Source organism: Paenibacillus silagei (assembly GCF_017874735.1).
Lineage (GTDB): Bacteria > Bacillota > Bacilli > Paenibacillales > Paenibacillaceae > Paenibacillus_AQ > Paenibacillus_AQ silagei.
Genome location: NZ_JAGGLV010000030.1, coordinates 1 through 84,773 on the forward strand (window position 1 = coordinate 1; position 84,773 = coordinate 84,773).

An 84,773-nucleotide genomic window follows, 5' to 3' on the forward strand; every position below is an offset into this window, starting at 1 on the left:
CACACGTACCCATCCCGAACACGACCGTTAAGCCCTCCAGCGCCGATGGTACTTGGACCGAAGGGTCCTGGGAGAGTAGGACGTTGCCAAGCACATGAGCCATTGTTGAGCAATCGACAGTGGTTTTTTTGCGTGCGGGCAGGCCTGTGGAAAAGCTGTGGATAGATTTCAGTAAGTACAGAAAAGTTGCGCACATGTGGATACCTTTACAGGAACAGAATGATCCCCGGATCATGGAGGAATCACGCACAATATTGTGGATGAGTCAAGCGAAAACATAAGTAATACACCGATTTTGTGGATAAAAAGTGAATATTGTGGATAGATAAAATGTAATCGGGGATAACTCTTTTGAGCCGGAAAGAAACTCTTTCCGGTTTTTTGCTTTGCTGTGCAAAAGCTGTGGATAACTATTCTTTTTGCAACTGGTGGCCAGCCTTTATTAGCATCCGGCGGCTTGGCTTGTTATACTCTCTATTAAGCAAATATCTGGAGCTAATTTATGGAATGTAACGGAGGGAACAGCATGGAAATCAGGCAATTACGTGCCGGAGAATTTGAGGACAGCCTAAGCTTGTCCGAATATGCTTTTAAGTATAAGGTTTCTGCAGAAGACAGAGTACGCGCCAAGGAGAGCTTCAAACCGGAACAAACCTGGGCGATTTTTGAAGGGGACAGTATCGGTGCGAAGCTGACGCTTCTTCCGTTAGAGGTATATATACAAGGCAAGCCCATTTCTATGGGGGGCATCGCCGGTGTAGCCACTTGGCCGGAGAACCGCCGGCAGGGCTATGTAGCCCATCTGCTGACCCATGCGCTCGAGACGATGAATGAAGCCGGTCAGACATTGTCCTTTTTGCATCCGTTCCTGATTCCCTTTTACCGTAAATTCGGCTGGGAGATCTACTGTGAATATAAGAAGTATACTCTTCCGGTAGGGAAGTTCCCGCACAAGACGGAGATTAAGGGCAGCGTGAAGCGCGATATCCCGGATCTTGCAGTATTCCAGCAGTTGTACGACCAATTCGCTATGAGGTATAACGGGACTCTCCAGCGCACTGAGACCTGGTGGAAGGAAAGTGTGCTTGATGACGATACGCATTCCTGTGTGTTTTATTCAGAGCAGGGTGAACCGGAGGGCTATGTGCTGTATAAAATAGTGCAGCAGGAGCTGGTCATAGATGAGTTTGTCTATGGGAACGAGCTTGCCCGCCAGGGCTTGTGGACCTTCCTGGCCAATCATGACTCCATGATTACGGCTGCACAGCTGAAGCTGGTGCCTGCTGACGATATTCTTCCCTTCCTCCTTCCCGATCCGCGGATTGCGCAGGAGAATTATCCATACTTCATGGCGCGTATCGTCAATGCTAAGGCTTTTGTGGAGAACATGATCTTCAATGTGCCTGAGGGTGACCGGGAGCGGGTGCTTTATATTGAAGATAAGCATGCATCATGGAACAACGGGTTATGGCGGTGGACTGTGTCGGAGCAAGGGGGAGCGGCGTTCACCCGGATTCAGGGCGAGCGGTCAGAGGCTGACCTGGAATGCAGTATCGGTACGCTTACTGTGCTGCTGATGGGATACAAGCGTCCGCTTCAGGCGGCAAAGTACGGACAATTATCCGGGACTGCTGAGGCGACAGCTTGGTTTGAAGCGCTGATTCCGCAGGCTGAGACGGCATTATTCGATTTTTTCTGACAGAGAACGGCTCTTCCTCTTCCCCTGGGAGGGAGGAGCTGTCCTATACATAACGCCTCCATTCAGTGAACGAAGCAGGCAACCGGAATACAATACAGCCAAAGCGTAAAAAATAAGAGTAACCCCTTGGCATTCAGCGAGAATATGTTATAATATGAAAAAGTCAAAGAAAGTCAAAGTCAACGCAGGCCGGATATCATCGTTCTCAGGAATGTAACATTTAGAGAAAAAGCGCAGGGCAGAGGCTATTGCAGCCGATTCTTATTACATTGCCCGGGTTAAGTTCTTAAGAGCATGTCTTCTGACGGCAGGCGTTGGCGCAGCATAGATTTAACCAATGCTTATACACTGGAGGATGAGTGATGCGTAATATCTCCGATATTATTGAACAATATCTGAAGAATATTTTGCATGAAAGTCCCGAAGGTACGGTGGAAATTCAGCGCAATGATCTGGCGGACCAGTTCTCCTGTGTCCCGTCACAGATCAATTACGTCATCAGCACACGGTTCACATTGGAAAAGGGATATGTGGTGGAGAGTAAACGCGGCGGCGGCGGATATATCCGGATTCAGCGCTATGAGCTGCCTCAGAATGTCGCCTTATACGCACATTTGAACTCCACGATAGGGAATGATATTGATCAGAATTCTGCCGAAGGGCTGATTTATCAGCTGGAGGAGGCCCGCTTCCTCTCCAAACGTGAAGCGTGTCTGATGCGGTCTGCGGTTTCCCGGGAATGCCTGACGGTTAATCTGCCGTACCGGGATGAGATTCGTGCCAAGCTTATGAAGGCTATGCTAATCTCTTTATTGGGCAAATAATTTGTCAAATGGTAAGGAGGGACACCGCTCATGCTATGCCAGGAATGCGGCGTCAAACCGGCTACACTCCACTTCACGAAGATTGTGAACGGGGAAAAGACGGAATTTCATATCTGCGAAAGCTGTGCGCGGGAGAAGGGTGAACTGATTCCCGGAACTGCGGGAGGCTTCTCTATCCACAGCTTGCTTTCCGGTCTCCTGGATCTGGAAGGCTCGGGCAAGGGAAAGTCAGCAGCCGCACAAAGTGTGCAGGGGCTGCATTGTGAAAACTGCGGCATGACCTATTCACAGTTCAGCAAGCTGGGACGGTTCGGCTGCAGCTCCTGTTATAAGTATTTCGACAGTACGCTTGACCCGCTCTTCAGGCGGGTGCATGGCAGTACAGCGCATGTCGGCAAGCTGCCCAAGCGGGCGGGCGCACAGATTATGTGCAAGCGCCAGATTGATGAGTTGAAGCAGGAATTGCAGCAGAGTATTGTGCAGGAGGAGTTCGAGACCGCAGCTGAGCTGAGGGACAGAATCCGCAAGCTTGAAAAAGAAATGCCACAAGAGTAAAGTCTTTGATATATAGGAGGGATCCGGGCATGTCAAGTCTCCGGTTTACCGAACAAGCACTGAGTGACTGGATGCGCTGCGGCGGCAGCCATTCCGAGATTGTCATCAGCAGCCGTATGCGGATCGCCCGTAATCTGGAGCATCTTCCGTTCCCGCTGCTCGCTTCAAGAGAGCAGTCGGAGGAGGTGCTGGAGCAGCTTGCCCCCGTATTTCAGGGTGAAGCTTCGGCCGACTTCGGCAGCTTCGAGCTGCTGAGACTGGATGAGCTGGGTGAGCTGGACAAAAAGGTACTGGTGGAAAAGCACCTCATCAGTCCTAACCTGGCGGATGATTCCAAAGGCGGGGCAGTCATTCTTAATGAGGACGAGTCGGTCAGCATTATGATCAATGAGGAGGATCATCTCCGCATTCAATGCCTGTTCCCGGGGCTGCAGGTCAGAGAAGCCTGGGTAAGGGCAACCGCCATCGATGATATTTTCGAGGCTGCTGTCAATTACGCCTTCGATGACCGCAGAGGCTACTTAACAAGCTGTCCCACCAATGTGGGAACAGGGCTGAGAGCCTCGGTTATGGTGCATCTGCCGGCCTTGGTGATGACGCATCAGATCAACCGCATTTTGTCCGCAGTTAATCAGGTGGGGCTTACCGTTAGAGGAATTTATGGTGAAGGCAGCGAAGCAGTAGGGAATATCTTTCAGATCTCCAACCAGATTACGCTCGGACAGACCGAAAATGAGATTATTGAGAATCTTCACAGCGTAGTTACCCAGATTATAGAGCATGAACGCAACGCCCGCGAACGCCTGCTGGTCGATTCCGCTCTGCGGATTACGGACCGTATCAAGCGCTCCTACGGAATTCTGGCCTATGCTGCTGTGATGGAACTGAAAGAATCGGCACAGCGGCTCTCCGATCTGCGGCTTGGTGTAGATCTGGGGATTCTGGAAGGGCCTTCGATTTCAGTGCTCAATGAGCTGAATGTCAAGACTCAGCCGGGCTTTCTGCAAAAGCTGTTCGGTGACGAGCTGTCGCCTACTGAACGCGATATGTACCGGGCGAAGCTGCTCCGGGAGACACTGGGATCACAACATTAAATTATAGATATTTATTATCCGTGGAGGTGCAGGAGATATGATGTTTGGAAGATTTACGGAACGCGCACAAAAGGTGCTGGCGCTGGCGCAGGAAGAAGCCGTACGTTTGGGACACAACAACATTGGGACAGAGCATATTTTACTCGGACTGATTCGTGAAGGAGACGGCATTGCCGCTAAGGCGTTGATCGGACTTGGTCTGGGTCTGGAGAAGATACAGGATGAAGTGGAAACACTGATTGGCAGAGGTCAGGAACAACCGACCAACATCGCTTATACTCCTCGTGCCAAGAAGGTGATCGAGCTGTCCATGGACGAAGCCCGCAAGCTGGGACACACGTATGTGGGAACAGAGCATATCCTGCTCGGTCTGATCCGCGAGGGAGAGGGCGTAGCAGCCCGTGTGCTGAACAATCTCGGCATTAGCCTGAACAAGGCCCGCCAGCAGGTATTGCAGCTCCTGGGCAGCAGTGAAGCCACCTCCAGCCACAGCGGAGCTCCGGCTAACGTCAGCACGCCAACACTGGACGGCCTGGCCCGCGATCTGACGGCCTATGCCAAGGACGGTAACCTCGACCCTGTGATCGGCCGCAGCAAGGAAATTGAGCGTGTCATTCAGGTGCTGAGCCGCCGGACCAAGAATAATCCCGTGCTGATCGGTGAACCTGGGGTTGGTAAAACGGCGATTGCCGAAGGTCTGGCCCAAAAGATCATCAACAATGAAATTCCGGAGACGCTGCGCGACAAACGTGTCATGACCCTCGATATGGGTTCTGTAGTGGCTGGTACGAAATACCGCGGTGAATTCGAAGACCGCCTCAAAAAAATCATGGATGAGATTCGCCAGGCGGGCAACATCGTGCTGTTCATTGATGAGCTTCATACGCTGATTGGAGCGGGTGGTGCGGAAGGCGCGATTGATGCCTCCAACATCCTGAAGCCTGCCCTCGCCCGTGGTGAGCTGCAATGCATCGGTGCCACAACGCTTGATGAATACCGCAAATATATTGAGAAGGACGCCGCACTGGAGCGCCGCTTCCAACCGATCACAGTAGATCAGCCTTCCCCTGAGGAAGCTGTACAGATTCTGTTCGGTCTTCGTGACCGGTACGAAGCCCATCACCGGGTGAAGATTACAGATGAAGCCATTGTGGAAGCAGTCAAGCTGTCTGACCGCTACATTCCTGACCGGTTCCTGCCAGACAAGGCCATTGACCTGATTGATGAAGCAGGCTCTAAGGTAAGATTGAATTCTTACACCATCCCGCCGAATCTGAAGGAACTGGAAATGCGTCTGGATGATATCCGCAAGGAGAAGGATTCCGCAGTACAAAGCCAGGAGTTCGAGAAGGCTGCTGCACTTCGCGATACCGAGCAGAAGATCCGTGAAGAGCTGGACACTACGAAGAACCAGTGGAAAGAAAAGCAGGGCCGCACCGATTCCCAGGTTACACCTGAGGATATCGCACAGGTGGTGGCCAGCTGGACCGGCATTCCGGTCAGCAAGCTGAAGGAAGAAGAGACAGACCGCCTGCTGAATATGGAAGCCCTGCTGCATGAACGTGTAATTGGCCAGGACGAAGCCGTTAAGGCGGTCAGCCGGGCACTCCGCCGGGCGCGTGCGGGTCTGAAGGACCCGAAACGTCCGATGGGCTCCTTCATCTTCCTCGGACCTACCGGGGTTGGTAAGACCGAGCTGGCGCGGGCGCTTGCCGAAGCGATGTTCGGTGACGAGAATGCGGTAATCCGCATCGACATGTCGGAGTATATGGAGAAGCATTCCACCTCCCGGCTGGTCGGAGCGCCTCCAGGGTATGTAGGGTATGAAGAAGGCGGACAATTGACAGAGAAGGTGCGCCGCAAGCCTTACTCGGTTGTACTGCTGGATGAGATTGAGAAGGCCCACCCTGAAGTGTTCAACATTCTGCTGCAGGTACTGGAAGACGGCCGTCTGACCGATTCCAAGGGCCGGGTGGTCGATTTCCGCAATACCCTGATCATCCTGACCTCGAACGTAGGGGCACAGGCGATCAAGAAGAATTCGACGCTTGGATTCACCGCAGTACAGGATGCGGGCGCGGATTACAGCAACATGAAGGGCAAGGTTATGGAAGAGCTGAAGAAGAGCTTCCGGCCTGAGTTCCTGAACCGGATCGACGAGATCATTGTCTTCCACTCGCTGGATGAGAAGCATATCGCAGAGATCGTGACTCTGATGTCCGAGGAGCTGCGCAAGCGTCTGCGTGAGTACAATGTAGATTTCCTGCTCACTGACGGCGCCAAAGCATTCCTTGCCAAAGAGGGCTATGATCCGGCCTTCGGTGCCCGTCCGCTCCGCCGGGCGATTCAGAAGCATATCGAAGACCGCCTCTCCGAAGAGCTGCTCAAGGGCAACATCAAGAAGGGGGATTCCCTGAACATTGATGAGGTGAACGGCGAACTGGTCGTAACCACCGTTGAAGCACCGGCCGAGGTCTCCCTGGAGAAAACAGTCGAAACTGAATAATTGTTCCGGAAAATGAAACAAAGCTCCCGCTCCTCCGTATAGAGGGGCGGGAGCTTTACTTGTTTTCGTCCCTCAGACATACTCAAACCCGCCTAAAAGAAGACGCAAATGAAAACTAGATCTTAAGTGTCCTTCCGTTCAGTGTGCAGAAATGGTAAACTTTGAATAAGAGTAAAATATCCGCAATTTTAGCAAGTTCGGACGGTAAGGAGAGCACATGGCTAAACCTAAAACAAAATTTTTCTGTACCGAGTGCGGCTACGAATCACCGAAGTGGTTCGGGAAGTGCCCGGGCTGCCAGGAATGGAACTCGATGGTAGAGGAAACGGAAAGCGTAGTCAAAACACAAGGCATGAATGCACCTATTTTTCAGAGTAAAGAAAAGGCGCAATCGATCATAAATATAGAAAGTGACAAGGAGCCCCGTATTCTGACGGGCATCGGTGAGCTTAACCGCGTGCTTGGCGGCGGGATCGTTCCCGGCTCGCTGGTGCTGGTCGGAGGCGACCCCGGAATCGGGAAATCGACACTGCTGCTGCAGACCTCGCATGCCCTGACTACACAAGGGCTGCGCGTGCTGTATATTTCGGGGGAAGAATCTGTGCGGCAGACCAAGCTGCGGGCCGACCGCCTCGGAGCGCTGTCTGCGGAACTGTACGTTCTATGTGAGACGAACATGGAGAGCATTGAGGAAGCGATTGAGCAGATTCAGCCTCAATTTCTGGTCATTGACTCGATCCAGACTGTATTTATGCCGGAGGTAACCAGTGCGCCGGGCAGTGTAGCACAGGTGCGGGAATGTACGACAAGATTCATGCGCATCGCCAAGATCCGGGGGATCGCCACAGTGCTTGTTGGTCATGTAACGAAGGAAGGCGCTATTGCCGGCCCGCGTATGCTGGAGCATATGGTGGATTGCGTCCTTTATTTTGAAGGGGAGCGCCATCATACGTACCGTCTGCTGCGGGCGGTGAAGAACCGCTTCGGCTCCACCAATGAGATCGGGATCTTTGAAATGGGGGAAATCGGGCTGACCGAGGTGGAGAACCCGTCGGAGCTGTTCCTGTCTGAGCGCCCGCTCGGAGTGGCCGGGTCAGCGGTGGTAGCCAGCATGGAGGGCACAAGACCCGTTCTTGTTGAATTGCAGGCGCTGGTGGCTTCGACACATTTCCCTTCGCCCCGCAGAATGTGCACAGGTATGGATCATCAACGGATGGCGCTGATCATTGCTGTGCTGGAGAAGCGGATGGGCATGTTCCTGCAGAACCAGGACGCTTATCTCAACGTTGCGGGAGGGGTGAAGCTGGATGAGCCGGCGGTGGATTTGGCTGTCGCTATCAGCATTGCCTCCAGCTTCCGTGATTTTCCGACCAAGCCGTATGATGTGTTTTTCGGGGAGGTAGGGCTTACCGGTGAGGTGAGAGGGGTATCACGCGCAGAGATGCGGGTGAAAGAGGCGGCCAAGCTTGGCTTCCGGCGGGTCATTATGCCCGAGAAGAGTCTGAAGGGCTGGAAGCATCCGCAGGATATCCAGATTATAGGCGTCAGCACAGTAGCACAGGCACTAGCGGTCGCGTTAGATTAGGGGGCACAGGGACATGAAAGAATATAATCCATCAGATAATATGAATGATCTGCTTAGAATGGCTGCACCCGGAACACCCTTCCGGGAAGGGCTGGAGAATGTGCTTCGCGCGAAGACCGGGGCACTGATTGTTGTCGGATATAGTCCGGAGGTCATGGAGGTTGTCGATGGCGGCTTCTCCATTAACTGCGATTTTTCACCAAACTATTTATACGAGCTGGCCAAAATGGACGGAGCGATTATTCTGAGCGAGGATCTGAAGCGGATTCTGTACGCCAATACGCAGCTGATCCCCGATTCCTCGATCTCTTCGATCGAGACAGGAATCCGGCACCGGACGGCAGAACGGGTAGCGAAGCAGACCGGCAAGCTGGTCGTTTCCATTTCCCAGCGCCGTAATATTATTACGCTGTATCAGGGCTCCATCCGTTACGCACTCAAGGAAATCGGTTCGATTCTGGCCAAAGCCAACCAGGCGATCCAGACCCTGGAGAAGTACAGAGCCGTTCTGACACAAGGGCTGACCAACCTGTCCGCTTCTGAATATGAGGGGCTTGTGACGGTGGCCGAGGTCGTCGGTGTGATCCAGCGCGTGGAGATGGTGCTGAGAATCAAAATGGAAATTAAGCGTTACATCAACGAGCTTGGCAATGAAGGCCGGCTGATCAGTATGCAGATGGAAGAATTGGTTGGAAATACAGAGGAAGAAGCATGGCTGCTGTACAGAGACTATGCCAGAGAAGAGCAGGAGGAGAAGATCCGTGAGATCATTGCCGGGCTGAAGCGCAGCAGCGATGATGAACTGATGGATGACAACCATATTGCCCGCCTGCTGGGCTATTCCTCAACAGCCATTTCCTCCGAGGAAGCTGTAACTCCGCGTGGTTACCGCCTGCTGAACAAGATTCCACGGCTGCCGAATGTAATCATCCACAATTTGGTGGAACGCTTCGAAATGCTGCCTAACCTGATGAAGGCAAGCATAGCTGAGCTTGATGAAGTGGACGGCATTGGCGAGGTCCGCGCACGCAATATTCAGGACGGGCTGAAGCGGCTCCAGAAACAAGTTCTTATTGACAGACAAATGTAAATACCATACAATCACGTAATGTTGCAGTCCCATGCAGTACAAGTAGGAAAATTGAGGTGAAGAAATGATACAAAAATCAATTCCAAGTCTTTTTACGATTGGTAATCTGATGCTTGGAATGTTTGGTATCATGATGGCGTTTGACGGCAAGCTGAGCATGGCCGCTATCATGGTGATTATCGCGATGCTGCTCGATGGGCTGGATGGCCGGATGGCCCGTGCGCTGAAATGTGAGAGTGAATTCGGCAAGGAGCTGGATTCTCTATCCGATGTAGTTTCGTTTGGAGTCGCCCCGGCGCTGATTATGTATTTAACAAGTCTGCAGGAGCTGAATCCTGCACTGGGATGGACCGTCACAGCGATCTTCCCTGTATTCGGAGCCTTACGTCTGGCCCGGTTCAATGTCCGCCCGGGGATTCCGGGATATTTCGTAGGATTGCCGATTCCTGCTGCGGGCGGGGTTCTGGCCACGCTTGCACTTTTCCATAAGGATGTATCTGCACCATTCATGATTATGGCTACCCTGCTGCTGTCGTATCTGATGGTCAGCACAGTGAAGTATCCCAACTTCAAGAAGATTGGTTTTCCCAAAAAAGCGGTTATAGGCGCACCTGTAGTTATCGTGATCGCTGTAGCTGTTGCGGTAGTCTTCCCTGAACAGATTGCCAAGCTGATCTTTGGACTTCTGGCGCTGTACGCCTTATATGGCTTCAGACAGAGCTTAGGGCTGTTTAAGGTCCGCCGGCAACGCCGCCGCAGAAGACGCTCGGAGGATAAGGTATATCATTCCAAGAACGGTTAGCCCTTCTTCAGAACTTATTTCATTCATAGACCGCTATATACAAAAGGCATTGCCTTTCCTGAATATCAGGAGAGTGCAATGCCTTTTTGCTGCCTGCGGGAAGGGAAGTATTATACGGAATACGGTTCCCCCGGAGCTGGCGGAATGGATGAAGGAGAGCGCGGACGGTCTGCTCAGGACAAGTTGAACAACCCGAGTGTTGCGCATTTCTGCGATTCCTTGGCGACAACCTCGTCCATATTGATAGCAAGCAAATTGCAGAGTGCAGACATGTAGAACAGCTCGCGGCCCAGCTCGGAGCCAATGACCTCCCGGCAGTTCTCACACAGCTCCCCTGCCAGGTGGGTTCCGGCAAGCTCCTTGGCTTGCTCAAGGCCTAGAGTGGGCTCGAAGACCTGCTTGGTGGCATGCAGTTGAATGCAGCCGCATTCGGTAATGGCTTTGACGACAGCCCGGTTGACGGAAGCACTGCTCTGTCCGTTCTTGGACATGACATCCAGAAGACTACGGTGACGGAGCAGCAGTTCGGAGACTTGATCCTGGAAGGCCTGTAAACTTGGTGCGCTCATTTTCCATTCACCCCTGGGTTCGAATTGAATTCATTATATGCCAGGGTCTCCCTCATTTTCAACCAGGAATAGCAGTTTACGGCAACAGAACCTGACGAAATTCGAGGCTTGCAGAAAAAATAACGCGCTCCCGGATTATCGTCCTAAAAATTGGAACATACTGGTGAGGTATAGAGGATTGATGGATGAATAAAAGGAGGTGCGAGGTTATGTGGAAAAAGTCTGTTTTGATACTTGCCGGGTGTTGTGGAGCCTGGTCCGGTTATTCGCTATATCACGCGGCAGAAAGAGGGTTCCCGGTAGGCCTTGGGAAACTGGAGGATAGCTTGCCTATGGAAGGAAGCATTTTGTTTGCGGTGCTGGGTGCCATTATTTTTCTGATTGCGGGGACTTTATGCGCGGAATGGGCAAGTTCAAAGCTGCGGGAGATGGTTGCGTATTGCTCGCGTATCCCGATGAATGAGCTTGCTGCAGGCGCAGCAGGGCTTACGGGAGGTCTGCTGCTGTCTCTGCTGCTGTATCCCGCTATGTCCTGGCTGGGCAAAGCAGGGGAGCTGCTGCAGGTAGCTGCCACGCTTGCTCTGGGCTATATGGGCCTGCGGATCGGGCTGGAGAAGAAGGAGGAGCTGGCTTCGCTCTGGAATACCGGACGCTGGGCACGCTCTGCTGAACCGGAGGAGCGTGGAACTCAGGAGCATAAAATCCTCGATACCAGCGTGATTATTGACGGGAGGATTGCTGACATCTGTAAAACGGGCTTCATCGAAGGCACGATTGTTATTCCTGAGTTCGTGCTGGAGGAGCTGCAGCATATTGCGGATTCATCGGATCTGCTGAAGCGTAACCGCGGACGCAGAGGGCTTGATATTCTGAATAAGATTCAGAAGGAGCTGGACGTTAAGGTGCTGATTTATGAAGGGGATTTCGAGGAGATCTCAGAAGTGGACAGCAAGCTGGTCAAGCTGGCGAAAGTACTGCACGGCAAGGTCGTCACCAACGACTTTAACCTTAACAAGGTATGCGAGCTGCAGGGAGTGTCGGTGCTGAATATTAATGACTTGGCGAATGCAGTGAAGCCGGTGGTTCTGCCGGGCGAAGAGATCATTGTTCAGGTGATTAAGGACGGCAAAGAACATGGACAAGGCGTAGCCTATCTGGACGATGGCACGATGATTGTGGTGGAGGGCGGCCGGGATTATATCGGCACTACGATGGAGGTTCTGGTGACGAGCGTGCTGCAGACATCGGCAGGACGGATGATTTTTGCCAAACCGAAGCTTCTGGAAAAAGCACAATAAGTTCAGCCCAGGCCTCCGGCAGCACCCTTTCGGGCTTGGAAATGCCAGCCAAACACGTTATGATGGGAGTATACGTGAAAGAAAGACAGGAGCCGAAAGCATGTCAAACAGTGTTGGCGTCGTTATCGTAGCGGCAGGCAGAGGAACCCGGATGGGAACGGCAGAGAGCAAGCAATATTTGCTGCTGCAGGGCAAGCCGATACTCGTGCATACCCTGGAGGTATTCCAGCGGCATAAGCTGATCTCCGAGATTGTGCTTGTCACCGGGGAAGAGGATGTGCAGCGCTGTAAGCAGTGGGTACAAGCCTTCAAGCTGGATAAAGTGGCTGCGGTCATTCCCGGGGGAACGGAGCGCCAGCACTCGGTACGCCGCGGACTGGATGAACTTAAGACCCATTGGGTCATGGTTCATGACGGGGTAAGGCCGTTCGTACAGGACAGCGAGATAGAAGCTTGCTACGAGCGGGCGCAGTCCGCTGGAGCGTCGGTGCTTGCAGTACCGGTTAAGGATACGATCAAGCAGGTCGACAGTGAAGGCAAGGTGCTGTCAACGCCGGACCGGCGAAGTCTGTGGGCGATTCAGACCCCGCAGACTTTTCGTTTGTCCGATCTGCTGTCCGCCTATGAGGAGGCAGAGCGGGACGGTTTTCTCGGGACAGATGATTCCAGTCTGGCGGAACGCAGCGGCATTACCGTGTCAGTTGTAGAAGGAAGCTACATGAATATTAAGATCACGACGCCGGAGGACTTGGATTTCGCTGAATTCACAGTAAGAAGCAGGGGAGAGGGACACAGATGATTGCTGTAGGACAAGGATTTGACGTACACCAGCTGGTCGAGGGAAGGCCGTGTATTATCGGCGGAGTGACGATTCCTTATGAGAAGGGGCTGCTGGGGCATTCCGATGCGGATGTGCTGCTGCATGCGGTAAGCGACGCTATACTGGGAGCGCTGGGCCTTGGGGATATCGGCAGACATTTTCCCGATACCGATCCGGCCTTCAAGGATGCAGACAGCCTGAAGCTGCTGGAGCAGGTATGGGCACTTGCGCGTGAGCGCGGATACCGGCTGGGGAATATCGATTCAACCATCATAGCGCAACAACCGAAGATGGCACCTTATATTCCGCAGATGACGGAGATTATTGCCCGCACGCTTGGCGCTGACGTATCGAAGGTGAATGTAAAAGCAACAACGACCGAGCAGCTTGGCTTCGCAGGGCGCGGAGAGGGAATTGCCGCCCAATCTATTGTTTGTCTGCTGCAAGATGTGATATCATCGTGAGATGGCTTTAGCGTAAATAAAGGCCTGATTTCAACCAATATGAAGCGGAGGGAAACCCATGGCGGATCAAGTTCGGGTGCGTTACGCACCGAGCCCTACGGGACATTTACATATCGGAAATGCCAGAACAGCCTTGTTTAACTATCTGTTCGCCCGCAATCTGGGCGGCAAATTCATTATCCGGATCGAAGATACGGATCTTAAGCGCAACATTGCAGAAGGTGAAGAGAGCCAGCTGAAGTATTTGAAGTGGCTGGGAATCGATTGGGATGAAAGCGTGGATGTAGGCGGCGAATACGGGCCTTACCGCCAGACTGAACGTCTGGATCTGTACCGTGTCTACTGGCAGGATTTGCTGGACCGCGGCCTGGCTTACCGCTGCTATTGCACAGAGGAAGAGCTGGAGGCTGAACGCGAGGAGCAGACGGCACGCGGCGAAACCCCGCGTTATTCCGGCAAACACCGTAATCTGACCGAGGAGCAGCGCCTGGCCTTTGAGGCAGAGGGACGCGTGGCCAGCATCCGTTTCCTTGTTCCGGAAGACCGCACTTATACCTTCAATGATATCGTAAAAGGCAGCATTTCGTTCAACAGCAAAGAAATGGGTGACTTCGTCATCGTGAAGAAGGACGGTATTCCGACCTATAACTTCGCTGTAGCGGTGGACGACCATCTGATGGCTATCTCCCATGTGCTGCGCGGAGAAGATCATATCTCCAATACCCCGCGCCAGCTCATGATTTATGAGGCACTGGGCTGGGAAGCTCCGCTCTTCGGACATATGACGCTGATTGTCGGCGATGACCATAAGAAGCTGAGCAAACGGAATGAATCGATCATTCAGTTTATTGAACAGTACGATCAGCTGGGCTACCTGCCGGAAGCTCTATTCAACTTCATCACTCTGCTGGGCTGGTCGCCTGAGGGCGAAGAGGAGATCTTCACCAAGGAAGAGCTAATCTCGATCTTTACGGCGGACCGTCTGTCGAAGAGCCCGGCAGTGTTCGATACGAACAAGCTGGCGCATCTGAATAATCACTATATCAAGCATGCCGATCCTAAGCGGATAGCGGCACTTGCCATTCCTCATTTGCAGAAGGCGGGCCGTCTGCCTGAGGTGCTCAGTGAGGAGCAGCAGGGCTGGGCGGAGAGCCTGGTTGCGCTGTACCAGGAGCAAATGACAGCTGCGTCGGATATTGTCGCCCTCTCTGAGCTGTTCTTCCGCAGCCACCTGGAGCTGGAGACCGAAGCGGCAGGGGTGCTTGCCGAAGCTCAGGTTCCTGAAGTGCTGTCCGCATTTCTGGCCAAAGTGGAGGCTGCCGAAGATTTCAGCGCCCCGCATATGGCTGTTCTAATCAAGGAAGTGCAGAAGGAGACCGGTCACAAAGGCAAAGCGCTGTTTATGCCGATTCGTGTCGCTCTTACCGGACAGATGCATGGCCGCGACTTGAATGCAACGATTGCGCTGCTTGGCCGCAGCCGGGTGATCGAACGCCTGAAATCACAAATCAAAGGCGCTTAGGGCAGGGACATGCAAGGGGAGAAGACCCTTGTCAGTTCTGCGGCTTTTCGCTAAGATAGAAGGATATAAGAAATAGCTGGGATCAGGAAAAGTAGGCGTATCAGGACAATTACCAGAGAGAATAACCGCTTAAGGGCGAATGCCCTTGCAGGCTGGGAGTTATTCATTTGTCTGCCGCTGAAAATGCACCTGTGAGCTGCATGGTTGAATGTCCCTGTGCGGGGCTGTAGACTGTGCCGGGCTGTCGCCGTTACAGACACCAAGAGGAACACCGGATACAGCGGCTGCGAAGTTTAACAGCTCTGGCATATACGAATGTTCAAGCAGAGTGGGACCGCGGTTAAACGTCTCTGCAGCTATCATGCTGCAGGGGCGTTTTTTGTTGAAATATAAGAATGTAACTTGAAATATAGCATCTCAAAGAAGAGGGGAACCGCGATGTTTAAGCATATCAAGTCGGACATTCGGGCAGTATTCGACAATGATCCCGCTGCCCGCAGCAGGTTCGAGGTCGTCTTCACCTACGCCGGGCTTCATGCGATCTGGGCACACCGGATGGCCCACTCTTTTTATAAACGCCGCTGGTTTACCCTGGCACGCATGGTCTCGCAGATCAGCCGGTTCATGACGGGAGTGGAGATTCATCCGGGCGCGGTCATCGGCAGCCGGTTGTTTATTGACCACGGAATGGGTATTGTCATTGGTGAGACCTGTGAGATTGGCGATGATGTTATTATCTATCAGGGAGTTACACTCGGGGGGACCGGCAAAGAGAAAGGCAAGCGGCACCCTACCGTCGGCAACAATGTAGTCATCGGCTCTGGTGCCAAAGTACTGGGTTCCTTCCGGATCGGCGATAATTCTAATATCGGCTCTAACGCAGTCGTGCTGCGTGAAGTGCCTAACAACAGCACGGTAGTCGGCAATCCCGGGCGTGTAGTCAAGCGTAACGGCGAACGTGTATCCGACCGGCTGGATCATACCAAGATGCCTGACCCGCTGATTGATTCCCTCAAGTTCCTACAGAAGGAGATTGAGGAGCTAAGAGAAAAGATGGGTGCTGAAGATAAGCAGAAGCAGGAACAGCGGCGGCTCGAAAGCCAGCAATATATCGGCGATTACGAAATTTAAGAGCACCGGCATTTCAGAAATCCGGGGACAATAGAAAGGGTTGGGACAAGAATGGCTTTGCACATTTACAACACAATGACGCGCACGAAGGAAGAATTTGTACCGCAGGAGCCGGATAAGGTGAAGATGTACGTCTGCGGACCCACGGTCTACGGCTATATGCATATCGGGAATGCAAGACCGGTCATTGTTTTTGACATGGTGCGCAACTACCTGGAGACGCTTGGTAATGAGGTCCGCTATCTGACAAATTTCACCGATGTGGATGATAAAATGATCCGCAAGGCGGAGGAGCTGAACATCACCGTAGCCGAGGTTGCTGAAATGTTCATTGCCGCCTACCAGGAGGATCTGGCCGGGCTGGGCGTGAAGCCGGCGACGATGAATCCGCGCGTTACGGAGAGCATGGACACGATTATCGAGTTCATTAAGGAGCTTGAAGACAAAGGCTACGCGTATGAGAACGGCGGAGATGTGTATTACCGTACCGGGAAATTTGCCAATTACGGCAAGCTGTCCCGCCAGAATCTGGAGGAGCTGCGCTTCGGTATCCGTGTCGAGGTGGATTCGCGCAAGGAGAACCAGGAGGATTTCGTACTCTGGAAGGCAGCCAAGCCGGGCGAAGTTCACTGGTCCAGTCCATGGGGAGAGGGCCGTCCAGGCTGGCATATTGAATGCTCGGCGATGGTGCGTGAATATTTGGGTACAACGATCGACATTCACGGCGGCGGAGAGGATTTGAAATTCCCGCATCATGAATGCGAATGTGCCCAGACCGAAGCGCTGACGGGTGAACCGCTGTCGAATTACTGGATGCATAATGCTTTTCTGAATATCGGTGACGAGAAAATGTCAAAGTCGCTGGGGAATGGCCTCCTCGTGAAGGATATCCGCGCGCGCTTCAAGCAGGGTGCTATCCGTTACTTCATGCTATCCAGCCATTACCGCAATCCGCTGAACTTCACCGAGGAAGCACTGCTGTCTGCTGAGAAAAGCGTAGAGCGGATCGCTCTGGCAGAAGGCAATGTGAAGCACCGCCTTGAGCTGTCGGCGGAGGGGGCAGAGGGTGAGGCAAGTCTGCAGGTTACGGAGCGGCTGGCCGCTATCCTTAGCAACTTCCATGCGCGGATGCAGGATGATTTCAATACACCGGACGCTATTACGGCGGTGTTCGACTGGGTGAGCCTGGCGAACCTTACGCTTGCTGATCCTGAGGCGAATCCGGCTGACTTCGCCGAGCTGCTGAAGGCTTTTGCCGAGATGAATGCGGTGCTTCGCCTCACGGTAGAGGCTGAGGAAGAAGTGGCAAGCGAAGAGGTGGAACGCCTGATTGCAGAGCGTGTGGAAGCGCGCAAGAACAAGAACTGGAGCCGGTCGGATGAAATCCGCGATGAGCTGAATGCGCTGGGAATTCTGCTGGAAGATACTCCACAGGGAATGCGGTGGCGGCGCAAATGAACGGGCTGTTTGATCTGAACCGCGCCTGGTTCCCGTATGAACCCTCTAAGCCGGCCCATCTGCTGCCTCCAATCGTCCTTGCTTATGCAGGTGACGCTATCTACGAAGTTGCAGTCCGGCAGTATCTGATCTCGCTGCCTAATTTGCGCCCCCAGCATCTGCACCGGTCGGCGACCGGACTGGTCTCCGCCAGAGCTCAGAGCAACATTCTTGCTTATCTGGACCCGGTGCTCACCGAGGATGAGAAGGATGTGGTCAGACGGGGGCGCAATGCCAAATCCGGCAGCATTCCCAAAAATGCGGATGTGCTGGAATACCGCCACGCCACTGCTTTTGAATGCATGATCGGCTATTTATATTACACAGGACAGCAAGCGAGAATCCAGGAGCTTGTTCACAGCAGTATCGAATATATGATGCACCGCCCCAAGTGAGTATACAGAACAGGAGATAAAACAATGGAAGAATTGAGAACTGAAGAGGAAATACTGGCAGGCAAGCATTCGGTGCTTGAAGCCCTTAGAGCAGGACGTACACTCAACAAAATATGGATCGCTGAAACTGCACAAAAGCACCTGACCGCACCTATCGTTGCGGAAGCGCGCAAGGCGGGCATTGTCATTCAGCATGTAGACAAGCGTAAGCTGGATCAGCTTGCACCGGGCGTTCAGCACCAGGGAGTGGTGGCGCAAGCGGCGCCTTTTGCCTACACGGAGGTTGCTGATATTCTGGCAATTGCTGAAGCCAAGGGAGAACCGCCGTTCCTGCTCCTGCTGGACGAAATTGAAGATCCGCATAACCTCGGGTCTATCCTGCGTACGGCTGACTGCACAGGTGTGCACGGAGTCATTGTGCCGAAGCGCCGCTCTGCGCAGATTACAGCTACCGTATCCAAGACCTCGGCTGGTGCAGTCGAATATGTGCCTGTGGCCCGCGTAACGAATCTGGGACAGACCATTGACCGGCTGAAGGAGCTGGGAGTCTGGGTAGTCGGCACGGATGTGGATACCGATCAGAATCTGTTCGGATCGGATATTGTCACCGGTCCCGTAGCAGTGGTGATTGGCAATGAGAATAAAGGGATGGGCCGCCTGATCCGTGAGAAATGCGATGTGCTGCTTAAGCTGCCGATGGCTGGAAGAATCAACTCTCTGAATGCTTCAGTAGCAGCGGGCGTAATCATGTACGAGGTACTCCGCCGCCGCCAAGAACAGGGATAACTATGGCAGACTGGCGCGATATCCTGCTCGTGGACGGATACAATATGATCGGCGGCTGGCCGGAGCTTGCGGCATTGTCGCAGACCGGTATGCAGGGGGCACGCGACCGGCTGCTCGATATGCTGGCCGATTATCAGGCATTCTCCGGGCTGCGCGTCATTGCCGTATTCGATGCCTACCGTGTGCCGGGACTGGGCAGGTCGTTTGAACAAGGGAAGATCCAGGTCTTCTTCACCAAGGAGAAGGAAACGGCAGATGAATGCATCGAACGGCTGGTTGGGGAATTCACGCACCGCCGCAGACAGATCTCGGTAGCCACCAGCGATTTTGTGGAGCAGCATGTCGTTTTTGCCCAGGGCGCACTCCGGATTTCAGCCAGGGAACTGAGGCTTGAGATTGAGGAGAACCAGAAGCAGGTGAAGAAGGCGATCGAGCCGGGAAGCGTGAGCGGGACCCGTCACTCGCTTGAAGACAAGCTGCCGCCGGAGACACGTAAACGGCTGGAGGACTGGCGCAGGCAGTAGGACAGGAATAGCAGTTGCCCCTCGCAAGGAAATGACATAATATGTTATTGAAGATTGTTTTTGGACAAATCCGGTTGACGGTGTAAGGTAACATAATATATACTGTTCCTATATTTCGAGAAGTAACGATGTGTCTTGCGTTGCAGCCGGGGGGATTCTTGGTGAGTGTCGACCTCAAGGAAATAATGCTGTCCGAGTATGATTTCATAAGTGATGAAGAAATTGTCGAGATCTTCCGTGGTGGCGACAGTGGCGCATTGGAGCATTTAATTAACAAGTATCGTAATTTTGTGCGTGCCAAGGCCCGTTCCTATTTTTTGATCGGGGCAGATCGTGAAGATATTGTGCAGGAAGGCATGATTGGCTTATACAAGGCCATCCGTGACTTCAAGGGCGACAAGCTGTCATCGTTCAAGGCCTTTGCCGAGCTGTGCATCACCCGTCAGATTATAACCGCCATTAAGACCGCTACCCGCCAGAAGCATATTCCGCTTAATTCATATGTCTCGTTAGACAAGCCCATCTATGATGAGGACTCCGACCGGACATTGATGGATGTGATATGCGGAAGTCAGGTGCTGGACCCGGAAGAGCTGATTATCAACCAGGAGGAGTTCATCGGACTGGAAGATAAGATGGCCGAGATTCTGAGTGATCTGGAACGCAAGGTTCTGATGCTCTATCTGGATGGACGTTCCTATCAGGAGATTGCCGAGGATTTGAAGCGGCATGTGAAGTCCATTGACAATGCTTTGCAGCGTGTGAAACGTAAATTGGAAAGATATCTGGAAGTGCGTGACAATTAATGATATAATGACTAGGAAGGCTCGGGACTCGAGTCTTTTTTTAGTGTCCGCTAGATTTGGATACGACGAATTTACAATTGCTGAAACGTTGGATGATGGCAGGTTTATACACAAGCGGATTGCAGCATAATGATTATGGAAGACAGCTAGCGGTAAAAGAAGAAACAGGATCAAAGATGACTTATGGCATAAGGCTACAGCACCCGGAATTACCCAGTGCGATGGGGGAAACTTTCGTTGACACAGACATTGATATTATGCTAAAGTGTTTTAGGTAGGCCTAAATTCGCGGCTTTTTTTTGAATCAATATCTACGTCTTCTAATTTAATGATTAGAAGTACGTCTTCGGGAGGTGCACATCATGCGGGTAATTATCACTTTGGCTTGTACAAGTTGCAAACAAAGAAACTATGCAACAACCAAAAACAAGCGAAATCACCCCGACCGCTTGGAGATGAAGAAATTTTGCAAGTTCTGTAACGAGCAAACTCCTCATCGCGAAACCAGATAGTCTTTTGGAGGTGTAGTCGGCGTGAAACGTAGTTTCAAGTCTTTGTTTTCCTTTTTCACTGAGAGCTGGAGTGAACTCAAAAAGGTTCGCTGGCCTAGCCGTAAAGAACTGAAGAACTATACATTGATCGTTCTCGGTACAATTGTAGTTATTTCTCTTTACTTCTGGGTTCTGGACATCGGTATTTCCGCTGTGATTGAAGCGATTATTTAGAGAGGTCCCAGGTGGCTTGATATGGAAAAAAGATGGTATGTTGTTCATACCTATTCCGGGTATGAGAATAAGGTCAAGGCCAATTTGGAAAAACGCGTTGAGTCCATGGGCATGGAAGACAAAATATTCCGCGTTCTTGTTCCTATGGAAGAAGAACTGGTAAACAAGGATGGCAAGAAAAAAACTGTCATGCGCAAAGTTTACCCTGGTTACGTTTTGGTCGAAATGGTTCAGACTGATGATTCCTGGTATGTTGTCCGCAATACGCCGGGCGTTACCGGATTTGTCGGTTCAACTGGTTCGGGCTCTAAGCCTACCGCTCTGCTACCCGAAGAGGTTGAACAGATTCTGAAGCATATGGGCATGGTTGAACCTAAAGCGAAGATTGATTTCGAAATTAAGGAATCCGTACGTATTATGGTCGGTCCATTTGCGAATTTTGTGGGCTCCGTGGAAGAAATTTTGGCAGACAAAAGCAAGATCAAGGTACATGTCAACATGTTTGGACGGGAAACCCCGCTGGAGTTGGATTTCACTCAAGTGGAGAAGATATAACAAGCACAAGGGTTTCTTGTGGGAGAATGCTGTTCAGCATTCGAATACCACTATTTACGCAAGGAGGTGTCACTCATGGCTAAAAAAGTTATTAAAATGGTGAAACTGCAGATTCCTGCAGGGAAAGCGAATCCAGCGCCTCCAGTAGGTCCGGCGTTAGGTCAAGCGGGTGTCAACATCATGGCATTCTGTAAGGAATTCAACGCTCGTACTGCCGACCAGGCTGGTCTGATCATCCCGGTTGAAATTACAGTATTTGAAGACCGTTCGTTTACCTTCATCACCAAAACTCCTCCGGCTGCTGTTCTGCTTCGCATCGCTGCAAAAGTAGAAAAAGGCTCCGGTGAACCAAACAAGAAAAAAGTAGCGAAGCTGGGCCGCGCAGCGGTTCGTGAAATCGCTGAAACCAAAATGCCCGATCTGAACGCTGCATCTGTTGAAGCTGCAATGCGTATGGTTGAAGGTACTGCCCGCAGTATGGGAATCACAATCGAAGACTAATATGTATTCGATGAACCGGTCATTCATGACCGCAATATGTGGGAGGAATTTCCGCTAATACCACAAAGGAGGAACATTTCATGGCTAAACATGGTAAGAAGTACCAAGAATCCGCGAAGCTGATCAACAGCGAAGCGACTTACGAGCCTTCAGAAGCTGTAGAGCTTGTGAAAAAGGCGGCAACTGCCAAATTCGACGAAACCGTTGAAGCAGCAGTTCGTCTGGGTGTAGACCCGCGTAAACAAGACCAGGCAGTTCGTGGTGTTGTTGTCCTGCCTCACGGCACAGGCAAAACACAACGCGTGCTTGTATTTGCAAAAGGTGAAAAAGCGAAGGAAGCGGAAGCTGCTGGCGCTGATTTTGTTGGTGATGCTGATATGATCAACAAGATTCAACAGGGCTGGTTCGAATTCGACGTCTGCGTAGCTACACCTGATATGATGAGTGAAGTCGGTAAACTGGGTCGTCTGCTCGGTGGTAAAGGTCTCATGCCTAACCCTAAAGCAGGTACAGTTACTTTCGACGTTACCAAGGCTGTTCAAGAAATCAAAGCCGGTAAGATCGAATACCGTCTTGACAAAGCGGGCCAAATTCACGCGCCAATCGGCAAAGTGTCTTTCAACGCTGAACAACTGAACGAGAACCTTAAAGCTCTTATGGACGCTCTGAACCGTGCGAAACCGGCTGCTGCCAAAGGTGTATACCTTAAAGGCATCGCTATTTCGTCCACAATGGGACCTAGCGCTCGTGTGAACGCTGCTGCTTTCAGATAATTAAAGGTTGACTCCTCGAGTTATCTTTGATAATCTATAACAGTTGTAAACATTAAGGTGATCAATCTTAAATGTGAATATGCTTACCGTAGACAGTAGGTGCCGTAGGGCTTAATTTCCTACCGAGGTGTTGTGATAGAAACAAAAAGTGCCAGGCTCGCCTGATTAACTTTCCGTTTTATCAAGCCTTCGTGAATCTGCGGAGGCTTTTCTAATGCCTGCGTAGGAACGGCGGGGTTTCTCCGGAATAACCGCCGTGACATAAATTTTCAGGAGGTGTATATAATTGGCAAATGCAAAAGTAATCCAAGCTAAACAGGATGCGGTTGATGTTGTGACTGGCAAACTGCAGAACAGTGTCTCCACTGTTGTTGCAGACTACCGCGGATTGAACGTATCGCAAGTGACTGAACTGCGTAAGCAGCTTCGTGAAGCTGGCGTTGAGTTTCAAGTCCTGAAGAACACATTGCTTCGCCGTGCAACTGCGGCAGCTGAGCTGACTGATCTGGACGCTGTCCTGACGGGTCCTACAGCGATCGCATTCAGCGAGACTGATGCGGTAGTAGCAGCTAAGATTCTAAATGACTTCGCTAAGAAGAACGACGCTTTGAAACTGAAAGGCGGCGTTGTAGAAGGTAAAGTTATCGATGCGGACCAACTGAAAGCACTGGCTGAACTGCCATCCCGCGATGGTTTGCTCTCCATGCTGCTTAGCGTGCTTCAAGCTCCAATGCGCAACTTCGCGCTTGCAGTTAAAGCTGTTGCTGAGAAAGAAGAACAAAGCGCGTAAGCCTTTGCTTCCAGCTTCATAATCAAGACCACAAACCAATTCAAATATAATGGAGGTTCAATCATGAGCAAAGAAACAATCTTAGAAGAAATTAAAGGCATGAGCGTACTGGAACTGAACGACCTGGTAAAAGCAATCGAAGAAGAATTCGGCGTAACTGCAGCAGCTCCAGTAGCAGCTGGCGGCGCTGTAGCAGCTGTTGAAGCTGAACAGTCCGAATTCGACGTAATTTTGACAAGCGCTGGCGCTTCCAAAATCAACGTTATCAAAATCGTTCGCGAAATCACAGGTCTTGGCTTGAAAGAAGCTAAAGAAGTTGTAGACAACGCTCCAAAAGCAATCAAAGAAAAAGTAAGCAAAGAAGAAGCCGAAGCTACCAAAGCAAAATTGGAAGAAGCAGGCGCAGCTGTAGAAGTAAAATAAGTTGATTCAATAGGTACTGCCCCGGAGCAGAAGTTATTCTCTCCGGTTTCCGCAACCCCCTTGAACTTGTTCAAGGGGGTTGCTCTATAAGGGAGCCTCGCAGGTATGTGTAGTTCAACGTGAAAGGGAGGATAGTATGTCGCAGCATTATTACTCGCAGCAGCCGGAAGCGCGTCATGACAGACGCAGCATCGATACGGAGCTGAGAGGCAAACGCCTACGCTTTACCAGCGACGCCGGTGTTTTTTCAAAAGGAGATATTGATCATGGCAGCCGTGTTCTGATTGAGGCGATGGAGATTCTGGAGGATGCGAAGGTGCTGGATGTGGGTTGTGGTTACGGGCCTATAGGGATTAGTGCGGCGCATCTCGCTTCCAAGGGACATGTAACGATGATTGATATCAACAGCCGTGCGGTAGAGCTTGCCCGCGAGAATGCGCAGCATAATGGAATCCGCAATGTTACGGTGATGGAAAGTGATGTGCTATCGGCAGTAGAGGGGCAGACCTTCGATGTGATTCTAACCAACCCGCCGATTCGCGCCGGCAAGGCCGTAGTGCATGCGATTTTTGAACAGGCGTATGATCATTTGAATGAGGGCGGTTGTCTGTGGGTTGTCATTCAGAAGAAGCAGGGTGCGCCGTCGGCGGTTGCCAAGCTGGAGAGTATGTTTGCAGTGGTAGAAGAAGTAGGGAAAGACAAGGGCTATAGAATCTTAAAAGCTCAAAAATAAATAATAATACTCATTGACATGCGATGTCCGTAGTGGTATTATTATAAAATGTCAGTATTAAGCTAGGCTCCATGTCTTTAGTTTGCTGAAATGTCAAGTGATATATTGTCGCCCGGTAAGCGCATGCCGCACGGCAGGTTTTTGCGAATTCCGTTCTCTATGTTCCTGTCACGGCGAAGGTCGCCGGGGCAATAGATAATAGCGCATGAACTGTAGCCTGGTGACGTATAATACGCACGTTTTGGGCAAATCTACTGGATAAGGAGTATTTTGGCCGTGGATAGATGTGCTCTTTTTTCGAAAGATTTCGATAAGGGGCTTTTCTGTATTTATGGCTGAATCCTTGTGTTATGGTTCCATTATACGGGTCCAAACAAGGGTTCGCAATCAATTTTTAAGTGAGTAGACATGAGGGGTGAGTAAAGTTGGCAGGACATCTTGTTCAGTATGGTCGACGCACTCGGCGGAGCTATGCGAGAATTAACGAGGTACTCGAGGTCCCGAACCTGATCGAGATCCAACAAAAATCTTATGATTGGTTTTTGGAGGAAGGATTGCGGGAAATGTTCCAGGACATCTCGCCGATCCAGGATTTCACAGGGAATTTGGTACTAGAGTTCATTGATTACAGCCTGGGTGAACCGAAGTACACGGTTGACGACGCTAAAGAGCGGGACGTAACATATGCAGCACCTCTGCGTGTGAAGGTGCGTCTCATCAATAAGGAGACCGGTGAGGTTAAAGAGCAGGAAGTGTTCATGGGAGATTTCCCTCTGATGACGGAAACCGGCACTTTTATTATCAATGGTGCGGAACGGGTTATTGTCAGCCAGTTGGTTCGCTCTCCAAGCGTCTATTTCAGCACAAAAGTGGATAAGAACGGCAAAAAAACTTACACCGCCACAGTAATTCCAAATCGCGGAGCCTGGCTGGAGCTTGAGACCGACGCTAAGGACATCATGTATGTCCGTATCGACCGGACTCGTAAGATCCCGGTAACAGTCCTCTTGCGTGCTCTGGGCTTCGGCAGTGATGCTGAAATTCTGGAACTGCTTGGCAATGATGAATATATTCGCAACACGCTGGATAAAGACAACACGGATTCCACGGAGAAGGCGCTTATTGAAATCTACGAGCGTTTGCGTCCGGGCGAACCACCTACACTTGATAATGCCAAGAGCTTGCTCGTCGCACGTTTCTTTGACCCGAAACGTTATGATTTGGCCAATGTAGGCCGTTACAAAATCAACAAAAAGCTGCATATTAAGAATCGTCTGTTCAATCAGCGTCTGGCACAGCCTTTGGTTGATGAATCTACCGGAGAAATCCTGGCAGAATCCGGCCAAATGGTGGACCGCCGCCTGCTTGATGAGCTGATTCCTTATTTCGAGAAGAGTATGGCTGCCAAAAACTACCGTGTAACCGGCGGTGTAATGGACAGCGAAGATATTCCGCTTCAGACCATTGACGTATTCTCGCCAATCGAAGAAGGCCGTATCATCAAACTGATCGCCAATGGCAACATTGATAAATCGGTTAAGCATATTACTCAGGCTGATATTATATCCTCAATCAGCTACTTTATTAATTTGCTGCATGGTATCGGCAACACGGATGATATTGACCATCTGGGTAACCGCCGTCTGCGTTCTGTAGGTGAGCTTCTGCAGAATCAGTTCCGGATCGGTCTATCCCGTATGGAGCGCGTAGTCCGCGAGAGAATGTCGATTCAGGATGCCAATGCGATTACACCGCAGGCGCTGATCAACATCCGTCCGGTTATCGCATCGATCAAAGAGTTCTTCGGCAGTTCGCAGCTGTCCCAGTTCATGGATCAGACGAACCCGCTTGCCGAGCTTACGCATAAGCGCCGTCTGTCTGCACTCGGACCCGGCGGTCTGACTCGTGAACGCGCAGGTTTTGAAGTCCGCGACGTCCATCACAGTCACTATGGCCGTATGTGTCCTATCGAGACTCCGGAAGGTCCGAATATCGGTCTGATCAACTCCTTGTCCACCTTCGCCCGCATCAATGAATACGGCTTTATCGAAGCTCCGTATCGTTGGGTAGATCCGAAGACAGGTAAGGTAACTGAGCAAATCGATTATCTGACTGCCGATGAAGAAGATAACTATGTAGTTGCACAGGCTAATGTACTGATCGATGAGGATGGCTCCTTTAAGGAAGACCAGGTTATCGTTCGTTACAACAAGGATTCAGACAACATCACTACTATGCCTAGCAACCGTGTAGACTACATGGACGTTTCGCCAAAACAGGTCGTATCGGTCGCAACGGCGCTCATCCCGTTCCTTGAGAACGATGACTCCAACCGCGCACTGATGGGATCGAACATGCAGCGTCAGGCCGTTCCGCTTCTTATTCCTAAGGCTCCGCTTGTAGGGACAGGGATGGAGCATAAGTCTGCTAAAGACTCCGGCGTATGTATTGTCTCCAAATATGACGGTATTATCGAACGCTCCTCTGCCAATGAAATCTGGCTGCGCCGTGTTGAGGCAGTTGAAGGCAAGGAAGTCAAAGGCGATATCGTTAAATATAAATTACACAAATTCATGCGTTCGAACCAGGGTACCTGTATTAACCAGCGTCCACTGGCTAAACGTGGGGATATCGTCAAAAAAGGTGACATCCTGGCAGATGGACCTTCCACAGAAATGGGCGAACTTGCGCTTGGCCGCAACGTAGTCGTTGCGTTCATGACTTGGGAAGGCTACAACTACGAGGATGCGATCCTGCTGAGTGAGAAGCTGGTGAAGGAAGATGTATACACTTCGATCCACATCGAGGAATACGAATCCGAAGCCCGTGATACGAAGCTCGGACCTGAAGAGATCACACGTGATATTCCTAACGTCGGTGAAGAGGCGCTCCGCAATCTGGATGAGCGCGGAATTATCCGTATCGGTGCGGAAATCAATGCCGGCGATATTCTGGTAGGTAAGGTTACTCCGAAGGGTGTAACTGAGCTGACTGCTGAGGAGCGCCTGCTGCATGCGATCTTCGGTGAGAAGGCCCGTGAAGTTCGTGATACCTCCCTGCGTGTTCCGCATGGTAGTGATGGTATTATCGTTGACGTCAAAGTATTCACACGTGAGAACGGCGATGAGCTGCCTCCTGGCGTGAATCAGCTGGTTCGTGTCTACATCGCCCAGAAGCGTAAAATTTCTGAAGGTGACAAGATGGCCGGACGTCACGGTAACAAGGGTGTCGTTGCCCGTATCCTGCCAGAAGAAGATATGCCGTTCCTTCCTGACGGTACGCCGGTACAGGTTGTCCTGAACCCGCTGGGCGTTCCTTCCCGTATGAACATCGGACAGGTGCTTGAAGTCCATATTGGTATGGCTGCACTGCGTCTAGGTATCCACGTGGCTACTCCGGTATTCGACGGAGCCCGTGAGTATGACGTGTTCGATACGATGGAAGAAGCCGGTATGCAGCGTAATGGTAAGACTGTGCTGTATGACGGACGTACAGGCGAGCGCTTCGAGCGTGAGGTTACTGTCGGCGTCATGCACATGATCAAGCTTGCGCACATGGTTGACGATAAGATTCATGCCCGTTCCACAGGTCCTTACTCACTCGTTACACAACAGCCACTGGGCGGTAAAGCTCAGTTCGGCGGACAGCGTTTCGGGGAGATGGAAGTGTGGGCGCTTGAAGCTTACGGCGCGGCGTATACACTGCAAGAGATTTTGACCGTGAAATCCGATGATGTGGTCGGCCGTGTGAAAACGTACGAATCCATTGTCAAAGGTGAAAATGTTCCAGAACCGGGTGTACCGGAATCGTTCAAGGTATTGATCAAGGAACTGCAGTCGCTCGGGATGGATGTCAAAATCCTCAGCGGTGACGAGCAGGAGATCGAGATGAAGGAACTGGACGATGAGGACGAGACGTCAGGCGATAAGCTGAGCCTCAATTTGGAAGGCGCAGAAGTCGGCATAGAGTAGTTCACCAGCAAGCCAATAATTTCATTACACAAAGGACCATGCCCTCTGTTGACTTCAGCGTCAAGAGAGGGCTGTGGTACTAAATCAGGATATAGGTTAAGGAGGGTTGCTCCTTGTTGGACGTTAACAATTTTGAATTTATGAAAATCGGGCTCGCTTCCCCGGAAAAAATTCGTTCTTGGTCCCGCGGAGAAGTTAAAAAACCGGAAACCATTAACTATCGTACATTGAAACCGGAAAAAGAGGGTCTCTTTTGCGAACGTATTTTTGGACCGCAAAAGGACTGGGAATGTCACTGTGGTAAATACAAACGCGTCCGTTATAAGGGCGTAGTGTGCGACCGCTGCGGCGTGGAAGTTACCCGCGCTAAAGTCCGCCGCGAACGTATGGGCCACATCGAACTGGCAGCTCCTGTATCTCATATCTGGTATTTCAAAGGTATTCCAAGCCGTATGGGTCTGGCGCTGGATATGTCTCCTAGATCGCTCGAAGAGATTATCTACTTTGCATCTTATGTTGTAACTGATCCAGGGGAAACTCCGCTGGAGAAGAAGCAGCTGCTGTCCGAGAAAGAATACCGCAGCTACCGTGAGAAATATGGCTACGGATTCCAGGCCGGCATGGGTGCAGAAGCTGTCAAAAAGCTGCTTCAGGATATCGACATCGATAAAGAACTGGAATTCCTCAAAGAAGAGCTGCGTACCGCTCAAGGCCAGCGCCGCAACCGGGCAATCAAACGTCTGGAAGTCATTGAGGCCTTCCGCAACTCCGGCAACAAGCCTGACTGGATGATCATGGATGTACTCCCGGTTATCCCTCCGGAGCTTCGTCCAATGGTTCAGCTTGATGGCGGCCGTTTTGCTACGTCTGACCTTAATGACCTGTACCGCCGTGTAATTAACCGGAACAACCGTCTGAAAAGACTGCTGGACCTCGGCGCGCCTGACATTATCGTTCAGAATGAGAAACGAATGCTTCAGGAAGCCGTAGATGCGCTGATTGACAACGGCCGCCGCGGCCGTCCTGTAACAGGACCAGGTAACCGTCCGCTCAAATCGCTCAGCCATATGCTGAAAGGTAAACAGGGACGTTTCCGCCAGAACTTGCTCGGTAAACGTGTTGACTATTCCGGCCGTTCGGTTATCGTCGTAGGACCTTACCTGAAGATGTACCAATGCGGTCTTCCTAAGAAGATGGCACTGGAACTCTTCAAACCGTTTGTAATGAAAGAACTGGTTAACAAAGGGCTAGCCCACAACATAAAGAGCGCGAAGCGTAAGGTTGAGCGCGTAAGTCCTGAAGTATGGGATGTGCTTGAAGAGGTAATCAGAGAGCATCCGGTTCTGCTGAACCGTGCCCCTACGCTGCATAGACTGGGTATCCAGGCGTTCGAACCAATTCTGGTAGAAGGTCACGCGATCCGTCTTCACCCGCTCGTATGTACGGCTTACAATGCCGACTTTGACGGTGACCAGATGGCGGTACACGTTCCTCTGTCCGCTGAGGCTCAAGCTGAAGCCCGTATTCTCATGCTGGCGTCCGGTAACATCCTGAACCCTAAGGACGGCAAGCCGGTCGTTACCCCTTCCCAGGATATGGTCCTTGGTACGTTCTACCTGACCATGGACAACAAGGAAGAAAAGGGTACCGGGATGATCCTGCGTAACGTGAATGAAGCGGTCTCTGCTTATCAGCGCGGAACTGCAGGTCTGCATGCACGTGTTGCTATTCCTGTTAAGGCTCTGGGTAAAACCAGCTTCACAGAAGCGCAACAGAATGCTCTGCTGATCACTACTGTGGGTAAGATTATCTTCAACGAAATCTATCCAAGCAGCTTCCCGTATATCAACGAAGCTACCAAAACTAACCTGCTGCAGGGAACTCCTGAGAAGTACTTCATCTATGAAAAGGGTGCGGATGTCCGCGAACTGATCATGGCAGCTCCGGAAGCCAGTGCTGTAGGTAAAGAATATCTGGGCCTCATTATCGCCCGCTGCTTTGAGACGTATCACACCACCAAGACTTCAGTGATTCTGGATAAAATTAAGCAACTCGGCTTTACGTACTCTACACGTTCCGGTGTTACGGTTGCCGTATCGGATGTTATCGTGCCTGAGGAAAAAGCTACCATTCTTAAGGAATCCGAAGCTAAGGTTGATGTGGTTGCGAATCAATACCGCCGTGGTCTGATTACCAATGATGAGCGGTATGACCGCGTTATCGAGATTTGGTCGAAGACCAAGGATGATCTGACCAACGTATTGCTTAAATCAATGGACCGCTTCAACTCCATCATGCTCATGGTCGACTCCAAGGCGCGTGGTAACAAATCGCAGATCACCCAGCTCGGTGGGATGCGTGGTCTGATGGCAACACCTTCGGGCCGAATCTTTGAATTGCCAATCAAAGCGAACTTCCGTGAAGGCCTAACCGTCCTCGAGTACTTTATCTCCACTCACGGAGCGCGTAAAGGTCTGGCCGATACAGCGCTGCGTACAGCGGATTCCGGGTACCTGACACGCCGTCTGGTTGACGTAGCGCAGGATGTTATTGTCCGTGAAGAAGATTGTGGTACTGATAAAGGCTTCATGGTTAGCCGGATTCAGGATGGCAAGGAAGTCATTGAGGATCTCTACGACCGTATTGAAGGCCGTTATTCCTTCGAGACCGTCCGTCATCCTGAGACGAAGGAAATCATCGTTCACCGTAACGATCTGATTGACTCGGATAAGGCTGAAGAAATCGTGAATGCTGGCGTGACTAAGCTGCAGATTCGCTCTGTACTGAGCTGCCGTGCCCGTCACGGTGTCTGCAAGAAGTGCTACGGACGTAACCTGGCAACAGGTAAATTCGTGGAAATCGGGGAGGCTGTCGGTATTATTGCCGCACAATCCATCGGTGAACCGGGAACACAGCTTACCATGCGTACGTTCCATACCGGTGGTGTAGCCGGAGACGATATTACGCAAGGTTTGCCGCGTATCCAGGAGCTGTTTGAAGCCCGTAACCCTAAAGGTCAGGCTACAATCAGTGAGATTGACGGGGTGGTTAAGGAAATCCGCGAAACCAAGGACCGCCGCGAGATCGAAGTCCAGGGTGAAGCAGAGTCCAAAACGTATTCCATCACTTACGGCTCCCGTCTGCGTGTCAGCGAAGGCCAGGAGATTGAGGCCGGCGATGAATTAACAGACGGTTCAATTGACCCTAAAGAAATGCTGCGTATCAAAGGGATCCGCGGGGTACAGAACTACATTCTGCAAGAAGTACAGCGTGTATACCGTAACCAGGGCGTTGAAATCAATGATAAGCACATTGAAGTTATGATCAAGCAGATGCTGCGCAAAATCCGTATTATCGATGCCGGAGATACCAGTCTCCTGCCGGGTGCATTTGCGGATATTCATGAATATGAAGCAGCCAACAAGGAAGCCATTCTTGCCGGCAATGAACCAGCAGTCGCCAAACCGGTTCTGCTCGGGATTACCAAGGCCTCCCTGGAAACTGATTCATTCCTGTCTGCGGCATCCTTCCAGGAAACTACCCGCGTCTTAACAGATGCAGCTATTAAGGGTAAAGTGGATAAGCTGCTCGGTCTGAAAGAGAATGTAATCATCGGTAAGCTGATTCCTGCAGGTACAGGCATGAATCGTTACCGTAATGTGAAGCTGAGCGATCCGAATGCTGAAAGCAGTGAAGAAGCTTTAGAGCCGGTACCCGCTGAATAATTGAATACTCATGGCAAGCAGTATCCGCGTCACGCAGAAATCTGGCGTGACGCGGCTGTCTGCTGTGATTATTAATAAATTTATTGTCGTTTTTCTTGACATCATGTGCTGAGGATGCTAATATGTCTAAGGTGCGTGAGTAGTCTTGTCATTCTTATTCAGTGGAGGTAATGATTTTCATGACTGATGACAGAGGGTTACAGGATGCTCAGGTCAAGATCGGTTCCAAGCAAACCGTTAAGGCGGTGGAGTTGGGCCAAGCCGCAGAAGTCTATGTGGCAGAGGACGGAGATCAACGGCTTACTTCCAGAATTGTAATGCTTTGCAACAAACAAGGTGTGAAGGTCACTTATGTGGACACGATGCTGAATTTGGGCAAGGCCTGCGGTATAGAAGTTGGTGCTGCGATGGCAGCCGTCTTAAAACAATAGCAGCAAGAGAACGTTTTTGTACCGGGGTACACTTCGGCAGCAAGGACTTTTCATTTGTCTTTTTATGAACCACCTGGGTCTGTGGACTTAATGTTTGTAAATTGACTATCATTTCAGGAAGGGGGTGGCACAACATGCCAACTATTAATCAATTGGTTCGTAAAGGCCGTCAAGCCAAAATCGAAAAATCCAAATCTCCCGCTCTTCAAAAAGGGTTCAACGCCCTCAAGCGTGAGGCTACAAATTTGAGCGCTCCGCAGAAACGCGGTGTATGCACTCGTGTAGGCACAATGACTCCACGTAAACCAAACTCAGCACTTCGTAAGTATGCCCGTGTTCGTCTGACGAACCGTCTTGAGGTGACTGCTTACATTCCGGGTATCGGACACAACCTTCAAGAGCACAGTGTAGTATTGCTGCGCGGAGGTAAAGTTAAGGACCTTGCAGGAGTTCGTTACCACATCGTTCGTGGTGCACTAGATACTGCAGGTGTTGCTAACCGGATGCAGGCTCGCTCCAAGTATGGTGCGAAACGTCCTAAAGTCAAGAAATAAGATGAGCTTATCCGAATAATAACCATATAAGAAAGGGGGATATCCATGCCACGCAAAGGTCCAGTTACTAAAAGAGATGTATTGCCAGATCCATTGTATAATAGCAAGTTGGTTACTCGTTTGATCAACCGTATTATGCTGGGTGGTAAAAGAGGTGTCGCTCAAAGCATTTTGTACAATTCGTTCAAGTTGATTCAAGAACGTACAGGTAAAGAGCCGATGGAAGTTTTCGAAGCTGCCATCAAGAATATCATGCCTGTATTGGAAGTTAAAGCTCGTCGTGTCGGCGGTGCTAACTACCAAGTACCTATTGAGGTTAAACCTGAAAGACGTACTGCTTTGGGATTACGTTGGCTTGTAAACTACTCACGCAACCGCGGTGAGAAGACTATGGAAGAACGTTTGGCGGCTGAGATTATCGATGCTTCCAACAACACAGGCGCTTCCGTTAAGAAACGTGAAGACACACACAAGATGGCTGAAGCGAACAAAGCGTTTGCTCACTACCGCTGGTAGGATTGCAGTCGTTCAAATAACTTCTATTTTGAAAGGAGATCCATTTCATGGCAAGAGAGTTCTCCTTAAAAAATACACGTAATATCGGGATCATGGCGCATATTGATGCTGGTAAGACTACTACCACTGAGCGGATTCTATTCTACACAGGCCGTACGCACAAAATCGGTGAAGTTCACGAGGGTGCTGCTACAATGGACTGGATGGAACAAGAACAGGAGCGCGGAATCACGATTACTTCCGCTGCTACAACTGCTGCATGGAAGGGTCACCGCATCAATATCATTGATACCCCAGGACACGTTGACTTCACCGTTGAAGTTGAACGTTCCCTGCGTGTATTGGATGGGGCAGTTGGTGTATTTAGTGCGAAAGAGGGCGTAGAACCTCAGTCTGAAACCGTATGGAGACAGGCTGACCGTTACAACGTTCCACGGATCGCATATGTGAACAAAATGGACATTATCGGTGCGGATTTCCTTAACGTTATCGAAACGATGCGTGATCGTCTTCAAGCCAATGCAGTTGCTATTCAACTGCCAATCGGTGCAGAAAATGATTTCGCAGGTATCATCGACCTCGTTGAGCAAAAAGCACATATGTTCAGAGATGATTTGGGCCAAAATATTGAAGTTACGGATATTCCGGAAGAATATTTGGCAAAGGTTGAGGAACTGCGTCTCGAGCTGATCGAGAAAGTTGCTGAACTTGATGAAGATCTGACTATGAAGTACCTGGAAGGCGAAGAAATTACTATTCCGGAAATCAAAGCTGCTCTGCGCAAAGGCGTAGTTGAAGTTAAAATTTTCCCAGTAATTTGCGGCTCTTCCTACCGGAACAAAGGGATTCAGCTTATGCTGGATGCTGTTGTTGATTACTTGCCTTCACCTTTGGATGTACCGGCTATTACGGGTCATCTGGAGGATGGAACAGAAGCGGAACGTCATCCTTCGGATGAAGAGCCATTCGGTGCCTTGGCATTTAAGATCATGACAGACCCTTATGTTGGTAAACTCACGTTCTTCCGTGTATACTCCGGTATCCTGGAATCAGGTTCTTATGTAATTAACGCTACTAAGGGCAAACGTGAGCGTATTGGGCGTATCCTGCAGATGCATGCGAACAGCCGTCAAGAAATCTCCATCGTTTACGCTGGTGATATCGCGGCAGCCGTTGGTCTGAAGGACACTAGCACAGGCGATACACTCTGCGACGAGAAGCATCCGATCATTCTGGAATCCATGAACTTTCCAGATCCGGTTATCGAAATCGCAGTCGAGCCGAAAACCAAAGCTGACCAAGATAAACTGGGTGTTGCTCTCGGAAAGTTGACTGAAGAGGATCCTACTCTTCGTGCTCACACTGATGAAGAAACAGGCCAAACCATCCTGGCAGGTATGGGTGAGCTTCACTTGGACATCATCATCGACCGTATGCGTCGTGAATTCAAAGTAGAAACCAATGTGGGTAAACCGCAGGTTGCCTACCGCGAAACGTTCAAGGCATCTGCCCGCGTAGAAGGCAAGTTTGTTCGCCAATCCGGCGGTCGCGGTCAGTACGGTCACGTATGGGTTGAGTTTGAACCCCTCGAGCCAGGTACTGGCAGCCAATTCGAAAGTAAAGTTGTCGGTGGCTCGGTTCCAAGAGAATACATCGCTCCTGCACTTGCCGGTATTGAAGAGCAAATGAAGAACGGCGTTATTGCAGGCTTCCCGCTTGTTGACGTTAAAGCTACCATCGTAGATGGTTCTTACCATGATGTTGACTCCAACGAAATGGCGTTCAAAATTGCCGGTTCGATGGCGCTTAAAGCTGCAAAAGAAAAATGTCAACCTGCATTGCTTGAACCAATCATGAAAGTGGAAGTAACTGTTCCTGAGGAATACATGGGCGATGTAATGGGTATGCTGAACTCCCGTCGCGGTAGAATCGAAGGTATGGATTCCCGTGGTGGAGCGCAAATTATCCGTGCGAAGGTGCCTTTGTCCGAAATGTTCGGATACTCCACAACACTCCGTTCCGGTACTCAAGGACGCGGCGTATTCTCAATGGAGCTTTCTCACTATGAAGAAGTACCTAAATCCATTGCTGAAGAAATCGTAGCCAAGAACAAAGGCGGAGAATAAGCTTAATTTTTAACTTGCCGTCCGGGTATAACACTTAAGTCACCTTAGAACTGCAAATAGGCGGACGGCTCAAATATATGGACCCCACAATAAGGAGGAACTGTTCAAATGGCAAAGGCAAAGTTTGAACGTAACAAACCGCACGTTAACATCGGTACTATTGGTCACGTCGACCATGGTAAAACAACTCTGACTGCTGCAATCACAACTGTATTGTCCAAAAAATACGGTGGTGCTGCTGTAGCATTCGACCAAATTGATAAGGCTCCTGAAGAACGCGAACGCGGTATCACTATCTCCACCGCTCACGTTGAATATGAAACTCCTAACCGTCACTACGCTCACGTAGACTGCCCTGGACACGCCGACTATGTTAAAAACATGATCACTGGCGCAGCGCAAATGGACGGAGCGATCCTGGTTGTATCCGCAGCTGACGGCCCTATGCCACAGACTCGTGAACACATCCTGCTGTCCCGTCAAGTAGGCGTTCCTTACATCGTTGTATTCCTGAACAAATGCGACATGGTTGAGGACGAAGAGTTGCTTGAATTGGTTGAAATGGAAGTTCGCGATCTGCTTAGCGAATACGACTTCCCAGGCGATGACACTCCAATCGTTCGTGGATCTGCTCGTGAAGCTCTGCAGAACCCTGATGGCGAGTATGCACAGAAGATCGTTGAAATGTTCGAAACGATCGACACATACATCCCGCTTCCAGAACGTCAGACTGACAAGCCTTTCTTGATGCCTGTCGAAGATGTATTCTCCATCACTGGCCGCGGTACTGTGGCAACTGGTCGCGTAGAACGCGGAACAGTTAAAGTCGGAGAAGAAATCGAAATCGTTGGTATTCACGAAGAAACTAAGAAGTCTGTAGTTACTGGCGTGGAAATGTTCCGCAAATTGCTTGATTCCGCTCAAGCTGGCGACAACATCGGCGCACTCTTGCGTGGTGTTGACCGTAACAACATCGAGCGTGGCCAGGTATTGGCTAAGCCGAACTCCGTTAAGCCACACACTGAGTTCACTGCTCAGATCTACGTTCTGACTAAAGAAGAAGGCGGACGTCACAAACCATTCTTCACTGGTTACCGTCCACAGTTCTACTTCCGTACAACTGACGTAACTGGCATCATCAACCTGCCAGAAGGTACTGAAATGGTTATGCCTGGTGACAACATCACTGTAACTGTTCAGCTGATCTCCCCAATCGCTATTGAAGAAGGTACTAAATTCTCCATTCGCGAAGGCGGACGTACAGTTGGTGCCGGTTCCGTAGCTTCCATCCAGAAATAATTCAGGCTCTATCCGTTAGGATAGACTGAATATAAGTCAGGCCCCCTTCATTTGAAGGGGGCCTGTTTTATTTTATAGATAAGATTGAGAATTAGATTTCCTTCGCATAGTCCGCACTTGGTAACTTGGATAAAACCACATGCAGGCTGGACGGCGATGAACTATTATTCGTATAAGCGAATGACTCGTCACCGGCAATGTAGATGGTCTCTCCTTGGATGAAGGAGAATTCTTCCTCATTAACATGAATGGTACCGTCACCGTGTAAGGCGAGGATATAGACATCTGCTCCGGGGTGCTTGTGAACGGGCAGCTTTTGCCCAGGCATGAAATTAAGCACAAATACTACGCTATCGCCTTTTTGGAAAATGATCTTTTTGGTAAAGCGTTCCTCTTGATACTGTACGGCCTCAGCTAGTGTTTTCTTTTCCATTATAAATCCCTGCTTTCATTATATTAGTATTATTTAAAGCTTAACTTCGTACTCGCAGTGCTCATGACCGGTGACATTACATTTGATCTCTTTCACTGAAACCTTGCGGCCGAGAATTCGGCACAGAGCACCTTCAATGATAGCTCCCTCCAGATCACAGACCATTCTTTCATCTTCAAGGGAAGGTAGTCCTTTGCAGAAGCAATCGTCAACAGCGATATTAATTTTGCGCTCATCGGAATGAACAATTCGGGGAATCCCGATTTTGAGCTCCTCAAAGATCTGCAGTAGCTCTTCCACGGACTGGACAGGCAGGCTCTCGCCGATCTTTCTGCCAATGGTCACAGTCGTTCCCTTTCCGCCTAACGGCAATCCCTGGTTCATTCCAATTAGACGGATGGTCCGGAATAGTTCAAGGGGTACCATATTGCCCAGAGTTGTTCTATTCATCTGGCGCATGTCCTCAAAAGTGTATTGCTGCAAGCCCATCAACTCCTTTTCTCTCTATGAACCTATTGTATAGACAGGCGGCACGTTAATCCTTGATATAGATCAAGTTTTATGAAAATTTGTGCGTCCAGTCACCCGGCAGCGCTTCGATCATTGATATGGTGGGATAAGCGACAGTAGAGGAGGAATGATGTATGGAATGCAATACGTGCAATTCTCATGCCTGTGTGCGCCAGGTTCCGGTATTCAGAAGTTTGTCCGATGAAGAATTGGTTATCATAGAATCAATCACAGAATCCCATTCATATAAAAAGGGTAGCCAAGTTTGCCGAGAAGGGGAGCCGTCTGAAGCCTTGTTTGTGGTGAAGAGCGGGCTTATCAAATTAACGAAGAACAGTAAAGAAGGGAAGCAGCATATTGTCCGTTTTCTTTTCCCGGGGGATTATTTCGGTCAGTTTGCCCTGCTTCACAATAAAAATAATGATGTAACGGCGGAGATTATTGAGAGTGGAGTGGTCTGCCGGATGCACCGGAAGGATTTCATTCCCCTGCTGGAGCAGAATGCGGGCCTGGCGTTTAGCTTTCTGATGTCTGTTAGTGAGCAGCTGCATCTGGCGGAAGAAACAGCAGGGGCACTGCATATGTTTGAAGTGGAAAAACGGTTAGCCCGGCTTCTAGTCTACTTGTACACGAGGAATCTACCAGAATCAGCTCTGACAATGCAAGCTTTAAGACATTCCGTGGATCTCCCATCGGCGCAAAAAGAAGTGGCAGCGATGATCGGCACTACTGCCGAGACCCTAAGCCGTAAGCTGAACAAGCTGGAAGCGCTGAAGATCATCGCTATGCATAAAAGAACCGTGAATATTTTGGAGATGGAGACTCTAATTCAGCTCGCTGAAATCAGTCATTAACAATTTTCAGATAAAACCGTGTATTTTTAAACTTTTTTTCTGGAAAAGGTGATTTGTTTTGCAAAGGCTCTTGCAATATAGCCGCCTATTAGATATAATAATAAATGTTGTTCTGAGACGTTGCGATGATGTGAGAGGTTACTGACACACCCGGCCCCTTTGCCATGAGGTCGACGTCAGAAAATTTTCACGGAGTATGTCCGATAATAAATTGGGCGATAGAAGGAGGGACTAAAATGGCAAAGCAAAAAATTCGTATTCGCTTGAAAGCATACGACCACAGAATTCTTGATCAATCCGCAGAGAAAATCGTTGAAACAGCAAAACGTTCGGGTGCTGGTGTATCCGGGCCGATTCCGCTGCCAACTGAGAAGCAAATCATTACCATTCTCCGTGCGGTACACAAGTACAAGGATTCCCGTGAACAGTTTGAGCAACGGACTCACAAACGTTTGATCGATATTGTGAACCCAACACCACAAACTGTGGATGCCTTGATGCGCTTGGATCTACCGTCCGGTGTAGATATCGAAATCAAATTGTAATTCATTAAGTAATCAGGAAAAGAAAAGAGGTGTCAACATTGAAAGGTATCTTAGGAAAAAAACTCGGTATGACTCAAGTGTTTACTCCAGAAGGTAACGTAATCGCGGTTTCTGTTATCGAAGCTGGACCTTGTGTGGTACTGCAAAAGAAAGACCTGAATATCGACGGATATGAAGCAGTGCAGTTGGGCTTTTCCGATAAAAAGGAAAGTCGCTCCAACAAGCCTGAACAGGGTCACGCCAAAAAGGCAAATGCAACACCTAAGCGCTACGTTCGCGAAATTCGCGGTGTTGACCTCGGGTCACTCGAGGTTGGACAAGAGCTTAAGGCTGACATCTTCGCTGAAGGCGAGTTTGTTGACGTAACAGGTACTTCGAAGGGTAAAGGCTTCCAGGGTAACATCAAACGCTGGGGACAAAGCCGCGGACCAATGGCACACGGATCGCGTTACCACAGAAGACCGGGCTCGATGGGTTCCATCCAGGCTAACCGTGTTCCTAAGGGCAAACGCCTTCCAGGACATATGGGTCACACGACCGTAACGGTTCAAAAGCTTGAAATCATCCGGGTTGACGTAGAACGTAATGTACTGCTGGTTAAAGGCGCTATTCCAGGTCCTAAGAACAGCTTCGTGAAAGTTAAACAAACCGTTAAGAAATAATTACTGAAGAAAGGAGGAACATGAAATGCCAAAAGTAACACTTTTCAATACTAGTGGTAACGAAGTTGGCGAAGTTGAACTGAGTGATTCAGTTTTCGGTATTGAACCGAACGTACATGTGCTGCATGAAGCTGCACTTATGCAAAGAGCTTCCCTTCGTCGTGGTACACATAAAGTAAAAGGACGCTCTGAAGTGCGTGGCGGCGGACGTAAGCCTTGGAAACAAAAAGGTACAGGTCGTGCTCGTCAAGGCTCCATTCGTTCTCCACAATGGAAAGGCGGCGGCGTAGTCTTCGGACCAACACCACGCAGCTATTCCTGGAAATTGCCTAAGAAGGTTCGCCGGTTGGCCATCAAATCCGCGTTGTCCTCAAAAGTGCTTGAGAATGACATCATCGTATTGGATAGCTTGACTCTGAATGCTCCGAAGACGAAAGAATTCGCAGCGATTCTGAACAACCTTAAAGTGGGCAGCAAAGCCCTGATCGTAGCTCCTAGCTATGATGACAACGTAGCACTTTCCGCTCGTAACATCCCTGGGGTGAAATTCGTAGCGGCTGACGGCATCAATGTTCTTGACGTACTGACGTACGACAAACTGATCATCACTAAAGAAGCAGTTCTGAAGGTAGAGGAGGTGTTCGCGTAATGAAAGATCCTCGTGATATAATCAAGCGTCCAGTGATTACGGAACGCACATCCGAATACATGAGCGAACTGAAGTACGCTTTTGAAGTGGATATCCGTGCTAACAAGACCGAAATCAAAAAAGCTGTCGAGGCTATTTTTAAAGTAAAAGTCGTTAGTGTGAACACAATGCGCGTACCTGGTAAACTGAAACGTTACGGCAAATATTCCGGTTATACTCCGGAGTGGAAAAAAGCCATCGTGAAGCTTAGCCCGGACAGCAAGCCGCTTGAGTTCTTTGAAGCGGTAGAATAATACTCTTAAAGTAAGGAGGAAACTATAGTGCCAATCAAAAAGTACAAACCGACCTCTCCGGCAAGACGCAACATGTCTGTGTCTACGTTTGAAGAAATTACAACAAACCAGCCAGAGAAATCGTTGCTGTCCCCGCTGTTCAAGCATGCCGGACGCAACAACCAAGGTAAAATTACGGTTCGTCACCATGGCGGCGGACACAAACGTAAATACCGTATCATCGACTTCAAGCGGACTAAAGACGGCATACCAGGTAGCGTTGCTACAATTGAGTATGACCCGAACCGTACTTCCAATATTGCTTTGATCCACTATGCTGATGGAGAGAAACGTTATATCATCGCTCCTAAAGGCCTTAAAGTTGGGGACAAAGTTGAGTCCGGCCCTGCTGCGGACATCAAAATTGGTAACAGCCTTCCGTTGATCAACATCCCGGTAGGTACAGTTATCCACAACATCGAGTTGAAACCAGGCAAAGGCGGACAATTGGTTCGTGCTGCAGGTACTGAAGCTCAGCTGCTGGGTAAAGAAGATAAATACGTATCTGTTCGTTTGAACTCGGGTGAGGTTCGCAGAATCCTCAGCGTTTGCCGTGCGACTATCGGAGCCGTAGGTAACGGAGATCACGAACTGATCAAGATTGGTAAAGCCGGACGCAGCCGCTGGCTCGGACGTCGTCCTGAAGTACGCGGTGTTGTCATGAACCCTAACGATCACCCACACGGTGGTGGTGAAGGCCGCGCTCCTATCGGACGGAAATCGCCAATGTCACCTTGGGGCAAACCAACCCTCGGCTACAAAACGCGTAAGAAAAACAAAGCATCTGATAAATATATCGTTCGCCGCCGCACAAAATAAGACGCTTCAGGCAAGTTAGTTAAGCGCGAAGCGTCGATTCGCGGTTTTGAAGAACCGGATGAAGGGAGGATTCACACATGGGTCGCAGTTTAAAGAAGGGGCCGTTCATCGATGGCTACCTGCTGAAAAAAGTTGAGGATTTGAACGAGTCAGACAAGAAAGTCGTAGTAAAAACCTGGTCCCGTCGCTCAACCATTTTCCCTCAGTTTATCGGACATACGTTTGGTGTATATGACGGCCGCAAACACGTGCCTGTATACGTAACGGAAGATATGGTAGGTCACAAGTTGGGCGAGTTCGCGCCAACACGTACTTACAAAGGCCACGCGGGTGACGATAAGAAAACCAGAAGATAATTAACGTCTTCGTTTGAGAGGAGGGAAAACAATGGAAGCAAAAGCACATGCAAGATCGGTGCGGATTTCCGCTCGTAAAGCGAAACTGGTTGTTGACTTGATTCGCGGCAAGCAAGTGGGGGAAGCAATTGCAATTCTTCGCCACACTCCGAAGTCCGCTTCTCCGGTTGTTGAGAAGCTACTGAACTCGGCGATTGCGAACGCTGAGCATAACTACTCTATGGACGTTAACAGCTTATTCGTAAGCGAAGTTTTCGTTAACCAGGGTCCTACAATGAAACGTTTCCGTCCGCGCGCCATGGGCCGCGCAAGCCGGATCAATAAACGTACCAGCCACATTACTTTGGTGGTATCTGAGAAATAAGGAGGGATAACACGTGGGTCAAAAGGTAAATCCAGTCGGACTCCGAGTCGGTATTATTCGCGATTGGGAATCAAAATGGTATGCAGGCAAAGATTTCGGTACTCTTTTAATGGAAGACGTCAAAATCCGGGAATACCTTAAAGGCAAGTTGAAAGATTCCTCTGTTTCCCGCATCGAGATCGAAAGAGCGGCAAGCCGAGTGAACGTTACAATTCACACTGCCAAGCCAGGTATGGTAATTGGTAAAGGCGGAGCAGAAGTAGAAGTACTTCGCAGCGCAGTTACAACTATCGCCGGCGGTAAGAAAGTACACATCAACATCAATGAAATCAAACACCCTGAACTGGATGCTATTCTTGTTGCTGAAAGCATTGCACAACAGCTGGAACGTCGCGTATCGTTCCGTCGTGCTCTGAAACAAGCGATTCAAAGAACTATGCGTTCCGGCGCAAAGGGAATTAAAACTCAGGTTGGCGGACGTCTTGGCGGCGCTGAGATTGCCCGTTCAGAAGGTTATAGCGAAGGAACAGTTCCACTTCATACGCTTCGTGCTGATATCGATTACGGAACAGCTGAAGCACATACAACTTACGGCCGTATCGGCGTAAAAGTATGGATTTATCGTGGAGAAGTTCTTCCCCCAGCTAAGAAACAAGCTGCTCAGGAAGGAGGCAACTAATCATGTTGGTACCAAAGCGCGTTAAACACCGCAAGCAACAACGCGGTCACATGAAGGGTATGGCAAAAGGCGGAACCGAACTTAACTTCGGCGAATTCGGTTTGCAGGCACTGGAGCCATCTTGGATCACTAACCGTCAGATCGAAGCTGCTCGTATCGCAATGACACGTTACATCAAACGTGGCGGTCAGGTTTGGATCAAGATTTTCCCGGATAAGCCAATCACTCAGAAGCCTCTCGAGGTTCGTATGGGTAGTGGTAAAGGTAACGTTGAGAAGTGGGTAGCTGTAGTTAAACCGGGTAAGATTATGTTCGAACTCGGAGGCGTGTCGGAAGAAATCGCTCGTGAAGCGATGCGTCTTGCCGCTCACAAGCTGCCTGTAAAGACTAAGTTTGTGAAACGTGAAGAATTGGGTGGTGAAGCAAATGAAAGCTAATGAACTTCGCAACTTAACCACTGCTGAGATTGAACAGAAAATCGCCGGATTTAAGGAAGAACTTTTCAATCTCCGTTTCCAATTGGCAACAGGCCAACTGGATAACCCGACTCGGATTCGTGATGTGCGTAAGGAAATAGCTCGTGCTAAAACCGTTATCCATCAAAGAGTACTTGGGATTAGTTAAGTGACGGCGGATGCATAATCCGTAATCAGGAAGGAGGCTAATTATGAGCGAAGAGCGTAATGCACGTAAAGTGCTGATCGGTAAAGTAGTCAGCGACAAAATGGATAAAACCATCGTAATTGCTGTTGAAACCTATAAAAAGCACAATCTGTATCACAAACGCATCAAGTCCACGAAGAAATTCAAGGCACATGATGAAGAGAATGTAGCTAAAATTGGTGATGTCGTGAAAGTCATGGAAACTCGTCCATTGTCGAAGGACAAACGGTGGAGACTGGTTGAAGTGGTAGAAAAAGCGGTAATCATCTAAGACATGAAGCAGATCCCTTTCCGGAAGGAGGAAAATAATAATGATTCAACCATTTACACGTTTGCATGTGGCTGACAACTCTGGTGCGAAGGAACTGATGTGTATCCGCGTACTGGGTGGTACTGGACGCCGTACAGCAGCAATCGGCGATTTGATCGTTTGTTCCGTTAAACAAGCAACACCAGGCGGCGTTGTCAAAAAAGGTGATGTTGTTAGAGCGGTAGTTGTTCGTACAAAACGTTCGGTACGCCGTAAAGATGGATCTTACATCGCATTCGACGAAAATGCAGCTGTTGTTGTCAAAGACGACAGAAGCCCGCGCGGAACACGTATCTTCGGACCAGTTGCTCGCGAACTTCGCGACAAGGACTACATGAAGATCGTTTCCTTGGCACCGGAAGTAATCTAAAAATCCGAGTGATGCTCGGTTGTACTTGAAAAGGTCAGTTATAGGAGGTGTAATCAATGCCTAGAGTTAAAAAAGTTCTGGAATCCCATAACAATAAACTGCACGTGAAAAAAGATGATGTGGTGCTTGTGATCAGCGGGAAAGACAAAGGTAAAAAAGGCCGTGTCATCGCTGCTTATCCTCGTGAAAACCGCGTCCTGGTAGAAGGCGTGAACATGGTGAAGAAACACCAGAAGCCAAACCAGCTGAATCCGCAAGGCGGAATCATCGAGCAGGAAGCTTCGATCCATGTGTCCAACGTAATGCACATTGATCCGAAGAGCGGGAAAGTTACGCGCATCGGCTATAAAGTACTAGATAACGGTAAGAAGGTTCGGGTAGCAAAAAGATCCGGAGAGATTATCGACTAATACAGTCCTAATGAAAGGAGGTAAATCTTCATGGCAGCAAGAATGAAAGAACGTTATCTGAATGAAATCACCCCATCTTTGATGCAGAAGTTTAACTACACAACAGTTATGCAAGTGCCTAAGATCGAGAAGATCGTCATCAACATGGGTGTAGGTGACGCTGTTCAAAACTCCAAAGTACTTGACGCTGCAGTTAACGATATGCAACTGATTTCTGGTCAAAAGCCGGTTATCACTAAAGCAAAGAAATCCATCGCCGGTTTCAAACTGCGCGAAAATATGCCGATCGGGGTTAAAGTAACACTGCGCGGCGAGCGTATGTATTACTTCCTGGATAAATTGATCAACGTAACGCTTCCACGCGTTCGTGACTTCCGTGGTGTTTCCAGCAAAGCCTTTGATGGCCGTGGTAACTACACACTGGGTCTTAAAGAACAATTGATCTTCCCGGAAATCGAGTATGACAAAGTGGATAAGGTTCGCGGTATGGACATCGTTATTGTAACGACTGCTAAGACGGACGAGGAATCCCGTGAGCTGCTGAATCAGCTGGGAATGCCTTTCACAAAATAAGAATCATCCATTTCTCCGAAAATGTTTAGGAGGTGTCAGTCTAAGTGGCAAAGACTTCAATGAAAGTTAAACAACAACGCGAGCCTAAGTTCAAAGTACGTGCATACACACGTTGCGAGCGTTGCGGTCGTCCACATTCGGTACTGCAAAAGTTCAAAATTTGCAGAATTTGTTTCCGTGAATTAGCTTATAAAGGCCAGATTCCTGGCGTGAAAAAAGCAAGTTGGTAAGAAGTTTATAAACGGGAAGGAGGTTTACACACATGACTATGTCTGATCCTATTGCAGATATGCTTACTCGTATTCGTAACGCCAACACTGTGCGTCACGAGACAGTAGAAATGCCTGCTTCTACTATGAAAAAACAAATCGCGGACATCTTGAAGCGTGAGGGCTTCATCCGTGATGCTGAATTCGTTGAAGATAGCAAACAAGGGATTATCCGTATTTTCCTGAAATACGGCCCAAGCCAGGAGCGCGTTATCACTGGTCTGAAAAGAATCAGTAAACCAGGTCTTCGCGTATACACGAAGAGCAATGAAGTGCCTCGTGTACTCGGTGGTCTTGGAATCGCGATTATCTCCACATCTAAGGGAGTTATGACCGACAAAGAAGCTCGTCAATCTAAATCCGGCGGAGAAGTTGTCTGCTACATTTGGTAATAAACGTCACAAGATAAGGAGGTGCAACACATGTCTCGTATTGGTCGCAAACCAATCGCAGTACCTAGCGGTGTAGATGTCACTTTGGACAACGCCGTTATTACAGTAAAAGGTCCTAAAGGCACTTTGACTCGTGAGCTTCATAAAGACATGAAGATTACAGTTGAAAATAACGAAATCACTGTTGTTCGCCCGTCGGACAACAAATTGCATCGTTCACTTCACGGCACAACCCGCTCCGTTGTCAACAACATGGTGAGTGGTGTGACTGAAGGTTTCTCGAAATCTCTGGAACTGGTTGGGGTCGGATATCGTGCAAGCAAATCCGGAGATAAGATCGTATTGAACGTTGGTTACTCCCACCCGGTTGAAATCACACCGGAAGCGGGTATCGAGTTCGATGTTCCTGCGAACACGAAGATCATCGTTAGAGGGATTGACAAAGAACGCGTTGGCGCTTATGCTGCCAAAATTCGTTCCGTACGTGAACCTGAACCATACAAAGGTAAAGGTATCAAATATGAAGGCGAGCGTATCATCCGCAAGGAAGGTAAAGCTGGTAAGAAGAAATAACCAGCTCTACCTTAATTGTAAGATACCCCGTGCATCTTAAAGTGAAGCTGTTTACGGCAAACTGAAGGGAGTGAAAGGGAAGTCATGATTACAAAAGAGGATAAAAACAAGGCTCGTCTCAAAAGACACCTGCGTGTTCGTAAGAAGATCCAGGGTACTACTGAGCGTCCACGTTTGAATGTGTTCCGTTCTTCGAAACACATCTACGCTCAACTGATCGATGATGTGACTGGCGTTACTATCGTATCGGCCTCCACACTTGATAAGGAATTGAGTGCTACAATCGGAAATGGCGGCAGCGTTGAAGCTGCAAGCAAAGTGGGTCAATTGATCGCTGAGCGCGCCAAAGAAAAGGGTTATGCAGTGGTTGTATTTGACCGCGGTGGATACTTGTACCATGGACGGATTCAGGCTCTGGCTAGCGCAGCTCGCGAAGCTGGTCTTGAATTCTAGAATATTTCTAAAAGGAGGTTAACGACTTGCGTGTAGATCCGAACAGTTTAGAACTGACAGAAAGAGTTGTACACATCAACCGTGTTGCAAAAGTTGTAAAAGGCGGACGCCGTTTCAGCTTTAGTGCACTTGTTGTTGTGGGCGACGGCAACGGCTACGTTGGTGCTGGTATCGGTAAAGCCGGCGAAGTTCCGGATGCCATCCGTAAAGGCATTGAAGACGCCAAGAAAAACCTGATCCACATTCCAATCGTAGGAACTTCGATTCCTCACCTGGTTACTGGACATTTCGGCGCAGGACGTGTTCTGCTGAAACCAGCATCCGAAGGTACCGGCGTTATCGCTGGTGGACCGGTTCGTGCGGTGCTTGAATTGGCAGGCGTTGGCGATATCTTGACAAAATCTTTGGGTTCTTCGAATTCCATGAACATGGTCAATGCTACTCTAGAGGGACTTTCCCGTCTGAAGCGCATTGAAGAGGTCGCGAAGCTTCGCGGCAAATCTGTCGAAGAATTACGCGGTTAAGGAGGGGAACGTCAATGGCTAAATTGCAAATTACCCTCGTACGCAGTGTAATTGGACGTCCAGAAACACAACGTGTTACTGTTAAGACGCTCGGCCTGCGCAAAACCAACTCGTCCGTGGTTCACAACGACACTCCTGCAATTCGCGGGATGATCAACAAAGTGAGCCACTTGCTGTCCGTTACTGAAATTGAAGGCTAATAAGCCTCGCATAAATTAACAAACATAAGGAGGTGCAAACGATGAAGTTACATGAACTTGCTCCAGCTCCTGGATCACGGAAAGAACGCAACCGCGTTGGTCGTGGACCAAGTAGCGGTAACGGTAAAACTTCGGGCCGTGGACACAAAGGTCAAAACTCCCGTTCCGGCGGTGGTGTACGTCCAGGCTTCGAGGGTGGACAAAACCCACTCTATCGTCGTCTGCCTAAACGTGGTTTCGTCAATCCTACCCGTAAAGAGTACGCGATTGTGAACCTGGAAGATCTGAATAGCTTTGCAGAAGGAACAGAAGTAACTCCTGAGCTTTTGCTTGAAACTGGTGTTGTCAGCAACACTAAGAGCGGCATCAAGATTCTCGGCAATGGTGAACTGTCTGTTAAATTGACTGTCAAAGCAAATAAGTTCTCTCAATCTGCGGTAGAGAAAATCGAAGCTGCCGGCGGTAAAACCGAGGTGATCTAATGTTCAAGACGCTTAAGAATATATGGCATGTTGAAGATTTGCGCAAAAAGATCCTGTTTACCCTGTTCGTTCTGATCATTTACCGCATCGGTTCGTTTGTACCGGTTCCCGGTGTGAACAAAGAAGTACTGGAATCAACAAATCAGGGCGGAGACGCTTTGATGGGTCTTTTGAACACCTTCTCGGGCGGAGCGCTCAAAAACTTCTCGATTTTTGCGATCAGCATTTACCCGTATATCACAGCATCCATCATCGTTCAATTGCTTTCGATGGATGTTGTCCCTAAGTTTGCCGAATGGGCTAAGCAAGGGGAACACGGGAAAAAGCAGCTGGCGCAAATTACGCGTTACGGCACAGTAGTGCTAGGTTTGATCCAAGCGTTTGCCACATCTATCGGGTTTAACCGGATTTATGGCACTGAGATGATTCCAAATGCAACCTTTGCGGATTACCTGCTTATTGCGATCATATTGACGGCGGGTACATCGTTCTTGATGTGGTTAGGTGAGCAGATCACTGAAAAGGGTATAGGAAACGGGATTTCGATCCTGATTTTTGCGGGAATCGTCGCCGCCTTTCCGGGATATATCACCACTACGGCGCAATCAAGCTTCATTCAGCCGGGTCAGATGTTCCTGAATATTCTTAAAGTCGTTATTGTACTGATCGTGGTTGTTGCGATTATTGTCGGGGTGATCTTTGTTCAACAAGGTATCCGTAAAATCCCTGTACAATATGCCAAGCGCGTAGTCGGTAACAAAATGTACGGTGGACAGAATACGCACATTCCGCTTAAAATTAATGCGGCTGGTGTAATTCCTGTTATCTTCGCCGTTTCACTGCTTCAATTCCCGGTCGTTTTATCGAGCTTCTGGTCCACCCACGCTTGGGCTAAATGGGTCTCGGCCAATCTGGATCATACCAAGCCGCTCGGCATGCTGCTGTATGTAGTCATGATCATCGGATTCACGTTCTTCTATACGTTTGTCCAGATGAACCCGCAGCAAATGGCTGACAATATGAAAAAGAATGGCGGATACATTCCAGGTATACGTCCAGGTAAGGCTACTGAGAAATATCTGACTAGAGTTATGTCGCGTCTGACCATGTCCGGTGCGCTCTTCCTGTCATTAATCTCTGTACTGCCAGTATTATTTGGATCGTTGTCCGGGTTACCGAAGCAAGTGCAGATTGGTGGTACGGCACTGCTGATCGTAATTGGTGTTGCGCTGGATACCATGAAGCAGATCGAGAGCCAATTGATCAAACGCCATTACAAAGGCTTCATCAATAAATAGGCGATAGGTTCCGGAGAAGTACCTAAGGCTTTAAACTTCCCGGTACCTATTGTGCTGTTTCTTGCTTGGTGGCGAACTTTCGGGGGGAGAAGAGAATCGTGAACATATTATTCATGGGCCCTCCTGGGGCAGGCAAGGGAACACAAGCCGCTGTTGTTGTAAAAGAGTTGGGTATTCCTCATATTTCGACTGGTGATGCATTCCGCTTGGCTATTAAGCAAGGCACACCGGTTGGACTTAAGGCCAAATCTTATATTGATCAAGGGTTGCTTGTACCTGATGATGTGACTATTGGAATCGTCGAAGAACGGCTGCAGCAGTCCGATTGCGAAAAAGGTTTTTTATTGGATGGCTTTCCAAGAACCCTTTCGCAAGCGGAAGCGCTGGGAGAAATCCTCAGCCGGCTTGGAACTTCACTGGATCACGTTGTCAACTTGAATGTGGACCGCGGACTGCTGATGGCGCGTCTTACCGGACGCCGGATCTGCTCAGTATGCGGAACATCCTACCATTTAATTTTCAACCCGCCGAAGCAAGAAGGCGTCTGCGACATTGATGGCGGAGAATTGTATCAGCGTCCGGATGACAACGAAGAAAGTGTAGGCAAGCGTCTGGATGAGTACGATAACAAGACAGCGCCGCTGCTTGCATTTTATGACGATAAAGGTCTTGTGCGTCAGGTCAACGGAGAAAACGAAATCAATGTCGTTTCTTCTGAAATCGTATCTATGCTGCGGGGTTAATGTAATGATCATTTGCAAATCCGAACAGGAACTTGTCTTTATGAGGGAAGCTGGTCGAATTGTTGCCGAGAGTCACCGTCTTATTGCTGAAGCTATCCAGCCAGGCATTACTACCGGTGAGCTCGACAGAATCGCCGATGGGTACATTCGCAGTCAGGGTGCTGTGCCGTCTTTCAAAGGCTACAACGGTTTTCCTGCCAGCATTTGCGCTTCAGTCAACGAACAATTGGTGCACGGATTTCCAGGGAAACGCAAACTGGTAGAAGGCGACATCGTTACGCTGGATATCGGTGCAGAGTACCGTGGTTATCACGGTGATTCCGCCTGGACATACGGGGTGGGCAGCATTTCCGAAGAGGCTCAGCGTCTGCTGGACGTCACGGAAGGCTCCCTGTACGCTGGACTGGCGTTAGTCAAACCGGATGTGCGCTTGTTTACAATCTCCCATGCCATTCAGTCATACATTGAAGACGCCGGATTCTCCGTTGTCCGCGAGTATGTTGGTCATGGCATTGGGGCAGAACTGCATGAAGAACCGCAAATTCCGAACTATGGCATAGCGGACCGCGGACCACGTCTGAAGCCGGGTATGGTACTCGCCATTGAGCCGATGGTTAACGCTGGAGAACGTTATGTCAGAACGCTGGATGATAACTGGACGGTCGTTACGGTAGACGGTTCACTGTGCGCTCACTTCGAGCATACAGTAGCAGTTACACCGGACGGCATGGAAATTTTCACAAAACTGAATGCGTAGGTGATCTTCACGTGAATACTGGGAGCAGCCCGCAGGTTGGTCAAATCGTGAGAATTCTCAAAGGCAAGGATGCCGGAGAGGCTGCCGTTGTTATCGCAGTTGTGGATAGCAGATTTGTATATATTGCTGATGGGGACAAACGTAAGTTTGACAGCCCAAAGAAGAAGAATATTCAGCATTTGGAGCTCATACCCTTCATCAGCAGTGAGATTGTAGACAGTTTGGAAGAAACCGGCCGGGTCACCAACGGAAAGCTGCGGTTTGCAGTGATGAAGTATGGCCAGCCCGCTGGAAAAAGTGCTAATGAGAAAGGAGACTAACTGTGGCTAAGGAAGACGTCATTGAGGTAGAAGGAACGGTTATTGAACCGTTGCCTAACGCAACTTTTAAGGTTGAGCTTGAGAACGGTCATCAAATACTTGCCCATGTGTCCGGGAAATTGCGGATGCACTTTATCCGTATCCTAACCGGAGACAAAGTGGTCGTGCAGTTATCGCCTTATGATTTATCAAAAGGCCGTATAACTTACCGTAAATAGATGGGAACTACAACAAAAGTTTTGCTTCGCAAAACTTTGAGGAGGTAATTAACATGAAGGTAAGACCTTCTGTAAAGCCCATTTGCGAAAAATGCAAAGTCATCCGCCGCAAAGGGACTGTTATGGTAATTTGCGAAAATCCGAAACACAAACAAAAACAAGGTTAAGAAGGGGGTGTAGCGTAAAATGGCTCGTATAGCTGGAGTGGATTTGCCACGTGATAAGCGCGTTGAGATCGCCTTGACTTATATTTTCGGAATCGGTAAAACGACTTCCCAGAAAATTCTTAATGAAACAGGCATTGACGTTAACACACGTGTCCGTGATTTGACGGAAGATGAAGTCAGCAAACTGCGTGAAACGATCGACAAAGAGGTTAAGGTTGAAGGTGACCTTCGTCGTGAAATTTCCTTGAATATTAAGCGTCTTACTGAGATCGGCTGTTACCGCGGTGTTCGTCACCGTCGTGGATTGCCTGTTCGCGGTCAACGTACCAAAACCAATGCTCGTACCCGTAAAGGCCCGCGTCGTACTGTAGCAAACAAAAAGAAATAAGAAGAGGTGATAAGAGACAATGGCTAAACCGAAAAAAGTCGTACGTACGAAACGTCGCGACCGGAAAAATATCGAGTCTGGCGTGGCACATATCCGTTCCACGTTCAATAACACTATCGTTACGATCACGGATCCCCACGGAAATGCAATTTCCTGGGCAAGCTCCGGCGGTCAAGGATTCAAAGGTTCCCGTAAATCGACTCCATTTGCAGCGCAAATGGCAGCCGAAACAGCTGCTAAGGCAGCTATGGAACACGGCATGAAGTCCGTTGAAGTTATGGTTAAAGGACCGGGCGCGGGCCGCGAAGCAGCCATCCGTTCCCTTCAGGCCGCTGGTCTTGAAGTAAACCTCATTAAAGACGTTACTCCAGTTCCTCACAATGGATGCCGTCCGCCGAAGCGTCGCCGCGTTTAGTACAATCAGAATTGTGATTGTGGTATAATTCTGACGCATCTGCTAATAATAGGTGTTTAGGCATACTACATGATACACCTGATGGGGTGACTGTTTCATATAGGAGCGACGTTTGAAGGAGGGGTACACTCGTGATAGAAATCGAAAAGCCGAAGATTGAGACCGTAGAAGCCAATGATGATGGGACCTATGGGAAATTCGTAGTTGAACCGCTGGAACGTGGATATGGCACGACTCTGGGGAACTCGCTTCGCCGGATCCTGCTTTCCTCCCTTCCGGGAGCCGCAGTGACTTCGGTCCAAATTGACGGCGTTCTGCATGAGTTCTCGACCGTTCCCGGCGTAATGGAAGATGTGACGGAAATCATCCTGAACCTTAAAGCTCTGTCTCTGAAGATTCATTCGGATGAAGAGAAAGTGTTCGAGATTGATGCTGAAGGAGAAGGCATCGTTACCGCGGGTGATATCCGTGCGGACAGCGATGTTGAGATCCTGAACCCGGATCTTCATATTGCAACGCTGGGACCTGGCGCGAGACTGCACATGCGCATTTTTGCAGGCCGTGGTCGCGGCTACGTCCAAGCGGACCGGAACAAACGCGACGATCAGCCAATTGGTGTAATTCCAGTTGACTCTATCTACACTCCTATTTCACGTGTGAATTACGGTATTGATAATACCCGTGTTGGTCAAGTGACTAACTACGACAAGTTGACGCTGGAAATTTGGACAGATGGCAGTATCCGACCGGAAGAAGCCGTTAGCCTTGGAGCCAAAATTTTGAACGAGCACCTCGTTCTGTTCGTAGGTCTTACGGATGAAGCGAAAGACGCCGAAATTATGGTTGAAAAAGAAGAAGACAAAAAAGAAAAAGTACTTGAGATGACGATCGAGGAGCTTGATCTTTCTGTCCGTTCCTACAACTGCCTCAAACGTGCCGGTATTAATACCGTGCAAGAGCTGACTACGAAAACTGAAGAAGATATGATGAAGGTTCGTAACCTGGGCCGCAAATCTTTGGAAGAGGTTCAAGAGAAGCTTGAGGAACTTGGTTTGGGACTTCGTACAGAAGAATAGGACCCCGGAGTTCTTGAGACTTGAGTGAAGGAGGGAAAACAAATGGCATACCAAAAATTGGGCCGTGATTCCAGCGCGCGTAAAGCTTTGTTCCGCGATATGGTAACGGATCTGTTCCTATACGAACGTATTCAGACAACAGAAGCCAAAGCGAAGGAAGTTCGTTCCATCGCTGAGAAACTGATTACTAAAGCGAAAAAGGGCGATCTTCATGCTCGCCGTCAAGTAGCTGCATTTGTTCGTCGTGAGACTGTAGATGGTGAACAAGATGCAATCCAAAAATTGTTCTCTGACATTGCTCCACGTTACACAGAGCGTCCAGGCGGATACACTCGTATCCTGAAGCTGGGACCTCGCCGTGGCGATGCTGCGCCTATGGTTTATCTTGAACTGGTAGACCGCGCGTAGTTTCACAAGCCATGATTTCCGGATGTACGCTTTACGTATTTAACGTTATTGTACTGCAGGGCATAGTACCCTGCCGTGCAAATAACCGCGGGAATCACCTTGTATAGAGTAGAAGGAGCTCCCGCCGGGGCTCTTTTTTTTGAGAATAAATTAAGTATATGGACCAACAGGAGAATGAAATGCGCAATCTATTGATGAAAGTCAATTATGACGGTACCCACTATGATGGCTTTCAGACCCAGCCTCAGGGCAATACGATTCAGGACAAGCTGGAGCATGCTATTCAGCATCTGACCGGTGAGACGCTCAAAATCACGGGCTCAGGACGGACTGATGCAGGGGTGCATGCTTATGGCCAACCTTTTAACTTCATAACCTCCTCACAGATTCCGCTGGAGCGCTGGTGTCTGGCGCTGAATGCCAGGCTGCCGCAGGATATCGTGGTTACTGAGGCTGCTGAGGTTCCGCTCTCGTTCCACTCCCGTAGAGGGGCGAAGCGTAAAACCTACCGCTACACGATTAACGGCAACCGGTTCCCGGACCCGTTCCAGCGGCGCTGGCAGCATCATCATCCGATGAAGCTGAACGTTCCTGCGATGGAGCTGGGGCTAAGCGCGCTGCTGGGTACCCATGATTACACCTCGTTTGCGTCCAGGAAGTCTACCAAGACTTCGCATGTGCGGACCATTTATGAGGCTTATCTTGAAGTAGACCGCAGCATGTGCCGCCCGGGCTCTCCTGACCAGGGAGTGATCCATACCTATATTACAGGCAGTGGCTTTTTGCAGCATATGGTACGCATTATTATGGGCACGCTGATGCAGGTGGGGCAAGGTAAAATCAGTGCAGATAGAATGCCTGTCATTCTTGCGGCTTGTGATCGTGCAGCGGCCGGACCTACAGCTGTGTCTAAGGGGCTGGCACTCTGGAGTGTGGAATATGACGAGATAGACGACTAAACGGCCGATACTATATTTTTTATGAAAATAAGTACTGATTGTTTAAAAATCGCTTGCGCTTGTCATGTTTATACTGTAATATAAAAGTTGTGTTTTCTTGATGGCTATCCCACAGCCCCGATCAAGGAAATGCCAACAAATAAGTTTTTTAACTCACTAAATTGTAATTCAATCGCGAAACAAGATATACGAAACAGATGATTTTCGTACGAGAACAAGGAGGAAACATTCATGCGTACCACCTACATGGCGAAGCCGAACGAAGTTGAACGCAATTGGCACATCATTGATGCCGAAGGCAAAACACTTGGCCGTTTGGCAAGCGAAGCCGCTGCTCTGATCCGCGGCAAACACAAACCGCAATTCACTCCACACGTTGATACTGGTGATTTCGTAATTGTTATCAATGCTGAGAAGATTCACCTCACAGGTAAGAAAATGCAAAACAAGAAATACTACCGTCACTCGATGCACCCAGGTGGCTTGAAAGTTACCGTTGCGGAAGAACTGCTCAAGACCAAACCTGAGCGTATGATTGAATTCGCAGTTCATGGTATGATTCCTAAGACTCGTCAAGGTAATCACATGAAGCTGAGACTCAAAGTATATGCAGGCGTTGAACATCCACATGCAGCACAAAAACCTGAAGTTTACGAACTTCGCGGATAAGAATAAAGGAGGACAGTTTCATGGCACAAGTACAATACTATGGGACAGGTCGTCGTAAACATTCGGTAGCACGTGTTCGCCTTGTACCGGGTGAAGGACGCATTGTCATTAACAAACGTGAGATGGACGAATATTTCGGTGTTGAAACACTGAAAATGATCGTAAGACAACCTTTGAACCTGACTGAAACTCTGGGCAGCTACGATGTAATCGTACTTGCACATGGTGGCGGCATTTCCGGTCAAGCTGGCGCAATCCGTCACGGGATTTCCCGTGCATTGCTCAAAGTAGACCCTGAATATCGCGGTACGCTGAAGAAAGCCGGCTTCCTGACACGTGACCCACGTATGAAGGAACGTAAGAAATACGGCCTCAAAGCTGCTCGTCGCGCTCCACAGTTCTCGAAACGTTAAGAATCCCTTGTTCTCAAGGAAAAGAAGCTCCTGGCCTATTGCCGGGAGCTTTGTTTTTGTTACCCCTCACAAAAATCTTCGCACCGTACTCTGATCCGCTTCAAAGATCTGTTCAACATCTCTCATTTGGAGTACAAAGTTTCGTTTGGATGAACCATACCGGTGTACAAGCTGGTGAAGCTGTAAGGTAAGCTGTCCATCGAAGCAGATCAGATCTCCCCTTGCGGCTGGCGCAAGTTCGAAATTCCTCAGGGCATCCAGCTCAATTTCGTGAAACCTCTCCTCTAAAGGAATCCTCCATTCAGTTCGTGTAGATAACGTGTGTTGATCAAGACAGACAATAAGCTGATCGGGGCCATCCAAAGTGCTGTGAGGATCATAATAGGCAAAGACTGCTGGCTGCTCCGAAGCTTGGCACCATTCCTCTTCAGCTTGATAAAAGGCATACGGATGCTCTTTTCTCTTCTTAGGCCACATTTCTCCTTCATACTCCCGACGTAAGATTTGATCAAACCGGATTTTGGCCATATCTATGGGTACACCAAAGAGCTCTGAAATCTGCTGAACTGCAATAGAATATTCATCGGATAAACTGTAGGTTTGGAGCATAAAAAAGGGCATAGTGGCATAAAGAACGAATTTCTCGGCATCCTCCTCCTGAGCTTTGATGAAGGGGATAGGCATTACCGTCTGATTGCCAGCGTGTCTCAGGATGTGGCATAGCTCATGCAGAAAATCAAACCGCTGCTTCATAGGAGAATCCCGATTATCCAGAAGTATATAACGTACACCTAATGAGGACTCATAGGCACGGCTTGTCATCGGCGCATAATTAACAAGCACATCTAACTCCTCTGAAAGCTTAGGAATCGTGATGTCCTCTGGTTGCAGAATCGAATGTGTTATGTAGAGGTCCTCCACGAAATGTTCCAAATGTGTTTTTGTATAATGAATAAACATAATAAACCTCCAAAATAGAATGTATGTTCGTATATATGGATATGCGGAATCAGCCCGTTGGCTGAAACCACGATTTGTACTACTTTTTAATTGGTGTCTGAAGAATCGGCTTTTTTCTTTTCTTGGTCTTTGATGAATTGCCAGAAGGTTAACATTTCCCGCTTGCGCTCATCCGGTGCATCCAGATAATCCTTGAAAAATAGCCCATGCTCCGGATTGTTTAAAAAAGCTTCAAACTCAGACAGCTCAGATAATGATGAAGACGAAGTGTCTTCTGCGCCTCCATTGGCCAGACGATCCAGTTCTTCGGTAGTGATCCCTAAAGCACGGCAAACCTTAAGAACATTATCAACAGAAGCTCCTCCGACACCCCGCATTAGAATGGACCTCAGCGTAGTATAAGGAATTCCTGCCTTTTCTGAAAAAGCCTTGGTGTTCAGGCCGGTTTCCTCGATTAATCGCTTTAAGACTTCAGCCCTTTGCACACGCAGTCCTCCTCAAAATCATCAGTGTATACGCTACTTCGTATTCTTAAGTTTATTGTAAAAGGTTTGAATTCAAATGTAAATATGCATTTTCGTATTATTTCGGATATAAGGCTTGACATAATGCGAAAATGAGCATAACATGATTTAAAAATACGAAATTGAGTACATTTAAAATTATTTTCGATAAGGGGGAGTAAACATGTGGTGTATAGAGCAGGAGGATTTGGAACTTCTGGATTCGAATTGTGTGCAAAAACTGCTTCCGGAATATCAAATTTCTTTAAAGAGTGTAGAGCAATTATACAGAAATGCAGATGCGGATGATAAGAAGGTAATCGCCGGAATGGTCAGTGACTGCAAGTATGTGATTGAGTGGCTGAGCAGCGGACGCCGGCCGGGGAACAAGCGGGGAATTGAACGGCGTGCGGGATATGAGCGGGAAATTCTGTTAGAGCCGGTTCGTATGCAGAACTTTACCGCCGGGTTCAATGCGGTCCCTTCTGAAGGACTTACTGAGGATCAATGTTTTCAATTGGAATATGTTTTGGGGCTGTTAAGCAGAAGGGAGCGGGAGTGCTATATGCTGGCTAACGGTGAAGGATTCTCGCATGTTGCTATTGCTGGAATGCTCATGATTTCGGCAGGCAGCGTAAGTGAGTACATCCAGCGGGCACAAAAAAAGATCAGCTCCGTAATGGAGGAGTATAGGTCCCTTATCTGACAAAGTGAGCTTATTATAAATAATTGAATGGGTTTGTCTAGTGAAAGCCCCTAATAAATAGAAGGGAGGTTAACCAACGTAAATAAGGAGGGCGACAGTGACCATTACATTATTAATTTTGGCCATTCAAAAGTTTCTGCAAAAGGAGTTGGCTGATGATACGCAGCCCGTTCCCCCAGTGCAGCTGGGATATCTTCCAACGAATACAAGCGTAAATCCGGTCTATCCGGTAATTATGATTCGGCCTGCTGAGGGTGAAGGAGATTCTGGCCAAGGGCAAATTCAAATGAAGCTTCAATTTGGTACTTATTCTGAAGATGACACAGGCCTGGTTGAGCTGCTTAATCTGATGGAGCGGGTACGTATCCTGCTATTGCGCCAGAGAGTTCTTGAACAGAAATTCAGGTTGGAGGCCAGTTGGACATGGAAGCTTGACGAAGAGCACCCTTCAGCAGTCTGGAGGGGCGAACTTACAACAACCTGGGCATTGCCCCAAATTCGACAGGAGGTAGTATTGTGAATTCTATTGAAAATGAAGACCAGAAACAAACCCAGCGGGAGACGATCCGGATTTATCTGGGGCCTAACCTGCGTGGCGGTCAACTGCTGCAATCCACCGTATTCCGTTCAGGTATTCCATCTTATTTAACGCCGTTAATGGCTGAACAGCCGGATGTGGCAGAACTGATTGTACCTGTTGATGAAATGACGGAAGTGCAGGAGCGCATCCTTCAAGCGGGTACCGCTGAATATACAGTCTATCAAAGGCTTCTAGGGAAGGGGAACTAATCAATGGCATTTAAACATGGTGTAAGCATTATTGAACAATCAACTTCGGTTCTGGCTCCGGCAAAAGCAACAAGCGGTATTCCTTTTGCAGTAGGTACGGCTCCGCTCCATCTGGCGACGAAGGCTGTACCCGTTAATACTCCCGTGCTTGTGAATAACTACGCGGAAGCCGTTGCGGCTCTAGGATATAGTGAAGACTGGTCAAAATACACGCTGAGTGAGTTAGTATATTCTCATTTTGCCTTGTACGAGAGAGCTCCCATGATCCTGGTCAATGTGCTTGACCCGGCTGTCCATAAGACAACGGTTGCTCCTGCGGCGGTGACTGTCAGTAATCGGCTGGCGACCGTACAAGCCGAAGGCGTGTTGCTGTCAACGCTGGTTGTTAAATCTTCAGATGGCGCTTCTACTTATGTGTCCGGTACGGATTACACGGCTGCTTTTGATGAGAATGGACATGTACTGATTACTACGAAGTCTTCTGGGGCTATTGCAGCCAATGCAGATCAGCTTTCCGCCGGATATGACAAGCTGAATCCCGGTGCTGTAGAAGCTGAGGATATCATTGGAGGCGTAACCGCTTCGGGTGAATACACTGGTTTTGAACTGATTCATCAGGCTTACCCGCGTTTCGGGATCCTTCCGGATCTACTGCTGGCCCCGGGCTGGTCGCATTTGCCTGCAGTTGCCGCAGTGATGAAGGCGAAGGCCGGAAATATTAACGGGAATTTCAAAGCGATTGCCCTGACGGATATTGATCCATCCCGATCTTATACAGAGGCCGGTACTTGGAAAGCTAACAATAGCTATACGGGTGCTCTGCAAATTGCCGCCTATCCGATGCTGACGCTTGGGGATAAAAAATATCATTTCTCCACTCAGCTTGCCGGTCTTATTGCTGCGGCGGATGCTGATAATGGCGGTATCCCTTTTGTATCGCCTTCAAATAAGCCTCTGCAAGCGGATGGCACTGAACTGTCCGATGGGACAAGCCAATTCCTCGGAATTGATCAGGCCAGCTTCCTGAATAGTGCAGGCATTGTAACAGCACTTAATTTGGGAACAAGCGGCTGGAAGAGCTGGGGGAACAACACCGCTGCGTATCCGGGCGTAACCGATCCTAAAGATAGCTTTATTCCGGTCCGCCGGATGTTCAACTGGATCGGAAACAGTCTCATTCTGACCTATATGCAGAAGGTGGATGACCCGATGAACAAACGGCTGGTAGCTGCGGTTACGGATTCAGTCAATATCTGGCTGAACGGCCTGACAGCATCGGGGGCTCTGTTGGGCGGTCGGGTAGAATTCAATGAATCCGAGAATCCGGTGACAGATCTGATGGCCGGTAAAATTACATTCCATCTGCATCTTACCCCGCCTGGACCGGCACAGGAGATTTCCTTCCTGCTTGAATACGACACAACATATTTAGCTGCGCTGGTAGCGTAGAAGGAGGAACAATAATGCCAAAAAGATCAGAACGGGTTATTGATTATTCGGTGTACTTGAATGCCGTCGATTACTTGGGAACAGCAACCGCGACTCTGCCGGAAATTACTTACCTGGTAGATACCATCAAAGGGGGCGGGATTGCCGGAGAAATGGCGGCGCCTTCTCCAGGGTATACGGGAGCGATGAGTCTGGCGCTTAAATGGCGCACGATTGAGAGTGCAGCAGCCTCTCTACTGGCACCGAAGGTCCACACGTTGGATCTGCGTGCTTCCATTCAGACGTTCGATACCGCAACAAGTGAATACCGCGAGGTACCGTTTAAGGTTACTGTCCGGGCGAGACCGCTCGGCTTGACACTCGGTAATCTGGAGACTGGAGCAGCAATGGATACTACCAACAACTTCTCGGTTAACTATCTGAAGGTCACCCTGGATGGTGTTCAGGTACTGGAAATTGATAAGTATAACTACATTCATAAAGTATACGAAGTGGATTACCTTGCGGCTACTAAACAGAATCTTGGTCTATAAGGAGAGAGCACGATGGGAACAAAAGAATTGGAGGAGACCGGAGCGGAAGTATACACTTTCGCCCGGCCCGTCAACTTTGAGGGCGATACGTTTGAAAGCCTGAGTATTGATTTTGATAAGTTAACCGGCGAGGACATTCTCACCTGTGACCGGCAGTATCAGATGGAATCTGCCCGTCAATCTGGCGGGGAATTGATTAAAGAGACCAATAAAGCTTATCAGGCGTATATTGTGGCCAGGGCTGCTGGTGTTCATGTGGGGCTGATCAAAGCTCTGCCCGCTAAGGATTTCACAAAACTTACCTTACAGGCACAAAGTTTTTTGCTGCTGTAGGCTGCGGAGACGGCGATGGGATCAAAGACATCGCCGTCTCTTTGGCCATGCTTACCCACACTCCAATCCCCTATTTTCTCAGCCTGCCTGTTGAGGAACTGGGGGATTGGGCAGAGCGGGTGGCGAGAATTAAAGGAGGGAGGTAACTTATGGCAGGTTCAGGTTCAGGCAATCCAAGCAGCATCAGTGAGCTTATTGTCCGGTTGAATGTATTGGTGAATCCAAATGTTCCCCGCTCTGTCGAGGAAGTGGAACAGCAAATTAAGGATTTGGAAGACGTGCTTAAGGGGCTGGCCAGGGCGGGCTACTTCGATCAACTGCGCGGAGATGCTGAGGACGCTGGCGACGAAGCCGAGCAACTTGGTGACAAACTTAAGGCTGCTTTCGAAAAAGTGGATTTCTCTATGCTGACTAAAGCGGTTGAACCCCTAAAAGCCGTATGGACGGCTGTGAATGATTCTGCCGGGGCAATGGCGCAGCTTCAGGCATCAACCGGATTAACCGCCGCTGAGATGAGCGGAATGAAAGAAATCTCCGATAGCCTGTACAGTCAGAATTACGGTAAAAACTTCGAAGATATCGGTGAGGCGGTTGGAACGGTACAGCAAGTTCTAGGCCAAACCGGAGATGAGCTGGAGAAGACCACCCAGACGGCTATGACGTATCGCGATGTTTTTAAGGGGGATATATCAGACTCAGTACAAGCCGTTGACGCGATGATGCAAAAGTTCGGCATCTCTTCAGAGCAGGCATATAATCTGATGGCCCAAGGTGCGCAGAAGGGGATGAACACATCCGGCGGGCTTCTAAGTGCCGTAGAGAAGTATAGCGCTGACTTCAAGAAGATGGGATATTCTGCTGACGAGATGTTTGAGTTGTTGAGCTCTGGCATGGACAATGGTGGGGATTCCCTTGAAGGTCTTGCCGGGGTTGTGAAGAAATTCAGCTCAACAGTGAAAGAGGGCTCAGATTCCACAAAGGCCGCCGTCTATGAGCTGTTTGCACCTGAGCAGCTGAACCAATTCAGTGCTGCACTTGTAAGCGGCGGAACGAAGTCGAAGGAATTCGGCGAATTGGTGAAAGTGGCCGGGAAGAATGGAGCTGTTGCCCTGGTCAAGGATTTGAAGGCGGGCGGAGACTCGGCGAGTAAGGCCATGCTTCAACTGCGCAAGACAATGGGCAGCGGGGATGAAATCTTCAAAGGGCTGGCAGATGGGTCTATGACCGGTAAGGATGCCATGAATCAGGTGATTGGCAAATTAAAAGCAATTAAAGATCCGGTTCATCAAGCGGCCCTTGCCAGCGCTATATTCGGGGCTCAGTTTGAGGAAATAGGAAACAAAGCGGTGTTGTCGCTGGGCCAGACGCGGCATCAGTTTGATATGACCCGGCAAACGATGGATGAAGTGTCTGCGATTAAGGACAATACGCTAACCGAGCAATTTTCAGCCATAGGGCGGGAGTTGATGTCCGGTCTTGTGGTTCCTCTGGGAGAGAGCGTGATGCCGGCGCTTCAGGGGCTGACTAGCTGGGCGTCAGACAACAAAGAAGTGCTGATGGTTATCGGACTTGCAGCGCCCACCGCAGTATTGGCTACCAAGGCAGTGAAGATTGTTCAGGAGTTCTCCACGATCATTAAGGCGGCCAGCGGGGCCAGCGGAGCGGCTGGAGGATTTGCGGGGGCACTGGGATTGCTGACCAATCCCGTAGGTCTCGCTGTTGCCGGTGTGGGGCTGGTCACAGCAGGGGTCATCGCCTTCAAAAAGCATCAGGAGGATGCGCGCCAGGAGCTTTTGAATATGGGGGATGCACTGGATGAGTCCTATGCCAATTATGCGGGTGTTGAGGAGACGACAACCAAAACCCAGGATTTAATTACCGAGTACGATCGGTTGACAGATAAGATTAAGGACGCAAAAACTCCTGCTGATGAATTGGCAGAAGCCAGAAGAAAGCAAAGAGATGTGGAACAAGAGCTTATTGACATGAATCCGGATATTCTGTCTGCAGAAGACTTGAAAAGTGGCAGATTCAGCGATCAACTTGGGCTTATCGGGAATCTTGCCAAAGCCCAGGAGGAGATGAGCCGACGAGATCTGGAGCACGAAGTACTATCAGCACAGGCGAAATTGCCAGATTTGGAGGATGAATATACAGCATCGACCGAAAAACTCGCCAAGCAGTATGCTAAATATGATACTGATATGGCGAAATTTCAAGATTATCACGAGTACTTAAATCAGCTTGATGAGATTTGGGCGGGAAAGGGAAGCGAAAAGGAGAAAGTAGTAGAAATAGATGAAGTTCTTGCAAAAATAAATAAAGCCCAAAATACAGATTACTCTGATAAGGGTGCTACGGCTATTGAGAGAATTAGGGAGGATTACAACCAGTACAGGACTTCCTTCGATGACAAGTACGCTGAAATTAAAGAGACCGAGAGTGATAAAAAAGAAGCTGAAAGCAGCATGCTCTCTTATTACAATTCCCAAAAAAAATTAATTGAGCTTAATCTCGGAGGCACCTTGGAAGAGCAAGCAGCAAAATACAAGGATATGTCCCTTGCTCAAAAAGAAGTGTTCACTCAAGCATTGATTGATACGGCAAGCCTTAATAATGAGGTGGATAAACTGCCTGCTGATAAGATAGTGAATGTTCAGGTCCTATGGGAGCAGACGGGAGCGGTTCCAAACTTCAATGTTACGGGAGTTCCTGGGGCAGAGGAGGGCCAAGAAAGTGTTAAAACTAAAAAGAAACCCTACCTGCCACTCTATGGAGGGCATAAATTGGCCGAATATGCTGAAGGCGGTATCGCATACGTGCCCTCTATTTTTGGTGAGGCTGGCCCTGAAATTGCTATTCCCTTAAACCGCAAGCCCCGGTCGAGGTCTTTGCTTGAGAAGGCAAATGATTTAATGGGGTATAATAATAATTCTGTTAACAATGGGGAGATCCATGTAACTTGGGCGCCTAGTGTAACCCTTCAGGGTGGCGATAAATCTGTAGCCGAACAGGTACGGGAGGCTTTAAGGCAGTCTGAGGACGGATTCGAACGCCGGTTCAAGTCGATGCTAGTGCAACAGAGGCGGGTGAGCTTCCAATGATCTATAGAACGGTACAAGGCGATATGTGGGATGGGATTGCTTTTAAAATCTATGGAGATGCCCGTTTCCTGACGCTGCTCCTGAATGCTAATCCGGCACATGCTGCTGTCAGTGTATTCTCAGGCAATATTGTACTGAATGTACCGGAGCTGCCCTCCGACATATCCAGCTCATTACCTCCTTGGCGAAGGGAGTGAAGCACGTGGAACTTATGCAGGATGCACGCAGAGCGGTACTCGAGCTGCGCTATAACGGAAAGGACGTTACTCAGGATATCACTAAATCGCTGACAGACTTTCAGTATAATGATGCTGCCTCGGGTTCATTAGATGATCTTACAGTTACGCTTGAGGATAGGGAGCGCAATTGGCAGGGGCCTTGGTCACCAGTTGAAGGCGATCAACTGATTGCTGCCATCCGCACGGTCAACTGGGACAAGCCGGGTGAAGTCAAGAAGCTGCCGCTGGGCACCTTTGAGGTAGACAGTATTGATTTTAGCGGTCCTCCTGACACGATCTCAATTAAGGCGGTCTCGCTTCCTGTTACCTCCGAGGTTCGGATGCAGCGCAGCTCACGCAGCTGGGAGAAAACCAATCTGAAAACAGTAGCCGCCCAAGTGGCCAAACGCGCGAAGCTCAAATTAATCTATGAGGCTCAGGACAACCCCTCTTATGATCGGCTGGAGCAGTCGGAGGTGTCGGACTTGGCCTTTTTGCTGAACACAGCTACGCAAGAAGGTATCGCAATTAAAGTATCATCTGGAAGCCTGGTGCTTTTTGATGAACAGGAATATGAACAAAAAGAAGTGGTGGCCACAATTGTGCGCGGGGAGGCCAATGTGACAGATTACAGCTTCACTTATAATACTGCCTATGCAGCTTTCCGGGCATGTACAGTGACGTATACTCCATCACAGGGCAAAGAGTCCTTGAAGGCCACGTATACCCCTCAAGGCGCGCCTAAGAGCGGTCCAATTCTTAAGATTAATGAACAGGTCGACTCGCAAGCAGATGCTATGCGGCTGGCCCGTAAAAGGCTCCGGGAAAAGAATAAAGAGGGCGGCAAAGGTACTCTCTCGCTTATGGGAGATCTAAGGATGGCCGCAGGACTCACGATTAATATCAAAGGCTGGAAGCGGTTTGACGGTAAATACATTATTGAATCGGCAAGGCACTCAATTGGAAGCAGCGGATATACAACCAGTCTGGACATTCGTAAAGTATTGGGGTGGTGAATGGTGATACTTATTGGCAGGGTATCTACAGCTAATCTGGCAGCCGGAAGTGTCAGGGTTACTTTTGCAGACCGCGATGATATGGTTTCCGGCGAGTTACCGGTTCTAACACCGGGCGGCTGGGGAAAAGGCAATGCAGTACCGTTGCCGGGAGAGCGGGTCGTGTGTGCTTTTTTGAATCATGCGCGTTCCGGTGGCATCTGTTTGGGAACCTATTTTGCGGATGACGGTCAGCCTTCCGGCACCCAGGATCAGCGGGGAGTATGGTTTGAGGATGGCAGCTATGTCTATTATGACCGTATAGCCCAAAAGCTGAATGTTAAGGCAAGCGGCGGGGTGAGGATCGAGGGAGACTTAACGGTTACCGGCAAAGTGTCTGCCAGTGCATTTCATGATGGAGGAGGCAGAACCGGATGAGCGATAAGGGCAGCAAAGACCAGAAGCAAGATTATAAGATGAATAAAATTGGCAGTCTAGGCCCGGTCGTGTTTGTTGTTGCGGAAGGAGCGATTCGTACCATAGATGAATTCAAACGCAGCAGCTCCAGCCGGTGGGCGCAACATGACATTATCGGCAAGAAGCCCAAGAAGGAATTTCTGGGACCGGGCGCAGATTCGGTTTCATTCTCGGTTCATTTCTCGGCGGCGCTTGGCCTTAATCCGCGCAAAGAGCTTGACAGGCTTACCGAGCTGGACCGTGCCGGCAAAGCGATGCCCTTAATCATAGGACGCAAGAATGTCGGGGTTGGGCTATGGGTGATCAGCAGTCTGTCGCAGGATTGGAACAGGCTGGATAGCATCGGCAATGTGCTGGACGCACAGGTCACGATCTCGCTTGAGGAGTATGTGAAATGATATATACCATTGATATGACTCAGCCTAGCCTGATTGATTTTAGCCCGTTAACAGTAGCAGAGGAAGTGGCTCAGAATATAAGGATGATCCTGGCTACTCCGCTTGGGAGCGCACCGTTGGCCCGTGGAGTTGGTCTGGACTACTCGATTATTGATGAACCGGCATACATCGCTGAATCCCGCCTGACGGCAGCGATCATCACAGCCATTACAGAGCAGGAGCCGCGCGCAATCGTGGCCGATATTTCTTTTCACAAGGATATAGAAGAAAAGCTTACAGGCAGCTTGGCCGTTGTATTGAAATATAGCCTGGCAGAGGAGGAGTAGGAATTGGAATATGCTGAATTACCGGATATCCGCTTTTCGGAGGAGGATGCAGCAGCCATACAGCAGAATGTCATCACTGTATATGAAGGCCTTGCCGGACGCACTCTACAGCCTGCCGATCCGGTGCGGCTTTTTTTGTCTTCGCTCGCAGCGGTGATTATCCAGCAAAAGGTGCTGATCAATCAGACCGCCAAAGGAAATTTATTGCGGTATGCCTCGGGAGCGTTATTGGATCACATGGGGGCTTTTCAAGGATCGAAGCGGTTAGAGGCATCTGCGGCAATCGTTACGCTTGAGTTTGCTTTGTCCATCCCGCTGGCTTCAGCGACCCCTATACCGGCAGGGACACGCGTCGGAGTACAGGGAGGGAAGGGCACGATTTATTTTATAACCATGGAGTACTTGGAGATTCCTCCGGGAGAGACTGCGGGAATGATCAAGGCAAAATGCTCCGAATCGGGGACAACAGGGAACGGGTTCTTGCCCGGGCAGATTAATGTTCAAATGGACCCGCTGCCTTTTGTCCAGTCGGTAACGAATCTGACCACCAGCTCTGGCGGCGCTGCTGCTGAGACGGATGAAGCCTTCAAGGAACGTATCCGCCATGCGCCGGAATCGTACTCAACGGCCGGGCCTCAGGGAGCATATGAATTCTGGGCCAAGTCCGCTTCCTCGGCAATTAAGGATATTCATGCCTTCTCTCCGGCGCCCGGGCGTGTAACCGTGGTTCCCTTACTGGCAGAAGGGGAAATTCCAGGGGAAGATGTTCTGAATTCAATTGCCGAAACTTTGGAGGACAGGGGAATCCGGCCGCTGACAGATCAGGTAACCGTGAGTGCGCCGCAGCCTGTCAGTTATAATACTGCGCTGACCTATTATATTAGCCGCAGCCGGGCTGCTGAGGTTCCGGGTATCCAGGCGGCAGTATCGGCAGCTGTTGCTGCTTATCAGCTATGGCAGCGCTCCAAGCTTGGCAGGGATATCAACCCGTCAGAGCTAATATCCCGTGTTATGGCTGCCGGGGCACTACGGGTGACGGTAACAGAGCCCGTGTATAAAACCATGTCCGCAACCCAAGTGGCTCGATCCGGCACAACGGCACTGACTTATGGGGGGCTGGCAGATGATTAATATCCAGACCCTAAGCCTGAGCGATCTGCTCCCGCCTTCCATTCGTAAGGACCCTGCCATGGCCGCGGCTGCGGCTGCGTTAGATATACAGTTGCAAGAGACAACCGCTATGATCGCCGGTCTGAATATATTCAGCCGGTCAGCGGAATGGACAGATGCGGAAACGGATGAGCTGGCCTGGCAATTCAAGCCGCCGTATTATGATCCGGCTCTGCCTGTGGAACAGAAGCGGCTGCTGATTCAAAATGCAATTCCTTTTCACAGACACAAAGGAACTGCCAGTGCAGTAGAAGATCTGATCGCCATCCTGTTTGGCCAGGGGGCAGTCGAAGAATGGTGGCAATATGGAGGAGACCCTTATCATTTTCGGGTGGTCACCAACAATGCGGATGTGACTGCTGCACGGGCCCAGGAATTCATTGCCGCTGTCGATGCGGTTAAGAGGTTGTCTGCCGTATTGGATAGCGTCACTATTTCGCAAGCGGAGCCGCTGCCTCTTTATATGGGCGGCTTTTTACATTTTGGGGAACACATTCAGATTTAGGGAGGGAATCATGTGGCAGTATTTGGAGGCATGACACTGACCAATAAAGGTCTTGTGCTGCAGGGGAAAGCCCAAGCGGGGGGCAAGTTGAATTATACCCGCATTGCTGTAGGCGATGGTTCACTTACAGGACAAGCTGTTCCAGCGATGAATGGCCTGATTTCTCAAAAAATCAATTTGCCGATTACACGAATAACTACACAGCCGCCTAATAAAGCGATTATTGGTTCGGTGCTGCGGAACGCGGATGTCTCTACAGGATTTTACTGGCGTGAAGTAGGAGTCTTCGCACAAGACCCGGATGCGGGGGAAATTCTCTACGCCTACGCTAATGCCGGAGTAACCGCAGACTACATTCCGCCAGGCGGCGGATCAGACATTATCGAGAAAACGTTCGATTGTGTCGTAGTGGTAGGCACAGCCGCCAATATTACCGCAGTCATTGATGAGTCGCTGGTGTTTGCGAAGAAGACCGAACTGGATGCAGTGGATGCTGCTAAGGTGGATAAAGTATCCGGCAAGGGTCTGTCCGCTAATGATTACACCACAGCTGAGAAGAATAAGCTGGCCGGGATCACAGCAGGAGCAGGCGGTGCAGGCTCTGCAACAGACACGGTTATTGGCAGCCGGACGATATCTGATACGACTGCACCAACAGGAGACAGCGGCACCGTCACCAATCTGTTGGGTTGGCTGGCAAACACGGTCAAATCCATTACAGGCAAGTCTTCCTGGCGGACAGCTCCGGCCACAACACTGGAGGCGGCTAAGGCGCATGCGGATGATGCTACGCGGCACCTTAACGCTGCGGATAGGGCGGCAATATCCGGGGCTATACCTTCATCGCAAAGGAATATTGCAAATGGGGTAGCGGCACTAGATAATGCATCACTGATAGTGGGTCAAGGGGTGAGACTCGGGGGAAGCGAACAGTACATGGAAAAGGTGTTCTCGTTCCAAACCGTTAATGGTACCGTTAATCAGAAAATAGACTACAGTTTTGGTCCAGCCGTCATGTCTGGATTTATTGAGGTGACAGTAACTGGGGCTTGGGGTAACGCTTCATCTGAAGGCAGATTGACAAAGCGGATGGATGTTATGGGTAGCACTGCGGGCACCATTAACCGCCAAAGCTCGCAGTACACTGAAGTTTCCGGTGCTATTAGAGGGCTTCTATCAATTTCAGACGTTTACTGGAAAGATGGCAAGTGGACCGTAACAGTGGAAGCGAGAACTAGCGCAGGTAACAACTACACTACCCACATTAAGCATCACGGACCACTTGGGGCCAAAGATTGGATGCAGGGGAGCATCTACACAGGCGCAGCTACTACCTTACCTTTGGCGGTGCAGGTTATCCCGGATGATACAAAAACAAAAAGCGGGCAGCAGGTTGAAACAACTGTAGGTGCTCAAGCTAAGGCAGACGCAGCGCAGGCTGCAGCCATTGCCTACACTGATACAAAGATAGGCCGGGTAGACTTGACCCAAACTCTGGGGCCGGGCACATCGGTAGTGACGGCGGACGCTAATGGCTCGGAGCTGGATTTGGTGGTTCAGGGGCGGACACTGGTGAACCTATTAGGTAAATTAGGAAATGCAGAGAGTCTTGACGGGTGGTCAAAATCAGGAACAACACCAGCTCTTAGCTCCACTCAAAAACGTTCCGGTGCATCATCTTTCAAGTTTTCAACCTTGTCTACTGGCTCGTATATAGCGAAGGTCTTTCCGGCCTTGGATACATCTAAAGCCTATATCCTTGGAGTATGGGCCTATATTGAATCCTTCACCCAGGTAAATGGTGGGGCTTTAACGATTACTATACGGGATGCAGACGGGAACAACATACGGTACGGTGCCGCAGCAAATACTTCTCTTACGGGTCAATGGCAGTTTCTACAAGCCAAAATACCAATCGGGCATACGGTCTTAGGCTCTGGCTTTACATTGCTGGCCGGATTGGTTGGATCGAGTAATGCGGTGGCTTATATGGATGATATCCGTCTGTACGAAATCAGCGCCGCTGAATACGCCGCCATTGGTACGACGATCGCCAGTGAGCAGATTGACGCCTATTGGCCGTATGTTGACTGCAAGCAGCACGTTCAAGGTGTGGCGATCAGCAAACAGGGGCTAAACCTGCTGCCACTCTTTCTGCCAGCCAATTTCACCACCAATAACGTAGCTGTAATTTTCAATGGAGACAATGTTGTAATCCCTGCTGCTCAGGGTGCAGGAACCTTCATAATGGCATCTGATGATATAGCTGCGCAGCCGGTAGCCTACACATTGTCTGCTGATCCAGGGCAGTCTTACAGATTTATCGTGCGGTTGTTGGATGCTTCAGGTGCGATAATAACAACGGCCGCTGGGATGCAAGGCTTTACTTACAATAGCTACTATCAGGGGTTTCTTAAAATAGCTGAAACTGTAACATTCACACCACCTGAGCAGACAAAGGCAATGAGGATAGGATTTGGGTCTTTTGCAAGCGACATAGGCGGGGTTACCTCTATTGTATCAAAGGCGCAGCTTGAATTCGGCAGCGCGGTCACTCCGTTCACACCAGTGGAGCCGCAGAGCGTAATCCTCCCGGTCATGCTCGGGCAGATCGGGGATGTGCGGGACAGTGTGTATAGCGCTGGTGGCGAGTGGATGTATTTGGAGCGGGTACGTAAAAGTATGGTGCTTGATGGAGCAAGAGGTTGGGTGTGGGGGAGCAATTCTACAGGATACAAAACTGCTATTCTATATCTTGCGGACATTCCGGGAGCCATTCCTTCAAGCGCTGCTTTCAAGGGGATAAAATATGATGGTTCTCTAATGGTATCGGTTTCTGTAAGTGGGCAAAAGGCAGCGGATCAAGTCGGTACTGGCACTGCTGGTATGGCTTTAACAATCGCTAACTCCGATTCAGGGTGGGGGGATGCTTATACTCCCTCTGTCGCGGAAATCAAAGCATATTTTAACGGCTACCGCATGAATAACGGAACTTTTGGCACTCCATACAACGGTAGCGGCACCAAGACATGGACGCTTATTACAGCAGCCAGCAATGCTGGTGCTGTTACAACTGTGCCGACAACACAGTCCCCTATTACAACATCATGGCAACCCTATACACTGGATTACGTGCTGGCGCAGGCTGCGGCCCCGGTTCCGGTTCCCAATGCTGAAGGGAGTATTACCCTCCACCCTGGCGGCAATCAGATCAGCGTGGAGACGGGGGCCATTCAGAGTGAAAAGGCAAACCCCAAAGTACACTCTGACGGTAACTGTTACATTAACAATATTGCGGTAGGTAGCTCTACTTATTTGAGCCAGAAAACTAACAAGATTTTAGCAGTATACAAGGGAGCAGATATTGATACTAAATGGACACTTCTATCAAATCACGGTAGCGGCTACGGTGGTGGACAGGCATATATAGCTACTGGCAACTTTGATGCTAATGCATCCTATTACGTTACCTATATTGCCCTGGACAAATATGTACTCACTGCTAATGTCACAGAGACCGCAGCAACATGGCGGACGGGGCTGGGCGGCGTAGTATCCGATGTAGTCCAGAGTGTCGCGGAGCTGCGGCAAGATAATGACCAGCAGGACTTTGCGGACGACTATATCGAGGCGAAGGTCGATAACCTGAAGTTGGATATAGTAGATGGCTCGGCGCTGCCTGACACTATCCAAAAGCACCAGCTTACCGGAAACTCTGGTTTAGGAAAAGGCGGGAATCCTACGGTTAGTCCTAATACATTGCTTGACACTGGCATCTATACACTAACCTTCTCAAGCCCTGATCTACCGGTGTCAGGATCAACAACAACTGTATTTGTCAAAAGATACAATTCCGCATATATCATTCAAGAAGCCGATGTTTTTGCAACGGTCAATACAATCACGGTTATCAGAAAGTTTACAAGAGAAAGCAGGAATAGCGGAAGTAGTTGGTCAACTTGGCGAGAACTGAAAATGAAAGCTTCCCCATTGGCTAATAACACGGATTTAAACACCCTCGTTTATGAGGGGCAATTTTACGCCGTTTCAAATGCTTCAGCAGCAACAATAACAAATCAACCGCCTGTCGGAGGAAACTACTGCTTCAATCTAGATGTTAAGACAACAGTAAGTGCCGATGGAACGGGCTGCAACCAAACGATAACCTACTACAGCACTTCTGCATCAAGTCCAACTATATTCACTCGTAATTTCTACCAAACTATCTGGACAAATTGGCAGCAGATTGAAACAGCAGCAGTTAAAAATGTTGCCGGAGGGTATGCCGGGCTGGATAGTTCGGGGGACATCGCCCTTACAGTGATTCCAGATGTGGTCCAGAAGTACAGTATCACCAAAGACGATGGTAAAGCGATACAACTGTCTGGAGGAACAGACCTAAATACAGTGCTAACTATAGGGTTCTATACGATCAACAACCCTGGGAACTCTCCTATCACAAGTCTTTGGGTGCACCTCCTCGTCCAAACACACTCAGGAGCTTCAGATGGGACTAATTATGTTGTCCAAAGGGTGATGAATCTAAATGAAACTGGAACGCCCCCTGAGTGGATTAGACGGAGAGTTAACGGTACTTGGACCTCTTGGGTAAGCGTTCCAAACAGCAGTCTGTACAACGTTGCAAACGGAATAGCGGGTTTAACCTCCAGCGCTGTTTTACCGGACAACATCATACCGCAGTCTATTACCAGAAGAGTACCTCTGACGAACCAGCTACAGAAAAGTTCATACTACCGATCCGTTATAGCGTTGTGCGAGCTAACAAACACGAATCCAAGCTACAATTCTTATAGCAATGGGTTGTTAACTATGCATCGTGGTAACGGTCTGAGCGGGCAAGTAACGGCGCTTGTGAATGCAGAGAAACGGTATAATACAACGACCATGAACTATTCTGCGTTTCGTATAGGCGCGACAGTGCAGGTGTTCCGCCCATGCACCTTCACATATAACGGTGTTAAGTATGGCGGTATCGACTTGTATATTACAGATGCAGAGTTTTCCTTTGTGGAGTTCAACGGGGCGACCAACTTTGGTATATTTGCAGTAGATTACTACAATAATCAGACGTCAACTAAGCTAAATTCCGAGATATTTGATTCCTTAAACACGACAACGGATTATACGTATGTTAACGACATCAGCTTAAATGGTTCGGGATTAAACGCTGAACGTGTTGCAGGTAAAACCTTGGCCGAAGTGGTTCAGGGTTCTTTGTCATTCGCCGTCACCACCGGTACAGCAACAGCCTTAGTTGCTTCAATTAGTCCGGCTCCGGTTGCCCTTACAGCGGGGTTGCGAGTCACCATTAAAACTCACGTGGCCACATCGGGCCCGATCACGCTTAACGTCAATGGCCTGGGGGCCAAGTCCATCAAAAAGCCAAACGGCAATAATCCGCCGTTGGTGCAGGGCGGGGTGTACACGGTAGTCTATGATGGAACGGCTTTTATCTTACAGGGTGAAGGGGGTGAGTATGGTACAGCAACTGCATCCCATGTTTTAAGTGGGTATTCTATTGGCACAGAGAATGGAGTCGTGAACGGAGAAATAAGTAATAATGGTCCTGGTGGAACAATAACCCCAAACGCTAATGTACAAACAAAACCAGCGGGATTTTATAGTAGCGCTATTTCGATCTCTGGAGTAGCGGTTCCTGTGGATAAAGTATTAAATGGAACAACTATTGCTGGCAGTTTAGGAACAATGCCAAACAGATCAGCGGAAAATAACAATATGCCTCCACAGGAAACGGCATATTGGCCAGTGGGAGCTTATAATAATCCGTATGCCAAAGTGCACTTTCGTCCCCCTGCGGGATATTATAATGGATCTACCTGGATTTCTGCTGATTCTGCAGACATGCTGCCTGAAAATGTACTTGCAGGGAAATCTATATTTGGGATGAAAGGTAATATTCCGAATAGAACGAATGACCAACAGGCTGTGACTTCATGGACTAACGGAGCTGGTGCACTGTCCCTTGGTTTTCCTACTGGGGCATATCTCACGAGTAGCGGTTTTGGTGCAGGTATTGCATCAGTTGCAATTACTAATGGAAACTTTACTTCTGGTAACATTCGAAGTGGAGTTAACATATTCGGAGTTGTTGGAAATCTAAAACCTATATCTTCGGCAAGCGGAATCATATGGGCAGGTGGATCAATTACAATTTCAGGGTTAGGATTCAGGCCTAAAGTTTTTTCATTTTCTTATAATCCCAATGGAGAATCATGGACTAATATTTGGGGCTATTTTATCGATAGTTCAATTTTAGCCTCTCCCTATAGCAGAGAGATTCTAAGCGTTTATGATTCCGGAGGATCTATAAGTGCCAATGTTACTATTTTAGATAATGGAATTACCATATCCAATAGCTACAATCAAATCGCTACCCAAAATTATTTATGGTCAGCATGGGGCTGAGAAAGGATTGAGATAATGAATATTGGTAGGAAAATTTATTATGAAAAGTCTACAGGAAATGTCCTCGTAGATACTGGGGAAAGATCTGGTGATGTAATCGAAACTACGCAAGAGCAGGATTTTGAATCCTTTAAATCACTTGTGCAGAGAGTACCTGAATCGGTTGGGGTAATTAAATTGGGGTATGGTCAGTATGGCGAGGACTTCGCAGCAGCAAGCGGTTACCGGATTAATCTAGATACAGAAGAACTGGAGTTTTAATTATGAATCAGTTAAAGAGCCGAAGTAGGGTTGACCAAATATCAAACAATAACAAATTGGATTAGGCACACTTTGTTTTTTAATTTCCAAAATGAGATATTAATTTCATCCATCAAAAAGGCCTCTCCAGAAACGGAGAGGTCTTTTTTTGTTTTAAATCAAGTTAATCTTAATCAGGGTTAAATTCCACTCCAGACTTTATTCCAAATTGAACAAAACCCATTGACTTCGCCGGATAAACGGATATACTATATCTTATAGAATTAGTCGGGATTAACCTCGTAGGTTTCGATCTTGACGATATCCGGATGGAGGAAACTAAGATGAACCTGCTCGAGAAAGAGGATTTAATCAAAGTGAAAGCGGAAGAGCTGGAGAATGCTTCTCCCGAGGAGATTATCCGCTGGGCGGTGGAGACCTTTCCGAATATAACCTTTGCCTGCAGCTTCGGGGCGGAGGATGTGGTGCTGGTGGATATGATCCAGAAGGTGAGTCCTTCGACAGATGTGTTCTATTTAGATACGGATTATCATTTCAAGGAAACCTATGAGACTAGAGATGTTATGGCTGATAAGTACGGGATGGAATTCGTCCGGGTGTCTCCGCAGATTACGGTGGAGGAGCAGGCCTTGCAGTATGGGGAGGCCCTATGGAATACTGACCCTAACCAGTGCTGCGCAATCCGTAAGGTTGAACCGCTGACCCGTATTCTCTCACAATACGACGCTTGGATTACCGGGATTCGCCGGGATCAGGCCCCTACCCGGGCCAATGCGAAGAAGATAGAATATGATAATAAGTTCGGGCTGGTCAAGTTCAATCCGATTGCGAACTGGACTACAGAGGATGTGTGGAATTATATCCGCGAGAATGATGTAGTCTACAATCCGCTGCATGACCGCAATTTCCCGAGCATCGGCTGTGAGCAATGCACCCGGGCTGTTATGCCTGGTGAAGATCCGCGTGCCGGCAGATGGTCCGGTTCGGACAAGACAGAATGCGGATTGCACAAATAAGATACGCCTAAATAAGTATCGCTCAGATATGATCACTAATCACTAATTTATCCGCACTTATTTACCCGCACGCACTAAATTACCAGCACTCTATACAGCACTGCACAGGCTTTGCACAGGAGGAGAGAACAGGGATGACTTCAATACTTCCTCACGGAGGAACGCTGATCCGGCGCATAGCCGACGGAGAAGAGAGAGAAGAACTGCTGAAGCAAGCTTCAGGCCAGCAATCGATTGCCCTTAATACTTGGACTTTATCTGATCTGGATTTAATTGGTGTAGGCGCCTTCTCGCCGCTCACCGGATTCTTGAACGAAGAGGATTATCACTCGGTAGTAAGCAATATGCGACTGGCTAACGGTACAGTATGGAGTATACCGGTTACGCTGGCAGTGGCTGAGGATCTGGCGGCAACTCTTGCAGTTGGAGACAGAGTGACACTTACGGGTGAAGAAGACGGTGTCATCTACGGTCTGCTGGATATCGAGAGCATCTACACAGTAGACCAGCAGGTTGAAGCACAGAATGTGTTCAAAACAACCGATCCCGCACATCCCGGAGTCAGCAAGCTGCTGTCCCGTCCAGCGACCTATGTAGGCGGACCTATAACGGTACTGAACCGCCCGCAGCCGGAGAAATTTGCTGAATTCTATTTTGACCCCGCCGAGACCCGCCAGATCTTCGCAGATAAAGGCTGGAGAACGGTTGTAGGCTTCCAGACGCGTAACCCCGTACATCGTGCGCATGAGTATATCCAGAAGTGCGCTATGGAGGTTGTAGACGCCCTGTTCCTCAATCCCCTGGTAGGGGAGACCAAGTCGGATGATGTTCCGGCCAACGTGCGGATGAAGAGTTATCTGGCCTTGCTGGAGAATTATTACCCGGAGAACCGTACGTTCCTAGGTGTCTTCCCGGCAGCGATGCGTTATGCGGGCCCTCGTGAAGCCATTTTCCATGCCATGGTGCGCAAGAATTACGGCTGTACACACTTCATTGTCGGGCGTGACCATGCAGGTGTGGGAGATTATTACGGTACGTATGAAGCACAGGAGATCTTTGCTAACTTCACCGCCGAGGAGCTTGGGATTACACCGCTATTCTTCGAGCACAGCTTCTTCTGTGTGAAGTGCGGCAACATGGCCTCCAGCAAAACCTGTCCGCACCCGGCAGACCAGCATTTGACGCTCTCGGGTACGAAGGTACGGGCGCTGCTGCGTGACGGGCAATGTCCGCCTCCTGAATTCACCCGCCCTGAGGTGGCGCAAATCCTGATTGAAGGCATGTCACCGGAAGCCGCTGTGAAGTCCTAATCGAATAGGGAGCATAGCCAGTACTATTTGGCCCTCTTGTCCCATATAGATGAGTAGAATCTATCGGGACGAGGGGGTCTTTGTTATGTCTGGAGGGCAGAAGCATAAAGTCTCGGTCTGGATCTCTTGGCGCAGCATCAAAAAAGGTATCCTGGGCGCTGTGCTGCTCACGATAATGATCGGAATCATTGCCTACGACATGCCGACTGCGAGGACGGTCAATTATTGGAGCCTGCCGCTCTCCGGCAAGGTGATTGCCATTGATGCAGGTCATGGGGGACCGGACGGGGGAGCAGTGAGCCGCTCAGGCCTGATTGAGAAGGATATCAATCTCTCCGTGTCGCTGTATCTGCGCGATTATCTGCAGCAGGCTGGGGCGATTGTGGTGATGACCCGTGAAGGCGATTATGATCTGGCCCAGGGCAGCACCAAGGGGTACGCAAGACGCAAGACGGAGGATCTGAAGCAGCGGGTGCGGAGCATTGAAGAGAAGGGCGCCGATCTGTTTGTCAGCGTACATATGAACAGTATTCCCTCCAACCGCTGGAGCGGGGCGCAGACCTTCTATTATCCAAGCAGCGAGAGGAACAAGGCCTTGGCCGGGCTGGTTCAGGATGAGCTGAGAGCTACACTTGAGAATACGGACCGCGTGGCGAAGACGGCGAATACCATTTATTTGTTAAAAGTGTTAAAGATGCCGTCCGTGCTCGTTGAGGTAGGATTCCTGTCACATCCTCAGGAGTCCTTGCTCCTAGGGGATGATCTGTATCAGCGGAAAGTGGCAACCAGCATCTACCGGGGCATCCTGCGGTACAGCTCCGAGCAGCCATAGCGGCATAGGGTGGGACTACTCTTCCCTCCGGGGGTAATGCTATAATAGGTACAAATACCGGGGCTTACCGCCGGATAGGAACAGAGGTGCTTTCCATGCAGACCAGGGAACAAATTCAGGAACTTTTACAGCCGCTTACAGACCCGGAATCCGGAAAAAGCCTGATCGAACTACAGTTAATCCGCGATATCATGATCAAGGAGGACCGTATTTCGTTATCCATCGTATGTCTGGATTCGGATGAGAAGAAGCGGATGGAGCTGGAGCAGCAGGTACGTGACCTGCTTACGGCGGGCGGAGCAGAACAGATTCATATCCGCCTGCGTGATGCCACCGATTATGAACGGGCTATGCTTCGCGGAGAGGGCAGCGGGGACGAGCTGGATTCAGATGAAGGGGAGAAGCTCAAAGGACACGCAGCAGGCCTTGAGGGGCATGAGCTGATTAACGAGAACTCAGGGGTGAACTTCATCGCGATCGCCAGCGGCAAGGGCGGGGTCGGAAAATCAACAGTAACCGTGAATTTGGCGGTGGCACTGGCCCGTAAGGGCAAGAGAGTCGGCCTGATCGATGCAGATATTTACGGCTTCAGTATCCCGGACATGATGGGAATTGAAGAAGGGCCGATCGTGGAAGAAGGAACGATTATTCCGGTAGAACGCTTCGGCGTCAAGGTCATGTCGATGGGCTTCTTTATCCGGGAGAATAGTCCGGTGATCTGGAGAGGACCGATGCTTGGCAAAATGCTGCGCCAGTTCTTCGCTGATGTCGGCTGGGGGGAACTCGATTACCTGCTGCTGGATCTGCCTCCAGGTACGGGCGATGTGGCCCTTGATGTCCACCAGATGCTGCCGCACAGCAAGGAGATCATTGTCACTACCCCTCATGCTACAGCTGCCTTTGTGGCAGCGAGAGCAGGCTCTATGGCTCTGCAGACCGAGCATGAGATTCTTGGCGTCATTGAGAATATGGCGTACTACGAATGCTCCTCCTGCGGCAAAAAGGATTATATCTTCGGCAGAGGCGGCGGAGCCCGTCTGGCGGAAACGCTGCATACAGAGCTGCTGGCCCAGGTGCCGCTGGGTGCTCCGGACAACCATATTTCCGAGCCGGACTTTTCACCGTCAGTATATAAGGCGGATACGGCTACCGGAATATTGTTCGCAGACATTGCAGACAAGCTGATTGCCAAGTACGAGCAATAATCACCTTTTGACCTTGAACGCACATAAACAAATAAGGCCATGTCCCATCCACGGGGCAAGGCCTTATTTTAAAATATAAGAGGTTAAGAACCCGAACCGGAATCGTCTCCGCCTTCCTGCTTCTGGCTGTCACCGCCCTGCTTGTCCTCCCCGCCGCTGCCGCCTTTACCCCCATCCTTTTTCTCAACCTTAGGCTGCAGTTCATCCTGGACCACGGATTTGAGAAGCGTAAGTACTTCCATTCGGAATAGCGGGTTCTGCATAGCCTCCTGCATAATCGTCATGGACTGCTTGCGGTAATCCGGAGTCTTCGTAAGATCGAGGAACATTTTCGTCATTTCGGGCGACTTCATAATTTCTCCAACCGACTTCTGATAAGTGGGGTCCTTGATCAATTGAAGATGAAGTTCCTTGCTCTGTTTATTAATCGCTTTGGCGAAATCGCCGGCAAACTGCGGATCAGTCATGATTTTTTCAATTTCCTTCTGATACTCCGGCGCGGTGAGGGTATCTTTAACAGCGAGCCGGATCTGCTCCGTGGTTTGCATAGGCATCATCTTCATGCTTAAGCCGCTGGCGGCGCTGCCCTCTTCTGAGCTTGGAGTAGACAAGGCCTCCTCTACAGCCTTTTTCCCTTCATCACTTTTCAATATATCGACAACCATCGTCTTCATTTCCTTATATCCGCCTTGTCCCGAAGAAGAACTGCTCTGTTCGCCCCCGCAGGCCGTCAAGGTGATTATCAAGCCAAGTGCCAAGCCTCCAGACCAGATAGCCCTCCATTTCATTGGCGCTGCCCTCCTTTATAGAATTACTGATTGTAGTATGCCGCGCCAGGGCACATTTATGTTGAAGCGGAATGGTTTTTTGACGGTAACCTTGGTAAAATAAATCTGACACGGGGAGGTGGAAGCGCTGAGCTTGAGAAAATGGTTTTATTTGTTCTGGACCACGCTTTTGATCGGTGCAGGCGGGGCTGTCATTGCTGGACTTGCTCTGCAGATAGGGAATGGCGGTATACAATTTAAAGGCACGGCCGATCTTCTCCTGTATTCCCTGATTCTTTTGGGCTACGGAGTGCTTGTAAGCGTATACGCCCAGCTCGGATTTTTTGCATATCTGATCCTCAACTATACGGGCATCGGGGTGTTCCCGCGCAAGGCGTGGCGTTACATACAGCTGGTGCTGGCCGTGCTGGCGTTGTTTGAGCTGATGTTCCTGCGCACCTTTGTCAGCGGAGACCAGAGCGCCCGGACGGATTTGACGCTAGGTGTGGCTATTCTGTTCACTGCACTTATTGTATCTTGGCTCAAAATGCGCAGCACGAACGCATCAGCCTGGGTTCCGACCTTTTTTTTCATGACAGCCATCACTATAGTGGAGATTATCGGTGTGCTGCGGATCGGCGTGGACAGCGCCACCATCTTTATTCTTGTACCACTTATCGCCTGTAATGCCTTCCAGATTCTGATGCTGCACCGTGTACTGAAGCCGGCCACAATCTGACCATAGCAATCATGCTCAAAACCCCGCCCCTCTGTATACAACCAGGGAGGCGGGGTTTTGGCATTGCCTGTGGGGAGCGGTTAGAATGAAGATGAAGAGGTTAATCTTAAAGAACAGAGTGGAGGAGGGAATATATGAACATCAAGCGCTATATGATAAAAGACACCAGTGAAACACGCCTGAAGGACCTCGATCCTGATGAACGGGGAGACTTCAAATCCAAAGAAGAAGCCGAAGCCAAAATGGAGAAGCTGAAGGAACGGCTGGTCAAGCTGCAGGATATCCTTTTTGCACAGAAAAAGCATTCGCTGCTGGTCATCCTGCAAGGAATGGATTCAAGCGGTAAGGACGGAACCGTCAAACACATCTTCTCCGGCATCAATCCGCAGGGGTTCATCGTAACCAGCTTCAAGAAGCCTTCACTGGAGGAGGAAGCGCACGATTTCCTGTGGAGAGTTCATATGAAGACCCCGCCCAAAGGCTATATTGCCGCATTCAACCGTTCGCATTATGAGGATGTGCTGGTGCCCCGCGTGCATGGCAGTCTTAGCAAGGAGGATGCCAAGCGGCGGTTCCGCTACATCCGCCAGTTCGAGGAGATGCTGGCGGAAGAGGGAACGACGGTCATTAAGCTCTTTCTGCATATCTCCAAGGAGAAGCAGCTGGAGAAGATTAAGGAGCGGCTTGAAGATCCGGCGAAGCACTGGAAATTCGATGCCAGTGATCTGCAGGAACGCGAATACTGGGACGATTATCAAAAGGCGTATGAGGATGTTTTCCAGGAGAGCAGTATAGATAAGGCTCCATGGTACTGGATTCCGGCGAATCACCGCTGGTACCGCAACTATCTGGCGCTGAAGATTGTGGTCAAAACGCTGGAGGGGCTTGACCTGAGCTACCCGAAGCTGAATACACCGACGCCTGATATCTCTCAGCTGATTTCACCGCGTCACTGATGCCATACACAGGTAAGGGAGTTACATTCCTGCAGCGTCTTCCAGGCCATTATTCAGCAAGGCGGAATCGCGGACTTCCTTACCGTTTGCACTGCTTTGGCTGATTAGCTCAGAGACGGTTACGAACTCATACCCCTGGCTGCGGAGCTTATCAATAATCTGAGGCAAGGCTTCATGCGTTTGTTTACAGGAGTCGCTGGCATGCAGCAGCACAATATCTCCGGGATGGGCTTTGCTCGTTACACGGTTAACGATGTTATCCACACCGATGTTCTTCCAGTCCAGTGAGTCCGTGTCCCATTGAATGACTTTATAGCCGAGATCGGTGGCCACCTGCAGGACTCTTTTGTCAAAATCACCGTTAGGCATTCTGATCAGGTTGGGCTGAGAACCGGTTAGCTCCGTCAATACTGTATGGGCAGTACTGATCTGCGTGCGGATTTCATCATTGCTTAGCGTACTGTAGTTCACATGCTTGTGACCGTGGCTGCCAATCTCGAACCCGGCGTCTTTGATGCTTGTAACGATCTCAGGATGGGTTTTGCTCCAAGGTGAGGACAGGAAGAATGTCGCTTTATCCACCTTCTTGTCTTCCAGCACCTTCAGAATCGGCTCAGGCCGTTTCTCTCCCCAGCTGATATCGAAGGTTAAGGCGATCAGCTTCTTTTCCGTCGGCACACTGTAAATGGCAGAAGGGGCAGCTTCAGAGAATACGGTGATATTGCCCCTCTCCACATAGACAACGCCGGCGGTAAGAAGCGCAGCAGCAAAAATGTACAGGAACCGTTTGATCTTTTTGCCGCTAAATACATAAAAAGAATTCATAATGTCAGCGCTCCTCTCCCATGCGAAATGCTTGTTTGTTCTAAATGTATGCTCGTACAGGGCGCTTATGACCTCAGATATGAATCATTCCATACGAAATGCAATTCGGCAGAATCCAAATCAGGAGGTACGCATGTTATCTTTTAATACATTTATCAAGGATCTAAGGACAATTCGCACCGCGCTCCTAATGGCCACAATCCTGTTCATAGCCGGGGGAATCTTGGGCTGGCTCGGCACAGGTAGTCTTCAGCAGCTGCTGAATGAGCAATTGAAGGGGATCAGTAAGATTAGCGGGAATCTTAGAGAGTCGTCCAATCCGCAGTGGAACTTTTTTGTATTCATTTTTCTGAACAATAGTATCAAAAGCGTAGTCATCATTTATCTGGGCGCCTTATTCGGCCTCTTGCCGGCAATCTTCCTGCTCATCAACGGTGCGGTTATCGGCTATCTGATTCATTTGTCCGCGATACAGGGACAGGATCTGTTCACGCTGATTGTAAAAGGACTGCTGCCGCATGGCATCATTGAGATTCCGGCCATCATCATTGCCTGCGCCTTTGGGCTGAAGTTCGGCAGTAAGGTGCTCTCTGCACTCTTTGGAGCGATGAAGCGGAGCGGGGAAGGGGCAATGAATTGGCAGGCCTTTATGCGGCAGACCTTCACCGCTTCGGTCTGGATTGTGATTCTGTTATTTGTGGCAGCAATCATCGAGAGCACAATTACATTTTGGCTTTTATCATAAAATCTTGGGGAATTGTGCATAACAGTAAAGCCGAAACATTTGGATCTGCTGCCAGGTTGAATAAAGAGAGTCCATAAATGGAATTTTCTTATGATAATGGTTATAGGTTCAATACTCCGGTTAATTTAGTGTAAGCACTTCAATAGAGCTTCCCACATCAAATGGCTTTTTTGATTGAGATGAAACGGCGTTTGATGGTTTTGGATAACTATGAATTTCATGAAGGAGGCCAAGCATATGTTGGGGATGTTATTCAATGAGAAGGAATGCAAGGAGCTGGACTATGTTTTGCGCAAAGAGCTGGATGAGATGCTGCTGGATATGAGTGATCAGCGTTTAGATCAGAACATTAGGCATGCGATTGCCAATCGATATAAAACAGTTTTCCGTATGTATGCACGATTTGCTCCACAGAAAGAACTGTCTAAGTATGCGTGGGGTGGACGTTCTTCTCAGTTCAAGCACTAGTTTTGGAGCGGGTTAATAACCGGAATAAATAAAATGAATGGAATAGCTTGACGAAAAGGGAGCCGACATGATACATTATATCTCGCGCTCCTTTTGAATGTTTAAAGAGAAGACGCAGGCAAGAAATAATGAAAAATAACTTTTTCAAAAAAAAGCTTGCCAAACAACGAAACACTATGATATATTATGAAGGTCGCCGCTGAGATGCGGTGAAGAGCTAAAATGAGACATTGATCTTTGAAAACTGAACAACGAGTGAGTGGGAAATCACTTCGGTGAGATCCAAAAATGAGAATGTGAATTCTCGTCAGATGTTTCAAAATGAGCAATCGCTCTTTCTAAATACCAATTTGGAGAGTTTGATCCTGGCTCAGGACGAACGCTGGCGGCATGC

Annotated in this window: 99 protein-coding genes, 1 rRNA gene and 1 other annotated feature; of the genes, 93 read left to right on the top strand and 7 right to left on the bottom strand. The window is 49.4% G+C overall.

Annotation, left to right across the window (positions count from 1 at the left end):
* The 9 genes from rrf to pssA all read left to right on the top strand — a co-directional run.
* A 5S ribosomal RNA gene (gene rrf / locus J2Z70_RS28890) occupies positions 1–92 on the top strand; the annotation flags it as partial.
* Positions 93–526: 434 nt separating this feature from the next.
* On the top strand, positions 527–1,699 hold the full coding sequence (locus J2Z70_RS28895) for a GNAT family N-acetyltransferase (protein ID WP_209878845.1): 1,173 nt from the start codon (positions 527–529) through the stop codon (positions 1,697–1,699).
* A gap of 362 nt (positions 1,700–2,061) precedes the next feature.
* On the top strand, positions 2,062–2,523 hold the full coding sequence (locus J2Z70_RS28900) for a CtsR family transcriptional regulator (RefSeq protein ID WP_036721901.1): 462 nt from the start codon (positions 2,062–2,064) through the stop codon (positions 2,521–2,523).
* Between the two features lie 30 nt (positions 2,524–2,553).
* Positions 2,554–3,078, top strand: a complete 525-nt coding sequence (mcsA, locus tag J2Z70_RS28905; RefSeq protein WP_036721899.1) for a protein-arginine kinase activator protein McsA — start codon at positions 2,554–2,556, stop codon at positions 3,076–3,078.
* A gap of 29 nt (positions 3,079–3,107) precedes the next feature.
* Complete coding sequence (gene mcsB / locus J2Z70_RS28910; protein ID WP_036721897.1) at positions 3,108–4,172, top strand: protein-arginine kinase McsB; 1,065 nt, start codon at positions 3,108–3,110, stop codon at positions 4,170–4,172.
* 37 nt (positions 4,173–4,209) lie between these two features.
* A complete protein-coding gene (gene clpC / locus J2Z70_RS28915; RefSeq protein WP_209878847.1) occupies positions 4,210–6,678 on the top strand; it encodes an ATP-dependent protease ATP-binding subunit ClpC in 2,469 nt (822 codons plus the stop codon).
* Positions 6,679–6,895: 217 nt separating this feature from the next.
* Positions 6,896–8,263, top strand: coding sequence for a DNA repair protein RadA (radA, locus tag J2Z70_RS28920; protein ID WP_036692317.1), 1,368 nt, complete (start codon positions 6,896–6,898; stop codon positions 8,261–8,263).
* Between the two features lie 13 nt (positions 8,264–8,276).
* On the top strand, positions 8,277–9,353 hold the full coding sequence (gene disA / locus J2Z70_RS28925) for a DNA integrity scanning diadenylate cyclase DisA (RefSeq protein WP_209878849.1): 1,077 nt from the start codon (positions 8,277–8,279) through the stop codon (positions 9,351–9,353).
* A gap of 64 nt (positions 9,354–9,417) precedes the next feature.
* The gene (pssA, locus tag J2Z70_RS28930; protein ID WP_036721891.1) at positions 9,418–10,155 is read left to right on the top strand and encodes a CDP-diacylglycerol--serine O-phosphatidyltransferase; all 738 of its coding nucleotides are present in this window, start codon (positions 9,418–9,420) and stop codon (positions 10,153–10,155) included.
* Positions 10,156–10,328: 173 nt separating this feature from the next.
* Here the strand turns inward: pssA and J2Z70_RS28935 are convergent, their stop codons facing one another.
* Positions 10,329–10,724: a nucleoside triphosphate pyrophosphohydrolase family protein gene (locus J2Z70_RS28935; RefSeq protein ID WP_036692322.1), complete on the bottom strand. Its 396-nt coding sequence runs from the start codon at positions 10,722–10,724 to the stop codon at positions 10,329–10,331.
* A gap of 209 nt (positions 10,725–10,933) precedes the next feature.
* On the opposite strand from J2Z70_RS28935, the gene J2Z70_RS28940 reads away from it, so the two are divergent.
* The 25 genes from J2Z70_RS28940 (at position 10,934) to tuf (ending at position 37,089) form a co-directional block, all read left to right on the top strand.
* Positions 10,934–12,022: a PIN/TRAM domain-containing protein gene (locus J2Z70_RS28940; protein WP_036721886.1), complete on the top strand. Its 1,089-nt coding sequence runs from the start codon at positions 10,934–10,936 to the stop codon at positions 12,020–12,022.
* 100 nt (positions 12,023–12,122) lie between these two features.
* On the top strand, positions 12,123–12,821 hold the full coding sequence (gene ispD, locus J2Z70_RS28945) for a 2-C-methyl-D-erythritol 4-phosphate cytidylyltransferase (RefSeq protein WP_036721883.1): 699 nt from the start codon (positions 12,123–12,125) through the stop codon (positions 12,819–12,821).
* Positions 12,818–13,306 (top strand): 2-C-methyl-D-erythritol 2,4-cyclodiphosphate synthase, encoded by a 489-nt coding sequence (gene ispF, locus J2Z70_RS28950; protein ID WP_209878851.1) that lies wholly within the window; start codon positions 12,818–12,820, stop codon positions 13,304–13,306. Before ispD ends, ispF begins: the two co-directional genes overlap by 4 nt.
* A gap of 58 nt (positions 13,307–13,364) precedes the next feature.
* A complete protein-coding gene (gene gltX, locus J2Z70_RS28955; RefSeq protein ID WP_209878853.1) occupies positions 13,365–14,828 on the top strand; it encodes a glutamate--tRNA ligase in 1,464 nt (487 codons plus the stop codon).
* A gap of 438 nt (positions 14,829–15,266) precedes the next feature.
* On the top strand, positions 15,267–15,959 hold the full coding sequence (cysE, locus tag J2Z70_RS28960) for a serine O-acetyltransferase (RefSeq protein WP_036721878.1): 693 nt from the start codon (positions 15,267–15,269) through the stop codon (positions 15,957–15,959).
* A gap of 51 nt (positions 15,960–16,010) precedes the next feature.
* A complete protein-coding gene (gene cysS, locus J2Z70_RS28965) occupies positions 16,011–17,417 on the top strand; it encodes a cysteine--tRNA ligase (RefSeq protein ID WP_209878855.1) in 1,407 nt (468 codons plus the stop codon).
* Positions 17,414–17,851 (top strand): Mini-ribonuclease 3, encoded by a 438-nt coding sequence (locus J2Z70_RS28970; protein ID WP_036721873.1) that lies wholly within the window; start codon positions 17,414–17,416, stop codon positions 17,849–17,851. Before cysS ends, J2Z70_RS28970 begins: the two co-directional genes overlap by 4 nt.
* A 24-nt stretch (positions 17,852–17,875) precedes the next feature.
* Positions 17,876–18,637, top strand: coding sequence for a 23S rRNA (guanosine(2251)-2'-O)-methyltransferase RlmB (rlmB, locus tag J2Z70_RS28975; protein WP_076081731.1), 762 nt, complete (start codon positions 17,876–17,878; stop codon positions 18,635–18,637).
* Positions 18,638–18,639: 2 nt separating this feature from the next.
* Positions 18,640–19,161: an NYN domain-containing protein gene (locus J2Z70_RS28980; protein ID WP_036692346.1), complete on the top strand. Its 522-nt coding sequence runs from the start codon at positions 18,640–18,642 to the stop codon at positions 19,159–19,161.
* Positions 19,162–19,322: 161 nt separating this feature from the next.
* Positions 19,323–19,967: an RNA polymerase sporulation sigma factor SigH gene (sigH, locus tag J2Z70_RS28985; RefSeq protein ID WP_036721868.1), complete on the top strand. Its 645-nt coding sequence runs from the start codon at positions 19,323–19,325 to the stop codon at positions 19,965–19,967.
* Positions 19,968–20,329: 362 nt separating this feature from the next.
* Complete coding sequence (gene rpmG, locus J2Z70_RS28990; RefSeq protein ID WP_074086515.1) at positions 20,330–20,479, top strand: 50S ribosomal protein L33; 150 nt, start codon at positions 20,330–20,332, stop codon at positions 20,477–20,479.
* Between the two features lie 21 nt (positions 20,480–20,500).
* The gene (secE, locus tag J2Z70_RS28995) at positions 20,501–20,692 is read left to right on the top strand and encodes a preprotein translocase subunit SecE (RefSeq protein ID WP_036692354.1); all 192 of its coding nucleotides are present in this window, start codon (positions 20,501–20,503) and stop codon (positions 20,690–20,692) included.
* A 21-nt stretch (positions 20,693–20,713) separates the two neighbouring features.
* Positions 20,714–21,247: a transcription termination/antitermination protein NusG gene (nusG, locus tag J2Z70_RS29000; RefSeq protein ID WP_020427084.1), complete on the top strand. Its 534-nt coding sequence runs from the start codon at positions 20,714–20,716 to the stop codon at positions 21,245–21,247.
* A 75-nt stretch (positions 21,248–21,322) separates the two neighbouring features.
* Complete coding sequence (gene rplK, locus J2Z70_RS29005) at positions 21,323–21,748, top strand: 50S ribosomal protein L11 (RefSeq protein WP_019908208.1); 426 nt, start codon at positions 21,323–21,325, stop codon at positions 21,746–21,748.
* Positions 21,749–21,828: 80 nt separating this feature from the next.
* The gene (gene rplA / locus J2Z70_RS29010; protein WP_036692357.1) at positions 21,829–22,521 is read left to right on the top strand and encodes a 50S ribosomal protein L1; all 693 of its coding nucleotides are present in this window, start codon (positions 21,829–21,831) and stop codon (positions 22,519–22,521) included.
* A gap of 68 nt (positions 22,522–22,589) precedes the next feature.
* Positions 22,590–22,743: a sequence feature (ribosomal protein L10 leader region), on the top strand.
* 64 nt (positions 22,744–22,807) lie between these two features.
* Positions 22,808–23,311, top strand: coding sequence for a 50S ribosomal protein L10 (gene rplJ / locus J2Z70_RS29015; protein WP_036721864.1), 504 nt, complete (start codon positions 22,808–22,810; stop codon positions 23,309–23,311).
* A 63-nt stretch (positions 23,312–23,374) separates the two neighbouring features.
* Positions 23,375–23,734 carry a 50S ribosomal protein L7/L12 gene (gene rplL, locus J2Z70_RS29020; protein WP_036721862.1) on the top strand — a complete coding sequence of 120 codons (360 nt, stop codon included), beginning with the start codon at positions 23,375–23,377 and terminating at the stop codon, positions 23,732–23,734.
* 136 nt (positions 23,735–23,870) lie between these two features.
* On the top strand, positions 23,871–24,467 hold the full coding sequence (locus J2Z70_RS29025) for a class I SAM-dependent methyltransferase (RefSeq protein WP_209878857.1): 597 nt from the start codon (positions 23,871–23,873) through the stop codon (positions 24,465–24,467).
* A gap of 425 nt (positions 24,468–24,892) precedes the next feature.
* A complete protein-coding gene (gene rpoB / locus J2Z70_RS29030) occupies positions 24,893–28,438 on the top strand; it encodes a DNA-directed RNA polymerase subunit beta (RefSeq protein ID WP_036721858.1) in 3,546 nt (1,181 codons plus the stop codon).
* Positions 28,439–28,551: 113 nt separating this feature from the next.
* Positions 28,552–32,163 carry a DNA-directed RNA polymerase subunit beta' gene (rpoC, locus tag J2Z70_RS29035; RefSeq protein WP_036721855.1) on the top strand — a complete coding sequence of 1,204 codons (3,612 nt, stop codon included), beginning with the start codon at positions 28,552–28,554 and terminating at the stop codon, positions 32,161–32,163.
* A 179-nt stretch (positions 32,164–32,342) separates the two neighbouring features.
* Complete coding sequence (locus tag J2Z70_RS29040) at positions 32,343–32,594, top strand: ribosomal L7Ae/L30e/S12e/Gadd45 family protein (RefSeq protein ID WP_036692367.1); 252 nt, start codon at positions 32,343–32,345, stop codon at positions 32,592–32,594.
* Between the two features lie 134 nt (positions 32,595–32,728).
* Positions 32,729–33,148 carry a 30S ribosomal protein S12 gene (gene rpsL, locus J2Z70_RS29045; RefSeq protein WP_036721853.1) on the top strand — a complete coding sequence of 140 codons (420 nt, stop codon included), beginning with the start codon at positions 32,729–32,731 and terminating at the stop codon, positions 33,146–33,148.
* Positions 33,149–33,193: 45 nt separating this feature from the next.
* Positions 33,194–33,664: a 30S ribosomal protein S7 gene (rpsG, locus tag J2Z70_RS29050; RefSeq protein ID WP_020427074.1), complete on the top strand. Its 471-nt coding sequence runs from the start codon at positions 33,194–33,196 to the stop codon at positions 33,662–33,664.
* A 47-nt stretch (positions 33,665–33,711) separates the two neighbouring features.
* A complete protein-coding gene (gene fusA, locus J2Z70_RS29055; RefSeq protein WP_036721851.1) occupies positions 33,712–35,790 on the top strand; it encodes an elongation factor G in 2,079 nt (692 codons plus the stop codon).
* Positions 35,791–35,898: 108 nt separating this feature from the next.
* On the top strand, positions 35,899–37,089 hold the full coding sequence (tuf, locus tag J2Z70_RS29060) for an elongation factor Tu (protein ID WP_036721850.1): 1,191 nt from the start codon (positions 35,899–35,901) through the stop codon (positions 37,087–37,089).
* 91 nt (positions 37,090–37,180) lie between these two features.
* Here tuf and J2Z70_RS29065 read toward each other — a convergent pair whose 3' ends face one another.
* Together J2Z70_RS29065 and J2Z70_RS29070 are read right to left on the bottom strand one after the other, a co-directional pair.
* Positions 37,181–37,522, bottom strand: coding sequence for a cupin domain-containing protein (locus J2Z70_RS29065; protein ID WP_036721849.1), 342 nt, complete (start codon positions 37,520–37,522; stop codon positions 37,181–37,183).
* A 33-nt stretch (positions 37,523–37,555) separates the two neighbouring features.
* A complete protein-coding gene (locus J2Z70_RS29070) occupies positions 37,556–37,972 on the bottom strand; it encodes a V4R domain-containing protein (protein WP_245368609.1) in 417 nt (138 codons plus the stop codon).
* A gap of 194 nt (positions 37,973–38,166) precedes the next feature.
* Between J2Z70_RS29070 and J2Z70_RS29075 the strand changes: the two genes are divergently transcribed.
* The 35 genes from J2Z70_RS29075 (at position 38,167) to rpsI (ending at position 56,342) form a co-directional block, all read left to right on the top strand.
* Positions 38,167–38,886: a Crp/Fnr family transcriptional regulator gene (locus J2Z70_RS29075; RefSeq protein WP_209878861.1), complete on the top strand. Its 720-nt coding sequence runs from the start codon at positions 38,167–38,169 to the stop codon at positions 38,884–38,886.
* A 236-nt stretch (positions 38,887–39,122) separates the two neighbouring features.
* A complete protein-coding gene (rpsJ, locus tag J2Z70_RS29080; protein WP_017692074.1) occupies positions 39,123–39,431 on the top strand; it encodes a 30S ribosomal protein S10 in 309 nt (102 codons plus the stop codon).
* 38 nt (positions 39,432–39,469) lie between these two features.
* Positions 39,470–40,093: a 50S ribosomal protein L3 gene (gene rplC / locus J2Z70_RS29085; protein ID WP_036721840.1), complete on the top strand. Its 624-nt coding sequence runs from the start codon at positions 39,470–39,472 to the stop codon at positions 40,091–40,093.
* 25 nt (positions 40,094–40,118) lie between these two features.
* Positions 40,119–40,742 carry a 50S ribosomal protein L4 gene (gene rplD, locus J2Z70_RS29090; protein WP_036721837.1) on the top strand — a complete coding sequence of 208 codons (624 nt, stop codon included), beginning with the start codon at positions 40,119–40,121 and terminating at the stop codon, positions 40,740–40,742.
* Positions 40,742–41,035: a 50S ribosomal protein L23 gene (gene rplW / locus J2Z70_RS29095; RefSeq protein WP_019908225.1), complete on the top strand. Its 294-nt coding sequence runs from the start codon at positions 40,742–40,744 to the stop codon at positions 41,033–41,035. Before rplD ends, rplW begins: the two co-directional genes overlap by 1 nt.
* A 27-nt stretch (positions 41,036–41,062) precedes the next feature.
* Positions 41,063–41,893, top strand: coding sequence for a 50S ribosomal protein L2 (gene rplB / locus J2Z70_RS29100; protein ID WP_036692392.1), 831 nt, complete (start codon positions 41,063–41,065; stop codon positions 41,891–41,893).
* A 77-nt stretch (positions 41,894–41,970) separates the two neighbouring features.
* Positions 41,971–42,249 carry a 30S ribosomal protein S19 gene (gene rpsS, locus J2Z70_RS29105; RefSeq protein ID WP_036721834.1) on the top strand — a complete coding sequence of 93 codons (279 nt, stop codon included), beginning with the start codon at positions 41,971–41,973 and terminating at the stop codon, positions 42,247–42,249.
* Positions 42,250–42,280: 31 nt separating this feature from the next.
* Entirely contained in the window at positions 42,281–42,613 is a 333-nt protein-coding gene (rplV, locus tag J2Z70_RS29110) for a 50S ribosomal protein L22 (protein WP_019908228.1), read from the top strand.
* 13 nt (positions 42,614–42,626) lie between these two features.
* Complete coding sequence (gene rpsC, locus J2Z70_RS29115) at positions 42,627–43,292, top strand: 30S ribosomal protein S3 (protein ID WP_036721832.1); 666 nt, start codon at positions 42,627–42,629, stop codon at positions 43,290–43,292.
* 2 nt (positions 43,293–43,294) lie between these two features.
* Complete coding sequence (rplP, locus tag J2Z70_RS29120; protein WP_020427064.1) at positions 43,295–43,729, top strand: 50S ribosomal protein L16; 435 nt, start codon at positions 43,295–43,297, stop codon at positions 43,727–43,729.
* Positions 43,719–43,916: a 50S ribosomal protein L29 gene (gene rpmC / locus J2Z70_RS29125; RefSeq protein WP_019908232.1), complete on the top strand. Its 198-nt coding sequence runs from the start codon at positions 43,719–43,721 to the stop codon at positions 43,914–43,916. Before rplP ends, rpmC begins: the two co-directional genes overlap by 11 nt.
* 43 nt (positions 43,917–43,959) lie before the next feature.
* On the top strand, positions 43,960–44,226 hold the full coding sequence (gene rpsQ, locus J2Z70_RS29130; protein WP_036692400.1) for a 30S ribosomal protein S17: 267 nt from the start codon (positions 43,960–43,962) through the stop codon (positions 44,224–44,226).
* 40 nt (positions 44,227–44,266) lie between these two features.
* The gene (gene rplN, locus J2Z70_RS29135; RefSeq protein WP_036680556.1) at positions 44,267–44,635 is read left to right on the top strand and encodes a 50S ribosomal protein L14; all 369 of its coding nucleotides are present in this window, start codon (positions 44,267–44,269) and stop codon (positions 44,633–44,635) included.
* Between the two features lie 56 nt (positions 44,636–44,691).
* Positions 44,692–45,045 (top strand): 50S ribosomal protein L24, encoded by a 354-nt coding sequence (rplX, locus tag J2Z70_RS29140; RefSeq protein ID WP_019908235.1) that lies wholly within the window; start codon positions 44,692–44,694, stop codon positions 45,043–45,045.
* 30 nt (positions 45,046–45,075) lie between these two features.
* Positions 45,076–45,618: a 50S ribosomal protein L5 gene (gene rplE, locus J2Z70_RS29145; protein WP_209878863.1), complete on the top strand. Its 543-nt coding sequence runs from the start codon at positions 45,076–45,078 to the stop codon at positions 45,616–45,618.
* Positions 45,619–45,662: 44 nt separating this feature from the next.
* Complete coding sequence (locus J2Z70_RS29150) at positions 45,663–45,848, top strand: type Z 30S ribosomal protein S14 (protein ID WP_036589425.1); 186 nt, start codon at positions 45,663–45,665, stop codon at positions 45,846–45,848.
* A gap of 32 nt (positions 45,849–45,880) precedes the next feature.
* A complete protein-coding gene (gene rpsH / locus J2Z70_RS29155) occupies positions 45,881–46,279 on the top strand; it encodes a 30S ribosomal protein S8 (protein WP_036692403.1) in 399 nt (132 codons plus the stop codon).
* 30 nt (positions 46,280–46,309) lie between these two features.
* Positions 46,310–46,852, top strand: coding sequence for a 50S ribosomal protein L6 (gene rplF / locus J2Z70_RS29160; protein WP_036721827.1), 543 nt, complete (start codon positions 46,310–46,312; stop codon positions 46,850–46,852).
* A gap of 84 nt (positions 46,853–46,936) precedes the next feature.
* Positions 46,937–47,305 carry a 50S ribosomal protein L18 gene (gene rplR, locus J2Z70_RS29165; RefSeq protein ID WP_036692407.1) on the top strand — a complete coding sequence of 123 codons (369 nt, stop codon included), beginning with the start codon at positions 46,937–46,939 and terminating at the stop codon, positions 47,303–47,305.
* A 26-nt stretch (positions 47,306–47,331) separates the two neighbouring features.
* Positions 47,332–47,829, top strand: coding sequence for a 30S ribosomal protein S5 (gene rpsE, locus J2Z70_RS29170; protein ID WP_036652980.1), 498 nt, complete (start codon positions 47,332–47,334; stop codon positions 47,827–47,829).
* Positions 47,830–47,843: 14 nt separating this feature from the next.
* The gene (rpmD, locus tag J2Z70_RS29175; RefSeq protein WP_019908243.1) at positions 47,844–48,029 is read left to right on the top strand and encodes a 50S ribosomal protein L30; all 186 of its coding nucleotides are present in this window, start codon (positions 47,844–47,846) and stop codon (positions 48,027–48,029) included.
* Between the two features lie 41 nt (positions 48,030–48,070).
* Positions 48,071–48,511, top strand: a complete 441-nt coding sequence (rplO, locus tag J2Z70_RS29180; protein WP_209878865.1) for a 50S ribosomal protein L15 — start codon at positions 48,071–48,073, stop codon at positions 48,509–48,511.
* The gene (secY, locus tag J2Z70_RS29185; RefSeq protein WP_036721825.1) at positions 48,511–49,809 is read left to right on the top strand and encodes a preprotein translocase subunit SecY; all 1,299 of its coding nucleotides are present in this window, start codon (positions 48,511–48,513) and stop codon (positions 49,807–49,809) included. Before rplO ends, secY begins: the two co-directional genes overlap by 1 nt.
* A gap of 98 nt (positions 49,810–49,907) precedes the next feature.
* A complete protein-coding gene (locus J2Z70_RS29190; protein ID WP_036721823.1) occupies positions 49,908–50,552 on the top strand; it encodes an adenylate kinase in 645 nt (214 codons plus the stop codon).
* A 4-nt stretch (positions 50,553–50,556) separates the two neighbouring features.
* Positions 50,557–51,309, top strand: a complete 753-nt coding sequence (map, locus tag J2Z70_RS29195) for a type I methionyl aminopeptidase (protein WP_036721822.1) — start codon at positions 50,557–50,559, stop codon at positions 51,307–51,309.
* A gap of 11 nt (positions 51,310–51,320) precedes the next feature.
* Positions 51,321–51,629, top strand: coding sequence for a KOW domain-containing RNA-binding protein (locus tag J2Z70_RS29200; protein ID WP_036721819.1), 309 nt, complete (start codon positions 51,321–51,323; stop codon positions 51,627–51,629).
* 2 nt (positions 51,630–51,631) lie between these two features.
* Positions 51,632–51,847 carry a translation initiation factor IF-1 gene (gene infA / locus J2Z70_RS29205; protein ID WP_018753971.1) on the top strand — a complete coding sequence of 72 codons (216 nt, stop codon included), beginning with the start codon at positions 51,632–51,634 and terminating at the stop codon, positions 51,845–51,847.
* Between the two features lie 53 nt (positions 51,848–51,900).
* Complete coding sequence (gene rpmJ / locus J2Z70_RS29210) at positions 51,901–52,014, top strand: 50S ribosomal protein L36 (protein ID WP_003322638.1); 114 nt, start codon at positions 51,901–51,903, stop codon at positions 52,012–52,014.
* Positions 52,015–52,033: 19 nt separating this feature from the next.
* Positions 52,034–52,402 (top strand): 30S ribosomal protein S13, encoded by a 369-nt coding sequence (gene rpsM, locus J2Z70_RS29215; RefSeq protein ID WP_036721817.1) that lies wholly within the window; start codon positions 52,034–52,036, stop codon positions 52,400–52,402.
* Positions 52,403–52,421: 19 nt separating this feature from the next.
* Positions 52,422–52,817, top strand: a complete 396-nt coding sequence (rpsK, locus tag J2Z70_RS29220) for a 30S ribosomal protein S11 (protein ID WP_020427052.1) — start codon at positions 52,422–52,424, stop codon at positions 52,815–52,817.
* A 131-nt stretch (positions 52,818–52,948) separates the two neighbouring features.
* Positions 52,949–53,893 (top strand): DNA-directed RNA polymerase subunit alpha, encoded by a 945-nt coding sequence (locus J2Z70_RS29225; RefSeq protein ID WP_036692422.1) that lies wholly within the window; start codon positions 52,949–52,951, stop codon positions 53,891–53,893.
* A 42-nt stretch (positions 53,894–53,935) separates the two neighbouring features.
* Complete coding sequence (gene rplQ, locus J2Z70_RS29230; RefSeq protein ID WP_019908254.1) at positions 53,936–54,301, top strand: 50S ribosomal protein L17; 366 nt, start codon at positions 53,936–53,938, stop codon at positions 54,299–54,301.
* A 179-nt stretch (positions 54,302–54,480) separates the two neighbouring features.
* Positions 54,481–55,260 carry a tRNA pseudouridine(38-40) synthase TruA gene (truA, locus tag J2Z70_RS29235; protein WP_036721814.1) on the top strand — a complete coding sequence of 260 codons (780 nt, stop codon included), beginning with the start codon at positions 54,481–54,483 and terminating at the stop codon, positions 55,258–55,260.
* A gap of 231 nt (positions 55,261–55,491) precedes the next feature.
* Positions 55,492–55,929, top strand: a complete 438-nt coding sequence (rplM, locus tag J2Z70_RS29240) for a 50S ribosomal protein L13 (RefSeq protein WP_209878867.1) — start codon at positions 55,492–55,494, stop codon at positions 55,927–55,929.
* Between the two features lie 20 nt (positions 55,930–55,949).
* Positions 55,950–56,342, top strand: a complete 393-nt coding sequence (rpsI, locus tag J2Z70_RS29245; RefSeq protein WP_036692433.1) for a 30S ribosomal protein S9 — start codon at positions 55,950–55,952, stop codon at positions 56,340–56,342.
* 66 nt (positions 56,343–56,408) lie between these two features.
* Here rpsI and J2Z70_RS29250 read toward each other — a convergent pair whose 3' ends face one another.
* Together J2Z70_RS29250 and J2Z70_RS33525 are read right to left on the bottom strand one after the other, a co-directional pair.
* A complete protein-coding gene (locus J2Z70_RS29250; RefSeq protein ID WP_209878869.1) occupies positions 56,409–57,302 on the bottom strand; it encodes an ImmA/IrrE family metallo-endopeptidase in 894 nt (297 codons plus the stop codon).
* Between the two features lie 86 nt (positions 57,303–57,388).
* Entirely contained in the window at positions 57,389–57,787 is a 399-nt protein-coding gene (locus J2Z70_RS33525) for a helix-turn-helix domain-containing protein (RefSeq protein ID WP_342593068.1), read from the bottom strand.
* Positions 57,788–58,037: 250 nt separating this feature from the next.
* On the opposite strand from J2Z70_RS33525, the gene J2Z70_RS29260 reads away from it, so the two are divergent.
* The 20 genes from J2Z70_RS29260 (at position 58,038) to J2Z70_RS29355 (ending at position 79,879) form a co-directional block, all read left to right on the top strand.
* Positions 58,038–58,511 (top strand): sigma factor-like helix-turn-helix DNA-binding protein, encoded by a 474-nt coding sequence (locus tag J2Z70_RS29260; RefSeq protein WP_036721921.1) that lies wholly within the window; start codon positions 58,038–58,040, stop codon positions 58,509–58,511.
* Positions 58,512–58,608: 97 nt separating this feature from the next.
* On the top strand, positions 58,609–59,031 hold the full coding sequence (locus J2Z70_RS29265; RefSeq protein WP_209878871.1) for a hypothetical protein: 423 nt from the start codon (positions 58,609–58,611) through the stop codon (positions 59,029–59,031).
* Positions 59,028–59,300: a hypothetical protein gene (locus tag J2Z70_RS29270; protein WP_036721808.1), complete on the top strand. Its 273-nt coding sequence runs from the start codon at positions 59,028–59,030 to the stop codon at positions 59,298–59,300. Before J2Z70_RS29265 ends, J2Z70_RS29270 begins: the two co-directional genes overlap by 4 nt.
* 3 nt (positions 59,301–59,303) lie before the next feature.
* Positions 59,304–60,749, top strand: coding sequence for a phage tail sheath family protein (locus J2Z70_RS29275; protein WP_209878873.1), 1,446 nt, complete (start codon positions 59,304–59,306; stop codon positions 60,747–60,749).
* Between the two features lie 14 nt (positions 60,750–60,763).
* Complete coding sequence (locus tag J2Z70_RS29280; RefSeq protein WP_209878874.1) at positions 60,764–61,282, top strand: phage major tail tube protein; 519 nt, start codon at positions 60,764–60,766, stop codon at positions 61,280–61,282.
* 12 nt (positions 61,283–61,294) lie between these two features.
* Positions 61,295–61,615, top strand: a complete 321-nt coding sequence (locus J2Z70_RS29285) for a phage tail assembly protein (RefSeq protein WP_051477757.1) — start codon at positions 61,295–61,297, stop codon at positions 61,613–61,615.
* Positions 61,616–61,764: 149 nt separating this feature from the next.
* Positions 61,765–64,719 carry a phage tail tape measure protein gene (locus tag J2Z70_RS29290; RefSeq protein WP_209878876.1) on the top strand — a complete coding sequence of 985 codons (2,955 nt, stop codon included), beginning with the start codon at positions 61,765–61,767 and terminating at the stop codon, positions 64,717–64,719.
* Positions 64,716–64,916, top strand: a complete 201-nt coding sequence (locus J2Z70_RS29295) for a tail protein X (RefSeq protein ID WP_209878878.1) — start codon at positions 64,716–64,718, stop codon at positions 64,914–64,916. The genes J2Z70_RS29290 and J2Z70_RS29295 overlap by 4 nt, the downstream gene beginning before the upstream one ends.
* A 14-nt stretch (positions 64,917–64,930) precedes the next feature.
* On the top strand, positions 64,931–65,953 hold the full coding sequence (locus J2Z70_RS29300) for a phage late control D family protein (RefSeq protein ID WP_245368616.1): 1,023 nt from the start codon (positions 64,931–64,933) through the stop codon (positions 65,951–65,953).
* The gene (locus J2Z70_RS29305; protein ID WP_209878882.1) at positions 65,954–66,370 is read left to right on the top strand and encodes a phage baseplate assembly protein V; all 417 of its coding nucleotides are present in this window, start codon (positions 65,954–65,956) and stop codon (positions 66,368–66,370) included.
* Complete coding sequence (locus tag J2Z70_RS29310; RefSeq protein WP_245368610.1) at positions 66,367–66,807, top strand: phage tail protein; 441 nt, start codon at positions 66,367–66,369, stop codon at positions 66,805–66,807. Before J2Z70_RS29305 ends, J2Z70_RS29310 begins: the two co-directional genes overlap by 4 nt.
* Positions 66,804–67,133: a lysozyme gene (locus J2Z70_RS29315; protein WP_209878884.1), complete on the top strand. Its 330-nt coding sequence runs from the start codon at positions 66,804–66,806 to the stop codon at positions 67,131–67,133. Before J2Z70_RS29310 ends, J2Z70_RS29315 begins: the two co-directional genes overlap by 4 nt.
* A 3-nt stretch (positions 67,134–67,136) precedes the next feature.
* Positions 67,137–68,264, top strand: a complete 1,128-nt coding sequence (locus J2Z70_RS29320) for a baseplate assembly protein (protein ID WP_209878885.1) — start codon at positions 67,137–67,139, stop codon at positions 68,262–68,264.
* The gene (locus tag J2Z70_RS29325; protein ID WP_209878887.1) at positions 68,257–68,808 is read left to right on the top strand and encodes a phage tail protein I; all 552 of its coding nucleotides are present in this window, start codon (positions 68,257–68,259) and stop codon (positions 68,806–68,808) included. The genes J2Z70_RS29320 and J2Z70_RS29325 overlap by 8 nt, the downstream gene beginning before the upstream one ends.
* A 12-nt stretch (positions 68,809–68,820) precedes the next feature.
* Positions 68,821–75,255, top strand: a complete 6,435-nt coding sequence (locus J2Z70_RS29330; RefSeq protein ID WP_209878889.1) for a phage tail-collar fiber domain-containing protein — start codon at positions 68,821–68,823, stop codon at positions 75,253–75,255.
* Between the two features lie 15 nt (positions 75,256–75,270).
* Complete coding sequence (locus J2Z70_RS29335) at positions 75,271–75,516, top strand: hypothetical protein (protein WP_209878891.1); 246 nt, start codon at positions 75,271–75,273, stop codon at positions 75,514–75,516.
* A 323-nt stretch (positions 75,517–75,839) separates the two neighbouring features.
* The gene (locus J2Z70_RS29340; RefSeq protein WP_209878893.1) at positions 75,840–76,532 is read left to right on the top strand and encodes a phosphoadenylyl-sulfate reductase; all 693 of its coding nucleotides are present in this window, start codon (positions 75,840–75,842) and stop codon (positions 76,530–76,532) included.
* A gap of 134 nt (positions 76,533–76,666) precedes the next feature.
* Positions 76,667–77,842: a sulfate adenylyltransferase gene (gene sat / locus J2Z70_RS29345; RefSeq protein ID WP_209878895.1), complete on the top strand. Its 1,176-nt coding sequence runs from the start codon at positions 76,667–76,669 to the stop codon at positions 77,840–77,842.
* Between the two features lie 85 nt (positions 77,843–77,927).
* Complete coding sequence (cwlD, locus tag J2Z70_RS29350) at positions 77,928–78,674, top strand: N-acetylmuramoyl-L-alanine amidase CwlD (protein WP_209878897.1); 747 nt, start codon at positions 77,928–77,930, stop codon at positions 78,672–78,674.
* A 95-nt stretch (positions 78,675–78,769) separates the two neighbouring features.
* Complete coding sequence (locus J2Z70_RS29355; RefSeq protein ID WP_209878899.1) at positions 78,770–79,879, top strand: Mrp/NBP35 family ATP-binding protein; 1,110 nt, start codon at positions 78,770–78,772, stop codon at positions 79,877–79,879.
* Positions 79,880–79,962: 83 nt separating this feature from the next.
* Here the strand turns inward: J2Z70_RS29355 and gerD are convergent, their stop codons facing one another.
* A complete protein-coding gene (gene gerD / locus J2Z70_RS29360; RefSeq protein WP_036721773.1) occupies positions 79,963–80,667 on the bottom strand; it encodes a spore germination lipoprotein GerD in 705 nt (234 codons plus the stop codon).
* Positions 80,668–80,794: 127 nt separating this feature from the next.
* Between gerD and J2Z70_RS29365 the strand changes: the two genes are divergently transcribed.
* Positions 80,795–81,385, top strand: coding sequence for a KinB-signaling pathway activation protein (locus J2Z70_RS29365; RefSeq protein WP_076081762.1), 591 nt, complete (start codon positions 80,795–80,797; stop codon positions 81,383–81,385).
* A 134-nt stretch (positions 81,386–81,519) separates the two neighbouring features.
* The gene (locus J2Z70_RS29370; protein WP_036721770.1) at positions 81,520–82,341 is read left to right on the top strand and encodes a PPK2 family polyphosphate kinase; all 822 of its coding nucleotides are present in this window, start codon (positions 81,520–81,522) and stop codon (positions 82,339–82,341) included.
* A 21-nt stretch (positions 82,342–82,362) separates the two neighbouring features.
* On the opposite strand, the gene pdaB is transcribed toward J2Z70_RS29370, so the two are convergent.
* Entirely contained in the window at positions 82,363–83,166 is an 804-nt protein-coding gene (pdaB, locus tag J2Z70_RS29375; protein ID WP_036721768.1) for a polysaccharide deacetylase family sporulation protein PdaB, read from the bottom strand.
* A gap of 190 nt (positions 83,167–83,356) precedes the next feature.
* On the opposite strand from pdaB, the gene J2Z70_RS29380 reads away from it, so the two are divergent.
* The gene (locus J2Z70_RS29380; RefSeq protein WP_245368611.1) at positions 83,357–83,911 is read left to right on the top strand and encodes a stage II sporulation protein M; all 555 of its coding nucleotides are present in this window, start codon (positions 83,357–83,359) and stop codon (positions 83,909–83,911) included.
* A gap of 237 nt (positions 83,912–84,148) precedes the next feature.
* Positions 84,149–84,379: a hypothetical protein gene (locus J2Z70_RS29385; protein ID WP_036692450.1), complete on the top strand. Its 231-nt coding sequence runs from the start codon at positions 84,149–84,151 to the stop codon at positions 84,377–84,379.
* Positions 84,380–84,773: the final 394 nt, after the last annotated feature.

Coding starts and splice junctions, on each gene's coding strand:
- J2Z70_RS29355 (WP_209878899.1), top strand. CDS start 78,770: ATGCAGACCAGGGAACAAATTCAGGAACTTTTACAGCCGCTTACAGAC.
- radA (WP_036692317.1), top strand. CDS start 6,896: ATGGCTAAACCTAAAACAAAATTTTTCTGTACCGAGTGCGGCTACGAA.
- rplW (WP_019908225.1), top strand. CDS start 40,742: ATGAAAGATCCTCGTGATATAATCAAGCGTCCAGTGATTACGGAACGC.
- rpsS (WP_036721834.1), top strand. CDS start 41,971: ATGGGTCGCAGTTTAAAGAAGGGGCCGTTCATCGATGGCTACCTGCTG.
- J2Z70_RS29310 (WP_245368610.1), top strand. CDS start 66,367: ATGAGCGATAAGGGCAGCAAAGACCAGAAGCAAGATTATAAGATGAAT.
- J2Z70_RS29280 (WP_209878874.1), top strand. CDS start 60,764: ATGCCAAAAAGATCAGAACGGGTTATTGATTATTCGGTGTACTTGAAT.
- rplO (WP_209878865.1), top strand. CDS start 48,071: ATGAAGTTACATGAACTTGCTCCAGCTCCTGGATCACGGAAAGAACGC.
- rpmG (WP_074086515.1), top strand. CDS start 20,330: ATGCGGGTAATTATCACTTTGGCTTGTACAAGTTGCAAACAAAGAAAC.
- clpC (WP_209878847.1), top strand. CDS start 4,210: ATGATGTTTGGAAGATTTACGGAACGCGCACAAAAGGTGCTGGCGCTG.
- tuf (WP_036721850.1), top strand. CDS start 35,899: ATGGCAAAGGCAAAGTTTGAACGTAACAAACCGCACGTTAACATCGGT.
- J2Z70_RS28935 (WP_036692322.1), bottom strand. CDS start 10,724: ATGAGCGCACCAAGTTTACAGGCCTTCCAGGATCAAGTCTCCGAACTG.
- rplE (WP_209878863.1), top strand. CDS start 45,076: ATGGCAGCAAGAATGAAAGAACGTTATCTGAATGAAATCACCCCATCT.
- rplV (WP_019908228.1), top strand. CDS start 42,281: ATGGAAGCAAAAGCACATGCAAGATCGGTGCGGATTTCCGCTCGTAAA.
- rplM (WP_209878867.1), top strand. CDS start 55,492: ATGCGTACCACCTACATGGCGAAGCCGAACGAAGTTGAACGCAATTGG.
- pssA (WP_036721891.1), top strand. CDS start 9,418: ATGATACAAAAATCAATTCCAAGTCTTTTTACGATTGGTAATCTGATG.
- J2Z70_RS29300 (WP_245368616.1), top strand. CDS start 64,931: ATGCAGGATGCACGCAGAGCGGTACTCGAGCTGCGCTATAACGGAAAG.
- mcsB (WP_036721897.1), top strand. CDS start 3,108: ATGTCAAGTCTCCGGTTTACCGAACAAGCACTGAGTGACTGGATGCGC.
- rplA (WP_036692357.1), top strand. CDS start 21,829: ATGGCTAAACATGGTAAGAAGTACCAAGAATCCGCGAAGCTGATCAAC.
- rpsQ (WP_036692400.1), top strand. CDS start 43,960: ATGAGCGAAGAGCGTAATGCACGTAAAGTGCTGATCGGTAAAGTAGTC.
- pdaB (WP_036721768.1), bottom strand. CDS start 83,166: ATGAATTCTTTTTATGTATTTAGCGGCAAAAAGATCAAACGGTTCCTG.
- J2Z70_RS28980 (WP_036692346.1), top strand. CDS start 18,640: ATGGCAGACTGGCGCGATATCCTGCTCGTGGACGGATACAATATGATC.
- J2Z70_RS29025 (WP_209878857.1), top strand. CDS start 23,871: ATGTCGCAGCATTATTACTCGCAGCAGCCGGAAGCGCGTCATGACAGA.
- rpsL (WP_036721853.1), top strand. CDS start 32,729: ATGCCAACTATTAATCAATTGGTTCGTAAAGGCCGTCAAGCCAAAATC.
- J2Z70_RS28970 (WP_036721873.1), top strand. CDS start 17,414: ATGAACGGGCTGTTTGATCTGAACCGCGCCTGGTTCCCGTATGAACCC.
- J2Z70_RS29335 (WP_209878891.1), top strand. CDS start 75,271: ATGAATATTGGTAGGAAAATTTATTATGAAAAGTCTACAGGAAATGTC.
- rpsK (WP_020427052.1), top strand. CDS start 52,422: ATGGCTAAACCGAAAAAAGTCGTACGTACGAAACGTCGCGACCGGAAA.
- rplP (WP_020427064.1), top strand. CDS start 43,295: ATGTTGGTACCAAAGCGCGTTAAACACCGCAAGCAACAACGCGGTCAC.
- truA (WP_036721814.1), top strand. CDS start 54,481: ATGCGCAATCTATTGATGAAAGTCAATTATGACGGTACCCACTATGAT.
- J2Z70_RS29385 (WP_036692450.1), top strand. CDS start 84,149: ATGTTGGGGATGTTATTCAATGAGAAGGAATGCAAGGAGCTGGACTAT.
- map (WP_036721822.1), top strand. CDS start 50,557: ATGATCATTTGCAAATCCGAACAGGAACTTGTCTTTATGAGGGAAGCT.
- J2Z70_RS28940 (WP_036721886.1), top strand. CDS start 10,934: ATGTGGAAAAAGTCTGTTTTGATACTTGCCGGGTGTTGTGGAGCCTGG.
- J2Z70_RS29275 (WP_209878873.1), top strand. CDS start 59,304: ATGGCATTTAAACATGGTGTAAGCATTATTGAACAATCAACTTCGGTT.
- J2Z70_RS29040 (WP_036692367.1), top strand. CDS start 32,343: ATGACTGATGACAGAGGGTTACAGGATGCTCAGGTCAAGATCGGTTCC.
- rplL (WP_036721862.1), top strand. CDS start 23,375: ATGAGCAAAGAAACAATCTTAGAAGAAATTAAAGGCATGAGCGTACTG.
- J2Z70_RS29325 (WP_209878887.1), top strand. CDS start 68,257: ATGATTAATATCCAGACCCTAAGCCTGAGCGATCTGCTCCCGCCTTCC.
- rpsM (WP_036721817.1), top strand. CDS start 52,034: ATGGCTCGTATAGCTGGAGTGGATTTGCCACGTGATAAGCGCGTTGAG.
- J2Z70_RS29370 (WP_036721770.1), top strand. CDS start 81,520: ATGAACATCAAGCGCTATATGATAAAAGACACCAGTGAAACACGCCTG.
- disA (WP_209878849.1), top strand. CDS start 8,277: ATGAAAGAATATAATCCATCAGATAATATGAATGATCTGCTTAGAATG.
- sat (WP_209878895.1), top strand. CDS start 76,667: ATGACTTCAATACTTCCTCACGGAGGAACGCTGATCCGGCGCATAGCC.
- J2Z70_RS28900 (WP_036721901.1), top strand. CDS start 2,062: ATGCGTAATATCTCCGATATTATTGAACAATATCTGAAGAATATTTTG.
- rplF (WP_036721827.1), top strand. CDS start 46,310: ATGTCTCGTATTGGTCGCAAACCAATCGCAGTACCTAGCGGTGTAGAT.
- gltX (WP_209878853.1), top strand. CDS start 13,365: ATGGCGGATCAAGTTCGGGTGCGTTACGCACCGAGCCCTACGGGACAT.
- rpmC (WP_019908232.1), top strand. CDS start 43,719: ATGAAAGCTAATGAACTTCGCAACTTAACCACTGCTGAGATTGAACAG.
- J2Z70_RS29290 (WP_209878876.1), top strand. CDS start 61,765: ATGGCAGGTTCAGGTTCAGGCAATCCAAGCAGCATCAGTGAGCTTATT.
- gerD (WP_036721773.1), bottom strand. CDS start 80,667: ATGAAATGGAGGGCTATCTGGTCTGGAGGCTTGGCACTTGGCTTGATA.
- cysE (WP_036721878.1), top strand. CDS start 15,267: ATGTTTAAGCATATCAAGTCGGACATTCGGGCAGTATTCGACAATGAT.
- fusA (WP_036721851.1), top strand. CDS start 33,712: ATGGCAAGAGAGTTCTCCTTAAAAAATACACGTAATATCGGGATCATG.
- J2Z70_RS29065 (WP_036721849.1), bottom strand. CDS start 37,522: ATGGAAAAGAAAACACTAGCTGAGGCCGTACAGTATCAAGAGGAACGC.
- ispF (WP_209878851.1), top strand. CDS start 12,818: ATGATTGCTGTAGGACAAGGATTTGACGTACACCAGCTGGTCGAGGGA.
- cwlD (WP_209878897.1), top strand. CDS start 77,928: ATGTCTGGAGGGCAGAAGCATAAAGTCTCGGTCTGGATCTCTTGGCGC.
- rpsH (WP_036692403.1), top strand. CDS start 45,881: ATGACTATGTCTGATCCTATTGCAGATATGCTTACTCGTATTCGTAAC.
- J2Z70_RS28895 (WP_209878845.1), top strand. CDS start 527: ATGGAAATCAGGCAATTACGTGCCGGAGAATTTGAGGACAGCCTAAGC.
- rpmJ (WP_003322638.1), top strand. CDS start 51,901: ATGAAGGTAAGACCTTCTGTAAAGCCCATTTGCGAAAAATGCAAAGTC.
- rpsJ (WP_017692074.1), top strand. CDS start 39,123: ATGGCAAAGCAAAAAATTCGTATTCGCTTGAAAGCATACGACCACAGA.
- J2Z70_RS29285 (WP_051477757.1), top strand. CDS start 61,295: ATGGGAACAAAAGAATTGGAGGAGACCGGAGCGGAAGTATACACTTTC.
- J2Z70_RS29295 (WP_209878878.1), top strand. CDS start 64,716: ATGATCTATAGAACGGTACAAGGCGATATGTGGGATGGGATTGCTTTT.
- J2Z70_RS29070 (WP_245368609.1), bottom strand. CDS start 37,972: ATGAATAGAACAACTCTGGGCAATATGGTACCCCTTGAACTATTCCGG.
- rplR (WP_036692407.1), top strand. CDS start 46,937: ATGATTACAAAAGAGGATAAAAACAAGGCTCGTCTCAAAAGACACCTG.
- rplN (WP_036680556.1), top strand. CDS start 44,267: ATGATTCAACCATTTACACGTTTGCATGTGGCTGACAACTCTGGTGCG.
- J2Z70_RS29380 (WP_245368611.1), top strand. CDS start 83,357: ATGGCCACAATCCTGTTCATAGCCGGGGGAATCTTGGGCTGGCTCGGC.
- rlmB (WP_076081731.1), top strand. CDS start 17,876: ATGGAAGAATTGAGAACTGAAGAGGAAATACTGGCAGGCAAGCATTCG.
- J2Z70_RS29305 (WP_209878882.1), top strand. CDS start 65,954: ATGGTGATACTTATTGGCAGGGTATCTACAGCTAATCTGGCAGCCGGA.
- J2Z70_RS29340 (WP_209878893.1), top strand. CDS start 75,840: ATGAACCTGCTCGAGAAAGAGGATTTAATCAAAGTGAAAGCGGAAGAG.
- rplK (WP_019908208.1), top strand. CDS start 21,323: ATGGCTAAAAAAGTTATTAAAATGGTGAAACTGCAGATTCCTGCAGGG.
- ispD (WP_036721883.1), top strand. CDS start 12,123: ATGTCAAACAGTGTTGGCGTCGTTATCGTAGCGGCAGGCAGAGGAACC.
- J2Z70_RS29250 (WP_209878869.1), bottom strand. CDS start 57,302: ATGTTTATTCATTATACAAAAACACATTTGGAACATTTCGTGGAGGAC.
- nusG (WP_020427084.1), top strand. CDS start 20,714: ATGGAAAAAAGATGGTATGTTGTTCATACCTATTCCGGGTATGAGAAT.
- rplD (WP_036721837.1), top strand. CDS start 40,119: ATGCCAAAAGTAACACTTTTCAATACTAGTGGTAACGAAGTTGGCGAA.
- rpsG (WP_020427074.1), top strand. CDS start 33,194: ATGCCACGCAAAGGTCCAGTTACTAAAAGAGATGTATTGCCAGATCCA.
- cysS (WP_209878855.1), top strand. CDS start 16,011: ATGGCTTTGCACATTTACAACACAATGACGCGCACGAAGGAAGAATTT.
- J2Z70_RS29315 (WP_209878884.1), top strand. CDS start 66,804: ATGATATATACCATTGATATGACTCAGCCTAGCCTGATTGATTTTAGC.
- secY (WP_036721825.1), top strand. CDS start 48,511: ATGTTCAAGACGCTTAAGAATATATGGCATGTTGAAGATTTGCGCAAA.
- rpmD (WP_019908243.1), top strand. CDS start 47,844: ATGGCTAAATTGCAAATTACCCTCGTACGCAGTGTAATTGGACGTCCA.
- rplQ (WP_019908254.1), top strand. CDS start 53,936: ATGGCATACCAAAAATTGGGCCGTGATTCCAGCGCGCGTAAAGCTTTG.
- J2Z70_RS29075 (WP_209878861.1), top strand. CDS start 38,167: ATGGAATGCAATACGTGCAATTCTCATGCCTGTGTGCGCCAGGTTCCG.
- rpsI (WP_036692433.1), top strand. CDS start 55,950: ATGGCACAAGTACAATACTATGGGACAGGTCGTCGTAAACATTCGGTA.
- mcsA (WP_036721899.1), top strand. CDS start 2,554: ATGCTATGCCAGGAATGCGGCGTCAAACCGGCTACACTCCACTTCACG.
- rplX (WP_019908235.1), top strand. CDS start 44,692: ATGCCTAGAGTTAAAAAAGTTCTGGAATCCCATAACAATAAACTGCAC.